This is a genomic window from Candidatus Villigracilis sp., assembly GCF_057083605.1.
In genome coordinates, this window is record NZ_JBXMTI010000048.1 from 1 (window position 1) to 95,957 (window position 95,957).

87 protein-coding genes and 3 tRNA genes are annotated in these 95,957 nt (G+C 49.7%); 37 read left to right on the forward strand and 53 right to left on the reverse strand.

Annotated elements, in window-relative coordinates; all coding sequences use genetic code 11:
* Positions 1–103: 103 nt before the first annotated feature.
* The 16 genes from AC14M5_RS07625 to AC14M5_RS07700 all read left to right on the forward strand — a co-directional run bounded on the left by AC14M5_RS07625 (position 104) and on the right by AC14M5_RS07700 (position 15,952).
* Positions 104–1,120, forward strand: a complete 1,017-nt coding sequence (locus AC14M5_RS07625) for a permease (RefSeq protein ID WP_484029051.1) — start codon at positions 104–106, stop codon at positions 1,118–1,120.
* Positions 1,121–1,130: 10 nt separating this feature from the next.
* Positions 1,131–1,871, forward strand: coding sequence for a TIGR03943 family putative permease subunit (locus AC14M5_RS07630; protein ID WP_484029052.1), 741 nt, complete (start codon positions 1,131–1,133; stop codon positions 1,869–1,871).
* Positions 1,868–3,253 (forward strand): hypothetical protein, encoded by a 1,386-nt coding sequence (locus tag AC14M5_RS07635; RefSeq protein WP_484029053.1) that lies wholly within the window; start codon positions 1,868–1,870, stop codon positions 3,251–3,253. The genes AC14M5_RS07630 and AC14M5_RS07635 overlap by 4 nt, the downstream gene beginning before the upstream one ends.
* A 72-nt stretch (positions 3,254–3,325) precedes the next feature.
* Positions 3,326–5,860: a HoxN/HupN/NixA family nickel/cobalt transporter gene (locus AC14M5_RS07640; protein ID WP_484029054.1), complete on the forward strand. Its 2,535-nt coding sequence runs from the start codon at positions 3,326–3,328 to the stop codon at positions 5,858–5,860.
* Between the two features lie 5 nt (positions 5,861–5,865).
* A complete protein-coding gene (locus AC14M5_RS07645; protein ID WP_484029055.1) occupies positions 5,866–6,021 on the forward strand; it encodes a hypothetical protein in 156 nt (51 codons plus the stop codon).
* 73 nt (positions 6,022–6,094) lie between these two features.
* On the forward strand, positions 6,095–6,634 hold the full coding sequence (locus tag AC14M5_RS07650; RefSeq protein WP_484029056.1) for a hypothetical protein: 540 nt from the start codon (positions 6,095–6,097) through the stop codon (positions 6,632–6,634).
* A 123-nt stretch (positions 6,635–6,757) separates the two neighbouring features.
* Entirely contained in the window at positions 6,758–7,174 is a 417-nt protein-coding gene (locus AC14M5_RS07655; protein ID WP_484029057.1) for a Fur family transcriptional regulator, read from the forward strand.
* A gap of 78 nt (positions 7,175–7,252) precedes the next feature.
* Positions 7,253–8,203, forward strand: a complete 951-nt coding sequence (locus tag AC14M5_RS07660; RefSeq protein ID WP_484029058.1) for a metal ABC transporter substrate-binding protein — start codon at positions 7,253–7,255, stop codon at positions 8,201–8,203.
* Positions 8,204–8,328: 125 nt separating this feature from the next.
* Positions 8,329–9,141: a metal ABC transporter ATP-binding protein gene (locus AC14M5_RS07665; protein ID WP_484029059.1), complete on the forward strand. Its 813-nt coding sequence runs from the start codon at positions 8,329–8,331 to the stop codon at positions 9,139–9,141.
* A gap of 5 nt (positions 9,142–9,146) precedes the next feature.
* Positions 9,147–9,962, forward strand: a complete 816-nt coding sequence (locus AC14M5_RS07670; RefSeq protein ID WP_484029060.1) for a metal ABC transporter permease — start codon at positions 9,147–9,149, stop codon at positions 9,960–9,962.
* 44 nt (positions 9,963–10,006) lie between these two features.
* Positions 10,007–10,450, forward strand: coding sequence for an SRPBCC family protein (locus tag AC14M5_RS07675; protein WP_484029061.1), 444 nt, complete (start codon positions 10,007–10,009; stop codon positions 10,448–10,450).
* Positions 10,451–10,539: 89 nt separating this feature from the next.
* The gene (locus tag AC14M5_RS07680) at positions 10,540–12,030 is read left to right on the forward strand and encodes a M1 family metallopeptidase (protein WP_484029062.1); all 1,491 of its coding nucleotides are present in this window, start codon (positions 10,540–10,542) and stop codon (positions 12,028–12,030) included.
* Positions 12,027–13,622 carry a M1 family metallopeptidase gene (locus tag AC14M5_RS07685; RefSeq protein ID WP_484029063.1) on the forward strand — a complete coding sequence of 532 codons (1,596 nt, stop codon included), beginning with the start codon at positions 12,027–12,029 and terminating at the stop codon, positions 13,620–13,622. The genes AC14M5_RS07680 and AC14M5_RS07685 overlap by 4 nt, the downstream gene beginning before the upstream one ends.
* A gap of 178 nt (positions 13,623–13,800) precedes the next feature.
* Positions 13,801–14,481 (forward strand): dihydrofolate reductase family protein, encoded by a 681-nt coding sequence (locus tag AC14M5_RS07690; protein ID WP_484029064.1) that lies wholly within the window; start codon positions 13,801–13,803, stop codon positions 14,479–14,481.
* 48 nt (positions 14,482–14,529) lie between these two features.
* Positions 14,530–15,288 (forward strand): GTP cyclohydrolase II, encoded by a 759-nt coding sequence (gene ribA / locus AC14M5_RS07695; RefSeq protein WP_484029065.1) that lies wholly within the window; start codon positions 14,530–14,532, stop codon positions 15,286–15,288.
* Positions 15,281–15,952: an SDR family NAD(P)-dependent oxidoreductase gene (locus tag AC14M5_RS07700; protein ID WP_484029066.1), complete on the forward strand. Its 672-nt coding sequence runs from the start codon at positions 15,281–15,283 to the stop codon at positions 15,950–15,952. Before ribA ends, AC14M5_RS07700 begins: the two co-directional genes overlap by 8 nt.
* A gap of 44 nt (positions 15,953–15,996) precedes the next feature.
* Here AC14M5_RS07700 and AC14M5_RS07705 read toward each other — a convergent pair whose 3' ends face one another.
* Positions 15,997–16,638, reverse strand: a complete 642-nt coding sequence (locus tag AC14M5_RS07705) for a molybdopterin-dependent oxidoreductase (RefSeq protein ID WP_484029067.1) — start codon at positions 16,636–16,638, stop codon at positions 15,997–15,999.
* Positions 16,639–16,975: 337 nt separating this feature from the next.
* On the opposite strand from AC14M5_RS07705, the gene AC14M5_RS07710 reads away from it, so the two are divergent.
* Complete coding sequence (locus AC14M5_RS07710) at positions 16,976–18,871, forward strand: CASTOR/POLLUX-related putative ion channel (protein ID WP_484029068.1); 1,896 nt, start codon at positions 16,976–16,978, stop codon at positions 18,869–18,871.
* 105 nt (positions 18,872–18,976) lie between these two features.
* Here the strand turns inward: AC14M5_RS07710 and AC14M5_RS07715 are convergent, their stop codons facing one another.
* The 6 genes from AC14M5_RS07715 to AC14M5_RS07740 all read right to left on the reverse strand — a co-directional run bounded on the left by AC14M5_RS07715 (position 18,977) and on the right by AC14M5_RS07740 (position 23,981).
* Positions 18,977–19,708 carry a 5-oxoprolinase subunit PxpA gene (locus AC14M5_RS07715; protein WP_484029069.1) on the reverse strand — a complete coding sequence of 244 codons (732 nt, stop codon included), beginning with the start codon at positions 19,706–19,708 and terminating at the stop codon, positions 18,977–18,979.
* A gap of 88 nt (positions 19,709–19,796) precedes the next feature.
* The gene (locus AC14M5_RS07720; RefSeq protein ID WP_484029070.1) at positions 19,797–20,726 is read right to left on the reverse strand and encodes a 5-oxoprolinase subunit C family protein; all 930 of its coding nucleotides are present in this window, start codon (positions 20,724–20,726) and stop codon (positions 19,797–19,799) included.
* Positions 20,727–20,728: 2 nt separating this feature from the next.
* The gene (gene pxpB, locus AC14M5_RS07725; protein WP_484029071.1) at positions 20,729–21,391 is read right to left on the reverse strand and encodes a 5-oxoprolinase subunit PxpB; all 663 of its coding nucleotides are present in this window, start codon (positions 21,389–21,391) and stop codon (positions 20,729–20,731) included.
* A 2-nt stretch (positions 21,392–21,393) separates the two neighbouring features.
* A complete protein-coding gene (locus AC14M5_RS07730; protein ID WP_484029072.1) occupies positions 21,394–22,671 on the reverse strand; it encodes a class I SAM-dependent RNA methyltransferase in 1,278 nt (425 codons plus the stop codon).
* A 141-nt stretch (positions 22,672–22,812) separates the two neighbouring features.
* Positions 22,813–22,986 (reverse strand): hypothetical protein, encoded by a 174-nt coding sequence (locus tag AC14M5_RS07735; protein WP_484029073.1) that lies wholly within the window; start codon positions 22,984–22,986, stop codon positions 22,813–22,815.
* 83 nt (positions 22,987–23,069) lie between these two features.
* Positions 23,070–23,981 carry a sortase gene (locus AC14M5_RS07740; protein ID WP_484029074.1) on the reverse strand — a complete coding sequence of 304 codons (912 nt, stop codon included), beginning with the start codon at positions 23,979–23,981 and terminating at the stop codon, positions 23,070–23,072.
* A 174-nt stretch (positions 23,982–24,155) separates the two neighbouring features.
* Here AC14M5_RS07740 and AC14M5_RS07745 point away from each other — a divergent pair, with 174 nt between their 5' ends.
* The 3 genes from AC14M5_RS07745 (at position 24,156) to thrS (ending at position 27,592) form a co-directional block, all read left to right on the forward strand.
* Positions 24,156–25,181: a SpoIIE family protein phosphatase gene (locus tag AC14M5_RS07745; RefSeq protein ID WP_484029075.1), complete on the forward strand. Its 1,026-nt coding sequence runs from the start codon at positions 24,156–24,158 to the stop codon at positions 25,179–25,181.
* Positions 25,182–25,230: 49 nt separating this feature from the next.
* Positions 25,231–25,304: transfer RNA gene (locus AC14M5_RS07750), tRNA-Val, on the forward strand.
* Between the two features lie 476 nt (positions 25,305–25,780).
* Entirely contained in the window at positions 25,781–27,592 is a 1,812-nt protein-coding gene (gene thrS / locus AC14M5_RS07755; RefSeq protein WP_484029076.1) for a threonine--tRNA ligase, read from the forward strand.
* Between the two features lie 219 nt (positions 27,593–27,811).
* Here thrS and AC14M5_RS07760 read toward each other — a convergent pair whose 3' ends face one another.
* From AC14M5_RS07760 to AC14M5_RS07770, 3 genes are read right to left on the reverse strand one after another with little or no spacing between them, the layout of a single operon-like run.
* Positions 27,812–28,582 carry a hypothetical protein gene (locus AC14M5_RS07760; protein WP_484029077.1) on the reverse strand — a complete coding sequence of 257 codons (771 nt, stop codon included), beginning with the start codon at positions 28,580–28,582 and terminating at the stop codon, positions 27,812–27,814.
* Positions 28,579–29,529, reverse strand: coding sequence for a mevalonate kinase (gene mvk / locus AC14M5_RS07765; RefSeq protein WP_484029078.1), 951 nt, complete (start codon positions 29,527–29,529; stop codon positions 28,579–28,581). The genes AC14M5_RS07760 and mvk overlap by 4 nt, the downstream gene beginning before the upstream one ends.
* On the reverse strand, positions 29,526–30,395 hold the full coding sequence (locus AC14M5_RS07770) for a decaprenyl-phosphate phosphoribosyltransferase (protein ID WP_484029079.1): 870 nt from the start codon (positions 30,393–30,395) through the stop codon (positions 29,526–29,528). The genes mvk and AC14M5_RS07770 overlap by 4 nt, the downstream gene beginning before the upstream one ends.
* A 455-nt stretch (positions 30,396–30,850) precedes the next feature.
* On the opposite strand from AC14M5_RS07770, the gene AC14M5_RS07775 reads away from it, so the two are divergent.
* The gene (locus AC14M5_RS07775) at positions 30,851–32,449 is read left to right on the forward strand and encodes a phytoene desaturase family protein (protein ID WP_484029080.1); all 1,599 of its coding nucleotides are present in this window, start codon (positions 30,851–30,853) and stop codon (positions 32,447–32,449) included.
* A 155-nt stretch (positions 32,450–32,604) separates the two neighbouring features.
* On the opposite strand, the gene AC14M5_RS07780 is transcribed toward AC14M5_RS07775, so the two are convergent.
* On the reverse strand, positions 32,605–33,267 hold the full coding sequence (locus tag AC14M5_RS07780; RefSeq protein ID WP_484029081.1) for a nuclease-related domain-containing protein: 663 nt from the start codon (positions 33,265–33,267) through the stop codon (positions 32,605–32,607).
* 61 nt (positions 33,268–33,328) lie between these two features.
* Here AC14M5_RS07780 and AC14M5_RS07785 point away from each other — a divergent pair, with 61 nt between their 5' ends.
* Complete coding sequence (locus tag AC14M5_RS07785; protein ID WP_484029082.1) at positions 33,329–34,864, forward strand: phytoene desaturase family protein; 1,536 nt, start codon at positions 33,329–33,331, stop codon at positions 34,862–34,864.
* A gap of 68 nt (positions 34,865–34,932) precedes the next feature.
* Here AC14M5_RS07785 and AC14M5_RS07790 read toward each other — a convergent pair whose 3' ends face one another.
* Positions 34,933–37,152, reverse strand: coding sequence for a hypothetical protein (locus AC14M5_RS07790; RefSeq protein WP_484029083.1), 2,220 nt, complete (start codon positions 37,150–37,152; stop codon positions 34,933–34,935).
* Positions 37,153–37,389: 237 nt separating this feature from the next.
* Between AC14M5_RS07790 and AC14M5_RS07795 the strand changes: the two genes are divergently transcribed.
* Positions 37,390–37,965, forward strand: a complete 576-nt coding sequence (locus tag AC14M5_RS07795) for a DUF6174 domain-containing protein (RefSeq protein WP_484029084.1) — start codon at positions 37,390–37,392, stop codon at positions 37,963–37,965.
* Between the two features lie 70 nt (positions 37,966–38,035).
* On the opposite strand, the gene AC14M5_RS07800 is transcribed toward AC14M5_RS07795, so the two are convergent.
* Positions 38,036–38,626: a class I SAM-dependent methyltransferase gene (locus AC14M5_RS07800; RefSeq protein WP_484029085.1), complete on the reverse strand. Its 591-nt coding sequence runs from the start codon at positions 38,624–38,626 to the stop codon at positions 38,036–38,038.
* Positions 38,627–39,031: 405 nt separating this feature from the next.
* On the opposite strand from AC14M5_RS07800, the gene AC14M5_RS07805 reads away from it, so the two are divergent.
* Positions 39,032–39,103: transfer RNA gene (locus tag AC14M5_RS07805), tRNA-Arg, on the forward strand.
* Between the two features lie 198 nt (positions 39,104–39,301).
* Here the strand turns inward: AC14M5_RS07805 and recN are convergent.
* The 6 genes from recN to AC14M5_RS07835 form a co-directional block, all read right to left on the reverse strand.
* A complete protein-coding gene (gene recN / locus AC14M5_RS07810) occupies positions 39,302–41,038 on the reverse strand; it encodes a DNA repair protein RecN (RefSeq protein ID WP_484029086.1) in 1,737 nt (578 codons plus the stop codon).
* Between the two features lie 3 nt (positions 41,039–41,041).
* Entirely contained in the window at positions 41,042–41,566 is a 525-nt protein-coding gene (locus AC14M5_RS07815) for a B-box zinc finger protein (protein WP_484029087.1), read from the reverse strand.
* On the reverse strand, positions 41,563–42,426 hold the full coding sequence (locus tag AC14M5_RS07820) for an NAD(+)/NADH kinase (RefSeq protein WP_484029088.1): 864 nt from the start codon (positions 42,424–42,426) through the stop codon (positions 41,563–41,565). The genes AC14M5_RS07815 and AC14M5_RS07820 overlap by 4 nt, the downstream gene beginning before the upstream one ends.
* A gap of 80 nt (positions 42,427–42,506) precedes the next feature.
* Positions 42,507–43,019, reverse strand: a complete 513-nt coding sequence (gene cas4, locus AC14M5_RS07825) for a CRISPR-associated protein Cas4 (RefSeq protein WP_484029089.1) — start codon at positions 43,017–43,019, stop codon at positions 42,507–42,509.
* A gap of 44 nt (positions 43,020–43,063) precedes the next feature.
* Positions 43,064–43,696 carry a hypothetical protein gene (locus AC14M5_RS07830; protein WP_484029090.1) on the reverse strand — a complete coding sequence of 211 codons (633 nt, stop codon included), beginning with the start codon at positions 43,694–43,696 and terminating at the stop codon, positions 43,064–43,066.
* Between the two features lie 15 nt (positions 43,697–43,711).
* Positions 43,712–43,984, reverse strand: coding sequence for a hypothetical protein (locus AC14M5_RS07835; protein ID WP_484029091.1), 273 nt, complete (start codon positions 43,982–43,984; stop codon positions 43,712–43,714).
* 148 nt (positions 43,985–44,132) lie between these two features.
* Between AC14M5_RS07835 and AC14M5_RS07840 the strand changes: the two genes are divergently transcribed.
* Entirely contained in the window at positions 44,133–44,684 is a 552-nt protein-coding gene (locus AC14M5_RS07840) for a phosphoribosyltransferase family protein (protein WP_484029092.1), read from the forward strand.
* A 109-nt stretch (positions 44,685–44,793) separates the two neighbouring features.
* Here AC14M5_RS07840 and AC14M5_RS07845 read toward each other — a convergent pair whose 3' ends face one another.
* Together AC14M5_RS07845 and AC14M5_RS07850 are read right to left on the reverse strand one after the other, a co-directional pair.
* Positions 44,794–45,054: a GIY-YIG nuclease family protein gene (locus AC14M5_RS07845; RefSeq protein WP_484029093.1), complete on the reverse strand. Its 261-nt coding sequence runs from the start codon at positions 45,052–45,054 to the stop codon at positions 44,794–44,796.
* Positions 45,051–46,037, reverse strand: a complete 987-nt coding sequence (locus AC14M5_RS07850; protein ID WP_484029094.1) for a prephenate dehydrogenase — start codon at positions 46,035–46,037, stop codon at positions 45,051–45,053. Before AC14M5_RS07850 ends, AC14M5_RS07845 begins: the two co-directional genes overlap by 4 nt.
* Before the next feature lie 232 nt (positions 46,038–46,269).
* Between AC14M5_RS07850 and AC14M5_RS07855 the strand changes: the two genes are divergently transcribed.
* Positions 46,270–46,797, forward strand: coding sequence for a methylated-DNA--[protein]-cysteine S-methyltransferase (locus tag AC14M5_RS07855; protein WP_484029095.1), 528 nt, complete (start codon positions 46,270–46,272; stop codon positions 46,795–46,797).
* Between the two features lie 10 nt (positions 46,798–46,807).
* On the opposite strand, the gene AC14M5_RS07860 is transcribed toward AC14M5_RS07855, so the two are convergent.
* Positions 46,808–49,477 carry a TIR domain-containing protein gene (locus AC14M5_RS07860; RefSeq protein ID WP_484029096.1) on the reverse strand — a complete coding sequence of 890 codons (2,670 nt, stop codon included), beginning with the start codon at positions 49,475–49,477 and terminating at the stop codon, positions 46,808–46,810.
* A gap of 151 nt (positions 49,478–49,628) precedes the next feature.
* On the opposite strand from AC14M5_RS07860, the gene AC14M5_RS07865 reads away from it, so the two are divergent.
* The 3 genes from AC14M5_RS07865 to AC14M5_RS07875 are packed head-to-tail and all read left to right on the forward strand — an operon-like array spanning position 49,629 to position 51,541.
* Complete coding sequence (locus AC14M5_RS07865) at positions 49,629–50,150, forward strand: chromate transporter (protein WP_484029097.1); 522 nt, start codon at positions 49,629–49,631, stop codon at positions 50,148–50,150.
* Positions 50,147–50,683, forward strand: a complete 537-nt coding sequence (locus tag AC14M5_RS07870) for a chromate transporter (protein WP_484029098.1) — start codon at positions 50,147–50,149, stop codon at positions 50,681–50,683. The genes AC14M5_RS07865 and AC14M5_RS07870 overlap by 4 nt, the downstream gene beginning before the upstream one ends.
* A gap of 12 nt (positions 50,684–50,695) precedes the next feature.
* A complete protein-coding gene (locus tag AC14M5_RS07875) occupies positions 50,696–51,541 on the forward strand; it encodes a universal stress protein (protein ID WP_484029099.1) in 846 nt (281 codons plus the stop codon).
* 44 nt (positions 51,542–51,585) lie between these two features.
* Here AC14M5_RS07875 and AC14M5_RS07880 read toward each other — a convergent pair whose 3' ends face one another.
* The 7 genes from AC14M5_RS07880 to AC14M5_RS07910 all read right to left on the reverse strand — a co-directional run bounded on the left by AC14M5_RS07880 (position 51,586) and on the right by AC14M5_RS07910 (position 58,801).
* On the reverse strand, positions 51,586–52,386 hold the full coding sequence (locus AC14M5_RS07880) for a hypothetical protein (protein ID WP_484029100.1): 801 nt from the start codon (positions 52,384–52,386) through the stop codon (positions 51,586–51,588).
* A gap of 4 nt (positions 52,387–52,390) precedes the next feature.
* The gene (gene mutM / locus AC14M5_RS07885) at positions 52,391–53,194 is read right to left on the reverse strand and encodes a bifunctional DNA-formamidopyrimidine glycosylase/DNA-(apurinic or apyrimidinic site) lyase (RefSeq protein WP_484029101.1); all 804 of its coding nucleotides are present in this window, start codon (positions 53,192–53,194) and stop codon (positions 52,391–52,393) included.
* 97 nt (positions 53,195–53,291) lie between these two features.
* Positions 53,292–54,281, reverse strand: coding sequence for a ribose-phosphate diphosphokinase (locus tag AC14M5_RS07890; protein WP_484029102.1), 990 nt, complete (start codon positions 54,279–54,281; stop codon positions 53,292–53,294).
* A gap of 3 nt (positions 54,282–54,284) precedes the next feature.
* Positions 54,285–54,839 carry a GNAT family N-acetyltransferase gene (locus AC14M5_RS07895; protein WP_484029103.1) on the reverse strand — a complete coding sequence of 185 codons (555 nt, stop codon included), beginning with the start codon at positions 54,837–54,839 and terminating at the stop codon, positions 54,285–54,287.
* Complete coding sequence (gene meaB, locus AC14M5_RS07900) at positions 54,836–55,843, reverse strand: methylmalonyl Co-A mutase-associated GTPase MeaB (protein ID WP_484029104.1); 1,008 nt, start codon at positions 55,841–55,843, stop codon at positions 54,836–54,838. Before meaB ends, AC14M5_RS07895 begins: the two co-directional genes overlap by 4 nt.
* A gap of 145 nt (positions 55,844–55,988) precedes the next feature.
* Complete coding sequence (locus AC14M5_RS07905) at positions 55,989–56,387, reverse strand: cobalamin B12-binding domain-containing protein (RefSeq protein WP_484029105.1); 399 nt, start codon at positions 56,385–56,387, stop codon at positions 55,989–55,991.
* Between the two features lie 113 nt (positions 56,388–56,500).
* Positions 56,501–58,801 (reverse strand): DNA translocase FtsK, encoded by a 2,301-nt coding sequence (locus AC14M5_RS07910; RefSeq protein ID WP_484029106.1) that lies wholly within the window; start codon positions 58,799–58,801, stop codon positions 56,501–56,503.
* 298 nt (positions 58,802–59,099) lie between these two features.
* On the opposite strand from AC14M5_RS07910, the gene AC14M5_RS07915 reads away from it, so the two are divergent.
* Both AC14M5_RS07915 and pfkA read left to right on the forward strand, forming a co-directional pair.
* The gene (locus AC14M5_RS07915) at positions 59,100–60,020 is read left to right on the forward strand and encodes a ribonuclease Z (RefSeq protein WP_484029107.1); all 921 of its coding nucleotides are present in this window, start codon (positions 59,100–59,102) and stop codon (positions 60,018–60,020) included.
* Entirely contained in the window at positions 60,021–60,995 is a 975-nt protein-coding gene (pfkA, locus tag AC14M5_RS07920; protein WP_484029108.1) for a 6-phosphofructokinase, read from the forward strand.
* Between the two features lie 106 nt (positions 60,996–61,101).
* On the opposite strand, the gene AC14M5_RS07925 is transcribed toward pfkA, so the two are convergent.
* On the reverse strand, positions 61,102–62,112 hold the full coding sequence (locus tag AC14M5_RS07925) for a TolB family protein (RefSeq protein WP_484029109.1): 1,011 nt from the start codon (positions 62,110–62,112) through the stop codon (positions 61,102–61,104).
* A gap of 81 nt (positions 62,113–62,193) precedes the next feature.
* Complete coding sequence (locus AC14M5_RS07930) at positions 62,194–64,740, reverse strand: transglycosylase domain-containing protein (RefSeq protein WP_484029110.1); 2,547 nt, start codon at positions 64,738–64,740, stop codon at positions 62,194–62,196.
* A gap of 200 nt (positions 64,741–64,940) precedes the next feature.
* Between AC14M5_RS07930 and AC14M5_RS07935 the strand changes: the two genes are divergently transcribed.
* Positions 64,941–66,290 (forward strand): NAD-dependent malic enzyme, encoded by a 1,350-nt coding sequence (locus AC14M5_RS07935; RefSeq protein WP_484029111.1) that lies wholly within the window; start codon positions 64,941–64,943, stop codon positions 66,288–66,290.
* Positions 66,291–66,462: 172 nt separating this feature from the next.
* On the opposite strand, the gene AC14M5_RS07940 is transcribed toward AC14M5_RS07935, so the two are convergent.
* The 5 genes from AC14M5_RS07940 to AC14M5_RS07960 all read right to left on the reverse strand — a co-directional run bounded on the left by AC14M5_RS07940 (position 66,463) and on the right by AC14M5_RS07960 (position 72,355).
* On the reverse strand, positions 66,463–67,707 hold the full coding sequence (locus AC14M5_RS07940; RefSeq protein WP_484029112.1) for an aminotransferase-like domain-containing protein: 1,245 nt from the start codon (positions 67,705–67,707) through the stop codon (positions 66,463–66,465).
* 534 nt (positions 67,708–68,241) lie between these two features.
* The gene (locus tag AC14M5_RS07945) at positions 68,242–69,096 is read right to left on the reverse strand and encodes an EamA family transporter (protein WP_484029113.1); all 855 of its coding nucleotides are present in this window, start codon (positions 69,094–69,096) and stop codon (positions 68,242–68,244) included.
* A 60-nt stretch (positions 69,097–69,156) separates the two neighbouring features.
* On the reverse strand, positions 69,157–70,020 hold the full coding sequence (locus AC14M5_RS07950; protein WP_484029114.1) for an alpha/beta fold hydrolase: 864 nt from the start codon (positions 70,018–70,020) through the stop codon (positions 69,157–69,159).
* Positions 70,021–70,192: 172 nt separating this feature from the next.
* Positions 70,193–71,332: a S1C family serine protease gene (locus tag AC14M5_RS07955; RefSeq protein WP_484029115.1), complete on the reverse strand. Its 1,140-nt coding sequence runs from the start codon at positions 71,330–71,332 to the stop codon at positions 70,193–70,195.
* A 138-nt stretch (positions 71,333–71,470) separates the two neighbouring features.
* Positions 71,471–72,355, reverse strand: a complete 885-nt coding sequence (locus AC14M5_RS07960) for a DnaJ C-terminal domain-containing protein (RefSeq protein WP_484029116.1) — start codon at positions 72,353–72,355, stop codon at positions 71,471–71,473.
* Positions 72,356–72,444: 89 nt separating this feature from the next.
* Here AC14M5_RS07960 and AC14M5_RS07965 point away from each other — a divergent pair, with 89 nt between their 5' ends.
* Entirely contained in the window at positions 72,445–73,026 is a 582-nt protein-coding gene (locus AC14M5_RS07965) for an LOG family protein (RefSeq protein WP_484029117.1), read from the forward strand.
* A gap of 220 nt (positions 73,027–73,246) precedes the next feature.
* Here AC14M5_RS07965 and map read toward each other — a convergent pair whose 3' ends face one another.
* The 7 genes from map to AC14M5_RS08000 form a co-directional block, all read right to left on the reverse strand.
* On the reverse strand, positions 73,247–73,990 hold the full coding sequence (gene map, locus AC14M5_RS07970) for a type I methionyl aminopeptidase (RefSeq protein ID WP_484029118.1): 744 nt from the start codon (positions 73,988–73,990) through the stop codon (positions 73,247–73,249).
* Positions 73,991–73,992: 2 nt separating this feature from the next.
* Positions 73,993–74,499, reverse strand: coding sequence for a ClbS/DfsB family four-helix bundle protein (locus tag AC14M5_RS07975; RefSeq protein ID WP_484029119.1), 507 nt, complete (start codon positions 74,497–74,499; stop codon positions 73,993–73,995).
* 9 nt (positions 74,500–74,508) lie between these two features.
* Positions 74,509–75,195 carry a Type 1 glutamine amidotransferase-like domain-containing protein gene (locus AC14M5_RS07980; protein WP_484029120.1) on the reverse strand — a complete coding sequence of 229 codons (687 nt, stop codon included), beginning with the start codon at positions 75,193–75,195 and terminating at the stop codon, positions 74,509–74,511.
* A 48-nt stretch (positions 75,196–75,243) separates the two neighbouring features.
* The gene (gene tmk / locus AC14M5_RS07985; RefSeq protein WP_484029121.1) at positions 75,244–75,861 is read right to left on the reverse strand and encodes a dTMP kinase; all 618 of its coding nucleotides are present in this window, start codon (positions 75,859–75,861) and stop codon (positions 75,244–75,246) included.
* A 30-nt stretch (positions 75,862–75,891) separates the two neighbouring features.
* A complete protein-coding gene (locus AC14M5_RS07990; protein WP_484029122.1) occupies positions 75,892–76,617 on the reverse strand; it encodes a GIDE domain-containing protein in 726 nt (241 codons plus the stop codon).
* A gap of 114 nt (positions 76,618–76,731) precedes the next feature.
* Complete coding sequence (locus AC14M5_RS07995) at positions 76,732–78,360, reverse strand: R3H domain-containing nucleic acid-binding protein (RefSeq protein WP_484029123.1); 1,629 nt, start codon at positions 78,358–78,360, stop codon at positions 76,732–76,734.
* Between the two features lie 281 nt (positions 78,361–78,641).
* Entirely contained in the window at positions 78,642–79,481 is an 840-nt protein-coding gene (locus AC14M5_RS08000; RefSeq protein ID WP_484029124.1) for a hypothetical protein, read from the reverse strand.
* A gap of 315 nt (positions 79,482–79,796) precedes the next feature.
* Between AC14M5_RS08000 and AC14M5_RS08005 the strand changes: the two genes are divergently transcribed.
* Together AC14M5_RS08005 and AC14M5_RS08010 are read left to right on the forward strand one after the other, a co-directional pair.
* On the forward strand, positions 79,797–81,104 hold the full coding sequence (locus AC14M5_RS08005; protein ID WP_484029125.1) for a DUF389 domain-containing protein: 1,308 nt from the start codon (positions 79,797–79,799) through the stop codon (positions 81,102–81,104).
* A gap of 52 nt (positions 81,105–81,156) precedes the next feature.
* Positions 81,157–82,605 (forward strand): phosphoglucomutase/phosphomannomutase family protein, encoded by a 1,449-nt coding sequence (locus tag AC14M5_RS08010; protein WP_484029126.1) that lies wholly within the window; start codon positions 81,157–81,159, stop codon positions 82,603–82,605.
* 61 nt (positions 82,606–82,666) lie between these two features.
* Here the strand turns inward: AC14M5_RS08010 and AC14M5_RS08015 are convergent, their stop codons facing one another.
* The 10 genes from AC14M5_RS08015 to AC14M5_RS08060 all read right to left on the reverse strand — a co-directional run bounded on the left by AC14M5_RS08015 (position 82,667) and on the right by AC14M5_RS08060 (position 92,726).
* Positions 82,667–83,236 carry a hypothetical protein gene (locus AC14M5_RS08015; RefSeq protein WP_484029127.1) on the reverse strand — a complete coding sequence of 190 codons (570 nt, stop codon included), beginning with the start codon at positions 83,234–83,236 and terminating at the stop codon, positions 82,667–82,669.
* 82 nt (positions 83,237–83,318) lie between these two features.
* Positions 83,319–84,374, reverse strand: coding sequence for a hypothetical protein (locus AC14M5_RS08020; RefSeq protein WP_484029128.1), 1,056 nt, complete (start codon positions 84,372–84,374; stop codon positions 83,319–83,321).
* 2 nt (positions 84,375–84,376) lie between these two features.
* Complete coding sequence (locus tag AC14M5_RS08025) at positions 84,377–86,134, reverse strand: glutamate mutase L (RefSeq protein ID WP_484029129.1); 1,758 nt, start codon at positions 86,132–86,134, stop codon at positions 84,377–84,379.
* 5 nt (positions 86,135–86,139) lie between these two features.
* Entirely contained in the window at positions 86,140–86,820 is a 681-nt protein-coding gene (locus AC14M5_RS08030) for a hypothetical protein (RefSeq protein WP_484029130.1), read from the reverse strand.
* 1 nt (position 86,821) lies between these two features.
* Complete coding sequence (locus tag AC14M5_RS08035; RefSeq protein ID WP_484029131.1) at positions 86,822–89,359, reverse strand: zinc ribbon domain-containing protein; 2,538 nt, start codon at positions 89,357–89,359, stop codon at positions 86,822–86,824.
* A complete protein-coding gene (locus AC14M5_RS08040; protein WP_484029132.1) occupies positions 89,359–89,970 on the reverse strand; it encodes a hypothetical protein in 612 nt (203 codons plus the stop codon). The genes AC14M5_RS08035 and AC14M5_RS08040 overlap by 1 nt, the downstream gene beginning before the upstream one ends.
* Entirely contained in the window at positions 89,970–90,701 is a 732-nt protein-coding gene (locus tag AC14M5_RS08045) for a DUF6754 domain-containing protein (protein ID WP_484029133.1), read from the reverse strand. The genes AC14M5_RS08040 and AC14M5_RS08045 overlap by 1 nt, the downstream gene beginning before the upstream one ends.
* Positions 90,698–90,943 (reverse strand): hypothetical protein, encoded by a 246-nt coding sequence (locus AC14M5_RS08050; RefSeq protein WP_484029134.1) that lies wholly within the window; start codon positions 90,941–90,943, stop codon positions 90,698–90,700. Before AC14M5_RS08050 ends, AC14M5_RS08045 begins: the two co-directional genes overlap by 4 nt.
* 79 nt (positions 90,944–91,022) lie before the next feature.
* The gene (locus AC14M5_RS08055; RefSeq protein ID WP_484029135.1) at positions 91,023–92,270 is read right to left on the reverse strand and encodes a glucose-1-phosphate adenylyltransferase; all 1,248 of its coding nucleotides are present in this window, start codon (positions 92,268–92,270) and stop codon (positions 91,023–91,025) included.
* A 373-nt stretch (positions 92,271–92,643) separates the two neighbouring features.
* Positions 92,644–92,726: transfer RNA gene (locus AC14M5_RS08060), tRNA-Leu, on the reverse strand.
* Between the two features lie 44 nt (positions 92,727–92,770).
* Between AC14M5_RS08060 and ychF the strand changes: the two genes are divergently transcribed.
* Both ychF and AC14M5_RS08070 read left to right on the forward strand, forming a co-directional pair.
* A complete protein-coding gene (gene ychF, locus AC14M5_RS08065) occupies positions 92,771–93,829 on the forward strand; it encodes a redox-regulated ATPase YchF (protein WP_484029136.1) in 1,059 nt (352 codons plus the stop codon).
* Between the two features lie 93 nt (positions 93,830–93,922).
* Positions 93,923–95,803, forward strand: a complete 1,881-nt coding sequence (locus tag AC14M5_RS08070) for a M3 family oligoendopeptidase (protein ID WP_484029137.1) — start codon at positions 93,923–93,925, stop codon at positions 95,801–95,803.
* Positions 95,804–95,957 lie beyond the last annotated feature (154 nt).

Below are 95,957 nucleotides of genomic sequence, written 5' to 3' on the forward strand. Positions count from 1 at the left end.
ACACAGCGAAACGATTTACGGCCAAAATCTTGAATTGACTCGCTGTGTCCCTACTTTTCAGACAATTTCTCAGGCTTAATCCGTTCATGGTTATAATCGTCATGTGGAAACTACAACAACCGCTCCCCGCCTTTCGCGCAATTTAATATTATTTATAGCCCTGGGCATTCTGGTCATCGTTGCAGCCAGCATGATCCCTGCAGGATTCTTCACCTGGCTATGGGATCGTTTGAATGTCTTTGCCACCGTCTTTTTGGGCATCTTTGTAGAGGCGGTTCCATATCTTTTGCTGGGCACATTAGCATCTGGCTTGGTGGAAGTGTTCCTTGACCGTGACCAGATGAGCAGATGGATATCAGGCCGCCCTGTTGTGGCCGCAATCAGTGGTGCGTTTATGGGCATGGTCTTCCCTGTTTGCGAATGCGGAGTTGTGCCATTAACGCGCAGGCTCTTCCATAAAGGGCTTCCACTTTCGGCAGGCATCTCCTTTTTGCTGGCCGCGCCGGTCTTGAATCCAATTGTTATTCTCAGCACGGCGGCGGCCTTTGGCTGGGGACAGATGCTCGTGTGGCGGATCGGCCTCAGCTTGTTGATCGCTGTCGTAACCGGGATCATTTTCTCGGTCGAAAAAGATGCGGGGAATGTATTGCGCCCAGCCTTGTCACTTTCACATGAGCACGATCATGCCCACACAGAACCCAATGATTCTTTCATCGAAAAAATTCGCAAAGCCCTGTTGATCACTGCGGATGAATTTTTTGAAATGGGACGATATCTCGTGATGGGTGCTGTGCTTGCGGCGGCACTACAGACTTTCATCTCGCAATCGGTTTTGCTCACACTCGGCAGTGGACCTGTGCTCTCGGTCTTGATCATGCTTGGGCTGGCGGTTTTGCTTTCGATCTGCTCCACCGTAGATGCCTTCGTTGCGCTGGGGTTTGTGGGTACCTTCAGTTTTGGGTCGGTGCTTTCCTTCCTGGTCTTTGGGCCAATGGTGGATATCAAAAGCATACTGATGTATTCGCAGGTCTTCAAAAAACGTTCGTTACTTTATATTGTTGCCGTTCCATTTATGATGAGCCTGCTTGCGGGTTTGCTCTTCAACTATTTACTGCCATAGGAACAAACTAATGCCAAAAAGACTTTATCGTTCCTTTCAAGGATTGTTGTTGTTGGGGATGTGCATCTTCTTCGCCTCCAAAGCCGCCAACGGACAATTGACCTGGTACATCAACTCGCGTTTTATCCCGCTGACGATTTTCGGGATCATCTTCCTGGCTGTGCTGGCGCAAACCATCTTTACCGAGATCAAACGCTCACGTCAGCGTGCGGAAGATGACGAACACGATCATGACGACGCGCCCGCTCCGCTGAATTTATGGTTCATGCTTGTGCCGTTGCTGATCGGCGTACTCATTCCCGCGCGCCCATTGGATTCATCCGCGTTTGCCACCAAGGGATTCAACACCAACTCTCCTCTCGTCAGTGCAGATTCCTCGGCGCAGCTTTTTGAAACACACTCGGAAGAGCGTAATGTTTTGGATTGGATCAAACTCTTCAATTACGAAGACGATACTTCTCAATTCAATGGGCAAGAAGCATCCGTGATCGGTTTCGTTTATTTCGATGAGACCCTGGAAGAAGACCAATTCTTCGTCAGCCGCTTCGTGGTTTCATGCTGTTCGGCAGATGGCTTCGCAATTGCGATGCCAGCAAAATGGAATGACGCCGCCGCACTTGAGCAGGATTCATGGGTGTTGGTTAAAGGCACAATCGAAACCATCACACTCAACGATAAAGTGGCGCCAATGATCGTAGCTGAATCGGTTCAGCCTGTCTCCATCCCCAATCAGCCCTATCTCTTTCCATGAAAATACGCCTTACTCTGGATACCATTGCAATCGGTATCCTTATTTCTTTGGCGGCCATTGTCGGGCTGGTGATTCTGCTTGGGGCGCAGGCCGGGGTTCGGGTCACAGCAAGCCTGCCCGAGGGCGGTGTTCTGAGCGAGTCAAAGGGCAGCGTGATCGCCCCCTTTCAAACCATCAAATTGATTTTTTCCCAACCTGTGGATTTTGAGATGGCAACAACTGTTATTTCGATGGATCCAGTTTTGGAAGGATACCTTGAAGTTATAGACTCGCGCACCATACAGTTCGTTCCCATCCGACCCTTTGAACTGGATACCGTTTACAAGCTGACTCTCCACCCGGACGTTTTGACTGCCCAAGGGCACGAGCTAAAGAAAAGACACGAATGGCAGTTCACAGTCCGCAACCCGCTGGTGGCTTATCTATTAACGGATGCAAATCAAAGCAGTATCTGGGCCATGGATTTGAATGACAACTCACCGCAACGCCTGACCGATGAAGAAATAAAAGTCATTTCATTTGACGCGGCGCGCACCGGCGAATTTATTATCTTCACCACAACCAATTCACATGGCGGCGTTGACCTGTGGCAAGTCACCCGTACCGGGAACGATGAATCTCTATTGCTTGATTGCGGACGTGACCGTTGCACTACGCCGACCATCTCACCCAATGGATTGCACGTTGCTTATTCACGCGAAGCTGCGGGGCCTTCGCCTGACCTTCCCTTTGGCTCCCCGCGCATTTGGATATTGGATATACAAAGCGGACAAAACAACCCCGTCTACGAAGACCAACAAATTTTAGGATACAACCCATCCTGGTCACCTGATTCAAGCAAGCTTGCATCCTTCGATGGCCTCGCTGACCAGATCAACATGCTGGACTTGAAAGAGAACAAGCAATACGTTTTCCTATCCAACACAGGCGGACCCGTTACATGGTCACCTGATTCGAATCAAATTCTTTTCACCAACGTCGAACAAAAAGAAGACGGTTTGCGCACACAGGTTCGTCTCGCTGATCTTGCGCTTAACGAATCACAAACTCTGATCGGCACAAACGATGACCGTGATTATTCGTATTATTCCCTCGCCTGGTCATCCATTGAAGACAGGGCCATTCTCGGTTTTCGCGCAGGCGAAGATCAACCCTCGCAAATTCTGTGGCTCTTCGACCCCGCCATGCTCGAAGGCATCATCATCGCAAACCAAAAAGACTACACCTATAACTCCCCGCAATGGGATCCCTGGGGCAACTCAATCATTTTCCAGCAATTCAAATTACGCGGCGCCTTCAATCCTGAAATTGGTTTATGGCAAACAGGCTTCAACGAACCGCTCATCCTCACACAAGGCCTCATGCCGCATTGGCTTCCATAAGTAATGTCGTTGCGAGGATGGTGCTCTTCCCGACGAAGCAATCTCAACGCAATGACAGGTGTCGGAGTTTTTTTGAAAAATAATATTTACAAATTCGTTGTTTTTATTTTTATCTTTGCTTTTGTTTTCTTCCCAGCAAAGAAGGCCTTGGCCCATCCCGCCGATATTTATGCACACACGATCAACGTCACAATCTCTCAAACTGATTTGAAAATCGAATGGGTCGTAAAACCCGGGCCACTGCTGACGAATTTTTTGTGGAATGAAATGGACTCAGATCCGGATGGGACACTTAGTCCATCCGAAGTGGCGAAGTGGGGCAACGCTCGCGCCGCTCTGCTAACTGTCACGCTCGACGACAAGCCTTTGCCCCTGCTGATAGATTCTGCGCAACTGCCTGCAGACTTGCGGAGCTTTCAAGCGGGCGAGGAATATATCACCTTCAACTTATCCGCCGCCTGGCCGCAGGATACAAATAACGTCAGCCAGTTGATCCTCGAAAACGGGATGGAACCGAAAAAATCCATCAACTGGGTTTATCTCACTGCAACAGATGAGGCTGCCTTTCTCTTCCCAGCTCAGAAGAACCACGTCATCACCATCGACATCATTCAAGACCGCAATCTCATTTCCGATCAATCCAAGCTGTTAACCGCATGGGATAGCGGCACACCCTCCCTGCCATTTGGTCAGGAAAAAGATGTTGTCACCGAAACTGCCAAACAGGTTGTGCCCGAACTGGCTGAAAGGACTCCCCAGGAGATTCTGCTTGACCTTGTCCGCCAGGATGAATTTTCTATTGCATTCTACGCATTCGCACTGGTGATCGCACTTGCGTTGGGCGCACTCCACGCGCTGACTCCGGGGCACGGCAAAACTGTTGTCGCGGCCTATCTCGTCGGCTCGCGCGGCACCACGCTACATGCCATTGCTCTCGGCACAATTGTCACGTTGACTCACACTGGCTCGGTCTTTCTGCTTGGCGTTATCACCCTGGCGGCTTCGCAATATATCCTTCCGACAACCATCATTCCCTTGCTCGAAATTCTTTCAGGCCTGCTCATCCTTGGGCTGGGATTTTATTTATTGCGGCAGAGATTTTTAGATTGGCGCAACACCAAAGCTCAAGCTGCCGTCCCCGGCGGCGATATCAATCCTCAAAGAAAGATTTCGCTCACACCTACGTCAACCGGAAAAAAGATAACAGGCGGAATCAAAGTCCAATCACTGCCTGCCAACGCTCATCATCACGGTGATGGAAAGATGCATTCACACGAGATTCCTGAGGCCATCACCTGGCGCTCACTCGTCGCCCTCGGCATCAGCGGAGGGCTTGTCCCGTGCCCGGATGCGATTGCGATCTTACTGGTTGCGATTGCCATCAATCGCATCTTGCTTGGGCTGGCATTGATCATCTCATTCAGCCTCGGGCTGGCGGTTGTGTTAATCGTCATCGGCCTCTTGATGGTGAACAGCCGCCGCCTGTTTAACCGTATCAGCTTCCTGGATAGACTCGCGCCGATCATGCCAATTGTCAGTGCCGTGATCGTGCTCATCCTCGGCTTCGGGTTGACTTGGGGCGCAACTGTTCGGGCGAAGGATAATTTCAATTTTGCTGTATCAGCTCAAGGGTCAATTGATGAGGCGCAGGTTTTGTATCTGAGTGAAGATGAAAACGGAGTCAAGCAATTGTTCATCACAGACTATGAAAAGAACACGTCCCGCGCAATCACGCAGCCTGCTCAAAATGTTGTAGATTATGCAGTGTCGCCCGACCAAACGCGCGTAGTGTATGTCAACCAAACAGACGACTCTGAAAATGAGATCTGGCTGCTCGAACTTGAAAGCATGGAAAATAAAAAAATATCAGATTGCACAGATGCAGTTTGCTCTGGCATGGTTTGGTCACCGGATGGCAGCCGCGTAGTTTATGAACACCTCGGCCTGAACAACAATGCAAGCGGCTATCCCACTTTATGGTGGATCAACATCAGCACTGGCGAGGAGCAGGCTGTATTTCAAGAGTCGCAGTTATCTGGCGGAAACCCGCGCTGGTCGCCCAATGGCGAATGGCTGAGTTATGCCACACCGGAAGGTACGAGGCTGTATCATCTTGAAGATGGTGAAAGCCGTGTGATCGAAAATATTCTGGGAGCTGCGGCACTATGGTCGCCAGACAGTAAGTCCATTTTGCTGCGGGATGTTGTCATCAAGCACGATCAATTCCTGACGCAATTATTTTTATACGATGTTGGATCAGAAATGCTCGTAAACCTCGACCCAAATGACAGCGTGGAAAATATCCTTGCGGCCTGGTCGCCAACTGGTGAATATATTGCCGTTGTGCGGCGTGACCTTGCGATTCCGCGCGGCGATCAAATTTGGTTAATGCGTAGCGATGGCAGTGATGCTCATGCGATCACAAACACACCCGATGTTTTGCACAGCAGTTTGAACTGGTCGCCGGACGGAAAATATTTGCTTTATGATTTGTACTTGCTGGATGCGTTCCCGTTTGAGTCGCGTTTGCAGGTGATCGAGGTCAAATCAGGCGAGATCACAGACCTCGAGATAAAAGGCTTCAACCCGCAGTGGGTTTGGAAGTAGGAAGCATGGATAATAGAAATGATGAACCCAAATTCAATATCGGACGCGGACAAGCGCTGATGAACGCGGATACAAAAAAGAATCCGCGTATTCCGCGTTCATCAGCGTCCCCTCTTGCTCTTAAAAACAAACTCACCCACGAAAGATTAATTTCGGGGTGAGTCATGTTAATTCCTCTTTGACTCAACAGGTATTTTCGTATATAGTATGAAAATCAAAGAAGGGAGCTTTCAAATGGAACAACCACAACAACCGTTAGTAGCCACTGTTCAACCAAATGATCGGTCTTATCTTCTCGTCGCTCTTGCGCGTAATGCAAAGATCGGCGCAAACAATTTCCATTGGATCGCAGGGCTGTCCATCCTGAATTCATTTATTTCAGCCTTCGGAGGCGGGATAGCATTTATCATTGGGCTGGGGATAACCCAATTCACGGACGCCCTGGCTAGTCTTTTTGCTCAAGAAACTTCAGAAGGGGCGATGATATTCAAGGGCATCGGCCTGGTTTTGAGTATCATCATCTCAAGTGTCTTCGTCCTGTTTGGTTACTTTGCAGGCAAAGGACAACGCTGGGCATTTATCACCGGCATGGTGCTGTATGTGCTGGATGGGTTGCTGCTCCTGCTATTTCAAGATTGGATCGGCTTCTTCTTTCATTTGTATTTTCTATGGGGCTTATGGAAGGGCTTGCAGGCTTTGAATCAACTGCAAAAGCTAATGCCTGCTCAACCCGGTGCTGTCTCGGATTTCCCGCAGAACATCGGCATGTCTTGACAATTCATCAACCAAAGAGGCTCATCAAAGCGATGAGCCTCTTTTATTTAAACCCAGCTTGACTCCCCGCTTTTTTGTGTTTATACTTATTGAAAATGATTTTCATTACCAAAAAGAGTGATTATGTCTGCTGAACTTTGGCTCACCCAATTACAGGAAAATGGATACCGCATCACTGCCGCCCGCCGCGCTGTGGTGGAGACGGTGGAGAAATCCACACGTGCACTCACCCCGGTTGAAGTGTATGACCTGGGACGCAAGAAAAATAGCGCACTGGGATTGGTCACTGTCTACCGCACACTTGAGAAGCTGGAAGAACTGCACCTGATCCAACGCGTGCATCAGCCGATGGGTTGTCAGGCGTTCATCTCAACGGGTCTCGGCCATCAGCATCTTTTGCTCTGCCAAAATTGTGGTCAGGTGGCCTTCTTCGAAGGCGATGACCTGAACGCTTTGATCGGTTCGATAGCGCGTAAGACTGGTTACCAGATCAACGAACATTGGCTGCAGCTTTTTGGTTTGTGTGCGAACTGCCGTTAATATCGCCTCTTCGGGGCTAAGCCCCGAAGAGAACATAAAATTCCTCGCTACATGGCGAAGAACAAAAAAGGATTATGTGTGAAAAGGATTTTAGATTCCATTATTGTGACGATGACTCTCTCGGCTCTTTTCTTAACGGGTTGTGGGTCTGCCCCAAAAAGCAGTGACAACGCTTTGAGAGTTCTCACCTCCACCACCTTCCTGGCGGACATTGCTCAAAATGTGGCAGGCGACCAGGTGCAGGTGGAGTCGTTGCTGCCCATTGGCATAGATCCACATGCTTATCAAGCCACACCTTCGGATGTGGCGAAAATATCTGAAAGTAATTTGCTAATTATCAATGGCGTGGAGTATGAACAATTTATCGAACCGCTTCTGGAAAATGCGGGCGGCGAGAGAATTATTGTTGAAGCCACGGCTGGATTGGAACCACGTCCAGTGGAAGAAAATGCCGACGAAGCAGAATCAGGCGAAGCGTCCGAACATGAAGCGGGCGACCCACAGGGTGACCCTCATATGTGGCTGGACCCAAACCTCATCATCACTTATGTCGAAAACATCCGCGATGGGTTGATCGAAGCCGATCCCAATGGCGCGGAGATTTATAAAGCCAACGCGGATGCATACATTACACAGCTCAAAGATTTGGACGCGTGGATCGTAGAGCAGGTGAATAGCATCCCTGCCGAACGGCGCTTACTCGTGACCAATCACGAAGCGATGGGGTATTTCGCTGAGCGCTATGGGTTCAAGATTGTGGATACGATCATCCCAAGCCTGAGTTCTGAGGCAGGGACGTCAGCGCAGGAATTGGCGGCAGTGATCGATGAGATCAAAGCAACCGGCGTGCCTGCCATTTTCCTCGGCGAAGTGGAGAATGCAGACCTGGCGAATCAAATTGCAGAAGAGACAGGTGTGAAAGTTGTGGGTGATCTGTATCTTGAGTCACTCACCGATGGCGCGCCCGCAGCAACGTACATTGACATGATGAAGCATAATGTGACTCGCATTGTAGATGCGCTAAAGTAAGATTGAATGGAAACGGAAACGTCATGTAATTCGTAAATCGCAATTCGTAATTTGCGAATTCTAAATTTGCTGCTCAATCATCAATCAAAAATCGTAAATCTGAAATCGAAAAATCGTAAATTGAAATGACACATACACATCATCGACTTGAAGTTGAAAATGCCAGCATTGGTTATGGCGAAAAGACCGTCCTGCGCGACCTGAGTTTTCAGGTGCCACATGGCGCGCGCGTGGCAGTCGTCGGGCCGAATGGCGCGGGTAAATCCACTTTGTTTAAAGCCTTGGTTGGAATTCTGCCCTTGCAAAACGGACGCATTTTGATCCACGGTCAGTTGCTTGGTGCACACAAAGATTGCGTGGCGTACATCCCACAACGCGAAGATGTGGATTGGCGATTTCCAGTCACGGTTAACGATGTAGTGATGATGGGGCGCTTCGGTCAAATGGGGTGGTTGAACCGTCCATCAAAAACAGACAGGCAGGCCGTTCGCAAAAGCATGGAACAAATGGGCATTGCAGAACTAGGGGGGCGTTCCATCGGTCAACTCTCCGGTGGGCAGCAACAACGCGCTTTTCTGGCACGTGCCGTTGCGCAGGAACCGCACATCTTGCTAATGGATGAACCCTTCTCCAGCGTGGACATGACCACTCAGGAAGTGACGCTCAAACTGCTCGATGATCTGCAGAAACAGCAAGTGACAACGATTATTTCGACGCATGATCTTAATCTAGCCTCTTCACGCTTTGACCTTGTGCTCTTGTTGAATCATCGCTTGGTCGCATATGGGACGCCGCAGGAAGTATTTGTCAAAGAAAACCTGGCGCAGGCATTCGGCAATTCACTGCTTGTCATGGAAAATGGAATGATGCTGGTGGATGAATGCTGCCCGCCGGATGAGCAATTTACAATTCGCGATGTCGTAAATCCAAAATCGTAAATCAAATGAACTTTCTTTTTGAGCCTCTTACTTATCAATTCATGCAGCGCGGATTGCTCGCTTCGGTCATTGTCGGTGTGTTGTGCGCGGTGATGGGTACATATGTTGTCCTGCGCGGTATGGCCTTTCTTGGTGACGCAATGGCACATGCCATTTTGCCGGGTGTAGCTATTGCCTATATTTTCAAAGGTGATTTACTGATAGGTGCAGGAGTTGCTGCCGTGGTAGTTGCTCTCACTATTGGATTATTCAGCAAAGATGGCGCAGTTAAGGAAGATACCGCCATCGGCATCTTGTTTGCGGCGGCGCTATCGCTCGGCGTGGCATTGATCAGTTCCATGCAGACCTACGCAGTCGATCTCTCCCACATTTTATTTGGCAACGTACTCGGCGTTAGCTCATCCGATCTTTGGTTGATCGCAGGGTTAAGTTTTGCAATCCTTTTGACGGTGGGATTTTTCTACAAGCCATTCCTCGTCATTTCCTTTGACCCCGTTCTCGCCGCGACCTTACGCCTGCCAGCCGAACTACTGCGGAATCTAATGCTGGTGCTTTTGGCGCTTACAGTCGTTGTCTCGCTGCAAACAGTGGGGGTCAGCCTCGCGGCGGCCATGCTGGTTACACCCGCTGCAACAGCTTACCTGCTCACTCGCCGCTTATGGCCGATGATGCTGGTCTCGGCATTGATTGGTGCGCTGTCATCCATCATTGGGTTGTACTTAAGTTATTATCTCAATATTGTTTCAGGCTCATCCATAGTACTAACGGCTACCTTTTTCTTCCTGCTCGCGTTCTTGTGGAAACGAATGAAATCTGTATAATATTTTTATCGTTATCCATCCGTTTATGAACAGGAGATTTAAACATGACTATTATTGAAGCATCCATCAAAATCAACCAGCCCGTCGAAAAGGTTTTTGAATACATTACCAACCTTGAGAATATGAAAAAAATGAGCGAATACGTCACCGGTATCGAAGTGGACGGGCCGCTCAAACTGGGCACAAAATACAAAGTGACCACCACCAGCTTTGGCAAATCCAACACAACCACAAATGAGATCATTGCCTTTGAAAAGAACAAGATGCTTTCCACGAAGACCTATGCTCCCCCGCCTGCTTCCGACATGGTCAATACCACCATCCTTGAAAAAGACGGTTCCGGCACAAAGATGATCGCACAAATGGATGCCACACTGATGCCCGCAGGGATGCCCAGCATGCCCGGCATGGAAGATATGATGAAGAAGCAATTGATCACCGGTATTGAAACAACTCTCGCCTCCTATAAAAAAGCAATTGAAGGATAAGTTTTCGACAGTCTATTCACCCTCCCGCTGGGATCATTCGGCGGGAGGGTTTTTTGTTACAAAATGCAACAAGCGGTAGAATTCAGCCTATGCAAAACAAAAACATTAACTTCATAAAAGTTCTCTTCTTTCTTATTTTCCTCCTTTCTTCCTGCGCATCGCCTACATCGGATGTGCCCACTGAAACAGCGACCCTCGCAATTTCCCCCACTGAAATCGTCGCTGTCTCACCAACCGAATCGCCTGCGCCGACGAATACACCAGCCCCTGCACTTGCGCACGCACAATACACTCTGAATACTACGATTGACTATGACTCACATACAGTCAACGTGGAGGAGACTATTCTCTATCCGAACCTCACAGGCAATCAACTCAACACACTGGTGATTGCCATTGTCCCCAACCTCTGGCAGGATAGTTTCAGCTTAACCAGCATCGCCATTGATGGAACACCGACCACCACTTATTCCATTGCCGGCCAAAGACTCGACGTTGCTCTATCTTCTTTTTTGCCAGCAGGAAGTGTCATCCAAATTGATATTCAATACACGCTCTCACTTCCATTTGCGGAACAGGAAGACCCCAGCGTCTCACGTCCGCGTATTTATGGATATACCTCGCGCCAGATGAATCTCACCAATTGGTATCCCTTCGTTGTGCCAAATATCAATGGCGAATGGATATTGCATGAACCCTGGTATTACGGTGAACACCTTGTTTACGATGTTGCAGATTATGAAGTGAATGTCAAGTTTACAGACCCAGCCACCGCACCTATCGTCGCCGCGAGCGGAATCCCTGAACAGCAAACAGACTCCACGCTCTACACCATCACCTCCGCGCGGACTTTTGCACTGGCCGCCAGCCGTGAGTTCCAGGTTTCAACCACACAGGTTGGAGACATATCCATTTCAAGTTATTATTTTCCATTCAACGAAGCCGGCGGACAAGCCGCATTGCAAGCTGCAGCAGAATCAATACAAACCTTTGGTCAACGCTTTGGACCTTATCCACACAAAACACTGGCTATTGTGATGGGTGACTTCAACGATGGCATGGAATACTCCGCCTTTTTTTATCTCAGCAAGGATTTCTATAGTTTGTATGATGGCACGCCAGCAAACTATCTCACCTTTGTTGCCGCGCATGAAACCGCGCATCAATGGTGGTTCGAGCAGGTGGCGAATGACCAGGCCCTGCAACCCTGGGTGGATGAAGCCTTAGCCGCATATTCCGAACGCATCTATTACGAAAATCTCCATCCAGACCTTGTCACCTGGTGGTGGACTTATCGCATTGATTTTTATGAACCACAAGGCTTCGTGGATATTCCGATTTATGAAGGCCAGGGCTTTCGAACTTATACCAATGCGGCATATTTCCAGGGTGCACATTTTCTTGAAGACCTGCGCGCACGCATCGGTGATGAAGCCTTCTTTGCCTTCCTGCAAGATTATCTTGCACAAGGAAACGGCAGGATCGTCACCGCTGATGATTTCTTCCGCATCCTCAGCCAGCATACCACCACAGACTATTCCGACCTCGTGCGCCAATACTTTCAAAACATATATCAATGACCCATCATCACGCACTACGTATTATGTATTACGCAATATTGTTGGCGCTTCTTTCCTCCTGCGCATCTCCAACTCCCACCGCGGTTGTCTTCCCAACTTTCATCCTTGTTACACAAGACCCAAATGCATCGCCTACGCCCACGCCATTTCAGCCATTAGAACTGGAAGACACGCCACTGCCGACGTTCACACAAGTGACGCCGGTCACCGCGACGATTACTCCACCGCCAACGCTGACGTTTACGCCTCCTCCCTCGCCGATAGCTGATTCTGTTCCTCCAACCTCTCCTCCGCCTTCAAGCTCTTCGCGCACAAATTACATCCTGTATTCAACCTTGGATTTCGCAGGCAAGACAATTACAACCGACCAGACAATCCGCTATTACAACAATACAGGTATATCTCTTTCAGAGATCGTATTTTCCGTTCAGCCTAATCGATATACCAATGCATTCGTCCTCAATTCAATCGCGCAGGATGGCACAACTTTAACTTCATACACGCTCAATGGTCAGCGGATGAGCGTAAATCTATCCCAGCCGCTACAAGCTGGCTCTGCCACCACACTGACTCTAAACTTCAATCTTAACATCCCCGCCAAGCCATCGGATGGCGTCTTCGGCTATGACTTCAACCAGATCAACCTGGTGGACTGGTACCCCTTCATCGTGCCATATCAAGGCGGCTGGGTCCTGCACGATCTCATGCCCTGGGGCGAACATCTCGTTTATGATTCATCTGACGTTGAACTAAACATCAAAACCGACTCGGATGTCATCATAGCTGCAGGTGCAACGCCAGACCAAAACGGCGCATGGACGCGTTACCGCATGTATGGCGCGCGTACCTTTGCATTATCAGCCAGTAATGAATTTCTCGTTTCAGAATCAACTGTCCCCAAAGGGGATGGTATCGGGAATGTGGTGGTTCGATCATATTATTTCACTGGCTACAAAACTGGCGGAGAGGGCATCCTGACGTTGGGAACGCAGGCGATCGAAACTTTTTCAGCACAGTATGCCCCGTACCCGCATCAAACCATCGCCATTGTCCAGTCAGATATGCACGACGGCATGGAATATGACGGGGTGGTGTTCCTTGCCACAGATTTTTATGGTCAATACACTGGCAGCGCGCGCGGTAATCTCGCAACGATCGGTATACATGAGATCGCGCATCAATGGTGGTATGGGCTGGTGGGAAACGATCAGGCGCTTGAGCCCTGGCTGGATGAAGCGCTGGCACTCTACAGCGAAAGGATTTTTTATGAAAATAACTATCCCGCCAACATCAGTTGGTGGTGGCAATTCCGCGTGGATTATTTCAAGCCGAGTGGCTACGTGGATACCAGCATCTACAATGGCGGTTCATTCCGCTCCTATACAAACGCGGTCTATCTCAACGGTGCCTACTTCATGGATGATCTCCGCGAGCGGATGGGCTATGGGAATTTCTCGAAATTTTTGAAGGAATATGCAAGGCGTTATTCCTACGGTCACGCCACTTCTGCCGACTTCTTCGCCTTGATGCGCGAGACGGTCAATGTGGATATCAGTGATTTGCTGGAGAATTATTTTTATGGTTCTTATTAATGGTGGTTTCGACCCCGAAGGGGTAAAACGATTGTAGAGAATAAGATGGATACAATTTCCAATCCCGAAGGGATGTCAGAGGGTTCTTTCGCAACATTTGACATCCCTTCGGGGTTACACAAACATCATCACAGATCTATAACCATTTCACTCCTTTGGAGTTGTTCTGGATAACCTTATGAATCGACCCTACACATTCATCAATGTCGCCATGACGGCAGATGGAAAGATAGATACTATTGAACGTATCGGCTCTACCATTTCGTCTAAACGCGATAAGGAACGGGTGGATCAATTGCGTGCTGCGGCGGATGGAATCCTTGTCGGGGGGAAAACGCTGCTCGAAGAGCAACCCAAGCTGATAGTTAAATCTGAAGCGCTGCGTGAGGGTAGAGTCCGGCGCGGGCTTTCACCAAACCCCATTAAAGTGGGAGTGGCTACAGTTGCAGACATCCCGCTTGACTCAGATTTTATTAAGGTTGGTCCTGCACGGGTCGTAATATTTACAACACCACAAACATCTATAAGGCAGCTTGATAGTTTGCGCGGGCTGGGCGTCGATGTCTTTGTGGATGATTCACCACGCGTTGACCTGAATAAAATGATGATCATGTTAAAAAAAATTGGGGTGGATCATTTGATGGTGGAAGGCGGCGGGACAATTAATTTTGAACTGATGCGCCTGGGACTTGTGGATGAACTTACCATGTATATTGCGCCCATGATCTTTGGCGGCGCGAATGCTCCCACCCTCGCCGATGGGCTCGGTATAACGCGCGATGCGGCAATTGAGTTGAAATTGATCGATGTTGAAAAATGGGAAGACGGCGGGGTCTTCCTACGATATAAATTATGGTAGCTCAAATTGCCCTTGCGGGACTTCGCAATTTGACCCATGGAGGAAAACATGTCTGGATTTACGCACGAACAAATTGAATTATTACTTGATGAAGATTGCTGTCACGAATGTGAAGGATACGGTGAAGATAAAATTTGCGTACATATCGAAGCGATCGCAGAACTACCCACACGCTTTGGCGATTTTCACATCGTTGCTTTTTCAAATAACCGTGATGGCAAGGAACATGTCGCCATCCTCAAAGGCGAAGTGCTCGGTGCGGAGGATGTGCCGGTGCGTTTACATTCCGAATGTCTGACGGGTGATGTGATCGGCTCGCTACGCTGCGATTGCCGCGATCAACTGGAAGCCGCGTTAAAGAAAATCGGCGAGATGGAGACTGGTATTGTTCTGTACCTTCGCCAGGAGGGCCGCGGCATTGGCCTCACCAACAAGATCCGCGCCTACAGTTTGCAGGATGCAGGGCTTGATACGGTTGAAGCAAACCTTGCACTCGGCTTCCGTGATGATGAACGCGATTATGCCGTTGCCGCGCACATGCTTCATTCGCTTAAGGTTCAGTCCATTCGACTGATGACCAACAATCCGAAGAAGATCGACCAGCTTGCTCAGCATGGCGTGAAGATCAACGAACGTATTCCACACATTTTGCCAAGCAACGAACACAATCGTTTTTATCTCGAAACCAAAGCCGCCAAGTCCGGTCACATGATCGATTTTCGCGGCAAGGAACATTTACTCGAACAAATTGAGCCGGTTATCGTTGAAGGCATGGACGAAAGCAAAAACGAGACTGCAAATGATTAGAACTATTGTCATCACGGGTGCAACAGGCGTTCTCGGAAATCTTGTTGCAAAAACCTTTGCAGAGGCTGGCCACAACATTGCATTGCTTGATAGAGATCAGGCAAAATTGGAATCGCTGACTCAGGAACTTAACCTGCCACCAAACAGACTCTTCGCCCAAACCATTGACCTGCTCAATACGCAGGCGGTTCATGACTCAGCCAAAGCTGTTCTTTCCAAATTCGGCAGTGTCCACGCTTTATTCCATCTCGTCGGCGGCTGGACCGGTGGCAAGACCTTCGTAGAAACTGCACAATCCGATCTGGAATTTATGCTGAACCAGCACGTCCGCACCACCTTTAACTTATTTCAGGCATTTTCTAAATCCCTCTCCTTAAACGGGTGGGGGCGTGTGATCGTCATCTCTGCATCCACCGTAACGAATCCGCCGGGGAAATCCGGTGTGTACACTGCCACGAAAGCCGCACAGGAAAATATGGTGCTATCGCTGGCCGCAGAGCTTAAGCAATCAGGCGTTACTGCGAACGTCATCCAAGTAAAAGAGATAGATACAGAAAATAAGGGAACAGGCACCACTCCCGCTGAGATCGTTTCGGCCATGAATTATTTGTTTTCAGAAGATGCAAGTAAAGTGAACGGCGCAAGAATCCCGTTGTTTGGTTAAAAGCAAACCTCCGAGTTCTTTGAGAACTCGGAGGTTTTTGTTTTCTATCCAAATCTTTCCTCACGCCAGACATCTGCGCGGTTGTGATAACCCGCCTGTTCCCAGAAACCGCGCCTGTCACGGGTCATGAATTCCAAAGACCTGAGCCATTTGGCGCCCTTCCACAAATACGGGGTTTCAAGGTCTTCGCGCCCGGCGATGAATCCCACCATGCCTCGTAGCGGATAACCGTGATCGGGCGTGATCAGCTCGCCGTTGAAATGCGTAGCCAGGAGGAAGTTATCCTGCAAAACAACCGAAAGCGGCAAATTGACCGTGAAGCCATATTCCGCATGCTGCATGACATGTGTGGCACTTGGTTTAATCTTGATCAATCCATTCTCCACCATGGTCTTCACAGAAACGCCTTCCCAGGTGGTATCAAACTTGCTCCAGCGCGTTACACAGTGCAAGTCCATTTTTATGGATGTGCGCGGCAATTGATTGAATTCATCCCAACTCCAGCGTTTTTCCTCTTCCACCTCGCCCCATACGCGCAGGTCCCAGGTGGCGGCATCGAACATGGGCACGGGGCCGTAATGCAGGACGGGAAATTTTTGAGTCAACGATTGCCCGGGGGGAAGACGCCCCTCTGCACGAACGCGGTCCTCTTCCTTGCGGCGGTCCAAACCTTCAACTTGAAACATGGGTCACCTCACTAAACAAAATGGAATAATTTCAGCACTGACTAGACACCGGATGCCCAGGTAATGTTACTCGAAAAATATTACAGTTTCCTTAAGCAGGCTAAATTAAGTTGTGTCATGCTGAGGGCGCTCTTGGCCCGAAGCATCTCCTACATCATAAACGGAAACCCTCACCTGCACCGAACGCAAGTACGGTGTGTCCTTCGGGAGAGTGACACGTTTCTTTTTTTTTCAAGGTATCAGAAATGGCAGAAAAAAACTTTATTCAAATTACCTGGCTCCCGCGAAAGAAATTGCTCTTATAATAGACCAAATTTGACCAAGCTCCAGGAGAAACATGAAAAAGCCATCATTCAAACAGAAATTCCAATATTGGTTCGATAACTATATGTCACGCGGCACAGGTGCGCTGATCGTGGCATTATTCGTACTCTCTACATTGATCATATTCGTAATCGCGGCCGTGGTAAAGATCACCGGGAATGCTCCCAACAATGAAAGCCTGTTCGAATTGGCGTGGATGGGCCTTCTCCGAACCCTTGATTCGGGCACCATGGGCGGCGATACAGGCAGCGTATTCTTCCTGTTCATGATGCTGGTCGTTACTTTTGGGGGCATATTCGTTGTCAGCGCGTTGATCGGTATCATCAACAATGGTCTCGAGGATAAACTGGATGAGTTGCGCAAGGGCCGCTCAGCGGTATTGGAAAACGAGCATACTCTTATCCTTGGCTGGAGTCCTCAAGTCTTCACGGTCATCTCCGAGCTTGTTCTGGCAAATGAAAGCCGTAAAAGCGGAGCAGTCATCGTCGTATTGGCCGAGCAGGATAAGGTCGAGATGGAAGATGCGATCAAGGGACGGATAGAGGATACCAAGAATACCCGCGTCATCTGCCGCTCTGGAAGTCCCATCGATCTGAACGATCTTGAGATTGCCAGCCCACATACGGCCCGCTCGATCATCATCCTTTCTGAAGGCGCAGACCCTGATACGCATGTCATCAAATCTGTGCTGGCCATCACCAACAACCCCAACCGACATGACGAACCGTATCATATCGTGACGCAGATCCATGATGCCAAAAACATGGATGTGGTGAAAATGCTTGGCGCAAGAGACATTGTTCAACCGATCCTCACAACAGACTTGATCGCCCGTGTGGTGGCGCAAACTTCGCGCCAAAGCGGGCTCTCGATCGTTTACACTGAGTTGATGAATTTCGGCGGCGATGAAATTTATTTTAAACAGGAGCCCAACCTTTCGGGGAAAACCTTTGGCGAGGCATTGCTGGCTTTTGAAACTTCCACATTGATGGGTATTCGCAAGGCGGATGGCACGATCATGATGAGTCCATCCATGGACACGCGCATCCAATCTGGTGATCAGATCTTCACCATTGCCGAGGATGAGGACAAGATCGAACTTTCAGGACTCTCCCGCATCCCGCTTGACGAAAGCCTGATCGTGCGCAATGGAAAAGCATCCAAGCCGAAGCCTGAACGTGCACTCATCCTGGGTTGGAATCGCTCCGGTGCAACCATCATCCGCGAGTTGGATAACTACGTTGCCAAAGGCTCTCAGTTGACCGTCGTCTCACACATGTATGATCTTGAGAAACAGATCCGCCCTGAAAATAAAAAGGTCACCAACCAAAAACTGACCGTGCTGGAAGGCGACATCCGCGACCGCACCCTGCTCGAAAAACTCGAAGTCACAGAGTATGACCATGTCATCGTGCTGGCATACAGCCACCTCGAGCCGCAGGAAGCGGATGCGATCACGCTGGTCACACTGCTGCACCTGCGCGATATCGCCGAACGCGATGAAACCCCGTTCTCCATCATCAGTGAAATGCTCGACCTGCGCAATCGCGAACTGGCCGAAGCCGCCAAGGTAGATGACTTCATCGTCAGCGAACATCTCATCAGCTTGATGATGGCGCAGCTCTCCGAGAATGCCGAGCTCATGGGTGTCTTCGCCGATATCTTCGACCCTGAGGGCGCGGAGATCTATCTCAAACCGATCGGTGATTATGTTGTCATCGGGCAGCCCATCAATTTTTATACCGTCACCGAAGCCGCTCGAAGGCGCGGCGAAACTGCCATTGGTTATCGTTTGATGAGCCAAAGCCAGAATGCTGAAAAAGCCTACGGCGTGCGCACCAACCCAAAGAAATCCGAGAAAGTCATATTCGCCGCGGAAGATAAATTGATTGTGATCGCGGAAGGTTAATTGTCATCAAATGTCATTGCGAGGGCGGTGGTGTTACGCCCGAAGCAATCTCCTCGCCGAGTCGGAGATTGCTTCGCCGCCAAACTGCGGCGGCTCGCAACGACATTATTTTTTTAATCCCACAACTTCAATTCCATTTTTTGTTAAAGTCTCGCGCAATAGCTTCGCATTCTCTATGGCGTGCGGGTTGTCTCCATGCAGGCACAGGGTTTCCACGCGCACAATTTTTTCCCCAAACAAAATCCCCTCTTTGATCAACTTCAACGCATTCTTCGCCACTTCTTCAGGCGACTCGATCACCGCGCCCGGTTTACTACGTGACATTAACGTCCCATCAGGATTGTATGCCCGATCAGGGAAGCCTTCGCCTGCGACTTTAATCCCCGCCTGGACTCCCGCTTCACACAACTCCGAGCCTGCCAGCCCCACCAAAATCAAATCCACGCTGACTCTTTTTATTGCCCGTGCAATTGCATCCGCCAACATGCGATTCTTTGCGGCCTGATTATATAAAGCTCCATGCGGTTTGACGTGAGTCAGCGCAACGCCTTCCTCTTTCGCGATCTCTGCCAATATGCTGATCTGCTCGAAGACAATTGCTTCGGCTTTCTCGGCTGAAACATCCATTTCGAGCCTGCCAAAGTTTTTCCTGTCATTCCAGCTCGGATGTGTCCCGATGTTCACTCCATGTTGTTTGGCGAGTTTCACCGTGGCCCGCATCACATTTTCATCCCCAGCGTGGAATCCACACGCAATATTTGCGGATGTGATGTATGGCATGATAGCTTCATCATTGCCAGCTTCTTCACCTAAATCGCAGTTTAAATCTATTTTCATATTTCTCCAAGCAACGGAGTGCAAAGTCTCCTGACTTTGGCGGCAAAATCGGGAGACTTTGCACTCCGGCTAAAAATCCAAAATAATTTTATCCCTGTGGGGTTTTGAATACTTTGTTGTTCAACCCTTGCAATTTCTCTTGCGCTTCCTCAACTGAAGTTTCTCGAAATTTGATCTTGCTATTCCCTGATTCGCATTGAGCTAGCAAAGGCAGGTCCGCGCGGATGACGTTGGCGATTTTTGGATAACCGCCCGTTGTGGGAGAGTCTGCCATCATCACAATGGGCTGCCCATTGGCAGGGACTTGAACACTGCCCATCGTCATTCCTTCCGAGATCAAATCTGCACTTCCAGCGTGAGAAATTGGGGCTCCCTCCAATCGGTAGCCCATGCGGTCAAAGGAACTGCTCAAAGTGTATTCACTGCCATAAAAAGTTTTGATGCCATCTTCTGTAAACCGATCTTGCTGCGGGCCTGCGATCACATCAATCACAGGAGATTGACTGTAATTCATATACTTTCCGACAGGAAAGTCTCGTGCTGCGAGTTTGCTTAATTCACCGGTGGATTTCCTTGCTTCCAAAATATCTCCCGCACGAACGGCAGACCCAAGTCCGCCGCGTAAATATGTAGATTTTGAACCCAAAATAGATTGCGTTTCAAATCCGCCAGAGATTGCGAGATAAGCCCAATTGCCGCCAGTGATTTTCTTTACCTGCACGCGCCAGCCTACACGTACATAAAATGAAGTCCATAATGGGAATGTCCAGAGGTAGTTTACAACTTCATATCCCGCACCAGTGAGGGCAAGCACGCAATCGCGTTTGGCGCGAAACATGGCTTCGCCTAAACCGATTTCAATCACAACTGCATCTGGCGAATTGTTTATCAGGGAATTTGCAGCGTGATGCGCGAACCAGTCCATTGGGCCTGAGACGGGTACGCCATAGCTTTGCCATCCGCGCCTGCCTGAATCTTGGAAGGTGACAAGGCCCGAAACGTCCAGAACTTCGAGCATGGTTATTCTTCAAACAGCAAGCTGTTTGACTCCAGAGGGGTGAACTTCACTACATCGCCTGGCGAAAATAGGAAAGGCGTTTCGCTGGTTGGGTCAAATAGTTTAAGAGGAGTCCAGCCGATGAGATGCCAGCCGCCTGGTGAATCAAGCGGGTAGATTCCTGTCTGTGAGCCAGCGATGGCGACTGAGCCTGCTTTTACATGTGTGCGCGGTGTTTCGAGACGCGGCATGATAAGCCGTTCATCAAGCGTGCCCATGTAAGGAAAGCCTGGCGTGAAGCCCATCATGTACACAATGTATTCACGCTCGCTGTGGATGCGAATCATGTCAGCGGGGGAGATGCCTTTCGAGATTGCGACAGTTTCCAGGTCCGGGCCTGAGGCGCCGCCGTATCTTACTGGGACCTCGAGCCTGCGAGGCATCCGATGAAAGGAATCATCCAACTGAGTCATTTTATCCCGCACCCAGTGGGTGACTTGATTGAATGTCAGAGTACGAGGATCATAGTGAATTAATAATGTTGAATAAGCAGGAACAGTTTCGAGAATGCCGTGGATGCGATTTTGCAAAAGTGCGTTGAGCGCGTGCACACGTTGATTAAGTGGGAGGCTGATTTCATCCCCAAGTTCAACAAGCAAAGCAGAATCGCCAAGCGGTTTGAGCATGGTTACATGAGTTCGAAAATCGAGATCGATTCGATGTGATAGGTCTGAGGGAAGAGGTCGAAGGGAGTTACTTCTGCTAAACGATAGCCGCCATTGATGAACCTTGCCGCATCTCGCGCCAGTGTGGATGGGTCACATGAAACATAGACAATCACTTGAGGCTTGATCTTGAGGATGGCATCGAGGGCATGTTTTTCGATCCCTGCGCGAGGAGGGTCCACAATCAAGTGAGTCGGCAGGTTGATTTGTGAGGCGAGAATTGGGAGAATTTTTTCTACCATCCCTTCATATAATTCCACATTGTCGAATTCGTCGAGGTTGATTCCGAAGTCTTCACAAGCGGAGGAAGATGATTCAATACCGATGACCTTTGCGTATTTGGGTGTAAGGAATTTACTGAATAGGCCAACACCGCAGTAAGCGTCAAGTAAAGTAGTAGACAGGGAAACAGGTAGACAGGCAAGAACGTGCTCGACCATTTTTTCTGCCATTTTTGTGTTGACTTGAAAGAACGAAGCAGCAGAAACTCGAAATTCTTTATCGAGAATCTTAATAAATAAATGATCCTGCCCCACGATGACGACAGGATGATTTTCATAAACATGCACAACCGAGATGTCTGCTTCAATTTCGATCTCAGGGGTTTCTTCTGTTTCAGATTCAAGCATGAGCATTAATTCATAGTCCTGCCCAGAGCGCAGGGATACACGTTCGAGATTCATTTTTGATTCAAACTGCAATTCAGGCCAAAAATCATCGATGTTATTTTCAGGCAGGTGACATTCTTCTATGGCAAAGACGGAGTTTCCCTTTGAATTTACAAAACCGAGTTTTCCACCCTCGGTGAGATGAAACTGCATGTGGTTGCGATAATTCCATTCAAGTGGAGAGGCAACCATCGGTTGGACAGGCGGATTTTCGATCTTGCCGATGCGCTGTAACTGATCGCGCAGGATCCCTGTTTTCGCTTCCAATTGTTTTTCGTAAGATAGGTTTTGGTAATGACATCCACCGCAGCCCCTCACCCTTGGCCCCTCTCCCCGAAGGAGAAGGGAAAAGAAATGTTTGCATTTGGGTTCAATTCGATCTGGAGATGCCTTTAATATCTCAAGCAATTCCCCGCGTGCGAAGCTTTGTTTTTCCTGAGTCAAACGCACCTTTACCAACTCACCCTGCAAGCCAAATGGCACAAAGACTGCACGGCCATCGGGAAGACGTCCCATAGTGTCACCGCCATAGGTGAATTTTTCGAGGGTGATTTCGTATTCAGATTTAGGCATGATTGTGGGAAAGTTTTACCACAAAGAGTCACAAAGAAGCAAAAAGGAGAAAGAATTCACTTTCATGTTCTGTATTATAACGACAAAAAGAGGAAAGATCATTGAACGATCTTTCCTCTTCCATCTTTCTTTCAGGTTCTCTTATTTCAAAAAGAACGAAAGCACCACAAGCACGATGATGAAAAAGCCTGCGAGTGAACCAATACGCTTAAGGTCTTTCTTTATCATGCTGTAATCGGGGTTGAACTCGAACTTTTGCGAAGGATTACTCCCTACTGATACTGATGATGCGGGGCGTTTATTTTTCTTAGCCATTTTTTCTCCTTTCATTTAGTCATCATGCAAGCATGCTCAGAGATTGTATCAGGCGATAGAGCGTCGCCCTCACAATGACTTCGTCAATTTTGTAATCGCGCGAAGACAATGATGCGCTGATCGTTGACAAGATATGGGTAGCACGAAATAAGTGTCACTGTCGGCGAACCAGTGGATGCCATCACTTCCACCGCAGTGGGCTCAACCAAAACTGTGCGGTCTACAATGTAAACAAATTGCCGCTGTTGTGTGTAGATGATGACCTGGTCACCGGGGGTGAGCCTATCCAAATAGCGGAAGATTTCACCATAGACATCATTATGCGCCGAGAGCACTACGTTTCCATCGTGACCTGGGTCCGGGGAGCCGATATATTTGCCGACTCCCTTCTTGAGCTGTTCCCACCCATCGCCCTGGACAACAGGCGCATCCACATTTATAGCAGGGATTTGTATGCGGACTGCCTGATCTGGCGCAGGGGTTGGGATGGGAATGTTCGCCAGCGACTGCACCATCGGCAAAAGATGTGATGGGATCTCCGCTTCGTTGGGCCGTGTGTTGCCTTGCGCATCTGGAGGTGTGTGACCTGAAGGCAATACCACTGCCATTACCAAAGGTGTCGGTGTGACGGTCTCTGGATTGAGCGCGGCGACAACTTCGTTGTTAAGTGTGCGGAGCAAGCCAAGCCCATTGAGGAGGACAACCACCAATCCGATCACCGCGAGAACTTCCACACCCAGCAGGATGCGATCCATAAACTTGCGGCGAGGGCTGGCAGGTGCAGGCTCGGGCGTAGATTCGTTCACTTCCGCTGTATCAACTACGGGCGCGGAAAGAGGCGTATCATAGTCGGGCATATCTGGGGCAACGGATACGACACGTCCTGTGCGGCGGTAATGTTCCAATCTATCCTTGCGTGCGCCGCGCCGTTTCTCCACCAACAAGCGTCGGAGTTCTTCCACGGATAGGTCTTCGGGCGCTTTTCTACGGGCCATAGCGAAGCGATTATACCGCAAGGAATGGGGATGGGAATTTCATGTAAGAGAGGTCGATCTCATTTGGTCTTGATAATACAATTTTGTTCAGGCTTGATTTCGATATTGATCTCAGGTAAAATATAGAACATCCGTTCTTTTAGTGGTTTTGACCATTCTGGTCATGAGGAACATATGAAGACAAAGCTTATCGATGAAATTCAAACCAACCTGCAAGAGACGCGAGCCAACCTGCTCCATTGGGTGGAAGCTGCGCCCAGGGAAGAACTACAGACTCGCCTCGGTCCGCAAGATGATGAGACCTGCGTTGAAGAACATTTGCATGTAATTGACGAATCGCTTGAGAAGATCAAGGAAGGGACATTCGGGGTTTGCATGATCTGTCATGAAGCGGTGGAAACTCAACTCCTGCAAATGGATTACACAGCCGCAGTCTGCCTGGGCCACTATACTGAGGCGGAACTTCGCCAGCTTGAAAGCGAATTGGAAATGTCTCAGGTTGTTCAGCGCGGCCTGCTGCCTAAAGAAGTCCCACTCATTCAAGGCATGAATATTGCCGCCTTTAGCCGCCCGGCCCAGATCGTGGGCGGTGACTATTTTGATTTCGTTGATTTCAAAGATGGGACTCATGGCATTGTAATGGCTGATGTGAGCGGACACGGCGTTGCCGCTGGAATGTTCATGAGCAGCCTGCAAACTGCCTTCCAGACTTTAGTACCTGAGACAGATTCTCCACTGGCGGTACTGGAACGCATCAACCGTCTTTACATCCATAACATCAATTTCACAACGTTTGTAACGACCTTTCTAGCAAAATACGATCCACAGACTCAGATCATGAGTTACGCCAACGCTGGGCACAATTCTGCTTATTTGTATCGCATGGCTACCAATGAAGAACTCTGGCTGCGCCCCACAGGCCCGGCCATCGGCTTGGTGGAAAAGTTTGCCATCTACAAAGAGGATGTACAACTGGAGCCAGGTGATATTCTTCTGCTTTATACAGATGGCATTACCGAAGCTGCAAATCATCAGGGCAGGCTTTGGGGTGAGGACAGGCTGGCAGATATTATTCGCCAGAACGTGGACCTTACCGCTGAACAATTGATCCAAAAGATCCTGAAAGCCTTGAAGGAACATACGGACGGCAGTCGGCTGGTAGATGATGTGACGTTGGTGGTGTCTAAATTGACGCTGTAAAAATTTGTATTGCAGAATCTGCCTACCCTCGGTATAATGTCAATCCTTCGGGCGGGTAGCTCAGTTGGTTAGAGCACTGCGTTGACATCGCAGAGGTCGTAGGTTCGAGCCCTATTCCGCCCACAAGGTCAGTAACTAGTAATTAGTGACCAGTAATCAGTAAAACGTGTTGACCAAGACGAGTAGGTGATATTTGTTCTGACAGAGAGAAGAAGCCTTGGGTTGAGAGCCTCTTCCAGAAAGAATCACTGAAAACCACTTGCGAGCGTGAAGCGGAAAACTTTCAGCAATTGGCTGTCAGCGAGTAAGTTGAACGGGTGGCTCCGTTAGAGGCCTAAGAGATACTTCAAAGTGTGGTTTCGATAAGGCGGAAAATCGCCGCCTACTCAACCACCAGAGGAAGTAAATCGGGTGGAACCGCGTGAGATCAAACTCTCGCCCCGTTGTGGGTGAGAGTTTTTTGTTTAAGGAGGTCGCTATGACTGAAGACAGCACTACCTTCACTCAAAAGCGCCTCGGAGGTTTGTGACTGCTTTTCTCCGAGACGCGAACATGTCCACGAAGCAGAAGCAAACCAAACGTTAAGAAAGGAAGCGAAAATGTCACAACAAATGCAGGAAAGATATGAAGATTCATATTTGTATAAGATCCGTCACTCGACGGCACATGTCATGGCACAAGCCGTGTTGGAAATGTTCCCTGATGGCAAAGTGACGATTGGTCCGCCTGTCGAAAATGGGTTTTATTATGACTTTGACCTGCCGCGCAACCTCACGCCCGAAGACCTGGAACAGATCGAAAAGCGCATGAGGCAAATTGTGCAGGGCAAACACGAGTTTAAGAAGAGAGTCGTTTCGGCGGAGGAGGCGAAGAAGATCTTTGCAGACCAGCCATATAAGCTGGAATTGATCGATGGCCTCGAAAAAGGTGAACTCGACGAATATGGCAATCCGCTTAAAGAGAAGCCAGAGATTTCGATCTACCAGCAGGATACGTTCACGGATTTGTGCCGCGGGCCACATGTGCAGAACACGAAAGAGATCAAACAAGATGCCTTCAAACTGATGTCGATTGCGGGTGCGTATTGGCGCGGCGACGAGAACAACAAAATGCTGCAACGCATCTATGGAACGGCCTGGGAAAACAAAGACCAGCTAAAGGATTACCTCCATCAACTGGAGGAAGCCAAGAAGCGCGACCATCGCAAGCTGGGCAGGGAGCTGGAAATCTTCATGTTTGATGATGAGGTCGGTCCCGGCCTGCCGCTCTGGCTGCCCAACGGCGGTGTGATGATCGAAGAGTTGGAAAAGCTGGCCAAGGAGATGGAAGATAAGGCTGGCTATGTGCGGGTGAAGACGCCACATCTTACGAAGGAAGACCTCTTCATTCGCTCGGGCCATTTGCCTTATTATGCCGAGAGCATGTATCCGCCGATGGAATTGGAAGGCGTGAAGTATTACGTCAAACCGATGAACTGCCCGATGCACCATAAGATCTTCGGGTCGAAGAGCCGCTCCTATCGTGACCTGCCCGTACGCCTGGCGGAATATGGCACGTGCTACCGTTACGAAAAGTCCGGTGAATTGATCGGCCTGCAGCGCGTGCGTTCCATGCAAATGAATGACGCACACATTTACTGTTCCGAAGAATTATTCGAGCAGGAATTTCTGGCTGTAGTTGACCTGTACGTCAATTACTTCAAGCTATTTGGCATCGAGAAGTACGTGATGCGCCTGTCTTTGCACAGCAAGCAGGGACTTGGCAAGAAGTACGTTGATAATGAGCCCCTATGGATCAAGACGGAAGACATGGTACGCCGCGCAATGATCAATGGCGGTGTGCCGTTCGTAGAAGCACAGGATGAAGCCGCGTTCTACGGCCCTAAAATTGATGTGCAAATCTGGTCTGTGATCGGACGTGAATTCTCGCTGGCCACGAATCAAGTGGATTTCGCCGTACCAGCAAAATTTGATCTGAAGTTCACGAATAAAGAAGGCCAGGATGAAATTCCGCTCTGCATTCATCGAGCTCCATTGGGCACGCACGAGCGCATGATCGGCTTCCTGATCGAACATTATGCGGGCAATTTCCCCGTCTGGCTTTCACCTGAGCAGGTACGCGTAATATCGATTACGGACGCTCAAAATGAGTATGCGGAAAAGATCGCGAAACAATTGCGCGAGAATGGAATCCGAGCGCATTCGGATCTGAGCGCTTCCCGCATGAACGCCAAGATCAGACAGGCCCAGTTGATGAAAGTGCCATACATGATAGTGGTCGGTGATAACGAAATGCAGGCGGAGCAAGTGTCGCTGCGCGTGAGGGATGGCAGTCAGCAGAATAACATTTCGCTGGATGAGTTTGTTGCAGGAGTGAAGGATAAGATTTCAAGGCGAGCAAGCGAGTTATAGTGACTGACCATGGACAATAATAAAACTGGAGAACCTTTTGGTTCTCCAGTTTTATTATTAGTTTTCTTGCAAATGTCAACAAAAACTTATTGCTTCAAGCGGCATCTCGCCGCCGGGGACGGTGACGAGAGCACTTGATAAGTCAAATGTAGGGATGCAGCGAGTCAGTTAATGATTTCGACATGGAATCGTCTCGCTGTGTCCCTACGGAGGATAAACTCACTTATGCAATTGGCGCAGAATAAATAATGATGATCCTTGAATCACCAGAGCAGTCAGGGTTGAGGTTCCAAAGGCAACAGCTAAGGATGTATTTTCAATCAACAAACCCAAGACAAGATAAAAACCTGCAAATGCGAATAAGCCAAAGGTGAGACCGCGCAAGACATTGATCGCGCCATCATGTCCCTGCTGGCGTTGGGCAAAGATAGCGAGAATGCCTGCAAAGAGAGGAAAAGTAGTCAGCAAACCCGTCAGGCGCGGGCCGATTATAGGTGCGATGCCTGTCACAAACAAAATAAAACTGGTTCCCACCAGAATGCGCACGGGGATGTCCCATTGGTTTAGGGTTGATACTGCAATTTGCTCTGCTTCCTGCTTGGGCATCAACCAGACACCCAGTGAAATCGTAATCAGAACCCAAACAAAAAGAGGAAATAGGGACATCGTCAAATTTTGCAACATGATAGTCATCAGCGCAAATGTCGTCATGCTCCCCAAGGTTGTAATACGCCAGTCAAATTTTTTTGCAAGCCAGGCGTGTGTGAGGCAGAATGCTATCAGTGAAAACCCTCCGCTTAACGTGCCACGTATGGCATTCGCTGCGAAAGGAATATCATGGCTGATGGCAAGGAAGAAAATCACCGGGCCTGATGTGAGTGGCAGGCCAACGATCCAGCCGCTGACGGCAGGCCCCCAGCGACGCCCGGCCAAGCTGGCAGTGCCGATGATGATCGGCGCGAGAATCAATTTTAGGGCGAGAATATTCATTTGATTTCTGTGATGATCGTCCGCCTGGCGCCTGCAGAAATCAATGCATCCGCCACGGACTCCGCCCTGGCCTGCTCGGTCAACGCGATCATATTGCCTCCCCGTCCGCCGCCGCTGAGTTTTGCGCCCATTGCTCCAGCATCCCGCGCAGCGATCACAAGTTTATCCAATTCGGGAGAGGACACTGTTAGGTCCTGTAAAAGTGAATGGTTGTGGTCCATGAGTTCGCCCAGCAATTCGGGCTTTCCACTTTCGATGGAACGCCGTGCGATCAAAGAGACCTGCGCAATTTCATTGAAAATATTTTCGAAATGGTTTGTGTTTCTCAACCATAATCGGCGCACATCACCAACAGACTCTTTTGTCAACGCGGGGATGCCAGTATCGCCAATGACGATGGTGAAAGGCTTGCCTGTTTTGAGAGTCTCGATCGGCTGACCTTTGATAAAGTAAACGGGCATGTTATAGGTGATGACAGTATTATCGATCCCCGAGGGTGTTCCATGATGAAGCTTTTCAATTTCATAGGCGAGCGTGTTCACTTCATCATCTGAAAGAGAATGTGAGAAGAAAGATGAAAGGGAGCGTATTAAAGCAACCGATACTGCTGCGCCGGAGCCAAGTCCAGATGCGACGGGGATGGTGGATGAGATGTTGATTTCGACCCCCGTCTGTCCCCCCATCTTCTCTTCGAGAAAATGGGGGGAAGAAAAGGGGGGTGAAAAAAGTTTGAGAATAACCGAAGCAATTGGATGGTCAGAGGGAAGCGAGGTCAGTACGGCGTGCAGGTCAATGACTGGAGCGTGAATCCAAATCCCAGAGCAGGATGAGTCCAGGACTTCAACATCCGCATGGACTTGTGTAACGGGAACAGCCAGCGCAGGGCGGCTGTATACCACTGCATGTTCGCCGAAGAGGATGACCTTGCCGGGCGCAGATGATTTCACGAGAGATAAAAGATCGCCAGAACGGCTGCTCCCCAAAGGATCATTGCAATTTGAAACGGGCGGTCAGACAATAAAACTTCTTCGGGCGCGCCGCCAGCGTGCTTGACTTCGATGAGATATAAATAACGAAAGATGGTGTACACCACAAATGGGATGGTGAGCATCATGCTGTGATTTTCAGGGACGTTGGGCGCGGAGAATGTATACAGTGAATAAGCCACAATGGTAGTGCCTGAAACGATCATGATGTATTGATCGAGCAGAGGCAGTGTATAACCATCCAACACTTTGCGGTGTGAACCTGCGCCATGCGCAAGCAATGCTATCTCTGCGCGTCGTTTGCCAAAACCGAGGAAGAGGGAAAGCAAAGTCATCACCACGTAAAGCCAGGGGGAGAATCTTTCAACAGCTATCAATGTAACGCCCGCATGGACTCGCAAAACAAATCCTGCGGCAATGACTAAAACATCCACAATTGGGATGTGTTTCAGCCATTTTGAATACGCCATATTAAGCAAAAAGTAAATAAGGATAACACCCGCAAAATCTGCCGCCAGAAAATATGCGACTACAACCGTGAGTAGCACCAATGCAATACCTGCAATCCATGCCGCAGTGACCGAAAGCTTCCCTGATGCTATCGGGCGGTTCTTCTTTTCGGGATGCTGACGGTCGGCTTCCACATCGGCAAGATCGTTGAAGATATAAACACTGGAGGAGATCAGGCAGAACAACGCAAAACCTGCAATCGTCCGCAATAGTGAATCGACATTGAGGAGTTGTTTATCAAAGACGAGCGCGGCGAAAATGAAAACATTCTTCGTCCATTGGCGCGGGCGCATGGTTTTTATTAAGGCAGTTAACATGGGGTTATTTTACCTGTATTTGGCGTAAGTGCTATTCTTCAGAATCACTAATATAGAAAGCATAGATAAATTGTTTTTGTAGGGTTCTTGAATACGAGAAACCGAGAACTTTTAATCTAATATATGTATATAATTGCATCATCTTTTCAATTGCGATCAACATATCTGCAGGAATAATCTATGACAATGGACACTTATGATGCAATCATTATCGAGACTGGGTGAGCGGGGCTGAAGCCGCCCGCCCGCGTTGGTAAGTTGCCGTTCTATGAGCCTGAATAGAAGAAAAAAATAACCTATGATGAACAAAGATAAACAAAGATGATTAACCGCAAAGAGCGCCAAGAACGCAAAGATTTAAAAGGTTTTTCTTGGCGACCTTGGCGTGCTTCGCGGTTCAAGAAAGAATCCCTGTTTATCTCCGTGTATCTTTGGTGAATTCAAAGGAATTATTTATGACAGCAAATCAATACGACGCGATCATTATTGGTGGTGGGCACAATGGACTTGTCGCCGCAGCCTATTTGGCAAGAGCTGGCAAGAAAGTTGTTGTGCTGGAACGCAGACATATCGTCGGCGGGGCGGCGGTGACGGAGGAAATTTTCCCTGGGTTCAAATTCACTGAATTTTCGTATGTGGTCAGTTTGTTGCGCCCAGAGATTATCCGCGATTTGGAATTGCCGAAGCATGGATTAAAGATTCTGCCATTGCCTAGCACATTTACACCAATGGAAAACGGAGATTATCTCGCCGCGTGGGACGATCATGACTTGACGCGTCGCGAGTTGTATCGTCATTCCCCAAAAGATGCAGAAGCATATGACGAATATGCGCGTGTGATGGCTCGTGCGGCGAAGGCGATCAAGCCCATCATCAATTTGATTCCGCCTGACCCAACCTCTTTGAGCCTGCGTGACATGCTCGGCTTGCTTAAGGTCGGTCAATATGCGGCGAGTCTCAAAGAAAAAGAATTGTATACAATTGCAAAGCTCGCCACGCAATCATCTGCAGATTTGCTCGAAGAGTGGTTCGAGACCGACGCGTTGAAAGGCACCAAAGCGGCAAGCGGAATCATCGGCACGTTTCTCGGTCCGCGCTCGCCTGGGACGGCGTACGTGTTACTGCATCACTACATGGGTGAGATCGACGGCGCGTTCCGCGCCTGGGGTTTTGCCAAGAACGGCTCTGGCGGAGTCAGCGACTCGATCCTTAACGCGGCGCAAGCGCTCGGGGTGGAGATCAGAGTCAACGCAAGCGTGAAGCAGGTCATCGTTAAGAATGGACGCGCTGTTGGTGTCGCATTGGATAACGGCGATGAGCTGCAGTCCCGAGTCGTCATGTCTGCCGCGGACCCGAAGCGCACCTTCCTGCAATTCGTCGAAGGCAAACATTTCCCCGATGAATTTGTCACGTCGATCCAAAACTTCCGCACGCGTGGTTCGTCGGGAAAGGTCAACATCGCGTTGAGCGAACTGCCCAACTTCACGGCACTGCCATTTGAAGGCAGGGGACATGATTCGGCCCTGCATCGCGGCGCGGTGTCGATCAGCCCGAGCATCGATTACATCGAGCGCGCCTACGATGACGCCAAGTATGGGCAGATCTCGAAGCGCCCGTATCTCGACATGATCTTTCCATCCATGATCGACCCCGATATGGCGCCGCCCGGGCAGCATGTGATGTCCTGCTTCGTGCAATACGCGCCGTACGATCTTGAGGGCGGCTGGAACGACGAAAAGCGAAACGAACTCGGCGAAGCGGTCATCTCGACTATCGAACAGTACGCGCCGAATATCCGCAAAGCCATCGTCGGCATGCAGGTCATCTCGCCGAAGGACATCGAGGCCATCGCGGGCATCACGGGCGGCAACATCTTCCACGGCGAACTACTGCTGCACCAGATCTTCTTCCTGCGTCCCACCCCGCAATGGGCAGACTTCCGCACCCCGCTCAAAGGCTATTACTTCGGCGCGGCAGGCGCACACCCCGGCGGCGGAGTCATGGGCGCGGCTGGCATGCTAGCGGCGAAGGAAATTTTGAAGGATGGGATGTAGAGAGCAGAAAGTGGAGAATAGAGAATAGTTATTAGATGAACGGCGGTCGAGTAGTTCCGCGTGCTTTTCGCGGGACGTATCGAGACCATGCTTCTTTCTTAACTGGAAGTTGATTTTGCGAAATGGAGATTGCTCTGCCGTTTAGGCTTTTACGATCAATTATTAAACTTATTTGCTAAATACGCTTGATGTTGAACGTCTGTTGCCTTAGTTAATTCATAACGCCTGCATTCAAGCCGTCCAACACAAAATTCAAGTCGATTTACAGAAATCACATCCTCTTGAAAAGTGTTCAGATGACTTACAAGTTGATCTAAATAAACAACACCATTCGGAATAGGAGTTTTGAATTCTGCACTTCCACTAAAAACTACGATGGAATGTACTTGTTCTTTTGGAAGAAAGTCAAGCAGATGTTGAATTGCCTTCACATGACGATAGTTTTGGTGGATTGGACTTTGAAATCTGCTCTTAACTCGATAGATAGTTTGTGTCCACATATCTGACTTTTCATTTCCAAAAATCCAACCTGAGTAGTGCTTTACCTCAATCACAAATACACCTTTTGTGGAAATCAAAATATGATCAATCTGGGTAGTCCCATCCTGAAAAGGAATAGTCACGTTGTTGAGCAAATGAAAGTTCGGCGACTTGAAATTTGAGGTTACTATCTTTCGCACAGCCGCCTCGCCCCGATTTTGATTCAACATTAATCTGGAACGATAAGAATTCTTTATTACAAAGCCAATGAGTAAACCAAAAACGAAAATTGCAAGACCAAATGATCCAAGGCAAATTATTGAAAAGGAATCAGACATAGATTACGCCCTTTGAAAAATATAGTTATTGTGATTATACAATGACAAAAAGGAATCATTCATGACAAATCACTACCACACCATCATCATCGGCGCGGGGCACAATGGATTGGTCGCTGCTGCGTATCTCGCCAAGCAGGGCAAAAAGGTTCTGGTTCTCGAACGCCGCGCCATCGTCGGCGGCTCGGTGGTGACCGAAGCCTTTAGCGAGGGCTTCACGGTTGACTCTGTTTGGGCGGGCGGGGCTCTTCGTCCCGATATCATCAAGGATTTGAAACTCTCACTACCAAAGGTCAGTGCGAGGCCAGCATTTATTTCATTGTTGGGCGTAAGTCGGACTGGCAGTCCGACTTACGCAGATCACCTCATGCTCGATGCGAACCCTGCCAAAGCCGCAGAGTCAATCAAACGTTTCTCCGAAAAAGACGCGGCCAGGTGGCCAGAGTTCATCGCCTACATGAACAAGTCTGCCAAGTTTTTAGACAAAGTCTATGCCACCATCATGCCCAGATTGGGCACTTTGCCGCGCCTGCCGATGAACTTCAACATCGCCGAAGGAATCGGACTGGCTCAAATGGGCATCGGCATGCGTATGCTTGGACGTAAAGACATGCTTAACCTGATCCGCATGTTGCCGATGACCGTCATCGAATTCGTCGAAGAATGGTTCGAGTCCGAACAACTCAAAGCGGCGATTGCAGCGGTTGCTATTCACGGCTTCACCATGGGGAGCATGTCCGCGGGCACGGGTTACACCCTGCTCCACAACTGGATGAATCGCGGCGGCTTGTCACATGTCAATGTTGGGCAAGCAGGTGAGATCACAACCGCTTTAGCCAACACCGTAAAGTCCTTTGGCGGCGAAATTAGAACTGAGTCAGAGGTAAAAAGTATCAAAGTTGAAAGTCAAATCGCAAAGGGTGTTGTTCTTGCAAATGGCGAAGAGATTTCCGCGAATAAGATTCTCTCGTCCGCTGACCCGAAGCACACGTTGCTCAAACTTGTTGGACCCATGGAGTTGCCGCCCGAGTTCGTCTGGCACACCCAATCCATCAAAATGCGCGGATCGGTGGCGAAGGTCCACTTGCAGACGAATGGGAATCATGGCATCCCCGCAGGGACAATTGTCCTCGCCCCAACTTTGAAATACCTCGAACGCGCCTACGACGCGGCCAAGTATGGCGAAATTTCCGAGAAGCCATATCTTGAAATAACAACTTATGGCAACGCAGTCAGCATCCATTTTCAATTTGCGCCGTATGCGTTGAAACATGGAGATTGGAGACTGGAGTCTAAAAAGGTTGAGAAACTTGCGATAGACACTCTTACGGAATACTTCCCCAATCTCCAATCTCTAATCTCTAATTCTCACATCATCACGCCTCTTGACCTCGAGCAGATCTACGGTCTCACCGAAGGTGACCTCAACCACGGTCAACTCATGCTTGACCAGTTCCTGTTCATGCGGCCCATGCCAGGCTGGTCAAACCACAAAACGCCAATTGACAATTTATATCTCTGCGGAAGCGGAGTGCATGGCGGGGGCGGGATCAGCGGGGCAAGCGGCAGGAATGTAGTAAAAGTTTTGAAAGGATAGTAGATTTCAAGAGCGGAAACGGCGACCATCATTTCGGTGGTCGCCGTTTTTGTTGGTGTTGTTTGTTGTTATTGCGCTGTAGCAGTGGCAATATTGCTGATTGGGCTTTCGAGGTCAATGCCTGCATCGAAGACACCATTGCCGTTGCAATCCGTCCATGCTGTCACCACGTACGAATAACTAACACGGCTGGTTAATCCGGTATCTTTGTAGGTCAATGTCCCTGCGGAAACACCCGCACGGAATTGCAACTTGCCTGCCTGATAATAGTAAATGCGATAACCGCCGCTCGAAGCAGGCGAGCCAGCTAACCATGTGAGGGTGATCGCTTTTTTGGCAGGTTTCGCAGCCAGGTTTTGCGGAGTACCAGGAGCCGTGCAAGCCGGGGCAGGAGGTGTTCCCCATTTAGTGGAAGCCATTACCATAGGCTCGGCCATACCCGTATTCAACCAGGCGTTGAGCAGGTTCACACCTTCATTCGCAAGAAATGCATTACTGCCATCATTTGCAAGGTATTGGAACTGGATGTATTCCCAACTGGTGGGCTGATACATCAGGCTGATATTGGCATAAATCGCTCCAGCAGGCGGATCGAGGGTGATCTCATCCCAATAACGGTAGCTCCCATCCGCATTCTGATACTGGTCAGCAGGAGTGGGCAATGCGTTACGCTTGCGGGCTTCTTCATAGTCGAAGCCATAAGGCGGAATGCGGTTATCCTTGATAACCGTATTGTTCAGTACAAAGTGGAAGGTTTCATGGTCTGTGCCCAGAACTTGTGCGGCTAAATCTCCAAGTGTGTAGTCAACGGCTCCCGTTAGGCGGTCATAACTGAGCGCCATATCAGGAGAGTAACCGAGGCCAAGCAATTGATTCGCCCATTCCCGGGTCATGCCATAGTGAGCTTCATAGATTTTTGTGTTGGGGCCACTCAAATCAAGAATTGACTTCACTTGAGCACCTCCGATTGAAGCAACCACGCCATATTGGCCATCTTCGCGCAAGAGAATGTTGTTGGCGTCATACCATTTGATGTTCAGCCACATCCGCCGTCCCTCAGGGTAGCCGGAGATGAGCTTATGCCCGGTCAGGTTGGTAATCTTGAGGGTGTTACCGTTGAGAGACAATGAAGAGGCAAGTTGTAATTGTTGTGCGGCGCGACTCTTGCCGGCATTGATCGCGTCAATCTGCGTGGTGGTCAAGCCACCGCCCAAGCGCAGAGTGCCCTGCGTATTTTGGTACAGGATGACATCAGGCATCCAGTAGTTGCCGCCAGTTAGATCATGTAATGGCAGGTCGGTGCGAGTAGGAGTGCCGGCCTTATTCGCGCCCACGCCAGTGACCGCGCGCATGTGACAGGTCTGGCAACTGAAGTAGCGGGGTGAGCCATCAGCGTAGTTGCCTTGGGCGGAGTCGAATGCAGCTTTAACGGCACCAGCTTTCAGGTCAGCAGGAAGCGAGGCATAGTCAGCGACAAGCGTCTTTGAGAATGCGCCGGAATAATATTCGCTGAAGGTCCGCTCCACAATTCCATATTGATACGGAAAATTGTTGAATGCGGCCTTCGTATCCAATGCCGATCCGAAAACTCCACTGTCAATAACCGGATCGGCTGTTATCTGTGTTCCGTTGTTATGAGCCAGATCACCCACTGCCGGGTTAGACACATCATGGCAGGAGCCGCAGAAATTAATATCGCGGTGGAATTTGGATTGAGTGAACTGATGCCTGGCAGCAGTATCGCTATATGGCCCCAGTTTGGCATTGCCGCCTGAAAGTGACAACATTCCAGAACCAAAATATCCTCCGCCTGCGCCGTCATTGGCGACAAACGGATCATTCATCACCCCGGCATGTTCTGTCCCTGCCGGATTGGTCATCTTGTGACACGTGTCGCAGTCGACACCATCCGCATCGCCAGCCATTAGGCCAGAGCCATCGGTGGGGGTGGAGCGGCCGGCGTACCACCCGCCTGTGCTGTGGCAGCGAATGCACAGATCGCCGGAGCCGGGGAAATCCTGCTCAGCGATTGCCATGGTTGCCCAGAAAATGGGATCGCGGCCAGCATTCGCCATCATGCTGCCGCGCCAGTTAAAAGCAGGTTCCACGGCGCGGTTGTAACCACCATGGCAATTATCGCATTTGTCCGGGGTTTCAAGGTTTCCCACTTCATTTGGCTGGGTACCAGGTTGTTGGATTTCGTTGGGCACAACTGTTGCTGCGCTGACAATTCCCACAACAGCGACACTCATCAAAACTATGATCGTAAGCGTAACTATTTTTTTCATATCACACTCTCCTCTGTCCAAAAAAGGATTAACAGGCGCGCTGATTTCGGTGTGAACTTGTATAGATTTTCCCTATTACATTGTAGGTTTCTTCATTGTGAAACAAATTACTATTTGTCATAATTACAAATGATGAAAGTCATATCCATGTTATTCATTGCAAGCCTCTTAAGAATTTGAAATGCAGAAGACCAGCGTTCAATTTTGCTGGTCTTCTGGTTATGTTATATTTTCTTTATGACTCGCTCAATACCACGCGTTGCTAAAATAGCAAGTGCCGCCGTGCTGCTCGGAATCCTGATTCAAGTTTTATATGACCCGATTTCATCTGCAAGACATTCTTTGGAAGTTTCGAGCACGCACAATCAACTGCCCCAGGCGCGAGCTAAGTGGGAAAAATACAGAATCTCGGATTACACCTTTGAGATCATAGGCAATGCGCGCTCCATCTGCCAGCCTTCTGCGATTATTGAAGTTAAGAATGATGTCGTGGTTAAAGTGGAAGTGCTGGACTTCACTTCGGAAAACTCAACTTTGCAGATTCTTCCGTCAGATCAATGGGCTGACCCTGATTGGGGCAATGAAGTTTTTCTATGCAATTACAACCACTTCACCATGACGCAAATCTTCACCCTGCTTGAGCAGACTCTGCAGAACTTTCCATCCTCCATCATGCAAGCGGACTTTGACCCGGAGTATGGATTCATCTCTTCTTTCGAATACGGCATTTATGTCGGTTATGGATTAGCAAGGCCGCAGATCAATGATTGCTGCAACGTTTTCAGAATCCAAAATTTTCAACCAAATGAATAAAGATACAAGTGTCGCTTCGCTCAAGGAATCAATGGGTGCGTAGGTCACGCTTGAAGCGTGACCTACTTTTTTACATGCAACCGCTCAATTGAACGGCCCGCGGATCACGCCCGAAAGAGAGGCGTTTCCCCCAGGTGCTGGGAAAGCTGCGCAAGGCGCGCGAGTCCATTGTTACAAGCTGACCCATCCGCCAGCCTGCATGGATCAAGTTCATGCGGATTTGCTGTGCGCCTGCTTCAAGCGTCCAGCCTGCTTCTATCAATGCGCCGCCGTTCAAGCGGACTTCGAGCTGGGCCCTCGAATCCAAAACTGACCCAAGCCCATACATAAAATCGCTGTTCAGCAAACTTGCAAGCAGGCTGCCCCAGGGAAAGTTGATGGTTACATGAGAGACAAGCCCATTCAACTCCGCTGGTAGATTCTGTGCGCTGGCAATGACGAAGAGCAGGTTTGGCAATTTCGCTCGCGAATGTTCATGCAGGTTCTCGCGGCATGAGTCCACGCCGATGACGAAGTGATTTGGAAAACTGTCAGCCTGATGAAACGCAAATTTGCCGTCACCAGTTCCCAGGTCCAGCATGATGCGATCATAGCCCGCGAGTCTTTTGTTCAATGTATTCAAATCCAAATTAAGCAAGGCTTTGCCCCGAATTGTTTCCATTTAAATCTCCAATCTGTCTAAAAAGTTGAATAGAGACAGATCGGAGCAGGAGGAGCACGAGCCTTATGCTTAAACGAAAACAGACGGCCCCTTAGGGGTCAGGCACCGTCGAGATCATCTGGATTAGGTTTTTTACGATTTGGGGGAAATGAAAAACAAGCCCGTTGGGCTATGCAAATACTTTGTGCAGGTTGGGAATGGACTTAGCAGGGTGGTCGGGCGGTATTCATAATGGGAAAATTTTAGCATGAGCTTTGAAGAATGGATATTAGAATTTTCTATGAAACACTGGAGTTGACCAGTCACGTGTTATGGCTTTTGAGTTTGTATTTCATCGTTGAATTTATATCGGTATTTATAAAGTGATGGATATATTTTATTCTTTTGTGTATAATCCCATGTATCGCCCTGATAGTTCAATGGATAGAACAAGGCACTCCTAAGGCTTAGATGTAGGTCCGATTCCTACTCAGGGCACAATTACAATAACACTCTTTCTATTTTTTCAAAATCTAATGAAACATTAATATTTAAAGACTTGCATTGATGTAGGCGTTGTAGTAATATTGACGTTGATGACCGCTAGGGTGCCCCCCTCACCCTGGCGGTCATCATTTAATCTCATAACGAAAAGTAACAAAAAAGCGGAGGTTTTCAGGCCTCTGCTTTTTGATTCTATTTTTTCGTTCCTTTTATCATTTGCCTGGCTGTCTGCAATAGCTCGTGTGCAGAGCGAAGCGTTCCTTCGCCCACTTCACCGAGCATCTGTGAGAGTTCCAGAAGACGCGGTTCGCCTTCAAGTGGTTCCACGCGGGTGAGTGTACGGCCTTTATCTACAAGTTTTTGTACCTGATAATGCTGGTCACCAAATACTGCAAGTTGGGGGAGATGCGTTACGCAGAATACCTGATGTGTGCGTGAGAGATTCCATAACTTCTGGCCGACGACCATGCCCACACGCCCGCCGATGCCCTGGTCAATTTCATCGAAGATCAAGGCAGGCACTTCATCTGCAACGGCCATTACATTTTTCAAGCCCAGCATCAAACGCGAGGTCTCACCACCGGAAGCGATCTTTGCCAGCGGCTTGAGCCCTTCACCGGGGTTCGGGGCTACGAGAAATTCTATACGATCAAATCCGCTCTGGTCAAAGGCGATTCGGGTTCCATCTGCCAGAGGAGCGCCATTGGGGTCGGGCCTGGTTTGAAAATCCACACCAAATTTCGCGGAAGCCATTTTTAGATCATCAAGTTCGGTTTCAATACCCTTGCCCATTTTCGTGGCGGCAGACTTGCGTTTATCTGAAAGAGTATTGCCTTGCTTGCCAAGTTTCTCAAGAAGTTTTGCTTCCTGCATTTCCAACTCAGCGATCCGATCCGCCGCGCCCGTAATGGTTTCCAACTGCTTGCGTGCATCCGCTCCATAGGCGACCACCGCAGGAACACTGCCACCATATTTTCGTGTGAGCGAGTGGATCAGGTCCAAGCGTTCTTCAACTTCATCCAGGCGTTTCGGGTTGAACTCGATCTCTTCGAGGTAATCGCGCAAACCATGGATGATGTCAGAGATCGTATCCAACATAACCTCGGCCTGATTCGCCAGTTCAACCTGACCTTCATCTATTTTTGCGAGCGCAGCCAAAGCCTGTGCAGCCTGCCCAACCAGGTCCGTTGCGGCGGGTGTTTCAGGCGAGCCTTCATCCAAAACCGCCAACGCCTCCTGCGCATTCTGTGCCAGCGACTCGGCATTCGCCAGTCTATCGCGTTCCTTGCGAAGTTCTTCATCTTCGCCTGTCTTTAGTCTCGCGGCCTCGATCTCCTCGGCCTGATAGGTTAGGATTTCGGTGCGGCGGTCTGCATCCGCTTGTGCTTTGCGCAGGTCACCTAACTCGCGGCGCAGGTTCAACAAAGCATGGTAGGTCTGGCGGTACTCATTCAGCGGCCTCGCAACATCCGCGTAGCGATCTAGCAGGCCCAGGTGTGCACGTGGATCGAGCAAAGACAGATGTTCCGCCTGCCCGTGAATATCCACTAATAATCCGCCCAACTCCTTTAGCAAGCCAACGTTCACTGTGCGGCCATTCACACGCGCCACACTGCGCCCCTCCTTGCGGACTTCGCGCATGAGCACCACATAATTGGGGTCATCCATTAACTCTTCGCGAGTGAGGATTTCGTGCACCGCCTCTTTTTCTGGGCCTTTGAGCTGGAAGACACCCTCAACAAATGCGGCCTCTGAATCAGTGCGGACAAAGGTCGTATCCGCTTTGCCGCCGATGAGCATCACAACCGCATCGAGGATGATGGATTTGCCCGCGCCCGTCTCACCTGTAAGAATGATAAGGCCAGGGCCAAAGCGTAAATCCAATTTATCTATAATGGCAAAATTTTGTATGTGGAGTTCGGTAAGCATAGGTTATCTTGTAAATTGAATGCCTGAGGTACGTGAATAAACTGTAGGAGTTGCGATCACAAGGTAAATGACAACGCCGATGACGCCATAGATGTTTCCCATCATGAGCAGGGCAAGTGCCACAGGCAGGCCGCCAAGTACCACACCTGTTGCGCAGGCTGTGAATAAAGCTCTCGAGCGGCGTTTATTGAGCACACGCAGGATAATGTTTGAGATAAAAGCTCCTGCGCCGCCGCCAACACCGGCAGCTATGAAGAACATAAAAAATCCGATGAAAGACCCGATAAACGCGACCAGGATGCTTGTGATCAGCGAAAGCACAATGCTGACTCCTACTCCGGTCAGGTAGTCATACCAGACAGCGGTATCAAAAACCTTTTGCTGGTTGCGGACGCATTCCTTGCATAAATAGCCCGTGGGTGTGCGCACCGCACAGGAAGCGCAGATTGGGCGTTCACAACGTTTACAGCGCAGGCTGGTCTCGCGGGTGGGATGGACATAGCAATAGGTAGTGGTTGTATCTATCATCTTGGGAATCCTATTGAGTTTTCATTCATATGAGCAGTGATATTGCGGTAGAAATAACCCGGGTCTCCAAAGCGGACAAATTGCGCGGTCACATCGGCGGCGGTTACAGTAACGTGATCATCTTCCATCAAGGGTGATGGCAATTGACCATCCACACTCAGTACTGCATTTTCGCTTTTGACAACAATGTTTACGGAAGAACCTTCAGACAATACCACTGCGCGATCTACAGAAAGATGCGGCGCAATGGGAACTAATAGAATATTACGCAGTTCAGGCGGCAATATCGGGCCGCCTGCTGCAAGTGCATAAGCCGTTGAACCGGTAGCCGTGGATGCAATCAACCCATCGGCCACATAGCTTGTCAGATGACGTGTATCTACATAAGCGGCCAACCGAACGGGGCGCAAGTTCTGTCCGCGTGCCACAACCGCTTCGTTCAAAGCGTTTGAATGACCCAGACTCTCGCCGGCGCGGATATGTTCTGCGCGCAGCATCATGCGGTTCTCGATCCATGCTTCGCCGTCTAACAATTTTTCAAAGTACTCGCGCCATTCCTTGCGGTCGATCTGAATGAGAAACCCCAGCCTGCCCAGGTTCACACCCAAGATCGGCACACCAGATGGCGCACATAAATGGCCTGCCCGTAAAACACTGCCGTCACCGCCAACGGCAATCAGCATATCGAACTCGCCCTTTTTTACACGTTTGCGAAGTTCTTCATCGTACAAAGAACCACAGGGCGCATCCATGCCTTTTTCTTTTAGAAAGGCTGATATGGCTTCCGCTTCTGCAGTGGCCTCCGGCAATTTTGGATATGCCGTAACAACGGGATGCTTGGGTATGAACGACGCAGACATAACGAAATTATACCTTTTGTGGATGATGAGGCACAGCAAACCGACAATGATTTTGACAATTGCCCGTCATTGCTATGCCCTTACACAAGGCTTTGATCGCAGACATTTCGAAACCCGCATCTTTTACAACGGGACGCCTGCTCATGTGACCGAGGAACCTCTTTCTTCAGATCGTCCACTCGCATATCTGCCAGCAATTCGATCAAAGCAGATTCCAACTCGCGCGTGTAATCAATGGCGAAATCGCGGTTCTCGTAATGGACGATCCCATACGGTGGACGTTTGCCGTATGTTTTTTCAACCAACAGACAATACGATGCCAGTTGAAAGATATGTGAATCATACGGCGCTTCCGGTGCACGCCCGGACTTAACCTCCACAGGGATGAGTTGCCCATTCTTTTCGATCAGGTAGTCGGGCTTGCCCGTCAAGCCGAGTGCGGCATAAAAAAGCGGCTTCTCCACTTTGCCCCAGCCATGTGTGTCGGTGTAGACGACACGTCCACCCGGCAGACCCGCAGCTTTTCGCTGGCGGTTCGACTGCCAAAAAAAGATAATAGCGATGAGGATCAGGGCAAGGGCAAAATAGAGCATGGTTATCAGTGAGAAATAATCAGTGATCAGTTATGAATGACGGGTTATAGTTTTTCCGCAAGCCTTATGATTCTGGCAAGGCGTGTAAATGCCGCACCAGAAAGGTCATTATTTCTCTTTTTCAGCGTCTTGATGAATGCATCTTTATTGGATTCATTTACAGCAGGCAATGTCCGCTCTGCGTGCTGCGGTACTTCCTTGGGACGGCAGGTGGATAAGTGCTTGAGCAGATAAGGGAAGATGGCTTGGTTATATTTCTCGTTCGCAGAGGCAGTCTGAGCCAACGCAGAAATGGAATTGTCAATGGTAATGACCGAGCCTGCTTCCTTGGCCTTCTTGATCTCATCCAAGTGCTTGAAAATAACGTCAGGGTTGACCTTGGCTATTTCCGCGAGAGCGGTCATTGCACCCCATACCATATTATTGTGCCTGCTTTTCAACAGCTTTATGAAATCTTCGGCATATTGTTGAATGAGCTTTGGGTCGATTGCGCCAATTTCATACATCACGTGGACACAATCCCAGTGGATATTTTTATTTTCATTCCACATATTTTCGGCAATTTCACGAATCCCCGCCTTGTCGTTTCGTGCAACAAGGTCACGCGCCAGGTCGAGGTTTGGCGTTCTGTCACGGCGAGTTTGTAAATATGCGAGGCGTTTTAATAAATCAGACATGGATTAACCTTATGGTCATAGTTGAGCAGTGCAATACGCTACCAGTGTAATAATAGCCACGAAAAGCAGGATCAAGCCCACGGTCCGCGTGAGAGCGGAGGCGAGTACCTGGCGGCCATGTCGTTTGTGGAGGTCGGTCCCGGCGGCGAGTTCTACCTGATTCTCGGAAGGCGTCCCATTCTTGCGATACCACCAGGCACGGCGACAATATAGGTAATTTCCAATGTCGGAGGAGCGGATCACGCGCATTGGCAAAGTATAGCACAAATTTTCTATACCATAAGCCATGTCGTTGCGAGGGCGCTCTTGCTCTTTGCCCGAAGCAATCTCCAACCTTATCTGAGATTGCTTCGGCGAGCGAACAACGCCTCACAATGACGTGCCGTAACAATTCATGATAAACTACCGATGCAAATTTTCCACATGGAGAAACATCATGACCAAACGCGAAACATATTCGATTGAGATCGCAGGGATCAAACGTGAACTGCCCCTCTTTGAGATCAAGCCCGGGTTGAAGATCGCCATTCTAAATATTCTTGGGGATACAGAACTGGTGCAAGCCAGCGCACGTGCACTCGCCAAACAAGTAAAGGATATTGACTACGACATTCTCGTTACAGCTGAGGCCAAGTCTATTCCGCTGGCGTATGCGCTTTCATTGGAAACGAAGAAACCATACATCGTTCTCCGCAAGTTATACAAGCCATATATGGGCGATGCGATCCAGGCGGAGACCCTATCCATCACCACCGGTCAGCCGCAGGTATTGATTTTGGACGAAAAGGACCGTGAGTTAATCCAGGGCAAAAAAGTGTTAGTCGTGGATGATGTCATCAGCACAGGCTCCACATTGCAGGGCATGCGCATGATCCTGGATAAAGCCGATGCAAAAGTGGCAGGCGAGGCGGCCATCCTCACAGAGGGTGACCGCGCACAATGGATGCACATCCGTTCATTGGGACATTTGCCTTTGTTTACGGAGTAAAGCCGCAAACACGTAGATATGGAAACACGTAATCAAGTAGGTGTGAAAAAAATAAGACCCTGAGAAAATCTCTCGGGGTCTTGTGTTACCTGTCTACTTATATACCTGTTTACTTGTTTACCTGTATACCATGCTCCACCAACTTGCTCTTTTGAACCCGCTTCATTTTCTTGATTGCCAATTCCCGCTTCATCGCCGTTACCTTATCCGTCTGAGGTTCGAGATAGACCAATTTCACAGGGCGGCGGGTTTTTGTGTAACGTGCGCCAACACCTTTATTATGCTGCTTTATGCGGCGTTCAGGGTCGGTGGTCCAGCCGGTGTAGTAGGTTCCATCAGCACATTCAATGATGTAACAATAGCAGGTCATTTCTCTTTGTTATCGGGTTTGTTGAACATCTTACCGAACAATCTTTCCCTGACGGATATCTTTTCGACCGGCTCTCGTTTTATCTCCAGCCAGTTTGCGGCATAGCGTTCGTTCAGCCAGCTTTGGCGTCCGTCCTGCGCTTTCTTCAAACGGTCTTTCAGGGCCTTTTCATTGGCATCTTCAACATCATAACGAAGTTCCACCAGGGCGGTGATCATCGCGTCCAGTTTTTGCAAAATATTTTCACGGTTTTGCAGGACCAACATCTGTAATGCTTCGGTATCATCCTGCCCCATCACTGCGGACGTTGCGGCAAAGTAAGCACGGCTTGCCACTTTGCGGGCTTCCTCCCAGCCAGGCTGGCCCATGGTTGCATTCAAGAGAGTTGCAGAAACTAACTGCGGCAGGAGATGAGCCGTAGCCATCAAACCGTCTGATTCAACAAAGTCGGTGATCATCACATTGCCGCCCGTTAAACTGACCAGCCCCGAAACCAGTTGAAGGGCATCGCCGGGCGTGCCACGAGGAGCCGAAAGCAGGAAAATGCTTTTCGAAAACAGATCAGCTTTGGCTGAGTCCAGACCGGTTTCTGTCTCCTGCAAATACGCGGGTGCAATGGCAGGGACGAGCCCTACATAATAGACTCCATCGGGCAAAATTTCCTGAGCCCATTTTGCCACCTCAGCTTTGACCGGGGTCATATCCACTACCACAGTATGTTTTTTGAGATCCTGGGCAATGTACCCCAAAGTTTCGCGCACCTGATCCACAGGCAAAGCAAGCACCACTACGTTCGCATCCTCCACAGAATTCGGAAGGTTGTGATCCGTTTTATCTACTGCTCCATTTTTTTGTGCAAGTCTTTCAATGCTGAAATCTTTATCGTGGCCGACGGTTGTAACTTTATCTTTATGTGCTGCAAGCGCCAACCCAAGTGACCCACCAATTTGCCCAAGACCAATAATTGTGATTTGTACGGTCATGCTACCCTCGCAAGAGTTTGATGACGAGATTATACTGCGAATGCGCCCTTAAACGACGAGAACCACGGACGCCGACCGTGGTTCTCTTTGAAAGGAGGAGAAGAGAAATCACCTTACGCCCGTAAATTTATCATGTTTGTCACAAAACTACTTGACGGCAAACCTACGACTACCCTACGATTGTCCGACAATTAACAAGATTGCAAATGGTTTTTGGATAAAGGACAACAAAATGACATTCACCACCTCAAAAATTTACCTTGGCGAATTGAATCACACCCCTCTTGGGAATTTGCGCCTCGCCGCCTCCGACTTGGGCCTGGTTGCCGTTGAATGGGCCGACTCTCAGCCCCAACTGATGACCTACCTGCTCCACCGTCTGAGAGGCCATTTAGAGGAAAACCAGAAGCAGACCCACCTCTACGCAAAGGAACTTGGCGAATATCTAAAAGGAAAACGCCATGATTTCACCTTCACCATTGACTGGTCAGTTTTGCGGCCTTTTCAACAGAAGACATTGAAAGCCGTCTTTGCGATTCCATACGGTGAGACTCGCACCTACGCCGAGATTGCCGCCCAAATCGGCCACCCAATTGCCTTCCGCGCTGTGGGGCGGGCCAACGCCACCAACCCCATGCCGCTCGTTATCCCCTGTCACCGCGTTATCGGTACAGACGGTAAACTCCACGGCTACGGTGGGGGAGAGGGTTTACCTACAAAGGAGTGGTTGTTGAAGATGGAAGGCGCGATGATTGCGTGAGAAGAATTTTCTATCTATATTGACCGATCCATACATCATCAAAATGGGCTTCGATGCCACTTAACGCTGGACTCCAGGCTTCTAGTCGAACCGTAAAGCTCTTACTTATTAGCTCTTCAGCGTCCTCTGGTTTATAAGAGCCCACTCTTAGACCATCGATATAAAAAACTGCATTAATTTCGTGATCTATCTCAATACGAAAAGTGTGCCAAACATCATAATCTGTTGTTTTCTTGCTTGTTAAATACTCTGCTCCTTCACTTCTGCCATAAACCTCACACCATGTCTCTATGGGTGGAAATCTAGAGATTACACACAAAAAAACCAAATCTCGCCCACTCTGATCTTTTATCATCATAGCCAGGCCAATATCTCCATCTTGACCAGTGCTGTTACGACTCAATAGAACTTTTGATTCAACAAAATTATATTGATCAGCCGGCAGCTCGGTAGTAGCAAAGAGGGAAATGATATCTGCACTATTTGGTTCGATTGAAAATACTAACATCCCATTCTGTTGGCTAATAAAACTTGGCGATTTGACAACTGGAAGCCATAGGCCGGCATCAACTTTTCCATCAAGGACCTGTTTGTTGAAGTTGTCATATGCAGTAAAAGTCGTCGAGGAAGGAGTCGAGGATGCGGACGCCTCACTATCAGTGAACAACTCCACGGGGACTTCAAGAGTACCCTTTGAACCATCGCAAGGGTTGACCCAGCTCAGGGTTTTGACGAGAACCGGTTCGGCTATGGCATTCGACAGTTCGATCGATGTTCCTCCGATACAGCCACTTTCCATTTGGAATACAAGATTTGTTCCCGCTGTAATATTGACCAGCGTGGCATCCATAACCATCTCAACAGTTTCAGTACCATTAGCCCTCTCCAAAGGTTGTTGCAATTGGAAAGTCTCAAGATTATAAATCGAAACACTAGCTTGCGAGCTGGACGAGAGTCTTTCTACATCCTTGAGTTCCCCACCGCTTATTAACTTAACATCCACCCAATCTGAAGAAGTAAGAAAGCGTATTTGAATGTGAAATTCAGGTGTGATTGTTGGCGGTAAAGTGGAAGTTGGGTTAATCGGCTCCGAAACAAATGGATTAAACGAAGGTATGGTAATCATAATCACAACCAGGCCCAAAACAATTAAAAACGCCAGGGCGGAAAGAGTTTTTCCTCTCCTGCCAAAAATGCCCGGCCCTGGACTTAACATCTTACTGGTTTCAGTTAACTTCCTGCGCACAGTCCTCTGCACCCATTGGCGGTCAGGGTATTTTGGGTCAATGGCATTAACTTCATTCCATTTCTCGAGAGCTTCCTGATATTTTTCCTCTTTCAACAATCGCACAGCATCCGCATATATAGCGGCTAATTGATTCTGTTTTTGTGCTTCCTGCTCTTCATGCGTCAAAGCAGTATTGATTTTTTCAATAATCCCATCTTTATCTTTAAACTGGTTATCCAGCTTTTGAATCTCTTCAATCTTATCGAGCGCTTTACGCCAGTTCTTGGTACGGACGAGGCCATGTGCCTGTTCGTACAAGGTATTGATTTGATTATTGCGCTGATTACTCTCTTCTACTTTAAGTATCTCATTTTCAACTTTTCTCAACAGATGCTCTGTTTCAAGAAATCCCGTTTGCGCCTTATGAACCTGTTCCAGCAGCCCTCGTGCTTCCTGCCATTTACCCAAATCCATTTCACGGACAGCCTGGCTGTAAAGATCATTCAGCTTGGCAAGCCGATTGAGTTCCAGCACTTCCTTTTGAGCGGAGGGCAATAGACCGTCAGGATCGGGGTGATTGGGCTCAACCGCGAATATCTGATCAAAAACTTTTAAGACGGCCTGCCACTTCCCTCCGCCATGTAGTTTCTTTGCTTCGGCGTACAGATCGTTAAGTTGTTTTTGTTTTTTTGCGTTTCTTAATAGCTGGGTGGAATCTTTGTACTCTGGAGATTTTTTCAGCAACTCATCCAGAGTTTTTATCGCGGTCATCCAGTCTTCTGTTTGATATGCATCCATGGACTGCGTGTACAGTTTTGATAAATCTCTTTGTCGTTCCGCTTCTTCCAGCTTTTCGATTGCATTCTTATGATTAGGTCTTTCTCTCAAGATCAACTGAAAACGCTGACAGGCTTTACCCCAATCCTCGGTATAAAATGCTGCCAGTCCCTCCGTATAATACTGGTCGAGTCTGCGTTCGGTTTCAGCATCTTCATCTTCATATGAGGAAGGGGAAATCACTGCCCCCACCTTATCTGCGCGCAATTTCAGCGAGTACATTAGTTTTATATAACCGTTCTCTTCAAACAGGTCCACCCATTGCCAGCGGCTAAATTTTTCGGGCACGGGGCAATCTTCTAGGCGGGCGGGGATGAGAAAGATTGTCCCATCAGGTTTTTCTTCTGCTGAATCCAATGCAAATTTGATCTCTTTTTGAATGTACCCCTCTTTGGTAATTGACTTATTCGACAGGCAGACAACAACCGCATCCGCTTCCTGAACCGCATGGGGAATTTCCACGCGCCAGTCCTGTCCGGGCAGTAACTTTTCCTGGTCAAGCCAGGCATCCACCCCCTCAGTAACAAGGCGTTTATAAAGCACGCGCACTTGCGGTTTATCGCCCGATGCGTGGCATAAAAATACTTTTAGAGCCCGTTTTCCACCAATGGCCATGTTTTAACTTCTCCACCGAAGCCAGCATAAAAGAATATAAATATTATACGTCAGTTGCGGATGGATTCGTCAATGAAATGTCACATAGTTCATGGAAATTTTGGATGGCTCACTCTTCATAACATGATAGACTTGAAAAATACCCTGCCTTATGGAAATTCTCACCCAACTCTTCTGGACATTTCTAAAAGTCAATTTACTCAGCACTTCCGGCCCCGCTTCTGTAGGTTTGCTTTATCACGAAGCGGTAGGCACACTAGTTACGGAAGCTCAATTTGTGCAAGCAGTTGGGCTTTCATCTGTTCTGCCAGGCAGTGACGCATTACAGCTCGCCATGTACGTTGGCTATGCCGCTGGCGGAATCCCCGGGGGATTCGTATCGTTGATCGCATCCATTTTGCCTCCCACCATTATCATCCTGGGCGTCACTATGATTCTGCACCGCCTGCGCCGTGAATCATGGGTCAGCAACTTCGTGGAAGGACTCGCCCCCGCCATCTCTGTGTTAATGGTCTTCACAGCCTGGAAAATATTCGAAAAAGGCAGCGGCGACACGGGCTGGTTTGGCTGGCTGCTTGGCATTGCCAGTTTTATCGCCATGTGGTTCAAACTCCCTGAACGCTTTGTTGTCATTGCGGCAGGCATTGTCGGAATTATTTTCCTATCAAAATGAATCGACCTACATTTTCAGTCTGGCTAAAATTATTGTGGATGTTTTTAAAAGTGAACCTGCTTTCTCCTTCCGGCCCCGCCTCTGTAGGTCTGTTATATAAGGAGGCAGTCGGCACGATCATGACTGAGGAACAATTTGTGGAAGCCATTGGCTTTTCAAATGTACTGCCCGGCAGTGAAGCATTGAAACTAGCCATGTTCGTCGGCTTTGCGGCAGGCGGAGTGCCGGGTGTATTCACTGCCTTGCTTGGTGCGATCCTCCCACCCACAGTCATGATGCTGGTCGTTTCTGCTGTCTTGCAGCAATTTCAACAGGAGGACTGGCTCAAGGCATTTGTAGCAGGCATGAGCCCGGCCGTGGCGGCGTTGATCATTGTCGTAGCCTGGGAACTCTTCCGCGTGGGTCAAACAAAAAAGATCGGCAGGCGCACTTTAGTCATCGCCGCGTTGAGCGCAATCGCCCTATGGTTTGATCTGCCCTCGCCCCTGGTTTTGATCGGCGCAGGAGTTCTCGGCGTGATCCTATTTCGTTAAGTGAGATTCATTATGCAACCTGAACTATTAATCGCAACCAACGGATATAAAGGTACATTGCCAGCCATTGAATATGGGACGTGGCTCGCTGCCAACCTGCAAATGAAAGTTACGCTTCTGGGCGTGACCGAGAAGCTGAGTCCTGCGGCGATAGATGACCACCACCCTTTGGAGGATGTCTTCGCGCGCGCTGTGGAATTATTTCAACAAAACCATGTGGAATATAAACTCGAAGTCGAGAACGGGAACGCGGAGGAAATCATCCCGCTCAAGGCGAAGGAAGGTGAATTCATCAGTGTGATCGGGCCTTTGGGACGTCCGCAGATTCGCCGTTTGATATCGGGACGTTCCATCCGTCATTTAATGGAAGAGATCGAACAGCCGATCCTTTATGTGCCTGTGGCAAAACTTCCCTTGAACAAGCTATTGATCTGCATTGGCGGGCTGGGTTACGAAGTAAACGCGGAACATATCGCCATGCAAATAGCAATGAAAAGCCGCGCCGAGATCACTTTGCTTCATGTTGTCCCTCCAATTGATATGAACTATCCCACCGCAAAGACCGTGAGTGAACACTGGCAGACCCTTGAGGATACAAATACTCCAGTTGGGCGGAGCCTGCGCCAGGCAATGGAGATCGCCAAAAACGATGGGCTGACCGCCAACGTAAAAGCGCGCCAGGGCAATGTGGTGGAGGAAATTTTGGCTGAAGTTAAAGAGGGAAGTTACGATCTGCTCTGCATGGGCTCGCTATATAGTTCACATGCACTGAGGCAATTCTACGCGCCCAATGTCACTGCGGAGATCGCGGCAGACATTCATTGCCCAGTGCTATCAGCGAGATATAAAAAGGAATAAAGTTGTGGGAGTGATTTAAGGCAAGCCAAACCAGACTCAAAATCCTATAACCCCGGCGTATATTTCTCTTCCCATTCCGCAATGGCAGCACGGATGGCTGTTTTGATGGCCTGATCTGGGACCTCATCTACACTGGAGAATTTTTGCAGGCCTACATAAACTTCTACTGCGCCTTCGGCTGATTCTACAAGGCGAATCCCATGCCCTGCAAGCGGAGTATCCACCAGTCGTGACTGCAAAATGGAATCGATCTGTCCCACAATGCTTAGGGATGCAAAAGGTCTTTCCTCAACAGTTTTCTTTGGAGGTGAGAAGATCGTACCCAGAGATGGCTCAACTGGTTTAACAGGCTCAGGAGGCAGCGGACGTGAAATGGGTCGGTGCACGGGCGGCTCTTTTGGGAAGGATGATAAAGAAGGAGTCTGGGCAGGCATCATCGTGGGAGGAGGCGCGGCAGGCTTTGGGGCAGGGGCAGGCTGTTGAGTCCCTCCGCCTTCGAGGTATGGTCGAAGGACCGTGAGCAGATCGATCAAGCGTTTTCTTTTATCAGGAGTTAATGCGCCGCTGACAGGCGTTCCATCTATTTCAACAACGGCATGTCCATTTTCATTTTTGATTCGCAGCAAGCCGGGGTCATCGGGCGTAGCCTGAACGTTATGTGCCAGATGTTGTTCGGCTTGCGCAATCTTCCGCTCCGCATCTTTTTGAGCATGTTCTGCGCGGGCTTCGGCTTCCTTTATTTTCTTTGCAGTACGATTGTTGGAATCGAAAAAGCCGATCACCCAGCCTAAGATCAATGCTGCAAGCGGAATCAGAATTGGAGTAAGAGTAAATCCTTCTGGCATAGTATTACCTCAAACGTTGACATTTCGGACAAACATGCGTACCGCGTTGACCAACCGTGAGTTTTTGTATTTCTGTACCACAGACAAGGCATCGTTCTCCTTCGCGGCCATACACACGGAAATGGTTTTGATATTCACCGCCGCGATAAACCCGGTCTATGCTGGCACCGTTGCGGCGGATGCCTTCCATAAGCACCGACTGGATCGCTTCATACAAAGCCTGGGCCTGCTTCTGTGAAACAGCATCCGACAACGCAAGCGGGTGAAGTTTCGCCATGTGCAGGCATTCATCCGTGTAAATGTTACCAAGCCCGGCGATGAAAGTCTGATCCAGCAGCAGCGGCTTGAGCAGGCGTTTGCGTTTACGCAGATTCTCAAACAGCCATTTGGGCGTGAATCCGCTTTCGAGAGGCTCAGGGCCGAGTTTTGCGAACACACTCTCAGGCTCATCGGTAAACCACACACGCCCAAACTTGCGGGTGTCGTTGAAGGCAAGATATTTTTTGTTCGAAAGGTTCAGCAGGAGCCTGTCATGTTTTTCAGGCTCGGTTTTACTTTGCCTGATAATTATATCCCCACTCATGCGCAGATGAATAAGCAGATGGTAATCTTGTAATGCAATGTCAAGAAACTTCGCGCGCCGCGTCACATCCCTGATCTTTTGCCCCCGCACCTGTTCCTTGAATTTTTTTGCAGAGGGAGTTGCAAGCGTGCGCGCCCACAGCAGGTCAGCAGAAAGGATGGTGGCGCCGACCAGTTCTGGTTTTATTCCACGTGCAATGGTTTCAACTTCAGGGAGTTCGGGCATATGATATTTATGTCATTGCGAGGGTGGTCTTTGCCCGAAGCAATCTCCTGTTATTGGGAGACTGCTTCGCGGAAGAGCCGCTCGCAGCGACATATTATTATTCGTTGAACATCTCTCCAACTGAGCGGCCTTCGTGCGCGCGTTTGATCACTTCGCCCAATAACGAATCTACGGAGAGCACAGTGATGCGTCCTTCAAGGTATTTCATTTTCTCGGCTGAAACTGGCGCGGTGTCAGTGGTAATGATCTGCTTGATCGGCAGGGCTGCCAGCCGTTCTGCGCCATCACTTGAGAGGATGGCATGAACGAAGGCAAGATACACGTCCCGCGCGCCGTTCTGCTTCACCACCTCCACAGCCTGGGCAATGGAACCGCCGGTATCAACTTCATCATCCACAATGATCACATCGCGGTCGTTCACCTCACCAATCAAGGTCAACGCCTCCGCTTTGGCCTCATTTCCGATCCGTCGTTTTTCAATGAAGGCGATCGGCATATCCATATCCGCCGCATAGTTGCGCCCCTTCTTTGCAAAGCCCAAGTCTACGGAAACCACAACGGGGTCATGCATGTTCGGGCGGATATTTTTATTGATGTGCTCTACCAACAGGTGTGACGCAGTCAGAACATCACCGGGGATCGAGAAGAATCCCTGCACCTGCCCAGCATGTGGATCAAGAGTCATGTAGCGGTCTGCGCCAGCCACTTCGAGCATATCTGCCACCAAGCGTGCAGTGATCGGTACGCGAGGCTGGTCTTTTTTATCCGAACGGCCATAACACAAATACGGCACAACTGCTGTAATACGCGCCGCCGAATCCAAACGCAGGGTCTGGATCATAATCAGCAACTCCATCAAATTTCGGTGAACGGGTGATGACGTGGTCTGAATTACATATACATCCTGCCCGCGCACGCTTCCATTCAGCTTCACAAAAATATTTTCGTTCGGGAACTCGATCACCTCGCGCCCGCTCAATGGCTGTCCGAGATAATCCGATATCTTCTGCGCCAGTTCAGGCGCGCCGCTGCCCGCAAAAAGCTTAATCCCACCGTAGACTTTCAGATCGTGATTAATATGATGCATACCCTACTTCTCCTTCGTGCGAGATATCCATTCAGAGCGCAGCACACTCATGATCAGGATATCATCATACTTCCCAGATTTATAAACCGCTTCACGCAGGCGTCCCTCCAACACAAAGCCAGCCTTTTCATAGGAACGTACGGCGCCGATATTTTCGGTATAGACCCGCAAAAATGCGCGATTCAGGTTCAGGGTCTCGAAACAATGGCGCAGAAGCAGGGTCATCACTTCGGAGCCATAACCTTTGTTCCATTCGGATTTATCGCCGATCATAATTCCAAGCTCGGCACAGCTATTCACAGGGTCGAAGTCAAACACGCCACAATTGCCGATCAGCTTCCATTTCTTTCCCTTGCGCACTTCAATTGCAAGAGGTTTTTCCTTTTGATCACGCTTTGCAAGTGAATTGAACCAGCTCTCTTCATCCACCATGGACATTGGCAAATAAAGCGCGAGGCCGCGAGTCACATCAGGGTCATTCACCCATTCATAAAACAGATTTACATCCTCGCGCTCCACTGCGCGCAAACGCACACGTTCACCATAGATGATGCTCATTTATACCTGCCGTTCATTAATTCCTGCACCGCTTCCCACGGCGAAACATTTCTTTGGATGACCTTTTCAAGCACGCCTTCATATTTCTCCTGCGGGACTTTTTCATGGAATTGATTCCACAACGCCTCACGCATCAACGCCTCCAACTCGACCTCGAGCCTGGCTCGCTCGCGAACGGCCCATCCGCCACTCTGACGGAGGTACACCACATGCCGCGCAATGGCATCTGCCACTTCCACGATTCCCTTGCCTTCAGTGGAAACTGTCCTTTGGATCGGAGGAATCCACATCAGCGAGGCAGATGAATCTTGTACAGGAGCAATTGTCCGCATGGTTGAGGCGTGATGCCTGAAGACTCGTTCCGTTGGATGCGCCAATTCCAGCATCGACTTTAACGCCTTCTCGGTATTTTCTACGCCGGGCCTATCTGCCTTGTTAATCACAAGAATATCCGCGATCTCAAGGATACCCGCTTTAATGGCCTGAATATCATCACCAAGGCCGGGCGCTTCCACCACCAAAGTTGTATGCGCGAGGCGGGCAACATCCACTTCACTCTGGCCCGCGCCAACTGTTTCGATGATGATAGTATCAAAACCAGCCGCGTCAAAAACCTGCACCATATTGGCAGTGGCCTGGGCCAGCCCGCCCAATGATCCACGAGTTGCCATAGAGCGGATGAACACATCAGGGTCACCGGAAAGATCGCGCATACGAACACGGTCACCGAGAACTGCGCCACCCGTGAATGGGCTGGATGGATCCACCGCCACGATTGCCACGCGCCTGCTTTCTACTTTGCGATAATGCAGCGCAAGCTGATTCACCAGCGATGATTTGCCGGTACCCGGCGCACCTGTCACACCGATAAGATGTGCCTTGCCAGTGTGTGGGAATAATTCAACTAAAGCAGTTCGTCCTTCCGGCGCGTTGTTTTCCACTTGTGTAAGCAAGCGCGCTAGTGCAAGACGATCACCGTTAAGAACTGATTGGGAGTAGGTCATAAAATTTACATGAATAAATTTGGTAGGTCAGGCTTGCAGCCTGACATTTCTTGAAATCACGGGCGATGGCGGGTTACAAACCCGCCCTACGGAAGCGCTTAACAACAATACACAGAGCCTCTCGCTCTGTGTAGGGTTAGGCAGACTACCCTGCAACTGCCGTTTGAACATCACGAACAATGTCCTCGGTGGAGGCGCCGGGGCCAAAAACGCCGGCTACTCCCATTTCTTTTAAACGAGACAGGTCTTCATCGGGAATGATGCCTCCGATAAAAACCTTGACGTGAGTTTGACCATTGGCTTTGAGCAATTCCATCACGCGCGGAGTTAACGCCATGTGCGCGCCGGAGAGGATGGATAAGCCCACCACATCCACATCCTCTTGAAGGGCAGCTTCGGCGATCATTTCGGGAGTCTGGCGCAAGCCGGTGTAGATTACTTCCATGCCGGCATCACGCAAGGCACGCGCCACAACCTTTGCGCCGCGGTCATGTCCATCCAAGCCGGGTTTGGCAACCAATACACGAATCTTCTTTTCGGTCATTTTTCCTCCGAGGGAAATATCGTTGAGATTATACTATGCATCACAAATGCTTTTTTATACTTTTCAAAGTTGTAAAAAATAAGAGGATTGCATCTCACAGCAATCCTCTTAAATTACATCCCATCATCTTTTGGCGGCGCGGTTGACCCATAATCCAGCACCTGGCGCATTTGGGTGGCGCCCTCCGGTGGGCCGACAATCTTTTTATCTTCCATCATATCCACAATACGGGAAGCGCGCGTATAGCCGATACGTAGTCTTCTTTGAAGCATGGAGACAGAGGCGCGCCCCTCTTTGCGGACGATTGCCACGGCTTCCCCAAATAGCGGATCGCCATCCACTTTTTTCATCTCCTCCCATAAAGGCGTTTGCTTAAGCGGAACATTCTCGGGGACAGAATCAGCGGGCGTGCCGGCCACTGCATAGGAACTACCTCCGCCCGCCTGCGAACGCCAGTATTCCACCAGGTTTTGAATTTCATGGTCTGAAACGAATACACCCTGCAAGCGCGCCGGCGCGGGAGCGTCCGGGGCTTGATACAACATGTCGCCGCGCCCAAGCAATCTCTCTGCGCCGGGCTGGTCGAGGATCACGCGGCTGTCTGTATTAGAGGCAACAGCGAAAGCAATACGCGCGGGGAAGTTTGCTTTGATGAGGCCAGTCACTACATCCACTGAGGGACGTTGCGTGGCAAGGATCATGTGAATACCGGTGGCACGTGCCAGTTGCGCGAGGCGTGTAATGGTCTTTTCGGTTTCATCGGGAGCGATCATCATCAAGTCTGCCAGTTCATCGATGATGATGATGAGGTACGGCAGTTTCTTCTGCCCCTGTAATTTCATCTTTGCGTTGTAGTCAATGATGTTGCGCGAACCAGCCTGCGCGAACAGGTGATAACGTTTGTCCATTTCGCGAGTCATCCATTGCAATGCGCCGATCACGCGATCCATTTCAACGACAACAGGTCCAAGCAAATGCGGGATGCCGTTGTAACCGGTTAGCTCCACACGCTTTGGGTCAACCAATACGAGGCGCACATCATCAGGCGTGTTGTAAAGCAGCAAACAAGTGAGAATGGAATTGACGCATACAGATTTACCAGAACCCGTTGTCCCTGCGATCAACAAATGCGGCATGCCCTCCAAGCTAGCAATGATGGGAAGCCCACCCACGTCACGCCCCAGGCCAAAGTTGAGTGGCTTCTTATTATTCTTATAAACTTCGCCTTCCAAAATATCGCGCAGGGCCACCATCGCCATCTCTTCATTCGGAACTTCGATGCCCACATAACTATGGCCCGGCACCGGCGCTTGAATGCGGATGCGCGGCGCGGCCAATGCAAGCGCGAGGTCATCAGAGAGGGATGCGATCTTGCTCACGCGGACCTTCGTCCGCACGCCGCCTCTAGACTCAAGAAATAGCGGCTCCACTCCGAACTGCGTGATCGATGGCCCGCGGCTGATCGCAACTACCTGCGCTGGTGCGCCAAAAGAGGCGAGGGTTTCCTCTATTAATCGTGCCCTCTGTTGGATGAATTCCTCATTGATGGCTGGTGTATTGCCTGAATCAAGGATATCGCCGACGTTGGGTAATTTCCACTGAATGACAGCCGGGCCGCTGGTTGTGCGAATAGGTTGAGCGGGAACAGCAGAAGCTGTCACATGAGGCATGGCGGAGGAATCTATCGGCGTGAAATCATCTGTCGGGGCAGGAACAGGAAAGAGCGGAGGTGGAGGCGCGATAGGCTTATTCAACAACTGACGAATTTTTATAGTCAACGGTGCGAGCCAGAAAAATAATTCCGTAACGGGTTTATCCAACGTGACTGCAATGCCGATGATGAGCCAGGCGAACAATGCAATGAATGTCCCGCCGCCGCCAAGCCCGCCCCATAACACGCGTAAGAAGAGTCCGCCGAGTGCGCCGCCGCCTGCACCTGTGAGTGCAATGGCTTCGGCGGTTTCAGCGGTTGCGACAAAGGCGTGTAAAACGGTGAGCAGCCAAAGGAAAAGGATGACACTGCCGATGGCGCGTTCGAGAGTGAGGGGGGGGATGCGTTCGATCTTGCGGAAGACCAGCCAAAGGCCGAAGATGAGCAAGCCGAGCGGAAGGATGTAGACTCCCCAGCCAAAAATTTGTGAAAGGAAAAATATGGCGCCGCCGATGATGGCGGAACGGTTGGCTGAAATTAACCCCAAAAGAATGATGATGCCAATAAATGCAAGGATGATGCCGACAACATCCAGCTTGCGTTCGTCGGAGAGATTTTCCCACCATGAAGGTTCACGATGAATAGGCGGAGCATGGTGCTGCGCAGATTTATTGCGCGGCGATCCTCCTTTTTTTGGTGGGAGGGTCTTGCCCACATGTTTAGTATTTTTTTTAGAAGTGGTGGATGGTTTGAGGAGAGGCATTACAGTTTACGATTTTTGATTGACGATTTACGATTAGTATCGCGTACTCGTAATCAATATGTCTACTTGTCTACGTGTTTACTTATTTACTCTATTTTTCAAAAAAGATTATAGCACAAATGGTCTGTTTTCTTTGAGGTACAATTGCAAGGCTATTGGCTCTATAAATAAGCTAACCATTTATCTTTTCCGCTAATCTTCGCGAATTCACGCGAATTTTAAAAAGATTGGCGAGGATTAGCGTAAATTCGCGGACACGGTTTTTCTTTCTGCGATCACCCATTGTAAGGACTCAACCTTGTTCGAAATCCTTTTTCTTGGCACATCTGCATCCGCGCCATCTGCAAACCGCGGACTTTCGGGGCAAATCGTTTCTCACAACGAGTATCGGTTTCTAATTGACTGCGGTGAAGGCACACAACGGCAGATCCTTCAATCCGGTATCGGGTTCAAACGTCTCACGCGCATATTACTGACTCACGGGCATCTCGATCACATCCTTGGCCTCGGTGGATTACTTTCTACATTCTTAAGATGGGAAGCCATTGAAGAGCTTGAGATCTTCGGCGGGCGTTCCACACTGGAGCGCGTGCGAACCCTTCTTTATGATGTAGTGTTGCGCGGTAACCAACCTCCCATGCCTTTGAAATTGACTGAGATCAAGCCTGGCCTCGTCTTTGAAGCGGATGATTTCACAGTCACTGCGTTTTCTGTTTCACATCGTGGGCCGGATTGTCTGGGTTACCTGTTCGAGGAAAAAGCGCGCCGTCCATTCCTGGCAAGCAAAGCGGATGAACTTGGAGTCCCGTTCGGACCCGAACGCCGTGACCTGGTTGCTGGAAAAGAAATTACCCTGCCCGATGGCAAACGCATCTCACCGAACGATGTGCTGGGTGACTGGGAAAAGGGCAGTAAACTCGTCGTTGTGGGGGATGCCGGTAAAACAGACAACCTGCTCGAGGTCTGCAAAGATGCGGATGCTTTGGTTATTGAATCCACTTATTTGGATGAAGAAGAGGAAATGGCAAAACAGTTTTCACATCTCACCGCGCGGTTGGGTGCGGAACTCGCCATCAAAGCCGGGGTTAAGAAGCTGATCCTTACGCATATTTCGCGCCGTTACCGCGGAAAGGATGTGCTTGCAGAAGCGCAATCCGTTTTTCCGAATACAGTAGTGGCACGTGATTTTGATACATTTCAGGTTAAGAGAGAAATTTAGATGGCAGAAAAATTTACAATAGGGGTGCTTACTTCCGGGGGCGATGCGCCCGGTATGAATGCTGCTATCCGCGCCGTAGTGCGGACTGCATTGGCAAATAACATGGAAGTCATCGGCGTCATGCATGGATACGAAGGATTGGTCAATGGTGAATTTCGCCCCATGGGTGCACGCGATGTGGGCGGTATTTTGCAGCGCGGTGGGACAGTATTACTTACAAGTAGAAGCAAGCGTTTCATGGAGCCAACCGGTCAGCGGGAAGCCATCCGCAAGATGAATGAAGTGGGCATGGACGCGTTGATCGTGATCGGCGGCGAAGGCTCGATGAATGGCGCGTATGCGCTTTCACAAAAAGGGGTGAAGGTCATTGGCATTCCCGGTAGCATCGATAATGACATTTGGGGCACGAACATCGCCATTGGCACAGACACGGCCATGAATACCATCATGGAAGCCGTGGATAAATTGCGCGATACAGCATCCTCCCATCAACGCGCATTCCTGATCGAAACCATGGGACGTAACAGCGGCTACCTCGCAGTGATGGCCGCCATTGTCTGCGGGGCGGAGGTAGCTTTGATCCCCGAGGTGCCGATCACAGTGGATGAAGTTGCCATGTCTGTGGAGGAGGCCTACCAACGAGGCAAGACTCACGCCATCATCATCAACGCGGAAGGATCAGGCATCCGCACCACGGATTTGGCGCAGCGCATTGACGATCTCGATGTTGGCTTCAAAACACGCATGACCATTCTGGGTCACATTCAGCGCGGCGGCTCACCGACTGCCTATGACCGTCTGCTGGCATCCCGCATGGGTGTGAAAGCAGTAGAAGCATTGGTCGAAGGTACGCACGGCGTAATGACCGGCCTCAAAGGCAAAGGGGTGGATTTCATTCCGCTTTTCGATGTGATCAGCAATAAACGCAAGGTCAATATGGAATACTTCCACATGGCGAAGGTATTAGCCCGATAGCTGTTGGCAATTAGCTTTTAGCAATTAGGACGGTGGTTAGTGGTTATACTAACCGCCGTCTGCTTTTAATTTTTGGATCAAGTGGAGAGCCGACTTTATGAAAACTCTATGGATTAACTACGAGCCTCCATTCGGGAAACCCTTTATTCTCCTCGCCTTTCGTAACTCGAAATATTTCCTTTCCATCAAAAGTTGCGACAAATATGTTGTATCTTTCTCGACCTTGTACAAATGCAAGCCAGTTTCCAAATGGAGCTGCCGAAGGGTTGACTGAAATAAGTTCCCTGTCCACTGTAATAGAATTTTCAACCTTTCCCTCAACGTCAATTGAGAAAATATTGGAATTGAAGTTGTTATGTATGTAAGTTTGCGAGCGGGTGAAGAAAATCAATTTCCCGTCTGTGGATGCATGTTCGATAATATTGTTTTCCACTGTATGGGTAATCTGCTTCACATCGGAGCCGTCAACATTGGCAGTGTAAATCTGATAAACAGATTGGTCATCCCCACCTACAAAGAGTATTTGCTTTCCATCTGGCATCCACGTTGAAAAGCCCACAACTGAGCTAAATGGAAAGGCAGTAGGATTTTTCCCATTTTCATCTGAGATAACAGCACGACATCTTCCATCGCAAACTGTATATATAAGTTTATTGTCGATTGACCACGATGGAGAGTCCTCAGACTCGGGGCTCGCTGTAACATTTTTCACATTTTCGCCATTCCATTCTGAAATGAAAACATCGGATCTTTCATCAACGCCAGCGGCGGAAAATGCTATCTTCTTTCCATCTGAAGACCACCCATAAGTTAAGATTTCGCCATAGGGCCCGCGAGGATTTTTGCTAGGTTGTTTTGGTATTTTTAACAACAATTGAGGTGTACCAAAGCAAAGTGTTTCTTTATCCACGCATTGAACATCCACAGCAAATATGCCTTGATACTGTATAAAATCTGACGCAAACGGTGCTACATAGGTTAGCTGATATTTCAGACTTGGCAAGTCTGTGGCTGTCGCATGAGGTAATGTAGGGGCAGGTGTGGATAATGGTTGGTTTGTACTACATCCAGCCAGACCAATAATCAGACTTAACAATGCAATACGTTTGGCAAACATGGTTATCATTTCTCCAAATTGTTTTGGTACACTTAAAGTTTGCTCTTGATTACCGCTTTAATGTCGAGTTTCTGCGAATTTCTAATCGCTAATTGTTACTTGAATCACCGCCACATCAACTACTTGATCGGCCCGAACAACGACTAATTGCACGGCATACAATCCACTTAATCCTGTAGTATCCCATTCCGCAAGCACATCATTTTCAATTGGTGTGGTTACATCTGAATCTAACTGAATCCATTCCTGCGGATTCAACCCCTTACCAACCTGCACACGATAATAGGAAAATCCATCTCCAGTAGCAGTCCCAATGATTTGCACAATGCCATTCACATCCGCAAATAATTGTGGGGAGGTAATGTTCGCAACAGGGTTAACAGGTGGGGCTTGAATGGCATCATAAGAAGTTGGGGGAATATCCAGGCCTGCACTCTGCGCCCACTCTCGCGCATTCTCAGGGACAAGCATATACACACGGGTATCAATTAATTCTGGCGGCGTGAACACTGTGGCAAGCAGGCCGGTTTCACGATTGACAGAAAATTCGCGGAACATATTATCTACCTGGGTCGGTTCACTGCCATTCAGGAAAACTTCTGTTACCAAATTTGGGCATTCACGCGTGGGCAGCATTCCCGAAGGATCGCAAACTGTCATAGCGGCCACACCTTGCGGTATTGTCCAACCATCTGTGGGTTCGCCTTCGGAAACAGTTTTCATCAAGGCATTCCACAACACTGCCGGGAAACGCGGAGTTACCCCCCACTGTCCCCCCTCAAGGGGGGATGAAAGGGAGGTTTCACCGCGTGCACCGGTCCATATTGTCACCACATAAGATGGCGTGAACCCGACCACCCAGGCATCGCGCCCATCGGAGGTTTGCCCAACCTTCACACCTGCGGGCCTGCCAATTTCCAGCGTGTTCGTCCCACCCAAAGATTGTAGGCGCGCGGTTTCATCGCTCAAAACATGAGTCATCAAATATGCCATCGCGGGAGTCACAACGGTTTGCGCCTGCGGCAGAGACCAATCCAACAGCATCACATGATCCGCGCCTTCCACCCGCAGCACGCTCACCGGCAAAAATTCCTCATGGATGTTCTGACCAAAATACACACCTTGAGTTCCGAACACACCATACGCGCCCGCAAGTTCAAGCATGGAAACATCTGCATTCAGATCAATGCCAAACGACGAAGCGATCTTCGTCACATTCTCAATTCCCATTTGCGTTTTCAAAATTTCAACAGGGATTTGATAATCGTTCGCCAAAGCGATTCTTAATCGCATGGGGCCATGATATTCGCCATCAAAGTTTTGAATGATTTCGTTACCGGGGATATCCCACGTTAACGAGCCTGGACTCAAGCCCCGCGTGAATCCCGTCAAATAGACAAACGCATCCAAACTGGACCCGGGCCTGTGTGCGCTTACAAGAGGAGTTTCCACACCTTGATTGGTTTCGCCCACCATCGCCAATACCTGGCCTGTATTCGGGTCTAGGATCAGCGCGCTTGCGGATGAATCCGCAAATGTGACAGTAGGCGGCAGGGACGGCAACAACCGCGCAGAGTCACAGTCGGCTTCGGGTTCGGGCAAGCCTGCCATGCGAGTTGCATACACTTCCGTAACGCAAGTGGCTTGTTTCTGCAGTTCATAATCCAATGTTGTGATGATGGTCAATCCGCCTCGTTCGATTCGTTCACGCGGAATTTGCGAGTCTAATTGGGATAAGACCAGGTTCACGAAAGCAGGGGCAATTTTCGGCGGAGTCGGAGGCGTCGTCTGCATCTTCGGAGTCTCCGCTAATGCAATCGCTGTCGCTTCGTTACTCGCCAGTCCAAGCTCATTCAAAATATAGTTCACTTCGCGTCCGCGCTGCAACGCCACTTGTGGAGCATCCAGCGGATTGAGCGCAGGCGTTTCGCTCACAGCGGCAAGGATGGCAGACTCGGCCAGTGTGAGTTCGGAGGCAGGCTTGTCAAAATAAAGTTGGGCAGCGGCATCCACACCGTAAGCATGGTTCCCGAAATTTGTACTGTTCAAATACCATTCGATGATCTGGGTGCGCCCGAATTGCGCAGTGATCTGCGCTGCAAGGATGCGCTCACGAATGGCACGTCGCAGTGAAGGCGGTTCGTTATAAAGCATCAGCCCACTGACGATTTTTTGCGCAATGGTAGGGTGAAGTTCAGGATCGTCATAACCTTGAATGGCATAGCCAGAATGAATACGAAACTGCGGGTCGGCAACGGCAATGACGGCATCGACCAGACTTTCAGGAATATGCTGCGGGTTTTGTTCATTGACGGGAATATAACGGCGCGGTGAATCATTCGGTGCAAAAGTGATGAGCAGCTGCAAACCCATGCGGTCATAAATGCGTGTGGGTTGTAAAAGCAAACCATTGGGCGGGTTTAATAAGCGAGGCAGAATTTCAGTGGATGGAAGTTCGCGAGTGACATCGGCATAAGCGAATGCACCAATGATGATGACTACGGCCAGAAGAAGCGAAACAAGAATGCCCCCGCTGATGATCATTCCGCGTGCCTGCGCTGATCTTTTATTTTGTTGCTCAAACCTGCGTTCACGGCGGGTTCTTAGGATGGGGAGAGTAGAGGGCATGGCTCTATTTTACACACTATCTTTGTTATGTCACCCTGAAGGAGCGTTCATTGCGACTGACACCGTACCTGCGTTCGGTGCAGGTGAGGGTCTCGGACGCCGTAATAGAGATGCTTCGGGAAGAACACCCTCAGCATGACACAACTAGGGGATATACATTATTCGCGTTAAAATGAATGTGAAATCATAAGGAGGCATGTATGGCTTGGGAACGAAAGATCATGCGCAAGGTACGCGTGCGTAATTCACAGAAAAAAGGCGTGCTGGCAAGATTGCTGACCGCCATTGCTGAAGCGGGCGGGAGTACTGGCAGTATCGTACTTTTGACGGAAACAACTCAAAACGTGGTGCGCGATATCACCATCACTGCCGAGGATGAAACATCCCTCGAAGCGGTTTTGGAAGCCATGCGGAACAACGAAGGCACGAAAGTGATCGAAGTGCGCGACGAAGTTCTGGAGCTTCATCAGAAAGGCAAGATCGCGATTCGTTCACGCTATCCGATCGAATCGCTGACAACGTTGCGGCGCGTGTATACGCCCGGCGTAGCAGAAGTCTGTTTGCGGATTGCCAAAGACCCATTACAGGCTAGGTTGTATACCAGCATCAGCCATATGGTGGCGATTGTTACCGATGGCACGGCAGTGCTTGGGCTTGGGGATATTGGTCCGCTGGCAGGGATGCCCGTGATGGAAGGCAAAGCCATGTTGATGGAAACACTGGTGGGACTTTCGGGGATTCCAATTTTGCTGAACACAAAGGACCCGGATGAGATCGTGGCTGCGATTGCTGCCATTGCACCCACATTTGCCGCGATACAACTGGAGGATATATCCGCGCCGCGCTGTTTTGAGATCGAAGAAAGATTACAAAAGATGCTTGACATCCCCGTCATGCATGATGACCAGCATGGGACGGCAGTGGTCTGCACTGCGGCGATGATGGTTGCCTCACGTGAAACCGGCACAGACTTGAACAAGGCAGTTATCGGGCAGATCGGGCTTGGGGCGGCTGGCTATGCAATTGGTCAGATGATGATGCGTTTGACTCGCAACCCGGTCTATGGCGCAGACTTGAGTCAAGATGCGTTAGTGCGATTTGAGAAGGCTGGAGGTATCAAATCGAATTTAAAAGAGGTCATGGAAAAATGCGATATCGTGGTTGCGACGACTGGGGCGCCGAATCTAATTAAGCCTGAAATGGTGCGCAAGGGGCAGATCATTCTTGCGTTATCAAACCCGAATGCGGAGATCGACCCTGACCTTGCCATGGAACGCGGCGCAGCTTTTGCAGCGGATGGAAAATCGGTCAACAACGTTTTGGGATTCCCCGGTATCTTCCGCGGCGCAGTGGATTCTTATGCCACGCACATTACACATGAAATGTATCTAGCCGCCGCAAAAACAATTGCAGAAATGACTCCGCCCGGTGAGCTGGTGCCAAATCCGTTGGATAAGAAAGTTCATCATGCCGTGGCACGTGCCGTGGCAGAAACGGCGATCAAACAAGGCATTGCCCGCGCAGATTATGTGCCGTATGTGGATGAGTAGATGTAAATAGCTCACTTCATCGTGTCATGCTGAGCGACAGCGAAGCATCTCTGAGATCATCATCGAGACCCTTCGCTGTCGCTCAGGGATTCATGACTTGTGTGTAAAGGGAGTAAATAATAAAGCGACTCCAATAAGTCGCTTTATTATTTACAACATCACTATCCACTATTCACTTGTTCCCATTATGTCCATTCTTTTTCAAAATCTCTTTCAAGGTTGTGCCCATGCGTGTGATACCTTCACGAATCGTATCTGGTGAAGAGAAGGAGAAGTTGAGTCGCATGGTATTCTCGCCGCCGCCATTGGGATGGAAAGCCGCACCCGGCACAAATGCCACCTTACGTTCTATGGCAGATTTCAGCACCTCGGCTGCATTCACATTCTCCGGCAGCATACCCCATAGGAACATGCCTCCCAGCGGCTTCGTCCAGTGCACTTCTGATGGGAACATTTCATCCATCATTTCGAGCATTACATCGCGGCGTTCCTTGTACGTCGCGCGGATCACTTTCACATGCTCATCCAAAAATCCGCCTTTTGCCACTTCATAAGCCACATGCTGGTTGAAAGAGGAGGTATGCAAATCTGCGGCCTGTTTTGTAATCACCAGTTTACGGATCACCTCCGGCGGAGCGACCACCCAAGCCAGACGCAAACCGGGAGCGAGCAACTTTGAGAAGGTACTTAAGTAGATCACATTGCCGCTGTATTCGCCGTCACCATCGTTGCGGAAATGGTTATCCAGATAAACAACCGAAGGGAGATGCTCACCGTCGTAACGCAGTTGACCATAAGGATCGTCTTCGATGATCGGCACGCCATACTGATCCGCCAGCAGAACCAGTCTCCGGCGGCGCTCGAGGCTGAGAGTCGAACCGGACGGGTTTTGAAAGTTCGGGAGGATGTAGATGAATTTCGGTCCGATCCGAAGCGCTTCCTCCAGCTTATCCACGATCATGCCGTTTTCATCCGAGGGAACGGAAATATATTGTGCGCCATAGGCATTCCAGGCCTGCAATGCACCAAGATAGGTCGGCGATTCCACCACAATATAATCGCCGCGATTAATGAATAACCTGCCGATAAAATCCAATGCCTGTTGGGAACCCGAGGTGATCAAAATATTATCACCTGTGATCGGCACACTATACCGCGCGGTATGTCTTGCGATCATCTCCCGCAGGGGGCGGTATCCCTCAGTGGTGCTGTATTGCAAAGCCTGCGCGCCATGGTCGCTTAGCACGCGGTTACATGCTTCATGAAACTCCGCAACCGGGAAAACCTCAGGTGCCGGCAAGCCTCCCGCAAACGAGATGATATCCGGCTGCTCGGTAAATTTGAGCAATTCACGGATCACAGAACTTCCCATTTTTTGCATGCGGTGCGCATACCGATATTCCCACGGTGTTTGCATTTTTACTCCTTGATTAGATTAAAAGATGAAAAAAGCCTGATAGGTACACGCGTACCCATCAGGCTTGCTGACTGGAAGGCAATAGAACGCCAGAAAGACGCAGCGCCAAAATCCGTATCATGGCATCCTTATCTTACCCATTTTTGCGGGTTGATGCAACCGCTTAAAGTAACTGTAAATCGGATGAAAGCTATGACAAATTTCCTCAAATGCTCTTTTTGGACGAAGAGCATAGCTTTTACAAAGTCAGGAAATTCTTAACACGAATTACGTGAATGTGCAAATGGCGCGAATAAAAGCGGAGAAATTCGTGAAATTCGCGGCATTCGCGTTTAGGGTTTGCCATCAAACCAAGAGCCCGTCTATCGATTTTGCAAGGACCATTCTGATGAAGAGCCGCTTCAGACCCAGCCGAAACCTGTTCCTGTGCTTCAGCAGACTATGTCATTGCGAGGAGGGTGCTTTCCCTGACGAAGCAATCTTCAAGTAAGCAGGAGACTGCTCCGCCACTTGCGCTCGCAGTGACATCGCGCCCTACCCAAACAACGCGATCACCATCACCCCCGCAAACACAATCGCAGACCCAACTACACGTACCCCGCCCATTTCCTCTTTCAAGAATCTCCACCCGAGAAAAGCCCCAATCACCACACTCACCTCGCGGATCGCACCCGAATAACTGAGCGGCGCAAAGGTGTAGGCGAATAAGGCCAGCATGTAGGCTACAAGTCCCAACACGCCGCCCAATAATAAATATCCGCGTTTTCTATTCCACATATCTGCAAAGTGACTCCAGCCATATTTTCTTGTGAGATACGGCGTGGTTACGAACGGAACCATCACAAACATGGATAGTCCATACGGCATAGCGGGTCCGTTCTTAACGGCGGTCCCGTCAATGAAGGTGTACATTGAAATAATTAACGCTACAGATAATGCAGTAAGAATCCCTCTCAAATGTGGCTTCTCCCCTTGGCTTTGCAAAAGCGTCGTCGCGCCGATCACGACCATGCCGCCTGTGATCATGGCGAGGCCAAGATATCCGCCTGTGGTCAATTGTTCGCGCAAAAAGATGGCAGACCATAAAACCAGCAAGGCCGGCGCCGCCCCGCGCGCAATCGGATAGACCAGCGAAAAATCATGGTCGCTGTATGCGATGCAAAGGAGGATGAAATAGATTGCTTCCAGAAGCATACTGATGACTGCAAAGAACCACATTTCTTTGGGCGGCAAACCAGTGAAGAAAATGAATACCAGGGAGAATACTCCGCTCAAGATCACCTGCCATCCCATAGCAATATATTTTTCATCCGAATTCTTAAGCAAAAAATTCCACAACGCATGCATGGACGCGGAAAAGAAAAGCAAAACAAGAGCAAAAATTGGCATGGATTTACCTCAAGGGTTTGGGAGTGCGTCCCGCAAGGGGATGATATCGCCTCGGCCCGACTACTTCAAAAACTCGGTCACTCTTTTATTCACTTCATCTGCTTCTTCATGCTGTATCCAATGTGTGGCTTTATGGAACAAAACAGCCTCACCGTTGTCGCACAACTTGATGGATGGCTCCACCATTGCATGACTGAGAGCCACATCATGCATGCCCCACAACATCAAAGTTGGGACCTTTACACACCGCGCATCATTCCTTCTTCGAAAAGAATATTTCAAACTGAGTTGTACTGCTGCACGATACCAATTCAACATCCCTGTCAACGCGCCGGGCTGTGACCAGGCTTTTTTGTATTCCACCAGGTTCTCCGGCGTGAATGTGTTTCTTCTCCCCGAGCCAACCAACATCCGCTCAAAGTCGTGGAAGTTATTCCTGCGGAGGACCCACTCCACGAACAACGGAATCTGAAAGAAGAACACATACCAGGATTTTCTGCGTTGTATTTTATTGTTCAAAACAAAATCCACCATCACATCCGGGTGCGGCACATTCAAGATGACAAGTTTCTCCAGCCGCTGCGGGTGATTCAAAGCAATCGTCCATGCAACGACTGCGCCCCAATCATGCCCCACCAACTTCGCTTCTTTAATCCCAAAGTGATCAAATAAACCAATGATATCTTTTGCAAGAAGTTCCACGTTATAAGCGGATATACCCTTCGGCTTGTCAGATAAGTTATATCTGCGCTGGTCCGGGACGATCACCCGAAACCCTGCATCGACCAAAGCAGGTATCTGCTTCCTCCAACCATAATGGAATTCAGGAAACCCATGCAACAAAACAACCGACGGTCCGTTTTCTGGTCCATCGGTTATTACATGCAGTTTTATGTTATTCGTTTCTATGTACTGGCTTTGCATTGCGCGAGTATACCGCCAATTACAAAACCTCCGAAATTCTCAATATGTCATTGCGAGGAGGGTTCTTGCCATTCCCGACGAAGCAATCTCATCTTTTGAGGAGACTGCTTCGGCAAAAACAAGAACGCCTCGCAGCGACATGTTCATATCTGCAAAATCTGCAGATGGCTCTTTACGGCCTCTTACCAAGCGTAATAGATACATCCACTTTCTCGGTGCCGCGCAGGACACTCAGAACAATCGTATCGCCCGGGCCTTTGTTGGTAATGAGATAAGCCAGCATATCATCAAAGGTGCGGGTCTCACGCCCATCGATGGCAACGATCAAGTCACCACCGCCCAGTAAGCCGGGGATATTGGTGGGGGTACTTCCGGGCTTGATACCGGCCTTATCCGCCGGGCCACCCGAAACAACATCAGTGACATATGCGCCGGTATATTGACTCAGGCCAAGAGCATTCACCATTTCAAGGCTGAGGGCATCCATGGATGAAATCCCCAAGAATGGATAATCATATTTGCCAGTTTCGATCAACACCGGAACGACGCGTTTTACGATATTAATGGAGACTGCAAACCCGATCCCTGAATTGATGGGCTCACCGTTTTCGGTGAAATTCGTGGTGCGGATGGCACGATTGATACCGATCACTTCTCCCTCAATGTTGAAGAGCGGACCGCCGGAGTTGCCCGGGTTGATAGCAGCATCTGTTTGGATGATGTCACCTGCGCTAAATGCGCCTCCATCCGGTGAAGCGTGAGCCGAATCCAATGTACGGCCCAGGGCTGAAACAATGCCTACGGTCATTGTGCTTTCCAAACCAAAAGGGTTACCAATGGCTACTACGGTCTGACCAACTTTCAGCAAGTCTGAATCGCCGAGCGGTTGCGGAAAAAGCTCATCGGCTGGGGCATCCACTTTAATAACTGCGAGGTCCGAATCCAGATCAGTTCCGATCACAGTGCCATAGGCCATGAAACCTGAGTTGAAACGGACTTCCACATTGGTGGCACCCTCGACCACATGGAAATTCGTTACGATGTGACCCTTGTCATCATACACAAAACCAGAGCCTTGCCCCTGGTCGGTAATGATCGCAACCGTACCAAGGCTTGCCTGTTCATATAATACAACCAGGCTTTCCTGCTGCGCGGCCGGGTTGACCACACTGCTTGAGTCCACTGGCGCAGTGGTAACTGCCGGCTCAACTGCAAGCGTTGGCAAAATTTGTTCAGGGAGAGTCGGGGTCTGGCAGGCTAGCAAAGCAAATACCAAAACCATTAAAGCCATAATGCCTTTTTTTGTTTTCATGATACTCCTCTAAAATTCGTTTTTTAAACATAACGGACACCAAGCCTGCGCTGAGCTTGTCGAAGCGTGCACGAAGGAAAGATTTTTTGGTCTATTGGTTTCCTTTGTGACCGTAGTGCCTTTGTGTTTAAGTTTTTTTCAAAACTTGATTCGAGATGCTTCTTCGATCAGTTCCCTCTGTTTGGATGACAGATATTTCGGAACTTGTACTTTCAATTTTACAAACAGATCCCCTTTACTATTTGCCTTTTTCAAATTCGGCATTCCCCGCCCCGCCAACCTGAAGACCTGATCTGGCTGCGTGCCTGCGGGAATACTTAATTTCACTGTGCCTGCGGGCGTATCCACATCGGCTTCACCGCCCAGGATCAATGTAAAAATGCTGACTGAGGCCGTGGTAGTTAAGTCCGAGCCGTCACGCAGGAAACGATCTTCATCTTCAACGCGGATGACGAGGTAGAGATCGAGTCCTTCCGGGCCCGCACCTGCCACCCGGACTTTGGAACCTGTCTTCACCCCGGCTGGGATGCGCACCTGAAGCTTGCGTCCATTGGTTTGCAATTGGCGGGTCGTGCCTTCGTAGGCCTCCTTGAAACTGATCTGCGCTTCCTGTTGATAGCCGGTCTCATCCATGGCTTGCCCGCCGCGCCCTGAAGAACGCATGGCCTCGCCAAAGATGGTGCGGAAGAAATCAGAGAAGCCGCCGCCGAATACATCATCCATATTGGTGGATGAGCCGCGTGAACCACCCCAATCGTCCCAGCGGAATTCACCCGGGCTGCCGCCTCTTGTACGGAAGTCAGAGTATGCGCTTCCCAATTGGTCATAATGGGCGCGTTTTTTCTCGTCGCTCAGGACCTGGTAAGCCTCGTTAATTTCCTTGAATTTCTCCTCGGACTTTTTATCACCGGGATTCTTATCCGGATGATATTGCATCGCCAGTTTGCGATATGCCTTGCGGATCTCTTCCGTGCTGGCTTTGCGGCTTACGCCGAGGGTTTTATAATAATCTTTATAGTCCATGGTGATATTATTATCCCTGCGTAGGTTGTGAGTCAAGCACCAAAAGATTACACTTACACAACTCTAACCTGTGTTTTTTAAAGGAAACCATGAAATCAATTTGCGTTTTTTGCGGATCATCAGACTCGGTTCACACAGACTATAAGACTGCTGCATATCAATTAGGCGTTCTCCTCGCCCAAAAAGGGCTTCGCCTCATTTATGGCGGCGGGAAGACGGGGTTGATGGGTGAAGTGGCAAACGGAGCGGTATCGGCCGGCGGGGAGGTGATCGGAGTCATTATCCCTTCCATGAACACGCTGGCATTGGCACACATCGGTCTCACCCGTATGGATGTGGCTCCCGACATGCACAGCCGCAAAGCCCGTATGCACGAACTCGCGGATGGCTACATCGCATTGCCCGGCGGCTTTGGCACCTGGGATGAACTCTTTGAAACCATCACCTGGGCGCAAACAGGCGCACATGAAAAACCTGTCGGCCTCTTGAATGTGAAAGAATATTATCGGCCTTTACTGGCAGCCATGGATCATGCTGTAACAGAAGGATTTGTTTTCGACGAGCACCGTAAGGCTGTATTCAGTGAATCCGACCCTGAAGAATTGTTGAACAAGATGGCGGGATATCAACATCCGCATGAGGCGGTGAAGAGGTGGTTGAAAGAGGATTGAGGGGTAAAGAAACGTGATACATAAGACGTGAAACTTAAACATGATTCATCCCGAAATAATATTTCGTGGGTGAGTTTGTTTTTAAGGCTAAAATAATAGGACGCTGATAAACGCAGAAAACGCTGATTCTTGCTTTTATCAGCGAAAATCAGCGTTCATCTGCGTCCAAATAAGTTTGGGGTTAATTACGTTTGCGTTTTTATTTGTACTTTTCAATTATTTACAGGGTTAGGATGATCGGCTCGTTCTTCGTGACGATGATCGTATGCTCGAATTGGGCGGCAATGGTTTTATCGATTGTCTGCAAGGACCAGCCATCATTCTTTTCGACGACGTGCCCTTTGCCGGTGGTGAGGAAAGGCTCAATGGCCAGGACCAGACCTTCGTTAAGAATGCGGCGGTCATCTGGTTTGTAGTAGTTATAGATCGCGGAGGGCTTCTCGTGCAGGTGACGTCCAATGCCGTGACCGGTCAAATCATAAATAACGTTGAATCCGTTTTGGTTGGCTTCCTGTTGAATGGTCTTGCCGATGATATTGAGAGGCTGCCCTGCTTTGGCAGAATGCACGGCCTTGGCCAGCGCGGAGCGGGTGGCTTCGAGCATTTTTTCAATTTCGGGAATGTTCGTTGAGACGACCATGGATGCGCCCGTATCTGCGAAGTAACCATCCATCTCGGCGGAGACATCGATGTTGATCAACTCGCCTTGCTGTAAAACATGGTCGCCGGGGATGCCATGCGCGATGACAGGCGAAATGCTGATGCAGGTGGCACCGGGAAATTTATACATGGCTTGCGGCGCGGACTTGGCGCCTTCTTTTTCAAGGAACTCTTTACCAATGTTATCCAATTCGGCGGTGGTGATGCCGGGTTGGGCTTCCTTCATCATTTTCTTTAATGCCATGGCACAGACGCGGCCAATAGCTTTCAGGTATTTGATATCAACTTCGGATTCAGCGGTCATGATTATTTCTCTGTAATTCCTCGTTCGATGGTTTCGCGATGTTCAAGAAAATGTTCGGTAGTATCGCCCAGTACCCACAGCAGAAGCGGACGTTTCTCCGGGTCGTCTGCATGACGCGGCTTGAGCAGGTCTTCAAAGCTTATCGACTCAAGCTTTGCATGTAATTGTTCGTATGTTTGTTTCAAGCCGTCTATCACTTCTTTCCGCGAACGGTCTTTATTGCGTTTGAAAAGCAACGGATTGATAACTTCCATATTCCAATCTTTTACCGCTTCTTCAGAAACGCCCATGACTTCGTGCGCAGGGCGTTTATCCATATGATAGCCCATCAGGATGTTCATCCATTCAGTAAGATGGGCAAGGTTGTCTTTGGGTGACCATCCGCCTGCGTCGGGCGTAGTCATTTGCTCATCGGTCAGCTTTTCTGCAACCTCTAACAAATGCTTCCACTCATGTTCAATCGCGGACATCAATTCTTTTTTAGTGCCGGGTATCCATTGTTCATTCATGATATTTTCCTATAAAGGTATTAACTTGCCTTCTTCAAGTTTTTCTTTTTCCTGATCCTTGCGCAAGATCCACGCTTCATCGCGGACCAGGGTCGTTTTCTTTCCATCTATTTTGACATATGCCCCATCAGCTAACATAATAACAGGATTATCTTTGAAGAAATGATAATCTGAAAGCCATTCATCTTTCACAGACTGGCTGTATTCATCCAGCGGGTAATGGGGTGAGAAGTTGAATGGTGTAGCGTTTATTCCTTCAAAGTATGGTGTCCCAACATTATTCATATCCTTGGATGTAAGAATGTTTGGGCCGCACAAAATGGCTCCAGCGCTGAACCCCACCACAGGCAGCCCTGCTTGAACCTTTTTTCGCAGATAAGGCATTACTCCACTCACATGCAAACGATGACTGAGTAAAAAGGTGTTTCCGCCGGGGATGTAAACCAGAGAACTATCGCGTATTATATTTTCAATCTCTTTTTGAGACATTAACTCGGCATTGATCGTTTGGAAACGCGCCAACCCTTTGAAGGCCGTTTCGTTCAACTCCAGCCATTGTTCTGCGTAAAGCGATGCCAACGGCATATACGCCACAACTGGATCATTCTTGTCCTCCAAATATGGACGGCTGGCTTCAACAATATAGCTAATGTCATTTTGACCAGGGGATGAAAAGAGATGAAGGTTGGGCGGCATAAAGGGATTGTATCAAAAATAGCAGGAGCAGATTGCAAATCGCTTCTACTACTTATTCAACCTGTTAACAATCACCTTCCGCAACTCTTCCTGCACGGAATCCCACTTCTGATCTGAACTAATCACAACCCAGCGTTTTGGCTCAGCCTTGACCATCTCCAAATATCCCGCGCGGACACGTTCATAAAATTCGACCTCGTGCGCATCCATGCGATTCCATTCATCGCCATTCTTCTTTTTACGCTTAAGGCCAACTTCCACATCCAGGTCAAGCAAAATGGTCAGGTCGGGAGTTAATCCACCCGTTGCATATTTCACCAATGCGCGGACTTCTTCCAAATTCTGCCGATGTCCATAACCTTGATAGGCAATGGTTGAATCATAATATCTATCTGAAATGACGATCTCGCCATCTGCGAGGCGCGGCTTGATGACCTGCTCCACGATCTGGGCGCGCGCGGCCTGATAGAGCAACGTTTCAGTGCGCGGGTGCATTTCCGCATTTTTCAAGTCATGCAAAATATCACGGATCTGTTCGCTGATGGATGTGCCGCCTGGTTCACGAGTGGGGAATACTGTATGTCCCTTTTCGCGCAGGTATTCCACGAGATAGGGAATGTGTGATGTCTTGCCAGAGCCTTCGGGGCCTTCAAGTGTGATGAACATACAATAAGTATAAAGCAAACAGAGGCTGGTTTATCGATAAACAAAGAATAGATAAACTGCAACGGCGACCAGCGCGAAAATGAACATGTTTGTGATCACTTTCCACACATAACGGGTGAGCAGCCGTAGCTTGCCGTGATCGCTTACGATCAACGGAGAGGTACCATCCATGGTTATGACCCCGTTCGCGTTCACCGCCCTGCCGAGAACATACACCTGCTCGCCCTCTTCCGTAAACCGTTCATTGACCCGCATGGACTTGTTGAAGATAAAACCCTTGGTGTTTAAGCCCAGTTCATTCAATGTCGCTTGGACGCTCTCATCAAGGCTCGAAAACATCCCGGAAGACTTATGCACATCATTGTGAAGAACCAGTTCCATCTCATGCTGTGGTTCCAGGCGCACACGGCCGGTTCCATCCGAGACCTCGAACGGAACCGACGAGTAGTTTTTGTAAACTGTGACCCAGCGCGAATTTCTCCCTGACCGGCGTTTTTCCGCCACTTCGAGCTGCCACACAACGCACGGTTTTTTGGTGATCGGGCTGATGATGTTCGAGCCGATACTGTGGGCCTGTCCCATGATTTGAACCTGCTCATTTAATTGGAGGTGGGCTATCTCACTGACAGGTGTGAACAGGATGCGAAGGACCTTCGCCAGTTCCTTCCAGGAGATCAGGAAACCGAATGCGGCCCCAAGGATGCCAATGATATAAATTGCAAATTCACTATTTAGAAAGTCGTTTAATATACTCATCGTGATTCCTCCAAGAGATTGAATTTCCCATATTTTACTTCCTGAAACCATCCAAAACCCAACCGGAAAAAAAGCAGAGAGCAGAAAATAGCGCTGCTCTCTGTTCTCTTAAGACTACTCTCTAAATATCCTCACATGCCTTCTTGGTTCTTTGCCATACGAATGACTCACCAACTCCGCATTGCGCGCCATTTCATGTTGTAGTCTGCGCACTAAAGATGAGCCCGGGGGCAGGTCCACCCAGCGCTCACCGTTGAGGACGGCGGCTATGGCTTGCTTGGTCTGGTCGCGCACATCATCCAGGCTGTCACGCGGATGCTGCTGTTCGGAAAGGTTGTACAGGTCGCCGAGGAACTGTTCCACTTGCGCCACTGTGTTTGCGCGCAAAACATAAATAGGCATGCCGCGCTGTTCGGCTTCGATGACGGTTTGTTCGCGGTTGCGGTAATAGGTGCGCAAAGTGACGAGCACGTTGGCTTCGTTCACATCGGTCACAACAACGGCTGGCACACCGAGTCGCTTGGCGGCCTGCATTAATCGATTCCGCGCCACACCATATGCAAACACACGCACAGTTTGCATTCTCGCGCCAATGTTCGATGTGGCGATCACGGGCGGGTTGATCGAGTCAGAGCGTGAAGCCTGTTCTTGGATAACGGGAACAGGCCTGGCCTGAGTCTGCTCGACAGGCGTCCTTGTGCGGCGCGGCGTTTTAGAATCCGCTTTTGTAGCTGGCTTGGGCGGCGTGGCTTTCTCGATCTGGATCAATCCCGTTTCGTCGCGTGTGCGGATCTCGGGCGGGTTGGGTACGTCGCGCAAAAGTGAATCGACCGCCGACATGATATCGAGATGGACTGCAAAACGTTCGCGATTTTGGATCTCGATCAGCACATCGAAAGTGGGAGGGGCGCGTCTTTCCAAAACTGTTTTCTGGGTGCCGCGTCGACGGGCTTCCTCGTCTGAAAGCGTGACCGCTTCGATCCCGCCGACGAGATCGCTTAAGGTTGGGTTGAGTAAAAGATTATCGAGGGTTTGTCCATGCGCCGTGCCAATCAGTTGCACACCGCGTTCCGCGATGGTGCGTGCGGCCAGGGTTTCAAGTTCGCGCCCGATCTCATCAATCACAATGACTTCGGGGTTATGGTTTTCAACCGCTTCGATCATCACTTCATGCTGGAGCATGGGCTCGCGCACTTGCATGCGGCGTGCCTTGCCAACGGCAGGATGAGGCACATCGCCGTCACCGCCAATCTCGTTGGATGTATCCACGATGACCACGCGTTTGTTTTCTGCAAGGATGCGCGCGGCTTCGCGCAAGAGGGTGGTCTTGCCAACGCCAGGCCGCCCCAAAATAAGAACAGATTTGCCAGACTCGACGATGTCTTGAATAATATCCACTGTGCCATATACAGCACGCCCCACACGGCAGGTTAAACCGACAATAGCTCCAAGCCTGTTGCGAATAGCGGAGATGCGATGAAGCGTACGCTCCATGCCTGCGCGGTTATCGGCGTCAAAAGTACCAATGCGCTCGGTAATATGGTCAATTTCTGCGCGGCTGATCTCTTTTTCAGAAAGGACAATTTCGCCTTCGACAAAGCGCGCGGCGGGCACTCGGCCCAGGTCAATGACAATTTCAAGCAGTTTGTCGCTGCTGTTCGCCTTTTCCACCGCGTGGCGAATGTTGGTTGGGAGAATGTCGAGCAGAACGTCGAGGTCATCTGTAATTCGATGTTGAGTCATAGTTAAAGTACCAAGTGTTTAAGTGTCAGGTGTCACGCTTCAAGTGGCAGCTTTCACTTATATGTAAAATAGAAGAGGAAAGAAAATACTTGCGTCGCACATATTCCAATTTCTGCGCGACATACGGTGCTAGTAGGATGGGTCGTTGAGCATTTTAAGTACCGCCTGTAAGAGAGGTGTCACGTTTCACGTGCCAGGTTTGCCCGCAGCCCGGCATTGATGATGTCACGTGCAAGCTTATTATAGCAGTGTCAGGGGTGACAATAAATTAAAGACTTGTGTTAATTTTGTTGATTTGTCTGACCAATCAATGCATGTTTTTTGTGCCAATTTCTGAGAACGAGGAACACGACAGGCAGGTTCGGGCCGATTCCGGAGATACGGATGGATTTTTTGTCCGTTAGATCAAGCCTTACAAAATAACTCTTTCCATTTCGTGTGCGTGTGTAATCGAGCCTGACGGATGCAATCTCATTTGCACGCAGGCTTCTTTCATTAAAGATGTATTTGATCAAGAGGGTATTGCCATCAATGCTCAACGACTGGGGCAGAGACAATGTTACAAAGGCGATGAAAAGCGCGATGATGAAAAAGAAGATAAACGGGATGAATCCCGCACTCGCTTGAGTCACAAGAAAAAAGCCCGTTCCTACCATAAAAAGTACAACGACAGCCAGCAGAATATAGCCGGTCCAACTCCTGGTCATTTCATTGTATTCCTGCGGACTGAACAAGTCGGGGCGCTTTGTACCGATCCACTCGACGATTTCTTCATAACCGGGCAGGCGCGGGCTGGGAGCAACGGTTACATCGCCATCCAGGTTGTGCAATTTGATGGCATGGCCTCTGCCCGAAACACGATTGATCTCGCTCCAGGTTAAAGTCCTTGTGCCAAAAATGCTTTGGCTGGAAATTTCGTCATTCGAGATGGTTGCTTTGGCCGTTATGGAATAGATGGACAAAAAGAATACAAATACAAATAAAGCCGCAAACGGAATCGTGGCAAAAGCGTCTGCATTGTCGAATGAGGTGAAGATACCAATTGCCAGAAAGGCAAAAACCAAGAATAGAATCACAAACTGGCCCGTGGGGTGTCGGTATATGCGCGGTTCATTAAGCATGGTATTTTCCTCTGGCTGACTCTATCATATTTCAGAATCTTTTCTTATCACATTTTGGGAGTGCCTAATTTCAAAGACAAGACTTCGTTTGTGTCGTTCTGCCTGCACCGTGCGCAGGCACGCGTGAGCGTAGCGACACTTGCGCCGCGCGCCAGTGCGGTGAGAATCTCTACGCCAGTCTCAGAGACCCTCACCGCACTGCATCCGCAATGCGGTGCATGTGTCGCTATCACTCAGGGTGACACTCCTTATGTTTTTGGTTTAGGCACTCCCCAAATCCATCTTGTACCCTCTGTATCCTGTATAATTGAAAACATGTCCCTTTCTGAAGACCCGATCATCCCAACGGAACCGCCGCATCCGCCTCGAGATGAAGTTCGCAATCGACGCAGGCGCGCCACACGTCGTTCCTCCATCCCCACCGATGCAGAGGGACAGGCAACGCTCATCTCTGATCTTTCACGCCGCGCATATCCATCCGTTGAGTTGTTTGTCTTTTCGCTGGTCTGCGGCGCGATCCTTGGGCTTGGCTTTTTACTTGATTCGCAAACCGTACTGTTACTCGGCATCCTGGTTGCACCGTTGATGACTCCCTGGGTGGGCTTTCTACTTGCCATTCTCACAGGCTCTCCGCGCTTTCTTTTTGAAACCCTCATGGCATTGCTCATCAGCGGCCTGCTTGTTTTCATTGGCGGCTTGCTCTCAGGTTTTGCGGCGCGCCTCTTCATGCCGATGACGCTCCCCAACGCTTTCATCCATGCGCGTTTATGGATTCCCGCTCTCGTGGTACTAGCCATTGGCGCGGTCACATTGGTGGCCTCCTTTGCGCGTTCAGAAAGCAAACCTTTCCTGCCAAGTGTTCTGATTGCCTATGTTTTTTATCTGCCAATCAGTGCAAGCGCTTTCGGCCTCGGCGCTGGTTTGGAAGGCACCTGGCCTCAAGGTATGCTGGTCTTTGCTACACACTTTGCGCTTGCAAGCGTGTTGGGTTTGATCACACTTTATGTGTTACGACTCCGCCCTTCGGTGGGCGGGCTCGTTTTCAGCGGAATCGCACTCCTGCTTTTCGTGGTGATCCTGTTTGCTTTGATGAGATCAGGCTCCCCGTCAGTGGTTGAAGCGGATGTACCTCCATCCACACCCACGGCACAGCTATCCGCGCTTCCTTCGTCGACCCCGAGCCTGCTTGCAACAACTACCAGCAGTCTCCGCCCCTCAAACACTCCGGCGCGTACCGCAACAGTTTCTGCCGCAACCAGTGATGCGTTGCTGGCGGAAACACCCAGCCCTGTGCCGCTTACACTTAATGTGACTCTGCCTCCCATCGACACACCCACCATAACACTTACTATTCAACCGAGTGCAACTTATGGAAAGGTGGCTGCAAACGAAGGCGGCGGCGCAAACTTAAGAAAATCGCCGCAGGGAACTTACATTCTAACTCTGCTCAATGGCACCATCGTGGAAACGTATTCGGAATTCCAAGTGGTAGATGGAGTGACCTGGATCCACGTGTTTGCCACGGTCAACGGGCAGAAGATCGAAGGCTGGCTGTTGGAATCAGTTGTAGCCTATGCAACTCCCGCACCAAATTTTGAAGCATCATCCACACCCACACCATAAATAATAATCGTGATTGCTTCGCAATGACGAACACATCCCTGGAGGAAAATAAATGCCCGTTCACTTTGGCACAGACGGCTGGCGCGCCGTGATCTCGGATAGCTTTACGTTCGACAATTTACGCATGGTCTCGCAAGCCATTGCAGATGCAGTAGCATCAGATCATTGGGACAAATCCCCAAACGTTGACCCTAAAAAGATCGTTATTGGTTACGACACGCGCTTTCTCTCAGACCGCTTTGCAGGAGAGGTGGCGCGTGTGCTGGCAGCAAACGGATTCACAGTTTTGCTGGCACAAGCTGATTCACCGACACCTGCTATTTCTTATGCGGTGATGAACACGAATTCAATTGCCGGCGTGATGATCACGGCTTCACACAATGCCCCTCGTTATAACGGCGTGAAATTAAAAGGCGCATTTGGGGGTTCAGCCCTCTCCGAACAATGCCGCCGCGTGGAAGTGTATATCAACGACAATGAAGAGCAGGCGCGCGGCCCAAACTTGATGGATTTCAAGAAGGCGCGCGCAGCAGGGCTGATCCAAAGATTTAATCCATTGCCAGCCTATTTCGACCACCTGCATAAATTGATCAACACGGATATTATTGCAGATAACCCACAGCGTTTTGTAGTGGATGCCATGTATGGCTCAGGCCGTGGTGTGATCAAATCCTTTTTACAGGGGACAGGCTGCGAGATCGCAGAAATTCGAGGTGAAATGAATCCCGGCTTCGGCGGTGTGCATCCCGAACCAATTGCCAAGTACCTTGGTCCACTCTCAAGTGCGGTGAGTTCCGGTATGGGCAATTTCGGCGTTGTGACAGATGGCGATGCAGACCGTATTGGTGCCATGGATGAGCGCGGAAATTTCGTCGACCCTCACAAGATCATGGCGCTTGCACTGAAGTATCTGGTTGAGAAACGCGGCATGAGTGGTGCAGTGGTACGGACGGTCTCCACCACGCGCATGATTGACAGACTTGCAAAACGCTACGGCCTGAAACTAATTGAAACCCCCGTTGGCTTTAATCATATTGCCGATTACATGATGAAGGAAGATGTTCTGATAGGCGGCGAGGAATCTGGAGGTATTTCGTTCAAGGGACATATCCCTGAAGGCGATGGCCCCATCATGGGCTTGCTGCTGGTTGAAATGATCGCTGAGGCGAAAAAATCCCTCACTGAAATGGTGGATGACCTGCTTGCGGATGTCGGCCCAGCCCTCTATGAGCGCGTGGATCTACGCCTCAGCCGCCCGGTTGCCAAAGCCGAGATGACGGAATTCCTCACCAAAAAAGCACCCTCAGAGATAGGCGGCCAAAAAGTAGAGGAGATTAGCCAGCGTGATGGAGTCAAATACATTATGGCTGACGATTCGTGGCTCCTCATCCGCCCGTCAGGAACGGAACCCGTCCTGCGTGTGTATGCAGAGGGGCGCACACAGGAAATGGTCAAGTCATTGTTGGGGTATGGAAAAACGGTGGCTGAGAGCGTGGTGTAGAAAATAAAAATGGGACAGCATCGTGAGGCTGTCCCATAAAATTTAAATTGGATTGACTGTATTATCTTGTCGTTGGTGCAGTTCTTAACCTGCGTGCCAGCAGGATCACAATCACAAAAGCGAGAGCCATTGTTGCAAGTCCGGGTACACCATAATCATCCAGGAGACCGGTCTGAGGTAAGGCTGTCGTAGTTGGGACAATAGTGAGCTGAGCGGCTGCGGCCTGGGTTAATGCTGCGCCGACAGTGGCAGTGGCTGCGGCAGGTGTACCTGCCTGGGCAGCGCTGGTTAAGCTGGGGTCAAGGGTTGCGGTGATTGTGGCAACATTTACAACTGATGTTGACGTAACTGTGGTGGTGGGCAAAATGGAAGCCTGGAAAGTGGCAGTCAATGCACTGTTGATGAAGTTATTGGCGGCCTGGGCTGTCAGGGTGGCATTGGCAGCTGCTTCTTGCTGTGCGGCGGTTCTGCCACTTTGACCGAATAAATATACACCCACGAGACATGCAACCGAGATCAATATGATCCCGCCCAGAATCCCCACAGCCACCAGAAAAGTACGGTTATTGTTGGCTTCTTCTGGAAGCGCAGCTTCATCAAGTTCGTCATAATTGGTATCATCGAAAGACATGGAGCACTCTCCTGATTATTTTGTCATCGCCGAAATCATGCAAAATATCTTCGCAATAACATTTATATTATCCACAGGATAATTATCCCACAACTTCAAGGTTTACGAGAGGCGCAACCACCGTCTCATCGTTTTCAAGTTTCACTTCTGCGGCGAAGGCACGCAAACCACTGGGCAATGTGGTCAACCCGGGTTTAATGGCAACAATCGAACCGATCATTCCCATGCCAGGCGGGCGGCGCATTCTCACTTGCAAGCCTGGCGCAAAGGTTTCCACTTCACGCGGGGCAGGCGGGTCTGATGAAATCGGAAGCGGGATGATTACCTCAGGCCTCGCACCACTATAACGGTCGTAGACCTCCGCATTAATGACTACATCACGTTTGGCATTCGTGCTTAGTAATTTATAGGCCGCAGAATTCATCGGCATGGAACCAAAACCGTCGGTCACCATGATGGGGTATCGCATCTCCCGTGCTTTGGGAATCAGCGATGGGGAAATACTTGAAAGGATAAGTCCACGTACCGGTAATTCAGCGGCGGTTTGCAAAGTCTCTACATCTTTCACAATGCCCGCCAGAATAATGGAGCCGCGCAGGCTCACATCCAACCGCCCGGCGGTAAGGACACCATCGGGTTTTTCCGCAAGGTTCACCAGCAAGCCTGAATCGATTCGTCCGTTGCCCCATATGCCCTGAATCAGCGAACCGGCAGTTTGGATCACCACCCCACGGTTTGGCACAACCTCGATCACCGTACCGGGGATGCCTGCCTTCAACTCCAGCTTCGTCTCACCGACTTCCATAAGAACTTCACCGCCGCCAACCGCCACCACGCGTCCTTCACGCGATGCTCGAACACTGCGCGGGAAGAGCCCCTTACCAACAGCGATCTCTGTGCTTGCGGCAATCCGATCACCCACCTTGCACTTGACGAGTCGGTCAGCAGCATTGGGAGATACATGCAGAAGACGAGCAACATCAAAGAGTACATGTTCACGTGCCCAACTCGTTTCAGCGATCACATCCCCGGGCCCCACCTTTTGATTAAGGCGCGCCAGCACTGTTCCAGAGACGGGCAGCAGTCGTTCACGCACAATGGTGGTAAGTCCGATAATATGATTAACAGGCGCTTGCATATCTACTCACCTCCAAGGGTCCAGCTCCATTTTTTGATGAGTTCACGCCGGCGCACCGCATCGGATGGAAGATCCAGGGGACGTCCGCGCCCATCGAATACCACGCCTAATGCCCCGCCGCTTACTGGGATGGTGCCGCCACGGCCTGATCCAAAGCCGACATCTGCCCCGCGCAAACACTGAATGGACATCTTGCCAACTTCTCCGCTGGATAATGGCAGAGTTTCAATACTTCCATATTTCAATTCGACGCGCGCTTCGGCACCATTTTCATAATTCAACTTTGCACGCAGAATGGGCGTGCCATAATTTGCGGAGACCACCGGGGATACCACTGTGCCCATGCTAAGGAACGCACCAGACTCAAGAACTTGCACAGGCAAAATATTATTCTGTGAGGCCGCCGCGCCCAGCAATGGAAGCAGGTTATTTTGATCGAGGATCACAGTGGTCACGCCCACAGGCTGGAGAGAGTCAAGAAGCAGGAGCAGGCTATGGCCGGGGCGCGAAGCGTCGCTTAATGAGCTGCCTTCCGCCAGGATGGGTTCAAAGAGCGGAGTCAAAGTCGGCTTGATGCTTGCGATATTTTTCGGAAAGTCACGGCGCGCAGATTGCATCGCAAGATATAAAGCTTGTCTTGAAACTGCCTGAGTCATGGCAAGGTCTTCCTGCGTGGCGGCGATGCTGGATGGGTGCAATGATTTTTGATAAAGATAATCACGCAGTGCACTTGGCGACAGGTCAAGTGATGACCATCGCAGAATATCTTCGAGGGTTGTGTAGTTCGTCAGGTGAGAAAGATTTTCGCCCAGGCCAAATTGCGGATAAACGCTGAGCGTGGATTTGCCATGGAAGCCCGCCGAAATGATCGCGGCGGATGAGCCGATATCCACGCTCAAGATTCCTTTTTTTGCGCCATAAACTTTTGCAAGGAAGCGCACCATACGCCCAGTGGCATAGGCAGTCGGGAGCATGTGCCCACCAGACCATAGATCCAACATATCCACACCTCTGATCTGTCGTTTGCGAATGTTGATGAACATACGTGCCAGTTCGCGTTCTGCGGGGTCAATGTCTTCCGTTTCAAGCGATGGGCGAACATTCGGGCTGAAATGCAGGGAAGTGGCAAGCGAACCGACCAGGCTTTTTACTTCCTCTTCCATCTTTTCGTTGCCCGCAAACAATACGGCGGGACGTTTTTCTTCCGGTAACAGGAAGCTTGCAAGACCAATGGGTTCAAGTAATTTTTGAATGGAACGTGATGCGCCGCCATCGGTTCCCCCGGTGATGACCACCAGGTCCGGGCGCAAACGCAGGATGCTGTCAATTTGCTGATCGGGCTTGCGCAGGTCGTTTAGCCCAATCGTATCCACAATACGTGTATAAGTTGATTCTGTCAGCCGGCGTGCGCTATCAAGGGATACATCTTTCAACAGACCAACAACCACCGTTTTGACAGCAGGCCCTGCAGACAGGGTGACGACCAACGCATCCACCCCCGTGCCATTGGGTTGACTCGGCGTGATCAGCCCGCGCGATTCGTCCAGCAGGTTTTTCCCTAAAATCCTTTGTAAATTTGTGATCGCATTACGGGCACCCTCAGCCACGTCCCTAAAGGGTGCTTCGGCAGTGGTAGGCGCAGAGCCGGTAGCCACAAAGCGATATGCACCTTCGATAACATCGAACATCACCGCGCGCGTATTGGCCGCACCGACATCTATTGCGAGCAGGGAGTTACCGTCAACCAGTGAGGATGGCATGATGTCTAAAAATTCCCAAAGAAGTTAATCAGCGACGAAATGCGTTCGATCAACGCAGTTAGCGCAGCGGAGTACACACCTGCAAAGATCGTGCCTAGTGTAATGCCAATGAAGATGCGCCCAACCCAGGCCGAAATCTCAATCAACCCAAAGCGGTGCATGGAACCATCTGCTTTGGGGCGGGCGCCAAAATGGAAATAGATCAATGTAAAAACCGTACCCGCCAGAATGAAAGCGCCGTTAAAAACAACCTCAATCGCGCTGATGTTACGCGCACTTGCGGCGCTTACGTCGAAGGCGTTAATGGTGGCCGAGGCCTGTGGAATCAGAGTCCCGGTCAATGCGCCGGCGATGATGACTGCCGCTCCCGCACCTACCAGGAAGGCCATTGCGATGCGCGCAATTCCCGCTAAACGCGGCGATATTTTCATGAGGATAAATACCGAGCCAAGTAAAGGGATGGCTGCAAAGGCTTTCTCAAGAACGGAGCCAAATGCCAATGGATAAATGAGGCGAGGCACGATCACCTGCCACCATGCCACTGCGGCAATATATCCGGAAGAAACCCCCACGAAGACATACACTGCAATCCTAAAAAGCGGATTGTCCCCGATCAAATAACTAAGGATAAGAAGGGTAAATAAGAAACTAATAGCGCCTGTGATCAGATCAAGAGAGAACACCATGTTATTGCGCCTCCCTTGAAGCCGCGCGGTCACGCAGGCCGAGGGCTAAATTCCACAGGCCGCCGCCAAGCACCAACGCCATGGCAAGCAACATGCCGAGGCTAAAAGCGTCCCAATAGGAACGTGCAGTGCCAGGACGCCCGGCATTGTATTGCTCAAACAGTGCACCACCATATAAGCCCGACACCATGCCGCTGACTTGTTGTGACTCAAAATACGGCTGTATCATCGGTGCGGCTTGTGCGCTCGAAATTACTACAAATGGAATGCTGCCGCGTGCAGATTCAGTCTGCTCGATCCATGTGCGGGCGGCATCAGCATCATCAGTCACTACGACCATCGCTGCAAACTGCGAGAGGGAGCTGATCCCGTTCAGTGGGGCCGAAGCCCATGCGGGGGAGAGGGACATATCAAATGGAACAGTGACATGCGGATTTTGTGCAAAAGCACGGATGCCCATTTGTCCGCCGGGTAGGTAGCCAAGATTCAAATATTGGATTCCGCTTTGGTAGTTGTGCTCAGCCAAAGGTCCAGAAATGAAGCGCTCTGCCAGGATCGCGCCAGTTTCATTGGTGGAGATGAAGGTCAAATGCGGATGTCGTAAAAGGATCATTTGGTCAAACATCGGCGCAGCAGCGGCTTCCATCTCTCCGGCGCGGGCGGGTTCATAATCAACTGCAACCAATACGGGCGCGCCTTCTGGAATGGATTGAGCCACCTGCATTGCACCGTTGAGGTCAAGCGGAACTCCCACCGGCAATGAAAAGACTTGAGTACGCAGAGACAATGGAATCGTGATTGCCACAAAAATAATAAAGGAAAGGAACCAGCGTAAACTGCTTGAAGTTCTCAATGCTGAAAAGGATGCAATTGGAACGGGCGCAGTTTCCGCTGCGAGGATCTGTTCCAATAATGCCGCATGAGCCTGTTGTTCTTCACTGGCTTGTAACTTAATGGAATATGCTTTGGGTTTGCTGGTTGGCGCAAAGCCCGGCATTGCGGGAAGTACACCCTGCAAACCTGCCAGTGCACCGCGCGATTCCAAAGTTTGATCGCTGGGCGACGACATGGAAGATAACTGCGAGATGCCAGAATCCACCGGGCGCATGGCCTGCACCCACGAAGGCAGTTCACCGGGCGCAATCGCATCTGTGCTGGTGATGGGTGTAGGGATAGATGAAGGCGGAGCCTCGGATGCGCTTGAAAGCCAATCTGGCATTTCCGTAAATAGCTCATCCACGTTATCGGTTGCTTCAGAATCTTCGGTAAAAGCGGAGGGTGTAGAGCCTGCCGGGGTAAGCGGTGTTTCCGGTTGAAATGCAGATTCCGCCTGGAATGAATTGAGCCAGCCCGGGGTATCAGCTCCCTGGGCAGGTTCTACGGGTTGCTCTTCAGGTTCTGCATAAATGGATGATTGCGGCGCGGCGGCTCTTAACCAATCTGGAATATCGCTTGAGGCTGCATCCTCTTGCGCGGAGGGTTTCTCCTCTTCCGGTTCAGTAGGGAGGAGAACGGTTTTCGCATCGCTGGATGACAACCAGGCAGGCATCTCTTCTGCTGAAGAGGCGCTCTCTTTATCCCTCAACCATTTAGGAGTTGTATCCTGTTTGGGTTCTTCGCTTTGCGGGAGACTCTTCATCCAATCCGGCAAGCCTTCATCGGATGGGCTTTCAGCCGCTTCGGATTCACCGATACCTGATTCTGAATAAGCGGCAGAGTCTGCGCTTTTGGCTGGTTCTTCCTGGCCGCCCATGGCACGCAGCCAATCCGGTGTATCGAGTGAAAGTTCGGGGGCATCGGAAAATACATCTGCTGAAATATCAGAGGGTGTAGTCTCTTTCGGTGCATTCTCTTCCGCCATTTGACGCAGCCAATCTGGGGTGTCACTGGTTGGCGCGCTTGAGAATGAACTTTCAAATGACTGTGATTGTTCAGGCTGTTGTGCTTGTGCGGCACTATCTAAATTGCGGAACCAATCGTTAGCTTCATCTTTTTCATCCGCTTGTGGTTCGGAGGGCTTTAACCCGGCCAACCAGGAGGGTACATCTTCTTCTTCGGGCGTTCCAGCCGACTCTTCTTTTTCAAAATCATCCTTGCCGCCCAACTCAACCCAACGGACATCGGAAGATTCTGCCTGGGATTTTGTTGACTTTGAAGTAACGCCCGTAATACTGGCAAGCCAGTCCGGTGTTTCGTCTTCTTCATTTTCTCCCGCTTGAGATCGCAAACCAGCCAGCAGGTCATCTGAGCCTGAACCGGACTGCGGTTGTGACGGTGTTTGGGGCTGCTGCAAATTACGTTGCTGAGTCTGCTGGTCATCTTTGCGTGCTGAGTCACGCGCATCCCTTAGCCATTGCGGCAGAATGGGCTCAAGTTCTGCGGTGGTTTTCTTGGTTGGGACCTGCCCGGGTTTAATGGGCGCATCTGCCCCCTTTAGTGCGCCTGTTAAAGGTTGGATGCGAGCCTGGCAATATTGACAAAACTCCTGATCCGGCGGATTGTTTTCTCCGCATGATGGGCACTTAATGATCTCTGCCATTAATTGCCTCCATACGGACGGTCAGCGCCAAACAAAACGCGCAGGCCTGTAGTGAGTGTGCCAAGCGCAACACCGATCAAGATTCCGCGTGCTCCGCCAAGCGCCAGGATCTGCGTAACCCAGGGACGAATCAAAGTGCCGATTACAGGGATATTTCCAAACGGTAATGTGGCCGAGCCTAGCATAATGATAGCGGCTGTCATTAGAAAGATAATGCCCATCATATCGGCACGGCGGCGAAGAAGGCGAATTGCCGCGTATAGCAGGGATATGGTCAGCACGCCCATCAATGCGGCCTCAGTTGGAAGGATGATGCCGTTCATCACGATCTTCATTGTGGAGTGGTCCGGGCGTAGGATCATGCCAAGGAGCAGCGTAGCAACCAACCCGATGACAAGAAGCGCGCTATACGTGCTTCCCTTTTCAGCGCGTCGGATCTTATCCGTATGGACTGCGATCAAATTAAATATCCCAACCAGTGCGGCGAAGCCGGCAAGAATGATTGCCCAATTCAATAGAAGTGTTTGAACATCTGCCAGGGCAGGGAAAAAATAACCACCTAATATTAAGAGGCCCGCCGCGATGGCTATAACTGCGGTAAAGACTCGCATTAGAAAAGCCCCACGAATTTTGCGAATGCGCCGCCAAGCAAGGCTATGATTACCAGCCAGCGTAAAATATCCTGCACAGTCAGGCTGGCTGTATGTGAAGCACCTGCATTTAAATATGCACCTGCGGCGAATAATTCTTCGCCGATCAATGCATCCTGTGTGTTTGCAAAGAGGATGGCCTGCCCGGTCAGGTTTTCGCTGGCGCCGATCATGGTTACGTTTTCACGATCTGAGGCTTCGGCCAGCAGGCCGACTTCGGAGCTAAAATGCCCGACCATGATATTTGCAGAGACATTTTCGTTTTGAGAAATATGCATGGCGCCGGCGGCATAACCAAATGGGCTTAACCCCGTTACGCGGCCCGTGGTTGGAACGTATAACTCATCCACACCTGCGGCTTGATAACCGGCCTGCAATGTATCCTGTGTTAACAAGCCAAGCGCCGGGTCACCGGCAGATGCAACAGCGGGCTTATCACTAACCGATGTGCGTTCTGCAATGATGCGCAGCATCGCCAGTGCCGCCAATGCAGAACCTCCGCGTGAATCCAACAGGCTTCCGTGCCCAAGAGAAACGTGCATACGCGTGCCATCTTCCACACTTAACCCCAGCGTGCGATACAAGCGCGTAAACGCAGGAATCTCACGCAGGTTTGCGGGCGAATTTCGTTTCCAAATGGTGATTACAAGCAGAAGCACTGCGCTTAAGATAAGAATTATCAGAGCAATCATCGGTTTGCCTCCTCCTGAATTAAGAAGGATGCAAAGGCACGCGCTTCTGTTTCCTCTTCGAGTGTTTCAGCGAGTGCGGTCAACTGATCGTTCTTGATAAAGCCGCCTCCAAAATAAATCGCCTGCGCACCAAGCAAAGCAAGAGGGCTTCCTGCTTCAAGGAACGAGGCGATCAGATTTTGAAGTTGATATCGGCGCAAGGACTCTGCCCAGCGCGGCCAAAATTCGCGCGGTGACTTCATAGTTAATGCGAGTATAGCATAATTTTAATGTTGACCCTCATACCCCATGCGGGGGAGAATTGTAGTTCTATGAAGTATGCTAAGGAGCAATGGTTGTATCAGACAATATCTCTGCATCCTTCGGGATCAAAACGATTCCATCACGCACATACCACTTATCGTTATCAATATCCGTATTGCGTGGGAAGGGGCGGATGGTTACATTGCTTCCAATGCGTGCGTTTTTGTCGAGGATCGCGCCTTCAATGTGACAGTTTGTGCCGATACCAATGGGCAGGCCTTCGCGGTCACGTTCATAATAATCGGAGCCCATCACAATGGTGTCTTTGATCACACAGCCTGCGGCGATCTGGCTGCGAATGCCGATGACAGAATGATTGATATTGGATTTGAGGATACGGCATCCCTCTGCGAGCAAAACATTTTGCAGGTTACTGTCTTCCACAATGGAGCTGGGCAGGAAGCGTGTGTCCGTATAGATCGGGAGTTTTGCATCGTAAAAATTGAAGGGCGTTTCAGGTGTGGTGAGCATGAGATTGGTCTCATAGAACGAGCGGATCGTTCCAATATCCTGCCAATAACCATCGAAGTCAAATCCGAAGACTGCGTGAGAAGAGATGGCCTGCGGGATCAGGTCACTGCCAAAATCGTCATGGTTGGGAAAATTCGTTAATAGCTCCACCAACACTTTTGCATTGAACATGTAAATACCCATGGAACCCAGGAATGGTCTCTGCGGATCATCGCGGCTCATATATCGTTTTTGGATTTCAGGATCCTTGGGTTTCTCCACAAAGTCTGATATGCGGCCATTTGCTTCGCGTTTTAAGATTCCGAAACGCGTCACTTCCTGTTTTGAAACGGGCTGCACTGCCACTGTGATGTCCGCCTTATTCTCCCAGTGATATTCGGCCATGGCCTTGTAATCCATGCGATACAAATGATCACCGGCAAGGATCAGTACATACCTCGCGCCAGTGGAGAAGATCTCTAGTAATTGTTTGCGAACCGCGTCGGCTGTGCCCTGATACCAGTCTGCGCTTTCAAGGGTTTGCTCTGCGGCCCAGATCTGCACCCAGCCCTGATGAAAGGCATCAAAGTTATAGGTGCGGGTGATATGACGATGCAATGACACAGAGTTGAACTGCGTCAGGATCGCGATGCGGAAGATCTCTGAATTAATACAATTACTAATGGGAATATCAATGAGGCGGTATTTGCCCGCGAATGGCACGGCCGGCTTGGAGCGCATTTGAGTAAGTGGATACAGACGCGCCCCGCGCCCTCCACCCAAGATCACCGCCAGGACATCGTTCAACGAGGGCATAATGAGCCTCCTGGGAATTTTCTTCGCCTATACACCAGGCGAGATAATTCTTATTTTACACCCGTCATCTTACGAATGCGATGAATCACATACACAATTGGATATGCCAGCAGGACCAGGACGTCAATAGCAGCGAAGAGCAGGTAGAGTTTCATAAATTATTAAGTCTCCAGAAAAAAGTGAATGGACTCGTCTCAGGAGGATTTACGTTTTTCCAAGTTTCAGGTTGTTTAGTTGTTTATACGATTGTACAATTCAGAAAACCCACTGTCAACGCTGGCGGTTGAAAGATATATAAAACTCAAACGTCCTCCTGAAATGGAGGACGTTTGAAGGTGATGTATAATACCGCTTCGAATACAATATTTGTTAGTGCCGAAGGAGGGAATCGAACCCTCATTCCCGTAGGGAACACGATTTTGAGTCGTGCGCGTCTGCCTATTCCGCCACTTCGGCTCTTTTGCGAACGCAAGTATACCACTCCCAAGAACAAGGTCAAGATGAAACTAGGAATTATTGGATTACCCCAATCAGGAAAGACTACCATCTTCAACGCGCTTACGCGCGGTAACGCTCCCACCACTGCCTCTGCAGGGCGCATCGAAGTTCACCAGGCAGTCGTGGATGTCCCCGACCCGCGCGTGGATAAACTCTCCGGCATGTTCAACCCGAAGAAAACAGTCTACACCAAGGTGACATACGCGGATATTGCCGGGCTGGAAACTGGTTCAGCCAAAAGCGGCCTTTCCGGGCAACTGTTGAATCAACTCAACCAAATGGAAGGGTTGATCCTCGTGGTGCGCTGTTTTGAAAATGACAGCGTGATGCATCCCAGTGGAAGCATTAATCCATTGCGTGATGTGGATACAATGTTGACCGAGCTTCTACTGAATGATCTGATCGCCGTGGAGCGTAAGCTGGAGCGCCTGACCGATGAACGCAAAAAAGGTGGCACAGATAAAGTATTAAATGCGCGTCAGACAGAGTTGTTTGAAAAACTACACAAGACGCTTTCAGACAACAAACCATTGCGCAGTGTGGAATTCACACATGATGAGCAGAAGGAACTTTCCAGTTTCGGCCTGCTGACTCGCAAACCGATTCTGACCGTGTTCAATCTTGGCGAAGGACAGCAAGCTCCCGAAGCAAAGCTTGATCATCCCTCGGTTGCGTTGATGGGCAAGCTTGAAATGGAGATCGCCCAACTCGCCCCGGAAGATGCATCCGTTTTCATGGAAGAGTATGGCATCAAGGAACTCAGCCTCAAGCGCATGATCAATTTATCCTATGAACTCTTGCAGATACAGACCTTCTTCACAGTTGGTGAGGATGAAGTGCGCGCATGGACAACGCATCGTGGTGCGACGGCGCAGGAATCTGCTGGGGAGATCCACACCGATCTTTCGCGCGGATTTGTGCGGGCCGAGGTGGTGGCCTACGAAGACTTGATCAGCCTCGGGTCCATGAATGAAGCGAAGGCCAAAGGGAAGCTGAGACTCGAAGGCAAGGAATATTCTGTCAAGGACGGCGACATCATGCACGTCCGATCCAGTTTATAAAATTTACTACTGTAGGGACACAGCGGAACTAATGCGTGACTTTGTCCGCAATCGTCTCGCTGTGTCCCTACAACGTGAAAAGAGGAGAACATAATGGCTTACAAACTTTCCAAATGGGATCTCTCCCCGCTGTATCCAGGTTATGAAAGCGCAGAATTGCAAAGCGCATTTGACATGATCGAAGAACAGGTCACTTCGTTTGAAGGTGTGCGTGACAAGCTCAAGCCCGATATGCCCGCCGAGCAATTTGTGGATGTGTTAAAAGCCAGCGAAGCAACGACGCGTATTGGCAACAAATTGTATTCATTTGCCGGGTTGTCATTCACAGCTGATACACAAGACCAAAAAGCGCAAGCATTGCAAGCGCGTGTGCTGCAATTCCTGGCGGAGATTGAGAATCGCACTTTGTTCTTCAGTTTATGGTGGAAGGATTTGGATGAGGAAAATGCGAAGCGCCTGATGGGGGCTTCAGGTGATTACCGCTATTATCTCGAGGCGATGCGTTTATACAAGCCGCATACTTTAAGCGAAGCTGAAGAGAAGATAGTCAACCTGAAGAACGTGACCGGTGTGAGCGCATTGGGCAACTTATATGACTCGATCACGAGCCGTTACGCATTCAAGATGAAGTTCAACGGCAAAGAGAAGGAAATGACTGCGTCGGAATTGCAGTCTTACCGTTACAGCACTGACCCGAAAGCGCGAGCCGAAAGTTATCAATCACAGTTCAAGGTCTTTGGGCAGGATGGCCCCATCCTTGGGCAAATTTACCAGACGATTCTGCGTGACTGGCACAATGAGAACGTCAATCTGCGCAAATTCAAGACTGCTATTGCACCGCGCAATTTGAATAATGACATCCCTGAAGAGGCCGTAGAAGCTTTGCTGAACGTGGCGCGCAAGAATGTAGGTATCTTCCAGCGCTACTTCAAGATGAAAGCCAAGTATGTCGGCATCCCTTCGGGGAAATTACGCCGCTACGACATTTATGCGCCCGTGGCTGCTTCCAAGAAGACCTATAAATTTGATGAAGCGGTGACCATGGTGTTGGATGCCTTCAATGCCTTCGAGCCAAAGATCGCGGATTTGGCGAAGCGTGTCTTTGACGAAAGCCGCATCGACAGTGAAATCCGCAAGGGCAAGCGTGGCGGTGCATTCTGCTGGTCTGTTCTACCTGAGATGACACCGTATGTGTTGGTCAACTATCAGGGCACGGGGCGCGAAGTGGCGACCCTCGCCCATGAACTGGGTCATGCGATCCATGCCATGCTGGCATCGCATCACAGCACATTTACATTTCATTCATCGCTTCCACTGGCGGAGACAGCCTCCACCTTCGCAGAAATGGTTTTGATTGATAAATTGCTCTCGGAAGAAAAAGATGAATCCGTGCGCCGTGACATTCTCTTCAAACAAATGGACGATGCGTACGCAACTATCATGCGCCAATCTTATTTTGCAATGTTCGAGAAGACCGCACATGAGATGGTGCAAAAGAACGCATCAGTAGATGACCTAAGCAATGCCTATCTCGAAAACTTGAAAGAGCAATTTGGTGACTCGCTCGATCTGAGCGACGAGTTCAAATGGGAATGGGTGAGCATTCCGCACATCTATCAAGTTCCGTTCTATGTGTATGCTTATGCTTTCGGTCAATTGCTGGTGCTGGCTTTGTATCAGCAATTCAAGGCGGAAGGTGAATCGTTCAAGCCTAAGTATCTCAAGATTCTCTCCGCGGGCGGATCGGAAGCACCAGAGAAGATATTAAGCGAAGCCGGCATCAACATCCGCGAGGCGAAATTCTGGCAGGGTGGATTCGATGTGCTGGAGAAATTGGTCAGTGAGTTGGAGAAATTACCTGTGGAAGCGAAGGGAAAACCAGCAGCAAAGGCCAAAGTGAAAAAGGCTGTAGCGAAGAAAGCCAAGCCTGCGAAAATGAAATCAACCAAAAGTAAAGTGAAAAAGAAAAAATAATAAAAGCCATAAGCCGCTCTTCTCAGAGCGGCTTATTATTGAAGAGAATATATAAAACTAAACCAAAAATGCTTATAATTGGAGATGATTAGGGAAAAGAAACTGTTGACTTACGTAATTTCAATTTATCAAAAGCATTAGAACGGAATGGATT

Coding starts and splice junctions, on each gene's coding strand:
- AC14M5_RS07630 (WP_484029052.1), top strand. CDS start 1,131: ATGCCAAAAAGACTTTATCGTTCCTTTCAAGGATTGTTGTTGTTGGGG.
- AC14M5_RS07635 (WP_484029053.1), top strand. CDS start 1,868: ATGAAAATACGCCTTACTCTGGATACCATTGCAATCGGTATCCTTATT.
- AC14M5_RS07645 (WP_484029055.1), top strand. CDS start 5,866: ATGGATAATAGAAATGATGAACCCAAATTCAATATCGGACGCGGACAA.
- AC14M5_RS07650 (WP_484029056.1), top strand. CDS start 6,095: ATGGAACAACCACAACAACCGTTAGTAGCCACTGTTCAACCAAATGAT.
- AC14M5_RS07655 (WP_484029057.1), top strand. CDS start 6,758: ATGTCTGCTGAACTTTGGCTCACCCAATTACAGGAAAATGGATACCGC.
- AC14M5_RS07665 (WP_484029059.1), top strand. CDS start 8,329: ATGACACATACACATCATCGACTTGAAGTTGAAAATGCCAGCATTGGT.
- AC14M5_RS07670 (WP_484029060.1), top strand. CDS start 9,147: ATGAACTTTCTTTTTGAGCCTCTTACTTATCAATTCATGCAGCGCGGA.
- AC14M5_RS07675 (WP_484029061.1), top strand. CDS start 10,007: ATGACTATTATTGAAGCATCCATCAAAATCAACCAGCCCGTCGAAAAG.
- AC14M5_RS07680 (WP_484029062.1), top strand. CDS start 10,540: ATGCAAAACAAAAACATTAACTTCATAAAAGTTCTCTTCTTTCTTATT.
- AC14M5_RS07685 (WP_484029063.1), top strand. CDS start 12,027: ATGACCCATCATCACGCACTACGTATTATGTATTACGCAATATTGTTG.
- AC14M5_RS07690 (WP_484029064.1), top strand. CDS start 13,801: ATGAATCGACCCTACACATTCATCAATGTCGCCATGACGGCAGATGGA.
- ribA (WP_484029065.1), top strand. CDS start 14,530: ATGTCTGGATTTACGCACGAACAAATTGAATTATTACTTGATGAAGAT.
- AC14M5_RS07700 (WP_484029066.1), top strand. CDS start 15,281: ATGATTAGAACTATTGTCATCACGGGTGCAACAGGCGTTCTCGGAAAT.
- AC14M5_RS07705 (WP_484029067.1), bottom strand. CDS start 16,638: ATGTTTCAAGTTGAAGGTTTGGACCGCCGCAAGGAAGAGGACCGCGTT.
- AC14M5_RS07710 (WP_484029068.1), top strand. CDS start 16,976: ATGAAAAAGCCATCATTCAAACAGAAATTCCAATATTGGTTCGATAAC.
- AC14M5_RS07715 (WP_484029069.1), bottom strand. CDS start 19,708: ATGAAAATAGATTTAAACTGCGATTTAGGTGAAGAAGCTGGCAATGAT.
- AC14M5_RS07720 (WP_484029070.1), bottom strand. CDS start 20,726: ATGCTCGAAGTTCTGGACGTTTCGGGCCTTGTCACCTTCCAAGATTCA.
- pxpB (WP_484029071.1), bottom strand. CDS start 21,391: ATGCTCAAACCGCTTGGCGATTCTGCTTTGCTTGTTGAACTTGGGGAT.
- AC14M5_RS07730 (WP_484029072.1), bottom strand. CDS start 22,671: ATGCCTAAATCTGAATACGAAATCACCCTCGAAAAATTCACCTATGGC.
- AC14M5_RS07735 (WP_484029073.1), bottom strand. CDS start 22,986: ATGGCTAAGAAAAATAAACGCCCCGCATCATCAGTATCAGTAGGGAGT.
- AC14M5_RS07740 (WP_484029074.1), bottom strand. CDS start 23,981: ATGGCCCGTAGAAAAGCGCCCGAAGACCTATCCGTGGAAGAACTCCGA.
- AC14M5_RS07745 (WP_484029075.1), top strand. CDS start 24,156: ATGAAGACAAAGCTTATCGATGAAATTCAAACCAACCTGCAAGAGACG.
- thrS (WP_484029076.1), top strand. CDS start 25,781: ATGTCACAACAAATGCAGGAAAGATATGAAGATTCATATTTGTATAAG.
- AC14M5_RS07760 (WP_484029077.1), bottom strand. CDS start 28,582: ATGAATATTCTCGCCCTAAAATTGATTCTCGCGCCGATCATCATCGGC.
- AC14M5_RS07770 (WP_484029079.1), bottom strand. CDS start 30,395: ATGTTAACTGCCTTAATAAAAACCATGCGCCCGCGCCAATGGACGAAG.
- AC14M5_RS07775 (WP_484029080.1), top strand. CDS start 30,851: ATGACAGCAAATCAATACGACGCGATCATTATTGGTGGTGGGCACAAT.
- AC14M5_RS07780 (WP_484029081.1), bottom strand. CDS start 33,267: ATGTCTGATTCCTTTTCAATAATTTGCCTTGGATCATTTGGTCTTGCA.
- AC14M5_RS07785 (WP_484029082.1), top strand. CDS start 33,329: ATGACAAATCACTACCACACCATCATCATCGGCGCGGGGCACAATGGA.
- AC14M5_RS07790 (WP_484029083.1), bottom strand. CDS start 37,152: ATGAAAAAAATAGTTACGCTTACGATCATAGTTTTGATGAGTGTCGCT.
- AC14M5_RS07795 (WP_484029084.1), top strand. CDS start 37,390: ATGACTCGCTCAATACCACGCGTTGCTAAAATAGCAAGTGCCGCCGTG.
- AC14M5_RS07800 (WP_484029085.1), bottom strand. CDS start 38,626: ATGGAAACAATTCGGGGCAAAGCCTTGCTTAATTTGGATTTGAATACA.
- recN (WP_484029086.1), bottom strand. CDS start 41,038: ATGCTTACCGAACTCCACATACAAAATTTTGCCATTATAGATAAATTG.
- AC14M5_RS07815 (WP_484029087.1), bottom strand. CDS start 41,566: ATGATAGATACAACCACTACCTATTGCTATGTCCATCCCACCCGCGAG.
- AC14M5_RS07820 (WP_484029088.1), bottom strand. CDS start 42,426: ATGTCTGCGTCGTTCATACCCAAGCATCCCGTTGTTACGGCATATCCA.
- cas4 (WP_484029089.1), bottom strand. CDS start 43,019: ATGCTCTATTTTGCCCTTGCCCTGATCCTCATCGCTATTATCTTTTTT.
- AC14M5_RS07830 (WP_484029090.1), bottom strand. CDS start 43,696: ATGTCTGATTTATTAAAACGCCTCGCATATTTACAAACTCGCCGTGAC.
- AC14M5_RS07835 (WP_484029091.1), bottom strand. CDS start 43,984: ATGGCTTATGGTATAGAAAATTTGTGCTATACTTTGCCAATGCGCGTG.
- AC14M5_RS07840 (WP_484029092.1), top strand. CDS start 44,133: ATGACCAAACGCGAAACATATTCGATTGAGATCGCAGGGATCAAACGT.
- AC14M5_RS07845 (WP_484029093.1), bottom strand. CDS start 45,054: ATGACCTGCTATTGTTACATCATTGAATGTGCTGATGGAACCTACTAC.
- AC14M5_RS07850 (WP_484029094.1), bottom strand. CDS start 46,037: ATGACCGTACAAATCACAATTATTGGTCTTGGGCAAATTGGTGGGTCA.
- AC14M5_RS07855 (WP_484029095.1), top strand. CDS start 46,270: ATGACATTCACCACCTCAAAAATTTACCTTGGCGAATTGAATCACACC.
- AC14M5_RS07860 (WP_484029096.1), bottom strand. CDS start 49,477: ATGGCCATTGGTGGAAAACGGGCTCTAAAAGTATTTTTATGCCACGCA.
- AC14M5_RS07865 (WP_484029097.1), top strand. CDS start 49,629: ATGGAAATTCTCACCCAACTCTTCTGGACATTTCTAAAAGTCAATTTA.
- AC14M5_RS07870 (WP_484029098.1), top strand. CDS start 50,147: ATGAATCGACCTACATTTTCAGTCTGGCTAAAATTATTGTGGATGTTT.
- AC14M5_RS07875 (WP_484029099.1), top strand. CDS start 50,696: ATGCAACCTGAACTATTAATCGCAACCAACGGATATAAAGGTACATTG.
- AC14M5_RS07880 (WP_484029100.1), bottom strand. CDS start 52,386: ATGCCAGAAGGATTTACTCTTACTCCAATTCTGATTCCGCTTGCAGCA.
- mutM (WP_484029101.1), bottom strand. CDS start 53,194: ATGCCCGAACTCCCTGAAGTTGAAACCATTGCACGTGGAATAAAACCA.
- AC14M5_RS07890 (WP_484029102.1), bottom strand. CDS start 54,281: ATGCATCATATTAATCACGATCTGAAAGTCTACGGTGGGATTAAGCTT.
- AC14M5_RS07895 (WP_484029103.1), bottom strand. CDS start 54,839: ATGAGCATCATCTATGGTGAACGTGTGCGTTTGCGCGCAGTGGAGCGC.
- meaB (WP_484029104.1), bottom strand. CDS start 55,843: ATGACCTACTCCCAATCAGTTCTTAACGGTGATCGTCTTGCACTAGCG.
- AC14M5_RS07905 (WP_484029105.1), bottom strand. CDS start 56,387: ATGACCGAAAAGAAGATTCGTGTATTGGTTGCCAAACCCGGCTTGGAT.
- AC14M5_RS07910 (WP_484029106.1), bottom strand. CDS start 58,801: ATGCCTCTCCTCAAACCATCCACCACTTCTAAAAAAAATACTAAACAT.
- pfkA (WP_484029108.1), top strand. CDS start 60,021: ATGGCAGAAAAATTTACAATAGGGGTGCTTACTTCCGGGGGCGATGCG.
- AC14M5_RS07925 (WP_484029109.1), bottom strand. CDS start 62,112: ATGTTTGCCAAACGTATTGCATTGTTAAGTCTGATTATTGGTCTGGCT.
- AC14M5_RS07930 (WP_484029110.1), bottom strand. CDS start 64,740: ATGCCCTCTACTCTCCCCATCCTAAGAACCCGCCGTGAACGCAGGTTT.
- AC14M5_RS07935 (WP_484029111.1), top strand. CDS start 64,941: ATGGCTTGGGAACGAAAGATCATGCGCAAGGTACGCGTGCGTAATTCA.
- AC14M5_RS07940 (WP_484029112.1), bottom strand. CDS start 67,707: ATGCAAACACCGTGGGAATATCGGTATGCGCACCGCATGCAAAAAATG.
- AC14M5_RS07945 (WP_484029113.1), bottom strand. CDS start 69,096: ATGCCAATTTTTGCTCTTGTTTTGCTTTTCTTTTCCGCGTCCATGCAT.
- AC14M5_RS07950 (WP_484029114.1), bottom strand. CDS start 70,020: ATGCAAAGCCAGTACATAGAAACGAATAACATAAAACTGCATGTAATA.
- AC14M5_RS07955 (WP_484029115.1), bottom strand. CDS start 71,332: ATGAAAACAAAAAAAGGCATTATGGCTTTAATGGTTTTGGTATTTGCT.
- AC14M5_RS07960 (WP_484029116.1), bottom strand. CDS start 72,355: ATGGACTATAAAGATTATTATAAAACCCTCGGCGTAAGCCGCAAAGCC.
- AC14M5_RS07965 (WP_484029117.1), top strand. CDS start 72,445: ATGAAATCAATTTGCGTTTTTTGCGGATCATCAGACTCGGTTCACACA.
- map (WP_484029118.1), bottom strand. CDS start 73,990: ATGACCGCTGAATCCGAAGTTGATATCAAATACCTGAAAGCTATTGGC.
- AC14M5_RS07975 (WP_484029119.1), bottom strand. CDS start 74,499: ATGAATGAACAATGGATACCCGGCACTAAAAAAGAATTGATGTCCGCG.
- AC14M5_RS07980 (WP_484029120.1), bottom strand. CDS start 75,195: ATGCCGCCCAACCTTCATCTCTTTTCATCCCCTGGTCAAAATGACATT.
- tmk (WP_484029121.1), bottom strand. CDS start 75,861: ATGTTCATCACACTTGAAGGCCCCGAAGGCTCTGGCAAGACATCACAC.
- AC14M5_RS07990 (WP_484029122.1), bottom strand. CDS start 76,617: ATGAGTATATTAAACGACTTTCTAAATAGTGAATTTGCAATTTATATC.
- AC14M5_RS07995 (WP_484029123.1), bottom strand. CDS start 78,360: ATGACTCAACATCGAATTACAGATGACCTCGACGTTCTGCTCGACATT.
- AC14M5_RS08000 (WP_484029124.1), bottom strand. CDS start 79,481: ATGCTTAATGAACCGCGCATATACCGACACCCCACGGGCCAGTTTGTG.
- AC14M5_RS08005 (WP_484029125.1), top strand. CDS start 79,797: ATGTCCCTTTCTGAAGACCCGATCATCCCAACGGAACCGCCGCATCCG.
- AC14M5_RS08010 (WP_484029126.1), top strand. CDS start 81,157: ATGCCCGTTCACTTTGGCACAGACGGCTGGCGCGCCGTGATCTCGGAT.
- AC14M5_RS08015 (WP_484029127.1), bottom strand. CDS start 83,236: ATGTCTTTCGATGATACCAATTATGACGAACTTGATGAAGCTGCGCTT.
- AC14M5_RS08020 (WP_484029128.1), bottom strand. CDS start 84,374: ATGCAAGCGCCTGTTAATCATATTATCGGACTTACCACCATTGTGCGT.
- AC14M5_RS08025 (WP_484029129.1), bottom strand. CDS start 86,134: ATGCCATCCTCACTGGTTGACGGTAACTCCCTGCTCGCAATAGATGTC.
- AC14M5_RS08030 (WP_484029130.1), bottom strand. CDS start 86,820: ATGGTGTTCTCTCTTGATCTGATCACAGGCGCTATTAGTTTCTTATTT.
- AC14M5_RS08035 (WP_484029131.1), bottom strand. CDS start 89,359: ATGGCAGAGATCATTAAGTGCCCATCATGCGGAGAAAACAATCCGCCG.
- AC14M5_RS08040 (WP_484029132.1), bottom strand. CDS start 89,970: ATGCGAGTCTTTACCGCAGTTATAGCCATCGCGGCGGGCCTCTTAATA.
- AC14M5_RS08045 (WP_484029133.1), bottom strand. CDS start 90,701: ATGATTGCTCTGATAATTCTTATCTTAAGCGCAGTGCTTCTGCTTGTA.
- AC14M5_RS08050 (WP_484029134.1), bottom strand. CDS start 90,943: ATGAAGTCACCGCGCGAATTTTGGCCGCGCTGGGCAGAGTCCTTGCGC.
- AC14M5_RS08055 (WP_484029135.1), bottom strand. CDS start 92,270: ATGCCCTCGTTGAACGATGTCCTGGCGGTGATCTTGGGTGGAGGGCGC.
- ychF (WP_484029136.1), top strand. CDS start 92,771: ATGAAACTAGGAATTATTGGATTACCCCAATCAGGAAAGACTACCATC.
- AC14M5_RS08070 (WP_484029137.1), top strand. CDS start 93,923: ATGGCTTACAAACTTTCCAAATGGGATCTCTCCCCGCTGTATCCAGGT.